97 protein-coding genes, 6 tRNA genes and 1 pseudogene (2 of these 104 only partly in view) are annotated in these 115343 nt (G+C 38.0%); 57 read left to right on the forward strand and 47 right to left on the reverse strand.

Translation table 11 applies throughout. The features are described 5' to 3' along the window. Both trpD and AC5YDM_RS03920 read right to left on the reverse strand, forming a co-directional pair. Positions 1-22 carry the 5' end (the start) of an anthranilate phosphoribosyltransferase gene (gene trpD, locus AC5YDM_RS03915; RefSeq protein WP_496150811.1) on the reverse strand. The gene continues 1025 nt to the left of window position 1, outside the view, so the window shows 22 of its 1047 coding nt (coding positions 1-22); the start codon lies at positions 20-22; its stop codon lies off the left edge, out of view. Positions 23-40: 18 nt separating this feature from the next. Then, positions 41-625, reverse strand: coding sequence for an anthranilate synthase component II (locus tag AC5YDM_RS03920; RefSeq protein ID WP_496150812.1), 585 nt, complete (start codon positions 623-625; stop codon positions 41-43). Between the two features lie 557 nt (positions 626-1182). Here AC5YDM_RS03920 and AC5YDM_RS03925 point away from each other — a divergent pair. The 9 genes from AC5YDM_RS03925 to AC5YDM_RS03965 all read left to right on the forward strand — a co-directional run bounded on the left by AC5YDM_RS03925 (position 1183) and on the right by AC5YDM_RS03965 (position 9465). After that, positions 1183-2040, forward strand: coding sequence for a hypothetical protein (locus AC5YDM_RS03925; protein ID WP_496150813.1), 858 nt, complete (start codon positions 1183-1185; stop codon positions 2038-2040). Positions 2041-2147: 107 nt separating this feature from the next. After that, positions 2148-2687, forward strand: a complete 540-nt coding sequence (locus AC5YDM_RS03930) for a hypothetical protein (protein WP_496150814.1) — start codon at positions 2148-2150, stop codon at positions 2685-2687. Between the two features lie 468 nt (positions 2688-3155). Then, positions 3156-4571: a type I glutamate--ammonia ligase gene (gene glnA / locus AC5YDM_RS03935; RefSeq protein WP_496150815.1), complete on the forward strand. Its 1416-nt coding sequence runs from the start codon at positions 3156-3158 to the stop codon at positions 4569-4571. Positions 4572-4679: 108 nt separating this feature from the next. Continuing rightward, complete coding sequence (locus tag AC5YDM_RS03940; protein ID WP_496150816.1) at positions 4680-4958, forward strand: hypothetical protein; 279 nt, start codon at positions 4680-4682, stop codon at positions 4956-4958. A gap of 71 nt (positions 4959-5029) precedes the next feature. Further along, on the forward strand, positions 5030-5494 hold the full coding sequence (locus AC5YDM_RS03945; RefSeq protein WP_496150817.1) for a chorismate--pyruvate lyase family protein: 465 nt from the start codon (positions 5030-5032) through the stop codon (positions 5492-5494). A 21-nt stretch (positions 5495-5515) separates the two neighbouring features. After that, positions 5516-6394 (forward strand): 4-hydroxybenzoate octaprenyltransferase, encoded by an 879-nt coding sequence (gene ubiA / locus AC5YDM_RS03950; RefSeq protein ID WP_496150818.1) that lies wholly within the window; start codon positions 5516-5518, stop codon positions 6392-6394. Between the two features lie 154 nt (positions 6395-6548). Continuing rightward, a complete protein-coding gene (locus AC5YDM_RS03955; protein ID WP_496150819.1) occupies positions 6549-7745 on the forward strand; it encodes an alpha/beta hydrolase in 1197 nt (398 codons plus the stop codon). 243 nt (positions 7746-7988) lie between these two features. Next, positions 7989-9131, forward strand: coding sequence for a rod shape-determining protein RodA (gene rodA, locus AC5YDM_RS03960; protein WP_496150820.1), 1143 nt, complete (start codon positions 7989-7991; stop codon positions 9129-9131). A gap of 103 nt (positions 9132-9234) precedes the next feature. After that, on the forward strand, positions 9235-9465 hold the full coding sequence (locus tag AC5YDM_RS03965; protein WP_496150821.1) for a hypothetical protein: 231 nt from the start codon (positions 9235-9237) through the stop codon (positions 9463-9465). Positions 9466-9467: 2 nt separating this feature from the next. Here AC5YDM_RS03965 and AC5YDM_RS03970 read toward each other — a convergent pair whose 3' ends face one another. From AC5YDM_RS03970 to AC5YDM_RS03995, 6 genes are all read right to left on the reverse strand, one after another. Beyond that, positions 9468-9914: a DUF2726 domain-containing protein gene (locus AC5YDM_RS03970; RefSeq protein ID WP_496150822.1), complete on the reverse strand. Its 447-nt coding sequence runs from the start codon at positions 9912-9914 to the stop codon at positions 9468-9470. A gap of 77 nt (positions 9915-9991) precedes the next feature. Then, a tRNA-Asn gene (locus AC5YDM_RS03975) sits at positions 9992-10067 on the reverse strand. 269 nt (positions 10068-10336) lie between these two features. After that, positions 10337-10412, reverse strand: a tRNA-Asn gene (locus AC5YDM_RS03980). A gap of 280 nt (positions 10413-10692) precedes the next feature. Further along, positions 10693-10768 (reverse strand) — tRNA-Asn (locus AC5YDM_RS03985). Between the two features lie 804 nt (positions 10769-11572). Beyond that, on the reverse strand, positions 11573-12199 hold the full coding sequence (sodB, locus tag AC5YDM_RS03990; protein ID WP_496150823.1) for a superoxide dismutase SodB: 627 nt from the start codon (positions 12197-12199) through the stop codon (positions 11573-11575). 156 nt (positions 12200-12355) lie between these two features. Next, positions 12356-13114, reverse strand: a complete 759-nt coding sequence (locus AC5YDM_RS03995) for a Nif3-like dinuclear metal center hexameric protein (protein WP_496150824.1) — start codon at positions 13112-13114, stop codon at positions 12356-12358. Positions 13115-13278: 164 nt separating this feature from the next. Here AC5YDM_RS03995 and AC5YDM_RS04000 point away from each other — a divergent pair, with 164 nt between their 5' ends. After that, positions 13279-14463: a trypsin-like peptidase domain-containing protein gene (locus AC5YDM_RS04000; RefSeq protein ID WP_496150825.1), complete on the forward strand. Its 1185-nt coding sequence runs from the start codon at positions 13279-13281 to the stop codon at positions 14461-14463. A gap of 605 nt (positions 14464-15068) precedes the next feature. On the opposite strand, the gene AC5YDM_RS04005 is transcribed toward AC5YDM_RS04000, so the two are convergent. Further along, entirely contained in the window at positions 15069-16082 is a 1014-nt protein-coding gene (locus AC5YDM_RS04005) for a Tim44 domain-containing protein (protein ID WP_496150826.1), read from the reverse strand. A gap of 121 nt (positions 16083-16203) precedes the next feature. Beyond that, positions 16204-17592 carry a DNA repair protein RadA gene (gene radA / locus AC5YDM_RS04010; protein WP_496150827.1) on the reverse strand — a complete coding sequence of 463 codons (1389 nt, stop codon included), beginning with the start codon at positions 17590-17592 and terminating at the stop codon, positions 16204-16206. A gap of 184 nt (positions 17593-17776) precedes the next feature. On the opposite strand from radA, the gene AC5YDM_RS04015 reads away from it, so the two are divergent. Further along, positions 17777-18193, forward strand: a complete 417-nt coding sequence (locus tag AC5YDM_RS04015) for a hypothetical protein (protein ID WP_496150828.1) — start codon at positions 17777-17779, stop codon at positions 18191-18193. 105 nt (positions 18194-18298) lie between these two features. Here AC5YDM_RS04015 and AC5YDM_RS04020 read toward each other — a convergent pair. Then, positions 18299-19648: pseudogene (locus tag AC5YDM_RS04020) on the reverse strand (alanine/glycine:cation symporter family protein). 340 nt (positions 19649-19988) lie between these two features. Between AC5YDM_RS04020 and AC5YDM_RS04025 the strand changes: the two are divergent. From AC5YDM_RS04025 to AC5YDM_RS04050, 6 genes are all read left to right on the forward strand, one after another. After that, the gene (locus AC5YDM_RS04025) at positions 19989-21395 is read left to right on the forward strand and encodes an amino acid permease (protein WP_496150829.1); all 1407 of its coding nucleotides are present in this window, start codon (positions 19989-19991) and stop codon (positions 21393-21395) included. 165 nt (positions 21396-21560) lie between these two features. Next, positions 21561-21836 (forward strand): LPS translocon maturation chaperone LptM, encoded by a 276-nt coding sequence (gene lptM / locus AC5YDM_RS04030; RefSeq protein WP_496150830.1) that lies wholly within the window; start codon positions 21561-21563, stop codon positions 21834-21836. 49 nt (positions 21837-21885) lie between these two features. Further along, on the forward strand, positions 21886-23136 hold the full coding sequence (gene lysA / locus AC5YDM_RS04035; RefSeq protein WP_496150831.1) for a diaminopimelate decarboxylase: 1251 nt from the start codon (positions 21886-21888) through the stop codon (positions 23134-23136). Positions 23137-23142: 6 nt separating this feature from the next. Continuing rightward, positions 23143-23994 carry a diaminopimelate epimerase gene (gene dapF / locus AC5YDM_RS04040; protein ID WP_496150832.1) on the forward strand — a complete coding sequence of 284 codons (852 nt, stop codon included), beginning with the start codon at positions 23143-23145 and terminating at the stop codon, positions 23992-23994. Between the two features lie 241 nt (positions 23995-24235). Further along, the gene (locus AC5YDM_RS04045) at positions 24236-25129 is read left to right on the forward strand and encodes a tyrosine recombinase XerC (protein WP_496150918.1); all 894 of its coding nucleotides are present in this window, start codon (positions 24236-24238) and stop codon (positions 25127-25129) included. Positions 25130-25296: 167 nt separating this feature from the next. Continuing rightward, positions 25297-25713 carry a hypothetical protein gene (locus AC5YDM_RS04050; protein ID WP_496150833.1) on the forward strand — a complete coding sequence of 139 codons (417 nt, stop codon included), beginning with the start codon at positions 25297-25299 and terminating at the stop codon, positions 25711-25713. Positions 25714-25845: 132 nt separating this feature from the next. Here the strand turns inward: AC5YDM_RS04050 and AC5YDM_RS04055 are convergent, their stop codons facing one another. Next, entirely contained in the window at positions 25846-26340 is a 495-nt protein-coding gene (locus AC5YDM_RS04055; protein WP_496150834.1) for an Lrp/AsnC family transcriptional regulator, read from the reverse strand. Positions 26341-26454: 114 nt separating this feature from the next. Between AC5YDM_RS04055 and AC5YDM_RS04060 the strand changes: the two genes are divergently transcribed. The 5 genes from AC5YDM_RS04060 (at position 26455) to gyrA (ending at position 33496) form a co-directional block, all read left to right on the forward strand. Continuing rightward, positions 26455-27060: a LysE family translocator gene (locus AC5YDM_RS04060; protein ID WP_496150835.1), complete on the forward strand. Its 606-nt coding sequence runs from the start codon at positions 26455-26457 to the stop codon at positions 27058-27060. Positions 27061-27598: 538 nt separating this feature from the next. Then, entirely contained in the window at positions 27599-28351 is a 753-nt protein-coding gene (locus AC5YDM_RS04065; protein WP_496150836.1) for an electron transfer flavoprotein subunit beta/FixA family protein, read from the forward strand. Between the two features lie 18 nt (positions 28352-28369). Then, positions 28370-29302: an electron transfer flavoprotein subunit alpha/FixB family protein gene (locus tag AC5YDM_RS04070; RefSeq protein ID WP_496150837.1), complete on the forward strand. Its 933-nt coding sequence runs from the start codon at positions 28370-28372 to the stop codon at positions 29300-29302. Between the two features lie 293 nt (positions 29303-29595). Then, positions 29596-30213: a hypothetical protein gene (locus AC5YDM_RS04075; RefSeq protein WP_496150838.1), complete on the forward strand. Its 618-nt coding sequence runs from the start codon at positions 29596-29598 to the stop codon at positions 30211-30213. A 298-nt stretch (positions 30214-30511) separates the two neighbouring features. Beyond that, a complete protein-coding gene (gene gyrA / locus AC5YDM_RS04080) occupies positions 30512-33496 on the forward strand; it encodes a DNA gyrase subunit A (protein ID WP_496150839.1) in 2985 nt (994 codons plus the stop codon). Positions 33497-33538: 42 nt separating this feature from the next. Here gyrA and AC5YDM_RS04085 read toward each other — a convergent pair whose 3' ends face one another. Next, complete coding sequence (locus AC5YDM_RS04085; RefSeq protein ID WP_496150840.1) at positions 33539-34705, reverse strand: type I restriction endonuclease; 1167 nt, start codon at positions 34703-34705, stop codon at positions 33539-33541. Between the two features lie 447 nt (positions 34706-35152). On the opposite strand from AC5YDM_RS04085, the gene serC reads away from it, so the two are divergent. Continuing rightward, positions 35153-36232 (forward strand): 3-phosphoserine/phosphohydroxythreonine transaminase, encoded by a 1080-nt coding sequence (gene serC, locus AC5YDM_RS04090; RefSeq protein WP_496150841.1) that lies wholly within the window; start codon positions 35153-35155, stop codon positions 36230-36232. Between the two features lie 314 nt (positions 36233-36546). Here serC and AC5YDM_RS04095 read toward each other — a convergent pair whose 3' ends face one another. The 5 genes from AC5YDM_RS04095 to pyrC form a co-directional block, all read right to left on the reverse strand. Next, positions 36547-37488 (reverse strand): hypothetical protein, encoded by a 942-nt coding sequence (locus AC5YDM_RS04095; RefSeq protein ID WP_496150842.1) that lies wholly within the window; start codon positions 37486-37488, stop codon positions 36547-36549. Positions 37489-37646: 158 nt separating this feature from the next. Then, entirely contained in the window at positions 37647-40208 is a 2562-nt protein-coding gene (locus AC5YDM_RS04100) for a TonB-dependent receptor plug domain-containing protein (protein WP_496150843.1), read from the reverse strand. Between the two features lie 151 nt (positions 40209-40359). Continuing rightward, positions 40360-40435 (reverse strand) — tRNA-Glu (locus tag AC5YDM_RS04105). Positions 40436-40454: 19 nt separating this feature from the next. Further along, positions 40455-41114: a ribonuclease T gene (gene rnt, locus AC5YDM_RS04110; RefSeq protein ID WP_496150844.1), complete on the reverse strand. Its 660-nt coding sequence runs from the start codon at positions 41112-41114 to the stop codon at positions 40455-40457. Beyond that, positions 41099-42133, reverse strand: a complete 1035-nt coding sequence (pyrC, locus tag AC5YDM_RS04115) for a dihydroorotase (protein ID WP_496150845.1) — start codon at positions 42131-42133, stop codon at positions 41099-41101. Before pyrC ends, rnt begins: the two co-directional genes overlap by 16 nt. A 385-nt stretch (positions 42134-42518) precedes the next feature. On the opposite strand from pyrC, the gene AC5YDM_RS04120 reads away from it, so the two are divergent. Together AC5YDM_RS04120 and AC5YDM_RS04125 are read left to right on the forward strand one after the other, a co-directional pair. Then, positions 42519-43784 (forward strand): diguanylate cyclase, encoded by a 1266-nt coding sequence (locus tag AC5YDM_RS04120; RefSeq protein ID WP_496150846.1) that lies wholly within the window; start codon positions 42519-42521, stop codon positions 43782-43784. Positions 43785-44040: 256 nt separating this feature from the next. Beyond that, positions 44041-45279: a GGDEF domain-containing protein gene (locus AC5YDM_RS04125; protein WP_496150847.1), complete on the forward strand. Its 1239-nt coding sequence runs from the start codon at positions 44041-44043 to the stop codon at positions 45277-45279. 197 nt (positions 45280-45476) lie between these two features. Here AC5YDM_RS04125 and argG read toward each other — a convergent pair whose 3' ends face one another. Continuing rightward, a complete protein-coding gene (argG, locus tag AC5YDM_RS04130) occupies positions 45477-46820 on the reverse strand; it encodes an argininosuccinate synthase (protein WP_496150848.1) in 1344 nt (447 codons plus the stop codon). Positions 46821-47070: 250 nt separating this feature from the next. Here argG and AC5YDM_RS04135 point away from each other — a divergent pair, with 250 nt between their 5' ends. The 12 genes from AC5YDM_RS04135 to AC5YDM_RS04190 all read left to right on the forward strand — a co-directional run bounded on the left by AC5YDM_RS04135 (position 47071) and on the right by AC5YDM_RS04190 (position 58084). Continuing rightward, complete coding sequence (locus tag AC5YDM_RS04135) at positions 47071-47421, forward strand: hypothetical protein (RefSeq protein WP_496150849.1); 351 nt, start codon at positions 47071-47073, stop codon at positions 47419-47421. 179 nt (positions 47422-47600) lie between these two features. After that, a complete protein-coding gene (locus tag AC5YDM_RS04140) occupies positions 47601-49634 on the forward strand; it encodes an FAD-dependent oxidoreductase (protein ID WP_496150850.1) in 2034 nt (677 codons plus the stop codon). 98 nt (positions 49635-49732) lie between these two features. Then, a tRNA-Ser gene (locus AC5YDM_RS04145) sits at positions 49733-49823 on the forward strand. Between the two features lie 268 nt (positions 49824-50091). Next, entirely contained in the window at positions 50092-50751 is a 660-nt protein-coding gene (locus tag AC5YDM_RS04150) for an amino acid ABC transporter permease (RefSeq protein WP_496150851.1), read from the forward strand. Beyond that, positions 50741-51406, forward strand: coding sequence for an amino acid ABC transporter permease (locus AC5YDM_RS04155; protein WP_496150852.1), 666 nt, complete (start codon positions 50741-50743; stop codon positions 51404-51406). The genes AC5YDM_RS04150 and AC5YDM_RS04155 overlap by 11 nt, the downstream gene beginning before the upstream one ends. Positions 51407-51417: 11 nt before the next feature. Next, positions 51418-52149, forward strand: coding sequence for an amino acid ABC transporter ATP-binding protein (locus AC5YDM_RS04160; RefSeq protein WP_496150853.1), 732 nt, complete (start codon positions 51418-51420; stop codon positions 52147-52149). Between the two features lie 17 nt (positions 52150-52166). After that, positions 52167-53021, forward strand: a complete 855-nt coding sequence (locus tag AC5YDM_RS04165; protein ID WP_496150854.1) for a transporter substrate-binding domain-containing protein — start codon at positions 52167-52169, stop codon at positions 53019-53021. Between the two features lie 89 nt (positions 53022-53110). Further along, positions 53111-53974, forward strand: a complete 864-nt coding sequence (locus tag AC5YDM_RS04170) for a cysteine ABC transporter substrate-binding protein (RefSeq protein ID WP_496150919.1) — start codon at positions 53111-53113, stop codon at positions 53972-53974. 132 nt (positions 53975-54106) lie between these two features. Continuing rightward, on the forward strand, positions 54107-55174 hold the full coding sequence (locus tag AC5YDM_RS04175; protein WP_496150855.1) for a 4-phosphoerythronate dehydrogenase: 1068 nt from the start codon (positions 54107-54109) through the stop codon (positions 55172-55174). A 14-nt stretch (positions 55175-55188) separates the two neighbouring features. Beyond that, positions 55189-56157, forward strand: a complete 969-nt coding sequence (gene epmA, locus AC5YDM_RS04180) for an EF-P lysine aminoacylase EpmA (protein ID WP_496150920.1) — start codon at positions 55189-55191, stop codon at positions 56155-56157. 109 nt (positions 56158-56266) lie between these two features. Beyond that, positions 56267-57436, forward strand: coding sequence for a winged helix-turn-helix domain-containing protein (locus AC5YDM_RS04185; RefSeq protein ID WP_496150856.1), 1170 nt, complete (start codon positions 56267-56269; stop codon positions 57434-57436). 21 nt (positions 57437-57457) lie between these two features. After that, entirely contained in the window at positions 57458-58084 is a 627-nt protein-coding gene (locus tag AC5YDM_RS04190) for a LysE family translocator (RefSeq protein ID WP_496150857.1), read from the forward strand. Positions 58085-58177: 93 nt separating this feature from the next. On the opposite strand, the gene AC5YDM_RS04195 is transcribed toward AC5YDM_RS04190, so the two are convergent. The 6 genes from AC5YDM_RS04195 to ahcY form a co-directional block, all read right to left on the reverse strand. Continuing rightward, positions 58178-59422, reverse strand: a complete 1245-nt coding sequence (locus AC5YDM_RS04195; protein ID WP_496150858.1) for a multifunctional CCA addition/repair protein — start codon at positions 59420-59422, stop codon at positions 58178-58180. 120 nt (positions 59423-59542) lie between these two features. Continuing rightward, positions 59543-61822 carry an NADP-dependent malic enzyme gene (locus AC5YDM_RS04200; RefSeq protein WP_496150859.1) on the reverse strand — a complete coding sequence of 760 codons (2280 nt, stop codon included), beginning with the start codon at positions 61820-61822 and terminating at the stop codon, positions 59543-59545. Between the two features lie 157 nt (positions 61823-61979). Then, positions 61980-64814 (reverse strand): putative bifunctional diguanylate cyclase/phosphodiesterase, encoded by a 2835-nt coding sequence (locus AC5YDM_RS04205; protein ID WP_496150860.1) that lies wholly within the window; start codon positions 64812-64814, stop codon positions 61980-61982. 169 nt (positions 64815-64983) lie between these two features. Further along, complete coding sequence (locus AC5YDM_RS04210) at positions 64984-65694, reverse strand: 16S rRNA (uracil(1498)-N(3))-methyltransferase (RefSeq protein ID WP_496150861.1); 711 nt, start codon at positions 65692-65694, stop codon at positions 64984-64986. A gap of 33 nt (positions 65695-65727) precedes the next feature. Next, positions 65728-66564: a methylenetetrahydrofolate reductase [NAD(P)H] gene (gene metF / locus AC5YDM_RS04215; protein ID WP_496150862.1), complete on the reverse strand. Its 837-nt coding sequence runs from the start codon at positions 66562-66564 to the stop codon at positions 65728-65730. A 76-nt stretch (positions 66565-66640) separates the two neighbouring features. Further along, the gene (gene ahcY / locus AC5YDM_RS04220; RefSeq protein WP_496150863.1) at positions 66641-68023 is read right to left on the reverse strand and encodes an adenosylhomocysteinase; all 1383 of its coding nucleotides are present in this window, start codon (positions 68021-68023) and stop codon (positions 66641-66643) included. Between the two features lie 34 nt (positions 68024-68057). Here ahcY and AC5YDM_RS04225 point away from each other — a divergent pair, with 34 nt between their 5' ends. The 3 genes from AC5YDM_RS04225 (at position 68058) to AC5YDM_RS04235 (ending at position 70565) form a co-directional block, all read left to right on the forward strand. Then, complete coding sequence (locus tag AC5YDM_RS04225) at positions 68058-68354, forward strand: hypothetical protein (protein WP_496150864.1); 297 nt, start codon at positions 68058-68060, stop codon at positions 68352-68354. Positions 68355-68403: 49 nt separating this feature from the next. Beyond that, complete coding sequence (locus AC5YDM_RS04230; RefSeq protein WP_496150865.1) at positions 68404-69345, forward strand: DUF4424 family protein; 942 nt, start codon at positions 68404-68406, stop codon at positions 69343-69345. A gap of 314 nt (positions 69346-69659) precedes the next feature. Continuing rightward, positions 69660-70565: an alpha/beta hydrolase gene (locus AC5YDM_RS04235; protein WP_496150866.1), complete on the forward strand. Its 906-nt coding sequence runs from the start codon at positions 69660-69662 to the stop codon at positions 70563-70565. A 111-nt stretch (positions 70566-70676) separates the two neighbouring features. Here AC5YDM_RS04235 and AC5YDM_RS04240 read toward each other — a convergent pair whose 3' ends face one another. Then, a complete protein-coding gene (locus AC5YDM_RS04240) occupies positions 70677-71195 on the reverse strand; it encodes a tetratricopeptide repeat protein (RefSeq protein WP_496150867.1) in 519 nt (172 codons plus the stop codon). Between the two features lie 439 nt (positions 71196-71634). On the opposite strand from AC5YDM_RS04240, the gene AC5YDM_RS04245 reads away from it, so the two are divergent. Beyond that, a complete protein-coding gene (locus AC5YDM_RS04245; RefSeq protein WP_496150868.1) occupies positions 71635-73236 on the forward strand; it encodes a bifunctional 3-(3-hydroxy-phenyl)propionate/3-hydroxycinnamic acid hydroxylase in 1602 nt (533 codons plus the stop codon). Between the two features lie 168 nt (positions 73237-73404). Here AC5YDM_RS04245 and AC5YDM_RS04250 read toward each other — a convergent pair whose 3' ends face one another. From AC5YDM_RS04250 to AC5YDM_RS04280, 7 genes are all read right to left on the reverse strand, one after another. After that, positions 73405-74298, reverse strand: coding sequence for a LysR substrate-binding domain-containing protein (locus AC5YDM_RS04250; protein ID WP_496150869.1), 894 nt, complete (start codon positions 74296-74298; stop codon positions 73405-73407). Positions 74299-74602: 304 nt separating this feature from the next. Beyond that, positions 74603-74941: a DUF3325 domain-containing protein gene (locus AC5YDM_RS04255; protein WP_496150870.1), complete on the reverse strand. Its 339-nt coding sequence runs from the start codon at positions 74939-74941 to the stop codon at positions 74603-74605. After that, complete coding sequence (locus tag AC5YDM_RS04260) at positions 74941-76686, reverse strand: PepSY-associated TM helix domain-containing protein (RefSeq protein ID WP_496150871.1); 1746 nt, start codon at positions 76684-76686, stop codon at positions 74941-74943. The genes AC5YDM_RS04255 and AC5YDM_RS04260 overlap by 1 nt, the downstream gene beginning before the upstream one ends. 1 nt (position 76687) lies before the next feature. Further along, a complete protein-coding gene (locus AC5YDM_RS04265) occupies positions 76688-77041 on the reverse strand; it encodes a hypothetical protein (protein WP_496150872.1) in 354 nt (117 codons plus the stop codon). Between the two features lie 307 nt (positions 77042-77348). After that, positions 77349-77738: a carboxymuconolactone decarboxylase family protein gene (locus tag AC5YDM_RS04270; RefSeq protein WP_496150873.1), complete on the reverse strand. Its 390-nt coding sequence runs from the start codon at positions 77736-77738 to the stop codon at positions 77349-77351. 51 nt (positions 77739-77789) lie between these two features. Further along, positions 77790-78971 carry a thiolase family protein gene (locus tag AC5YDM_RS04275; protein WP_496150874.1) on the reverse strand — a complete coding sequence of 394 codons (1182 nt, stop codon included), beginning with the start codon at positions 78969-78971 and terminating at the stop codon, positions 77790-77792. A gap of 276 nt (positions 78972-79247) precedes the next feature. Then, positions 79248-81770 (reverse strand): acyl-CoA dehydrogenase, encoded by a 2523-nt coding sequence (locus AC5YDM_RS04280; RefSeq protein ID WP_496150875.1) that lies wholly within the window; start codon positions 81768-81770, stop codon positions 79248-79250. Between the two features lie 305 nt (positions 81771-82075). Here AC5YDM_RS04280 and AC5YDM_RS04285 point away from each other — a divergent pair, with 305 nt between their 5' ends. Further along, entirely contained in the window at positions 82076-82498 is a 423-nt protein-coding gene (locus AC5YDM_RS04285) for a hypothetical protein (RefSeq protein ID WP_496150876.1), read from the forward strand. Positions 82499-82620: 122 nt separating this feature from the next. Here the strand turns inward: AC5YDM_RS04285 and lipA are convergent, their stop codons facing one another. Further along, positions 82621-83634, reverse strand: coding sequence for a lipoyl synthase (gene lipA, locus AC5YDM_RS04290; protein ID WP_496150877.1), 1014 nt, complete (start codon positions 83632-83634; stop codon positions 82621-82623). A 209-nt stretch (positions 83635-83843) separates the two neighbouring features. On the opposite strand from lipA, the gene sthA reads away from it, so the two are divergent. The 3 genes from sthA (at position 83844) to AC5YDM_RS04305 (ending at position 87295) form a co-directional block, all read left to right on the forward strand. Further along, positions 83844-85259, forward strand: coding sequence for a Si-specific NAD(P)(+) transhydrogenase (gene sthA / locus AC5YDM_RS04295; protein ID WP_496150878.1), 1416 nt, complete (start codon positions 83844-83846; stop codon positions 85257-85259). A gap of 259 nt (positions 85260-85518) precedes the next feature. After that, a complete protein-coding gene (locus tag AC5YDM_RS04300) occupies positions 85519-86088 on the forward strand; it encodes a hypothetical protein (RefSeq protein ID WP_496150879.1) in 570 nt (189 codons plus the stop codon). A 100-nt stretch (positions 86089-86188) separates the two neighbouring features. Continuing rightward, positions 86189-87295, forward strand: coding sequence for an AAA family ATPase (locus AC5YDM_RS04305; protein ID WP_496150880.1), 1107 nt, complete (start codon positions 86189-86191; stop codon positions 87293-87295). Positions 87296-87337: 42 nt separating this feature from the next. Here AC5YDM_RS04305 and chrA read toward each other — a convergent pair whose 3' ends face one another. Together chrA and AC5YDM_RS04315 are read right to left on the reverse strand one after the other, a co-directional pair. Further along, a complete protein-coding gene (gene chrA / locus AC5YDM_RS04310) occupies positions 87338-88657 on the reverse strand; it encodes a chromate efflux transporter (protein ID WP_496150881.1) in 1320 nt (439 codons plus the stop codon). A gap of 188 nt (positions 88658-88845) precedes the next feature. Beyond that, entirely contained in the window at positions 88846-89709 is an 864-nt protein-coding gene (locus AC5YDM_RS04315) for a pirin family protein (protein WP_496150882.1), read from the reverse strand. A 103-nt stretch (positions 89710-89812) separates the two neighbouring features. Here AC5YDM_RS04315 and AC5YDM_RS04320 point away from each other — a divergent pair, with 103 nt between their 5' ends. Beyond that, on the forward strand, positions 89813-90724 hold the full coding sequence (locus AC5YDM_RS04320; protein WP_496150883.1) for a LysR substrate-binding domain-containing protein: 912 nt from the start codon (positions 89813-89815) through the stop codon (positions 90722-90724). Between the two features lie 80 nt (positions 90725-90804). On the opposite strand, the gene AC5YDM_RS04325 is transcribed toward AC5YDM_RS04320, so the two are convergent. The 4 genes from AC5YDM_RS04325 to map all read right to left on the reverse strand — a co-directional run bounded on the left by AC5YDM_RS04325 (position 90805) and on the right by map (position 94792). Next, entirely contained in the window at positions 90805-90939 is a 135-nt protein-coding gene (locus tag AC5YDM_RS04325) for a hypothetical protein (protein ID WP_496150884.1), read from the reverse strand. Then, on the reverse strand, positions 90932-92146 hold the full coding sequence (locus AC5YDM_RS04330) for an MFS transporter (RefSeq protein WP_496150885.1): 1215 nt from the start codon (positions 92144-92146) through the stop codon (positions 90932-90934). Before AC5YDM_RS04330 ends, AC5YDM_RS04325 begins: the two co-directional genes overlap by 8 nt. Positions 92147-92370: 224 nt before the next feature. Beyond that, positions 92371-93522 carry an OmpW/AlkL family protein gene (locus AC5YDM_RS04335; protein ID WP_496150886.1) on the reverse strand — a complete coding sequence of 384 codons (1152 nt, stop codon included), beginning with the start codon at positions 93520-93522 and terminating at the stop codon, positions 92371-92373. Positions 93523-93967: 445 nt separating this feature from the next. After that, positions 93968-94792 carry a type I methionyl aminopeptidase gene (map, locus tag AC5YDM_RS04340; protein WP_496150887.1) on the reverse strand — a complete coding sequence of 275 codons (825 nt, stop codon included), beginning with the start codon at positions 94790-94792 and terminating at the stop codon, positions 93968-93970. A gap of 224 nt (positions 94793-95016) precedes the next feature. On the opposite strand from map, the gene rpsB reads away from it, so the two are divergent. From rpsB to AC5YDM_RS04370, 6 genes are all read left to right on the forward strand, one after another. Next, positions 95017-95769, forward strand: a complete 753-nt coding sequence (rpsB, locus tag AC5YDM_RS04345) for a 30S ribosomal protein S2 (RefSeq protein WP_496124954.1) — start codon at positions 95017-95019, stop codon at positions 95767-95769. 138 nt (positions 95770-95907) lie between these two features. Then, positions 95908-96786: a translation elongation factor Ts gene (gene tsf, locus AC5YDM_RS04350; RefSeq protein ID WP_496150888.1), complete on the forward strand. Its 879-nt coding sequence runs from the start codon at positions 95908-95910 to the stop codon at positions 96784-96786. Between the two features lie 101 nt (positions 96787-96887). Beyond that, entirely contained in the window at positions 96888-97397 is a 510-nt protein-coding gene (locus AC5YDM_RS04355) for a DUF3465 domain-containing protein (protein ID WP_496150889.1), read from the forward strand. Between the two features lie 66 nt (positions 97398-97463). After that, the gene (locus tag AC5YDM_RS04360; RefSeq protein ID WP_496150890.1) at positions 97464-98300 is read left to right on the forward strand and encodes an AraC family transcriptional regulator; all 837 of its coding nucleotides are present in this window, start codon (positions 97464-97466) and stop codon (positions 98298-98300) included. 225 nt (positions 98301-98525) lie between these two features. Beyond that, a complete protein-coding gene (locus AC5YDM_RS04365) occupies positions 98526-99158 on the forward strand; it encodes an AzlC family ABC transporter permease (protein WP_496150921.1) in 633 nt (210 codons plus the stop codon). A 3-nt stretch (positions 99159-99161) separates the two neighbouring features. Then, entirely contained in the window at positions 99162-99473 is a 312-nt protein-coding gene (locus tag AC5YDM_RS04370; RefSeq protein ID WP_496150891.1) for an AzlD domain-containing protein, read from the forward strand. A 102-nt stretch (positions 99474-99575) separates the two neighbouring features. Here AC5YDM_RS04370 and AC5YDM_RS04375 read toward each other — a convergent pair whose 3' ends face one another. From AC5YDM_RS04375 to AC5YDM_RS04405, 7 genes are all read right to left on the reverse strand, one after another. Beyond that, positions 99576-100031 carry an Mpo1 family 2-hydroxy fatty acid dioxygenase gene (locus AC5YDM_RS04375; RefSeq protein WP_496150892.1) on the reverse strand — a complete coding sequence of 152 codons (456 nt, stop codon included), beginning with the start codon at positions 100029-100031 and terminating at the stop codon, positions 99576-99578. Between the two features lie 232 nt (positions 100032-100263). Then, positions 100264-100875, reverse strand: coding sequence for a septal ring lytic transglycosylase RlpA family protein (locus AC5YDM_RS04380; RefSeq protein WP_496150893.1), 612 nt, complete (start codon positions 100873-100875; stop codon positions 100264-100266). A gap of 285 nt (positions 100876-101160) precedes the next feature. Continuing rightward, the gene (gene mltB, locus AC5YDM_RS04385; RefSeq protein ID WP_496150894.1) at positions 101161-102162 is read right to left on the reverse strand and encodes a lytic murein transglycosylase B; all 1002 of its coding nucleotides are present in this window, start codon (positions 102160-102162) and stop codon (positions 101161-101163) included. Positions 102163-102860: 698 nt separating this feature from the next. Beyond that, positions 102861-103511 carry a hypothetical protein gene (locus tag AC5YDM_RS04390; RefSeq protein WP_496150895.1) on the reverse strand — a complete coding sequence of 217 codons (651 nt, stop codon included), beginning with the start codon at positions 103509-103511 and terminating at the stop codon, positions 102861-102863. A gap of 26 nt (positions 103512-103537) precedes the next feature. Continuing rightward, complete coding sequence (gene queF / locus AC5YDM_RS04395; RefSeq protein ID WP_496150896.1) at positions 103538-104350, reverse strand: NADPH-dependent 7-cyano-7-deazaguanine reductase QueF; 813 nt, start codon at positions 104348-104350, stop codon at positions 103538-103540. Beyond that, on the reverse strand, positions 104350-105123 hold the full coding sequence (locus tag AC5YDM_RS04400) for an ABC transporter permease (RefSeq protein ID WP_496150897.1): 774 nt from the start codon (positions 105121-105123) through the stop codon (positions 104350-104352). Before AC5YDM_RS04400 ends, queF begins: the two co-directional genes overlap by 1 nt. Then, positions 105120-106055, reverse strand: coding sequence for an ABC transporter ATP-binding protein (locus AC5YDM_RS04405; RefSeq protein WP_496150898.1), 936 nt, complete (start codon positions 106053-106055; stop codon positions 105120-105122). The genes AC5YDM_RS04400 and AC5YDM_RS04405 overlap by 4 nt, the downstream gene beginning before the upstream one ends. A 186-nt stretch (positions 106056-106241) precedes the next feature. Between AC5YDM_RS04405 and AC5YDM_RS04410 the strand changes: the two genes are divergently transcribed. The 5 genes from AC5YDM_RS04410 to AC5YDM_RS04430 all read left to right on the forward strand — a co-directional run. After that, positions 106242-106317 (forward strand) — tRNA-Arg (locus tag AC5YDM_RS04410). Between the two features lie 152 nt (positions 106318-106469). Beyond that, a complete protein-coding gene (locus AC5YDM_RS04415) occupies positions 106470-107705 on the forward strand; it encodes a tyrosine-type recombinase/integrase (RefSeq protein ID WP_496150899.1) in 1236 nt (411 codons plus the stop codon). Between the two features lie 225 nt (positions 107706-107930). Further along, positions 107931-109688, forward strand: coding sequence for a ShlB/FhaC/HecB family hemolysin secretion/activation protein (locus AC5YDM_RS04420; RefSeq protein ID WP_496150900.1), 1758 nt, complete (start codon positions 107931-107933; stop codon positions 109686-109688). 11 nt (positions 109689-109699) lie between these two features. Further along, on the forward strand, positions 109700-110215 hold the full coding sequence (locus AC5YDM_RS04425; RefSeq protein ID WP_496150901.1) for a toxin-activating lysine-acyltransferase: 516 nt from the start codon (positions 109700-109702) through the stop codon (positions 110213-110215). A 35-nt stretch (positions 110216-110250) separates the two neighbouring features. Then, positions 110251-115343 carry part of the coding region annotated (locus AC5YDM_RS04430) for a two-partner secretion domain-containing protein (protein WP_496150902.1) on the forward strand (this coding region is incomplete at its 3' end). Its footprint extends 1654 nt past the window's final position, so 5093 of the 6747 annotated nt are shown.

Consider the following 115343-nt stretch of genomic DNA (forward strand, 5'->3'; position numbering starts at 1 on the left):
TTAAAGCTTGTTGAATATTCATAATCTGTTTTGCACTCTATTAAGCGTAAATTTCTAAGAAGTTTTTAAAGATTTGATGACCGTGTTCACTTAGGATTGACTCAGGGTGGAACTGCACGCCTTCAATTGGCAATGTCTTATGTTTTACACCCATAATTTCTTCCATCGAACCATCAGATTGATTGGTCCAGCACGTTACTTCTAAACATTCAGGCACTGTCGCTTGATCAATCACTAAAGAGTGATAGCGAGTTGCCGCAAATGGAGAGGGTAGGTTGCTGAAAATACCTGTGTCAGCATGATACATATCTGACAGACGACCATGCATCACCGTTTTTGCGCGGACAATATCACCACCAAAGGCTTGACCAATGGCTTGATGACCAAGACATACGCCAAGCAGTGGAATTTTTCCTGCAAAATGCTGAATCGCAGGAATGGAAATACCTGCTTCAGAGGGTGAGCATGGGCCAGGGCCAATCACCAAATATTTCGGTTGCCATCGCTCAATTTCCTCTAATGTGACTTGATCATTGCGAACCACTTTTACTTCTTGATCTAACTCGCCGAAATATTGGACGATGTTATAAGTAAAGCTATCGTAATTGTCGAGCATTAAAAGCATGAGACTGAACCTACTAACCTATTGAAATTTATGCACTGAATTGTGCTTTATGATCCGTTCTATATCCATTGTTTCATGCGAAACATTAAAATTCATTATGTTCAAGCAAGAATTGGATAGTGCGTCATCATAGCAAAAATTAAACAAAATCAGTTCAAAATTTTAGTTTTAGTTATCACGGTCTGATGAATTCAAAATACGATGTCTGTTTGCGTATTTTTAATGGTCAAAATCGTATTTAAAATAGAAATAAATAAGATTGGATTAATAGTATGTTTAGTTATAGTTGATAATAGGCGTTAAAATCCTCTGAATTTTTTTAGTAATCTTATCTATCTGAAAATGAATACTAAATTTGATGGACTTTACTTTAAAAGTGCGTAAAACAAGTGCTATATTCTTGCTTAAATATGCAACGATGAAGTGTTGTTTTGACCTTGTAGTAAATGATATTTAATCATATGAGTTGGAAGTTTTTCACCTAGCGACATCCACATCATTGTATGAATAGAGTTTACATAGACAGAATTTCATCATTATAAAAATGAGAGGATTAAATGAAAGAACAGATCAAAATAGCAATCTTTGGTTTAAGCCTCACTATTGAAGAAAATTTAAAACAAAAAATACAAAGTTTATTTGATGATTCAGTCAAGGTGGAGTGGGTGACTTTAAATTCAGCCAGCATTGATGTGTTGTTGGTGAATGATTTGTTTTTGAACTCTAAAATCGTGCAGTCCCATATCCAAAAAAAAGTACCGTATTTAAGGTTATTAACCAATGAGAACCGATCGGGCCAAATTGAAAACGATACGCTTTATTTGCCCTTTATCATCAATGATGAAACAAAGGGATGGTTTAATAAGCGTTATTTAGAAGTACCTGTAAATATTCAGTCTTTTAAAACAAGCATTGAAAATACAAGTACTGCCAATGTTGATGAATTAGATTTTAAGGCGGTCATTGCTGAATTTTTCAAAGAAGAAAATGGCACGATTCAGGTGTTTGATCAGTATGGTGAGTTGGCTTTAATGAATACCAAGACTGAGCAAGTTTGGATTGATCAAACCAGAAAAGAAAAATGCAGTTATTCGACTCTAAATTTCACATATGCGACCATGCAAATGTCTCAAAAGGTGAGTAACCAACAAGGTGTCGATCTACATCAGTGGTTGTGGAATGTGCTGTGGGATTCAAAAGCTGTTATTGAAAATCAGGCTTTAGATCAAACCTATACATTAGAGATTTGGCCTCAACCGAGCGAGTTGAGTCAACGGAATGATATTTTTAAAATCGCTGCCTACTTTGAACAGGGGGCTACAGGTCAACATGTGCATCAAAAAACAGGGCTTGATCTAAGATTCATTCATCAGTTTATTTCGGTTTCTTTATTAAGCCGTGCGATGAAAGCTTAGTGAGTGAGACAGCGATTAAAATCTCAGTCATTAAATGATTGAATATAAGCAGAACTTTTAGATTTATAACCATTGAATTTTGAAGAAAAGAATAAGGGGATAAGCTGTTGAATTATTATCATTATATTATTGTTGGTCCACATGCAGCAGGTAAAACAACTGCATTGACATCACTTTCAGAGCTTTCTTTTACAAGTATTCAAAATAAAATTGCTGAGCATCAAGCATTATCAATTTCGTTGACTCTTCCAGATATAGAGCATGCGATTTGTAAATTAGAAGGGAATCAAACGGCTTTCCTCTATGGATATTCAAATCAAGAACAAATAACGCAAATTTTACCTGTGCTCGGTCATGAAGCAGATGGAGGAATTATTTTACTGGATCACACAAAGATTAATGCAATTGATGACTTCGAAATTTATTTAAATCTACTAGGTGAGCATGTTGATAATTTGATTTTAGCGATTAGTCATGTAGATGAAAATACCCAGCAACTATTAAAAAAATATAGAAATATCTTGGCGATGAAAAATATTAAAATGCCTATTTTTGCTGTAGATCCACGTAAAAAAGAAGACATCGTGATGTTGATCGAAGTTCTTTTGGCGCGTACAGAAGTGACAAAAGCGATAAATTATACTTAAACACTATTTTGGTGCATTTTTAAATCAAGATAAGTAATTGCATTTTATTGTGCGTTTTCATATTGATTGATATTTGTTCTTGGATAAGGCGTAATGGTTGATCTACGTGCTAATGAGGAAAATGGATGAATTTCAAATCATTAATTCTTATTTTATTTGAATTAAATAATTTAGCATGATGATTAAAACGCGTATGTCGATCAGCAATGCTACTAAAACAATCAAAAATATGCACTATAATAGTGCATCAAAATATAACTAAAAATATAAATTTAGTTCTGTGTGTGAATATGGTGCATTTACTTTTTGACACAGTATAATAAAGACATTAGCAAATGGTCTAAGCTCGTTTTCTTATAAGGATTTGAAGATTTTAGATTTATTTGTGAAAGTTGGTATGAGAATTGCTTAAGCTATATCAACTTCTAACACGCACTTGAAAGTGCAACAAAAAATTCATTGGAGCAAATGAGCATGGCGAACAAGGTCCTTCAACTCATACAAGAAAGTGGCGCAAAATGGGTCGATTTTCGCTTTACTGATACTAAGGGTAAAGAGCAACACGTGACTTACCCAGCTGACACAATTGACGAAGATTCATTCGAAGACGGTAAAATGTTCGATGGATCATCAATTGCTGGTTGGAAAGGTATCGAAGCGTCTGACATGATTTTACGCCCAGATGCTGAAACTGGTTTTATCGACCCGTTCTTCGCTGAGCCTACTGTTGTTGTTACTTGTGACGTTATCGAACCATCTACAGGTCAAGGTTATGACCGTGATCCACGTTCGATCGCTCGCCGTGCTGAGGAATATTTAAAGTCTACAGGTATTGGTGATACTGCATTCTTCGGTCCAGAACCAGAATTCTTCGTATTTGACGAAGTAAAATGGGAAATCGATATGTCTGGCGCTCGCCATACATTGATTGCTGAAGAAGCTGCTTGGTCTACAAACAAAGACTACGAAGGCGGTAACTCTGGTCACCGTCCACGTGTGAAAGGTGGTTACTTCCCAGTTCCTCCAGTAGATTCTTCACATGACATGCGTGCAGAAATGTGTGCAAAAATTGAAGATATCATGGGCCCAGGTCGTGTTGAAGTACATCACCATGAAGTTGCATCTTGCCAGTTAGAAATTGGTGTGAGTTTCAACACAATGGTTCGTAAAGCTGACGAAGTACAACAGTTTAAATATGCTGTTTGGAACGTTGCTCACCAATATGCGAAAACTGCTACGTTTATGCCTAAACCAATGGTTGGCGATAACGGTTCAGGTATGCACGTTCATATGTCGATCTCTAAAGATGGCAAGAACTTGTTTGCTGGTGATGAGTATGCAGGTTTGTCAGAAATGGCGCTTTACTTCATTGGCGGTGTAATCAAACATGCTCGTTCATTGAATGCAATCACTAACCCTTCTACAAACTCGTACAAGCGTTTAGTTCCGCACTTCGAAGCTCCGATTATGTTGGCTTACTCAGCGCGTAACCGTTCTGCTTCTATTCGTATTCCTTACGTTTCTAGCCCGAAAGGCAAGCGTATTGAAGCACGTTTCCCAGATCCAATGATGAACCCGTACCTAGGTTTCGCGGCATTGTTGATGGCTGGTCTTGATGGTATTCAGAACAAGATCCACCCAGGTGAAGCTGCTGATAAGAACTTGTATGATCTTCCTCCTGAAGAAGAAGCGAAAATCCCTACAGTTGCACATAGCTTAGATATGGCTTTAGAAGCACTTCAAGCGGATCACGATTACCTTCTTAAAGGTGGCGTATTCACTAAAGAAATGCTTGATGCTTATATCGAGCTTAAAACTGAAGAAGTTCGTCGTTTGAACACGACTACTCACCCAGTTGAATTTGATATGTACTACAGCCTGTAATTTATAAATAAATTACACTGTAAAAAGAACCCGCGCATGTCGCGGGTTCTTTTTGTTCTAGCGTATTGTTGGGTTAAGATAGAGTATTGATCAATACTTTGAGTTGTTATGGCAAAACCGCGTAAAAAACATACAGGATTTTTTCCTTGGATTGACCCACAAGATCATGAGAAGGGCTTTAAGCTGAATTTTTCAGAAGTGACCTATATGGAAGTTGGGCGAACCATTGAAGGCTACAAACAGGCTGAATTTATCGAATTAAAAAATCCTGAGTTGGCTTTGAGCTTTGATTATCCACAAAGCTTTTATCTCAGTGCTGAAGGTTTGATATTAATCAAAACACCACAAGGTAAATTTCAAGTGATTGCCAAAACGGATAATGCTTAAGGCATTTAAATCTTTGTATTTGAATGTATAGAATTGATGAAGTGTTAAAAAATAAAGCCAATGAGTGATTTATGCAGCATATTTCAAAAGAACTGAATCCTTGGCTGAATGCATCAGGATCATTAACCCAGCAATTGACGGATTTAGCAGGGGGGGCATTTAGTGTTAAGCCTTTTAGAGAGCATTTTCAAAGATTGAGTTTTGATGATGCTAAGTGGATGAAAATGCCGACGCATCATACTTCATGGGTTAGAGAGAGTTATCTATATGGTTCTGAAGAACATGCATGGGTAAAGGCTAAAAGTATTTTTCCAATTTTAAGCTTGCAGAAAAAAGCCCGAATTTTTCAGCACATTGGTACTAAGCCTATAGGTTTATTTCTGTTTCAACGTACTCAACCCGCATGTGATCGGCGAGTTGTCTTACTTGAAGATGGTTGGACACGTCAGAGCTGTTATACTTGGCATGGGTGTAAATTTATTGTTCAAGAAACTTTTTTACCGAGTTTTGAACGATTTATACAACAAAAAATTTAAATCAAATGTGGTTAAAGACCTATGACTGTGACGCAGACCATCACTTGGCGCGAACGCTTAGAAGCCTACTATTATTTATGTCGTTTTGATAAGCCGATTGGGACTGAGTTGGTATTTTGGCCAACGATGTGGGCATTATGGATTGCGAATTCAGGTACACCTAGTTTATCCGTACTAATTCCGATGATTCTAGGTACTATTTTCATGCGTGCCGCAGGCTGTGCAATTAATGATTTTGCTGATCGAAAAGTTGATGGTGCTGTAGAACGTACTAAAACGCGTCCGTTGGCTACAGGTGTTATTCGAGCTAGGGAAGCGATTTTTGTGTTTTTGGGATTGGTATTTGCTAGTGCCTGTATGTTGTTTTTCTTGCCGATCGAAACGTTTTATTGGTCTTTCGGTGCACTTTTGTTAGCATTCATTTACCCATTTATGAAGCGGTATACGCATTTACCTCAAGTGTTTTTGGGTGCAGCATTTTCATGGTCAATTCCAATGGCCTATACAGCTGTTGGTCAAACACCAGATTTAACCTGCTGGTTGCTTTACTTCGGTAATTTGGCTTGGACAGTGGCTTACGATACTCAATATGCAATTACAGATCGTGAGGATGATTTAAAAATCGGAGTAAAATCGACCGCGATCTTATTTGGTCGATTTGATATTCAAATCATTTCAATTTTGCAGGTACTCAGTCTTATTTTGATTGGTTCTGCATTATGGTTGGAAAGTTTACTCATTCCATTTGGTCTGATAGCGTTGTTATGTGTCGCACTTGATTTTGTTTATCAATGGACACGAACTAAGAATAAAAATCCACAACAGTGTTTTTGGGCATTTAGACATAATCGATGGGTTGGTTTGATGATCTTTATAGGCATATTTATTGCGCTACAATAACTTTAGTTTAAGTTTTTGAGCATTTCATTCTTATATTTATAGCTTTAGACATTTATTTTATGTGTAACAAAAGCATCCTATAAGGGTGCTTTTTTTTATGATTAATTAATAGTGCTAATAATAGAATTTATAAAAATAACATAAGGAGATGGCGATGAATCCATTCTTAAAAAGAAGTTTCATATCAGTTCTTTGTAGTTCGACATTGTTGTTGACTGCATGTGGTGGAGACGATGATTCAAATGGAATAGCATATAAAGATAAAACGAAACTCTATGCGATTGATGCTGAGGTTAGTGCTGTTGTAAATACGCATGATGTTTTTAACTATAAAATGCCGAGTGTAAATAATAGGCAAATTTCAACTTCGGCATTGGTTTTCACTCCGAAAGGGACTGCACCAAAAGGTGGGTGGCCTGTTGTTGTTTGGGCGCATGGTACTACGGGGGCTGCGGATCAGTGTGCACCATCACGTAATCCATTGGTCGATGAAGAAAAAGCATTAATTATGGCATTGGTTAAAAAAGGCTATGCTGTGATAGCGCCTGACTATGAGGGTTTGGGAAATAATGCTGAACCACATCCGTATTTGAATCTGAAAAGTGCTGCTCAATCCATATTATTTGCACTATCGGAAGCGAATCAACACTATAGAAACTTATCAAAAGAATGGAGTGTAGTGGGGTGGTCTCAAGGAGGGCATGCTGCACTTGCAGCCGCCGAGTTTAGTACTGCATTGGTGGGTTATACCTTTAAAGGGACTGTTGCGATTGCACCAGCATCTAATTTGGCTGATACACTTCAGTTAGGACTTGGGGTTGCAAATGGTTATGCTGCTAATGGGGATCTTGCTAAAGCTGTTCCTATTGCATCAACTTTATATACCTATGCTGCAATTGTGAGTTCAGGCATTAAAGCTGGAAATAATCAATTTCAATACACTCAGTCCTTTGTACCTGAGAAAGTGAATATTGCAAGTTTGGCTGAGACCCTATGTTCTCCAGAATTGGGCGTAAAATTTGGTTCAGATATTCAGACTTGGTTGGGTGGTAAACAAAGTTTTGCAACATACAAGGCACTGCAAGATAACTTTATTAAAGATCCAATGATTGCAGCATATTTAAGTAATAATGAACCTGCTCAAACACCTTTGAATAAGAAAGTCTATATTTTCCAGGGTTCAGCGGATACTACAGTGCCACTGCCGATTACTCAAAAATTAGTGGGTGAGATGCAATTGGAAAAAACAGATGTTGAGTTGATTGTGAAACCAAATGAGACGCATAGTTCTGCTATGGGTAATCATATTGATGAAATTGTTGGAAAAGTTGATGGTCTTATGAAGTCTTAAATACTTGAGTGAAATGCTTTCTAATCGTCCTGAATGATTTAAGATCTATCTAGTACAAAGTTTAAATGTGAAGGCGGAGCGCAATGCTCCTCTTTTTATTTAGCATAAAAAATTTAAGGATTGATGTATGATGTGATGCAATTAAATACAGAGATAATTAAAATAAAAGGTTATCACTGTTGAAGTGATCAGTTCGGATTTTTCAATCCACATTGTCCCTATTTTCTCTCAGCCGTTGGATTTATGAATCAAGTTCCTCAGCAAAAATTTTTAAGACAATCAATTCGTGATGGGCTGAGTCTAAATCATAAATCATCATTTTGGATGCGTGTGCATCTTGACCCTTGGTTGCTTGGCTTATTGGTCATTAATGCTTTACTTGGTTTAGTTGTACTTTATAGTGCATCAGCTGAAAGTTGGGCAATGGTAGGTAAACAGGCAATGAGCTTTAGCATTGGCTTTATTGTTCTATTCATATGTGCTCAAATTCCACCGAAAGTTTATCAAGCTGCGAGCCCCTATTTATATATATTAGGTGTTGTGTTGTTAATGCTGGTCTTGGTGATAGGAGATTCAAGGCTAGGTGCAAAACGCTGGATTTCAATTCCAGGTTTTGGAAGCATGCAACCCAGTGAATTGATGAAATTTTCAATTCCATTGATGATCACATGGTATATCACACGGCATACACTTCCTCCGAAATTTAAGCATATTGTGATCGCAATTGCGCTGATGATGTGTCCATTGATTCTAATTGCCTTACAGCCTGACTTGGGCGCAGGTATTCTGATTCTCGTCAGTGGGGTCTTTGTTTTATTTCTCAGTGGCATGTCATGGTTCTATATTGTCGGCGCTGTAGGCTTTGTCATTGCACTTATGCCGCTGTTGTGGATGTTTGTACTCCATAGCTACCAAAAGAAGCGAATCCTGACCTTGTTTGATCCTGAGTCTGATGCATTGGGTGCAGGTTGGAATATTACCCAGTCTAAAATTGCCATTGGTTCTGGCGGCTTTATGGGTAAGGGGTATTTAAATGGAACGCAGTCTCATCATGGCTTTTTACCTGAGCACCATACAGACTTCATTATGTCGACCTATGCTGAAGAGTTTGGCTTGGTTGGTGTATTCGGCTTATTTGTGCTGTATGCCTGTATTATTATTCGTGCGCTGAATATTTCCCTAAATTCATTTCATAATTTTGGGCGAATTTTGGTTGCAACTTTGGCATTATCATTCTTCTTTTTTGTTGCGGTAAACTCAGGTATGGTCAGTGGCATATTTCCTGTAACGGGTGATCCGCTTCCATTTATGAGTTATGGTGGTACGGCTGTAATTACTTTACTTGCTGGCTTTGGCATTATCATGTCTGTGCATACGCATCGATAACTCAAGGTTTGCTGTGTAGAATGACTATATATGTCTAATACGTAGCAATAATTAGCGTAATTTGAAGTGTAAAATTTAGCGTTTAAAATTGAAGGTGGCTGTTGTGTCTCAACCCAAAAAAATCCCTAAAGCATTTATATTTGGCACGATAGGGGTAATGATTCCTGCAATTATTATTGCGATCGCTTTCTTTGCAATTAATAGCGATGCGAAGAATAAAGCTGAATATGATCGGTTACGTGCAGAACAGGCTCAGCGTATTGCAGATAAAGCAAAGGCTGATGCTGCTTTAGAAAATCAACAAGCGGTTTCTACAGCGACGGTTGCTGAATAAAATCACCCAATAATATCTTTTCTTAATACTTTAATATTCGGGATATCTGTATAGCGATATACGTGGTATCCCGCTTCATTTAGCATTGCATCACGTCGTGCATCTTCTACTTCTTTACCGATATGAGATGGATCATCAAGTTCAATAATCGCGATGACTTTTAATTCCTGATCTAATAAAACAAAGTCGGTGACTTTACGATTGAATTTGGATCGAATCTTTAAATGCTCATTGGTGATTAATGCACTGAAAGCCACTTGTGCCATGACATGGTGTTCAGGAAATGCTTCTTTCAAACGATAAAACATTTTAGTTTCATAACGTGTGATAACGCGCTTTGCATAAAATTTCTGTTTGGGGCGATAGAACTGTTGTAAGAAAATAGTGAGTAACGCAAGGCTGGCGATACAACCAATAATAAAGAAAGTAATTTGACTGGAATCGAACACGAACAATTTTTTAATAAATAGATAAGCGAATAGGTAGATAAGAAAAAACCCACTCAATGAGTGGGTTTTTAGAATCTTGGCTCTCCAACCTGGGCTCGAACCAGGGACCTGCGGATTAACAGTCCGTCGCTCTACCGACTGAGCTATTGGAGAATCTGGTACGCATTCTATTGTTGAAACGATAGGTGGTCAAGTGATTAGCATTAAAAATATAAGAAAAATGAATTAAGTGATTTAAAATTAATCTAATCGACAATTATAGAGAATTAAATTGCTATTGACGTTTCAACAGTGCGAAAGGTTGTGCATGATTGAGGACGCTTTAGAGTTAACTTTACATTTAGTCAAAACTTGATTTCAAAATCTTAGAGATTTTAATTATAAAAAAAGCCCACTTCGTAATGAGTGGGCTTTTTAGTATTTGGCTCTCCAACCTGGGCTCGAACCAGGGACCTGCGGATTAACAGTCCGTCGCTCTACCGACTGAGCTATTGGAGAATCTGATGCGCATTCTAGGGGAGGAATGTACATCGGTCAAGCTTAAAGGCTAAAGAAATAGTGAATATTGATTTGTTTGGCTTTTTTATCAACATTCTGTATTTAATTTAATCAAAATTAAGGTTTGGAGTGTGAGTTGAGCTATTTCTAATTTGAATGCAATTTTAGAAACAACAGAATTGTACAGCCAATTAGAGCTGAATTTTTATGGTTCAATTGTTAGGAAAATATAATAGCAATAAAAAAAGCCCACTTCATAATGAGTGGGCTTTTTAGTATTTGGCTCTCCAACCTGGGCTCGAACCAGGGACCTGCGGATTAACAGTCCGTCGCTCTACCGACTGAGCTATTGGAGAATCTGATGCGCATTTTAGGGGTGAATTTTAAAGTGGTCAAGCAGATTTGATGAAATGACTATTTGAATGTTTTTTTATTGCTCAAGTCTAGAATATTTTGTTTAAATATTGATTATTTTTAAAGTTTTTAAAGTCATCAATATCACTGATTTGATCTATGGTTAAATATTGTAGATTTAAATTTTTTAAAGTTGTTATGCGATTGTTTTTATCTAATGGAATTATAATTTGGAATAATAAATATATTTCTAAAATTTGACGGTTTGTGAATGTGTCTAAATGAAAATTTGAAAAAAACTTAACAGGTTTAATTGTATTTTTGAGCAAATTTAGAAGATTTTGATTTTGTTTGAATACGAGCATTAATAAATATTCATTTCCCACAGGCAATAATTTATAGCTACTTTTTGAATTGTTGATGGATATGCTTGATACTTGATCATAGTTAAACTGAATTTTTAGTATATAAAGTTGAATTATACAATGATTTTCATAAAGCCTAATCTGTGGCAGTCCATTTTTGATGCTAAAGAAAATTACCAAGAACTCAATGATTGATAGTACTGTAAATATGAATGCGGAATTAAAGCTGTAATTAACAGATGCATTAAAATAATAGTAACTTACGCACTGTAAGATAGTGATAATAAGAAACATCAAGAATATTTTAGTATATTTTACTTTTATGGTTAGTAACGGCTCTTGATTCATTCTTTTGTGTAGTATTGTTTATTATAGCAGTATGATATTTAAAGCATAAAAAAACCACCCAAAAGGGTGGTTTTTTACTATGAAAAATAAAAATTATTTTTCTACACCAGCTTCTTGACCAGCATATTTCGCGTTAGCGTAATCCCAGTTTACAAGGCTTTCTAGGAAAGTTTTGATGTAAACAGGACGAGCGTTACGGAAATCGATGTAGTAAGCATGTTCCCAAACGTCGATAGTCAATACAGCAACTTGACCGTGAGCAAGTGGAGTATCGGCATTTGCAGTTTTAGTGATTGATAAAGTACCGTTTACTTTATCAGCAACTAACCAAGCCCAACCTGAACCGAATTGAGTTGTAGCAGCTGCAGCAAATTCTTCAGCGAATTTTTCGTAAGAACCGAAAGCTTCATCAATTTTAGCAGCTAAAGCGCCAGTTGCTTTACCGCCACCGTTTTTAGCCAAACAGTTCCAGTAGAACGTGTGGTTCCAAACTTGAGCAGCATTATTGAAAATACCAGCTTTAGAAGCATCACCAGCAGAAGCTTTGATGATTTCTTCTAAAGTTTTACCTTCAAGATCAGTACCTTTAATTAAGTTGTTTAAGTTAACAACATAAGTATTGTGGTGCTTGTCATGGTGAAATTCTAAAGTTTCTTTGCTGATATGTGGAGCAAGATCTTCGTAACCGTATGGTAAAGCCGGTAAAGTAATCGTTGTCATGTTTTCAATTCCTTGCATTGTGCTGGGTTTTGACATTAAGTGGCTTTATTGTAATAGATTCTTAAGGCAAATTGCGCATTGCTTATAAATAACAATACATAATAAAGCCCCAATTTATACGTATAAAGACAAATGCCTTAACGCAGACAGATAAAATTAAATCGGGTTATTTAATTCGAAATAACTATACTCAATATTAAACTGTTCTGAAATAGCTTTGGCTAAACGTTGTACGCCATATTTCTCAGTGGCATGGTGACCACATGCATAATAATGCACACCCAATTCTGCCGCTTCATAAAAAGTACGTTCAGATACTTCACCTGAAATATAAGCATCACAGTTTTGTAAAGCTGCTTTAGCGATGTAGTCTTGCGCGCCACCTGTGCAAAAACCGACTTTTTGAATGGTCGATTTATCACAGGGCAAATGAATCGCATCAAAGCCTAAGCGTTCAGATACAAAAGCTTTAAACGCTTCAGGAGACATCGCCGATTTTAAATAGCCTATATTGCCGATAGGATGACGCTCTGTAGGATCTAGTGCTTCAATATTTTGTAATTCTAATAAATCTGCAATTGCAGCATTATTACCTAAAGTAGGGTGACTATCTAAAGGTAAGTGATAACCAACCAGAGAAATATCATGCTGGATTAAACTTTTAATTCTTTTACCGCGCATGCCTGTAATAGGGTAGGCTTCACCCTTCCAAAAATATCCATGATGTACCAATAATAAATCCGCTCCTTGTGCAATGGCAGCATCAATTGCGGTTTGAGATGCAGTGACAGCACATACAATTTTATTCACTTCCGTTTTGCCTTCGATCTGAAGTCCATTCGGAGCGTAATCCTTAAATTCATGTGATTTCAATGTGCTATCGCACCATTGGATAATGTCTGCTAAAGTAGCCATGCATGTCCCAAAATAACAAATGTTGGATCAATCAAAACATACTTTTAATTGTAACTAAAGCTGAACAAAAGTCTTTTGCGAAATTTATGTAAAAGTTTGAATTTTGATTACAATATAAAACGCTTAACCATCAATAAATTAAATAAATTTCAGAGGTATATACAGTGCGCAGGTCCTTTACTTGGTTACCTTGGGTGTTACTCATTATTGTGATCATCAGTTTTGCTGTGTGGCAAAAGATGCACACACCAAAAGCGCCTATTTCTTCCGATGGTGTGAAACTTCCTGCTGAAAAAGTAGAGCCTTTAGTTAATACATCTCGTTCAGGCGGGGTTGTTTCATATAGTGCAGCAGTCAAAGTGGCTGCACCTGCTGTGGTGAATATTTTCACGACACAAAAAGTAAAACAAATGAATCATCCAGTGTTGAATGACCCTGTTTTCAGAGAGTTTTTTGGAGATCAATTACCAGAACAATTTAAGCAAGGTCCAAATGAAAATAGCTTGGGTTCAGGGGTGATTGTTCGTCCAGATGGTTATATCTTGACAAATAACCACGTGATTGAACAAGCGGATCAAATCGTAGTTGCTTTGCAAGATGGAAGACGTGCTGTTGCTCGAGTTATTGGTACAGATCCTGAAAGTGATTTGGCAGTGATTAAAATTGAATTGGATAAATTGCCTGTTTTACCGTTTAAATTAAGTGGTAATGAAGTCGGAGATGTTGTCCTTGCGATTGGTAATCCTTTTGGGGTGGGGCAAACGGTTACTCAAGGGATTATTTCTGCGACAGGTCGTTCTGATTTAGGAATTAATACCTATGAAGACTTTATTCAGACAGATGCTGCAATTAACCCAGGTAATTCGGGTGGCGCATTGATTGATGTAGCAGGCAACTTGATCGGTGTAAATACTGCGATTTTCTCGCAATCAGGTGGTTCTATGGGTATTGGTTTTGCGATTCCTGCACGAATTTGTCAGCAAGTCATGAATGCGATTTTGAAAGATGGTCGTGTGATTCGTGGGTGGTTAGGGATTAGTTTAGTCCCACCGAATCAAGAAGATGTACTTAAGCCTCGTGAAATGGGTGTGGTTATCGCTGATGTACTTCAGAATGGTCCAGCTGCTGGAGCAGGTTTGAAAATTGGCGATAAAATTATGCAAGTGAATGGGGAGGCCATTAGTTCTTCATCTCATTTGATTAATTATGTGGCGCTTCAAGCACCAAAGAGCACGATCAAAATTTCAATTATTCGTAATAATGAACCGATGGTTATAGATGTTGTTGTTGGTGAGCGTAAAGTTCAACAATCGGATGATTCTCAATTCATTCCATTGCCTCAGCGCTAAGCTCAAATTCACACATTAAATCAAAGAAAAAGCCTCTTAACTTGAAACATTAGTTAAGAGGCTTTTTAATGGCTCTATATTGATTTTTGGCAATGAAGGATTTTGGATTAAGGGGAGTTTAATTCCTTACAGGGATTTTCCAAGAATTGATAAATAGGCTTTAGTTCATCAGTGCTGACTATTTTATTATTCTCTTGATCCAATAGATTAAAAAGAATTTTGTGTTTTAAAGGCCTTGAAAATGAATTTGTGTAAGCCAAGATTAGAGACTGAAATCTTGGATTCTTTAACTTCTTCTAAGTTGTCATTACCATCTTGATTGAGGTCATAGCTTTGCTCTAATTAAGGTCCATTCTATAGAAGCAAGTTCGCAGTATCAGAATTATTATTCAATAATGGTAGACCTCTTATGAATAAGGGGGTAATGCATTCGATTTCAACAGATATATTCATCTCATTGAATTGTGGATAGAGTCTTGGAATTGTTGCGAGATAATCATTTAAAAATCGATGTCGATCTTGATGAAATTTTTTGAATAAAATAGTGGGCAAAAAAATAGCAACCGAAGTTGCTATTTTTTTAATGAATTATGGGTTAAGCATTATTAGCTTTCTTGTTGAATACCAGCGACTAACCAATCTTGCGTTGAACCAGTAGGTTTAACAAAATGCCAAACTTCTGCGAAAGGCTGAGGCAAGCTGTTTAAGTCTTCACTTACAGTACCTGTAAAACGAACACTTACGACATATTGACCATTTTCAGTCGCAGTATCAGCAACCATTGCATTCAAGTTTGAAAATTCTGCTACATCTTGATCTTGGTTAGACATGATGTCTTGATACATTGATGCATACAGATCAGGTGTTAAATAACGCTGAATTTCAGTAATGTTACTTGCAGTATTCATTGATTGAATATGGTTAAAACGCTGACGTGCAATACGTAAGAATGCAGCAGGCTCTGTACCATCAGGGAGCTGGCTACCACTGTTAGTATAAGCAGCGCCGAAAGGTGCATTTGCTGCTGGAGCAGCACCAAACGGAGCATTATTTACTGGTGTATTTGCTGCATTATTACCACCTACGTTTTGACCGAAAATATTGCTATTGTCGCCTGTAGAACGTGGTGCATTCGTTTGACCAAATGGTGCAGATGTTGGACCTGCACTATTTGGAGCATACGGGTTATTTGCTGCTAATTTTTTTTTTGCTCCGAATTTACGGAAGATGAAGAACGCAGCACCAGCAATTAAAAGAATCCAGATCCAACTTGGAATACCGCCTTCTTCTTGTTGCTCTTCAGCAACTTGAGCTTGGCTTGCAGGCGCTGTATCGTCAGCCATCGCATTTGCAGCTACTGCACCAATCGCAGCACCTGCAACACCCGCAGCAACCATACCACCCACACCTGGACCTGATTTTTGAGGTGCAGTTGCAGGAGCAGCAGGCTGTTGAGCTGGAGTAGCTTGACGAGGTTGTTGGTAAGATTGGCTAGGCGCTGCAGAGCGATTCATACCATGGCTTTTACCGCCACCAGCACGCTTCGCTTCTGCAAAAGGAGCAACCAATAATGTTGCAGCTAAAATCGCTGTAACCAAACCACGCTGTCGAACTTCCATCTATTTCTTCCTAAACTTAAAAATGAATTTGTTAGAGTGTATATATGCAGTCTTTTTACTGATTTTTCAATCAATATTCACAAAATTTCAATAAATTTTTCTAAAAAAATATTGGAAATGATTAGCTCAGTTCATCCGTTAATTGCATCGCTTCATTGAGTGCTTCATGTAAACGTGCAACAGAAATAATTTTGACCCCATTGATACTCTTTTGCGGTGCATTGCCACGCGGGACAATGATGTATTTAAAGCCATGTTTTATCGCTTCTTTTAACCGTTCTTGACCATTTGGAACAGGACGAATCTCACCTGATAAACCCACTTCACCAAAAACAGCCAGTTGTTGAGGTAAGGCCTTGGATCTTAAACTCGATGCACAAGCCAAAAGCACAGCCAAGTCTGAACCTGTTTCTGTGATTTTTAAGCCACCAACTACATTGACATAAACATCTTGACCAGACGTTTGAACGCCACCATGGCGATGCATCACGGCAAGTAGCATATTAAGCCTGTTTTGATCTAAACCAAGTGCAACACGTCTTGGTTGTCCATGAGCATCATCCACCAAAGCTTGAACTTCAACTAAAAGAGGGCGAGTACCTTCGCGACTGATCATAACAACTGAACCTGGAATGGCTTCATCATAGCGACTGAGGAAAATGGCAGAGGGGTTTGAAACCTCTTTTAAGCCTTTATCCGTCATGCCAAACACGCCAAGTTCATTGACCGCGCCAAAACGGTTTTTCACCGCACGAATCATGCGGTAGCGCGAGTCTGATTGACCTTCAAAATAAAGAACGCAATCGACCATATGTTCTAAAACACGTGGACCTGCTAAAGCACCTTCTTTAGTCACATGCCCAACCAGAAACAATGCTGTACCACTATTTTTTGCAAAACGCGTCAATAGCGCAGCAGACTCTCTGATTTGAGACACACCACCCGGTGCGGATTGCAGTGTTTCTGTATATAGTGTTTGAATGGAATCTAGAATAGCAACAGCAGGGCGAACTTGAGCTAAAACTTCACAAATGCGTTCAACACAGGTTTCAGCCATCACTTTTAAATGGTCTGTGGGTAGATCTAAACGCTGTGCTCGTAATGCAACCTGAGAAAGTGATTCCTCACCCGTGACATACAGTGCCGAGCTTTTTTCAGATGCCATATGGGTAGCAGTCTGCAGTAAGATGGTTGATTTACCAATCCCCGGGTCACCACCGATTAACACCACTGAACCTGTAACCAGTCCACCACCTAGGACACGATCAAATTCACTGATTCCTGTCTGTAGACGAGTTTCATGAGATACAGAAATTTGATTCAGGGTGGTAATTGCTGAGGCTTGACCTGCGTAGCCACCCGTTTTAGGTTGTGCGCGATGCGTAACAGCAGGGGCAATAGTGACTTCTAATAAGCTATTCCATGCACCACATTCAGCGCATTGACCAGACCATTTGGGATGATCTGCACCACATTGTTCACAGCGATAGACACTTTTAGCTTTAGCCATAGATTCAAAAAAAAAGTTGAGCAAATTGATTTTTACAGCATAGCGTTGAATGTTTGGGAAAACAAAGTCTTTACTATTTTTAAATCAGCTTAAGGTCAATCTATGTCGCTTGAGTGAATTAGCGCTGTTATCTCATAGCATACGATCTATAATGCAGATTAGACTAATTTGAATGGAACACGTCATGCCACAATTACTGAAACATATTGATGCGATTGCACGTGAAAAAAATCGTGATGTGTTGTTTATTCATTTTGAGCATTATGAATTAAGTGAAGAAGGCGAGGAAGATACAGACTCGGTTCGCGCTATCGTTATTGCGTGGCTTGAAGATCATGGTATTGGCTATGATTTATGTATGGGCTTAGAGCAAGAAGGCTTTGTTGATACCTACGCGGGCGATATTTATATTGATCTTCCTTATGATGAATCAAATCCAGCTTATCGTGAACTCAGCCTTTATTTAGAAGATGATCAAGGTAATATGATGATTGATGGGGCTTTATTTTTTGTACTGTCTTTAGAGATCGCTTTAGAAATTGAAGCAGAGCGTAAAGAGGCTGAGTTGGATGAAGCACTTTGGTCTGGTAAGCCATCTTAAGAACAGCGATTTAAAGTTCAACTTTAATTCGCTATAAAATTTAAAAAGCCACTTGCTATTAAAGTGGCTTTTTTATGGAGTAATGAATCGTTATTAGCTTTTAACTCAGTATAACTCTCCAGTTTTACGTCGTGCGATGAAGTCTTTGGACTCTTTTGCAATTACACCTGATAGAAGTAACAGTGCTATACAGTTTGGTGCAGCCATTAAGCCATTAAAGGTATCGGCAAATAACCAAACCAGATCAAGTGTGACTACACAGCCGATAAATACGGATGCGATGTAGATCAGACGGTATATGAAAACTGACTTTTCACCTAAAAGATAAGTACAACATTTTTCACCATAATAACTCCATCCTAAAATGGTGGAATAAGCGAAGAAAATAATACCAAAGGTCACGACCCAGCCCCCAAAACCTGGAAGGAGTTGGTCAAAGACGCTAATTGTTAAAACTGCACCTGTTTGATCACCAAAGCTATTTCCAGCCATGATGAATCCCATTACCAACACAATACCAGTGATTGAACAGACGATAATAGTGTCGAGGAATGTCCCTGTCATAGACACTAAACCTTGACGCGCGGGGTGATCTGTTTAAGCAGCAGCGGCAGCAATAGGCGCAGAACCCATGCCGGCTTCGTTTGAGAAAACACCACGTGCCACGCCGTAACGAATGGCTGCACCAATCGCGCCACCTGCAGCCGCTTCACCTGTAAAGGCATAAGTGAAAATCATTTGTAAGGCAGGTAGGATTAAATCGGTGTTATTTAAAATAATAATTAAACCACCAATGACATAGCCTAATGCCATAACTGGGACAATCACAGATGAGGCTTTAGAAATGGTTTTGATCCCGCCTAAGATCACAAGTGCCGAAAATGCGGTAATGACAATCGCCGTCATCCACGTTTCAATGCCTAAACTATTTTCTACAGCAAGAGCAACCGTATTGGATTGAACCGAACTACCAATACCAAATGATGCAAGTGTCCCAAACAGCGCAAAGAGTACAGCTAACCATTTCCATTTTGGTCCTAAACCGCGCTCAATGTAATACATTGGACCACCGTTCATTTCACCTTTTTCATTTTTATGGCGATACTTTACGGCAAGTACACCTTCACCATATTTGGTTGCCATACCAAATAAGGCAGTCATCCACATCCAGAATACAGCTCCCGGTCCACCTAAAACACAAGCCGTTGCGACCCCTGCAATATTACCCGTACCAATGGTTGCAGAGAGTGCGGTCATCAATGATGCAAATTGAGAAATATCTCCAGATTCTTTTTTGTTCGGGTGTTTCCCAAAAACTTGTTTGAAGGCGAATGGCAACATACGGAATTGCCAAAACAACAGTCTAAAGGTGAGGAATACGCCTGTCCCTACAATGAGGACCAGCATGTATGGTCCCCAAACCAGCCCACTTAAGGTTTCCATAATCGATTGTATTTCTTGCTTCGTTAATCCTTATTTTTGCTGATGTTGTAAATATGATGTAATGCAAGGCTTATGCCATTCTTTTGTTTTCATTCATAAAAATAGATTGAGTTATCTTTTAAGGAATTAATCAAATCCATATTTTTATTGATAAATATTTGATTGTTTTTAGATCGATTTGAGCTTGGAGTTTTTGACCAATAATTAAACTTTTCTGTAAAAAAAAGATGTATAAGAAAAAGTAATAAGATTTAGCAATTAAAAAGAAAATTTAGATGGTCACACATTTCTTTTTGAAATCATCAATTTTTGAGTTAATTTGAGGACTTAAGCACATAAGGTGAATTCAATAATGTCGGATCAAATAACAAATTCGCCTACCGAAGATGGTGATTTAAAGCGTAGCTTATCAAATCGGCACTTACAGCTGATTGCCATTGGTGGGGCGATAGGAACAGGATTGTTCATGGGTTCAGGGAAAACCATTAGCCTTGCGGGACCTTCAATTCTATTTATTTACATGATTATTGGTTTAATGGTTTTTCTCGTGATGCGTGCATTAGGCGAGTTATTACTATCAAACCTGCAATATAAATCGTTTATCGATTTCTCAACCGATCTGATCGGTCCTTGGGCGGGCTACTTTGTCGGATGGACCTATTGGCTCTGCTGGATCACGATTGGTATCGCGGATCTGTCAGCCATTATCTATTACTTACAGTTCTTTAATAATGGGATGCCCTTTACGCCTCTAGAAGGGGTGTTGATTAGTGTTGCTTCGATTATTTTCATTACTGGTTTAAACCTTGCGACAGTCAAACTCTTTGGTGAAATGGAGTTCTGGTTCGCGATGATTAAAATCATCGCAATTGTCGTGTTAATAGCTGTTGGTGCATGGATGATCTTTACAGGCTTCACATCTACTGCCGGTGAAGTTGCAGCCTTTTCAAATCTGTGGAGTCATGGTGGCATGTTCCCAACAGGATTGGGTGGTTTCTTAGCAGGCTTCCAGATTGCAATTTTTGCTTTCGTAGGTGTTGAGCTTGTCGGTACGACTGCTGCTGAAACCAAAGATCCTGAAAAAAACTTACCTAAAGCCGTGAACTCTATTCCAATTCGTATCATCATTTTCTACGTATTGGCATTGGTGATTGTGATGGCTGTAACACCATGGAACAAAATTGATCCGTCGATCAGTCCATTCGTAAACTTGTTCAGTCAAGCAGGTATTGCTGCGGCTGCGATCATCATGAACTTGGTGGTGTTGTCATCGGTGATGTCTTCGATGAACAGTGGTGTATTCTCAACGTCACGTATGTTGTTCGGTTTATCGCGTGATGAACAAGGCCCTAAATCATTTGGTAAATTGAATAAGCGTGCAGTTCCTGCAAATGCTTTGTATTTCTCAACGGTGTGTTTATTGGCAGGTGCTGCACTTCAGTACTTTGTTCCAAATACAGTTGAAGCATTTACATTGGCAACGACCTTATCAACGATCTTGTTTATCTGTGTATGGTTGATGATTATTTGGAGCTACATGGTGTATTACAAAACACGCCCTGAACTTCATGCTAAATCAACATTTAAACTACCAGGTGGATTGTTCACTTGTTGGATCGTGATCATTTTCTTCATTGGTATGATCTATGTTCTATCACTTGAAGCGGATACGTTAAAAGCGCTTATGGTGAGTCCAATTTGGTTTGTCATTTTGATCATTGGTTATTACGGTTTCTTCAAAAAACGTTTGAATAAATAAAACCAAATTGAAATAAGCCAAATTAAAATAAATAACACGGTAATAAAAACGTCAGCAATGTGCTGGCGTTTTTTTTTGTTTATCCTATAAACTCACTGCTTTAACGCTTTGGTCGAAAGCTTGATCAATGTATACTTTCCAAAATTTATATGATTGGGTGAACAGATGCGTATCGCCATTTGTAGCATGGGTTTATTGACCACAACACTATTGGTTGGTTGTGGGCAAACAGGTAATTTACAGTTACCAAATGATCCGAATTACGATAAACGTGCTCAATATTTACTTTATAAAGATGGTGAAAAGTCTGTTAATGCGCAGCAAATTGACGCATCTCAAACGACTGAAAAAGCCTCATCTGAGAAAGCTAATTTAGAAAAAGCAGGCTCAGAACAAGTAGACAAGCAAGCTGCAGCTTCCGAAATTATTGAAACAAACTAAATTGAATCAAATTAATCTCTCATTACCGTTTCATTGAAAGGATACATTCATGGGTTTTTCTCGTATTGAAGGTGTTTTACACGCAGAACAATGTTCATTGGATCAACTTGCTCAGCAATTTGGCACGCCACTGTATGTTTATTCAAAAGCATCTTTTGAAAAACATTATTTAGACATGGATCGTGCATTTAGCTTCATTGATCATCAAATTTGTTTTGCTGTGAAATCAAATTCTAATATCGCAGTATTGAATGTATTGGCTAAGCTTGGTGCGGGTTTTGACATCGTTACTGGCGGTGAGTTGGCGAGAGTTTTGGCTGCTGGTGGTGATGCATCTAAAATTGTATTTTCAGGCTTAGGTAAAACTGAAGCAGATATCCGTAAAGCACTTGAAGTGGGTATCGCATGCTTCAACGTTGAGTCTTATGCAGAACTTGATCGTATTCAAAAAGTAGCGGCTGAAGTGGGTAAGAAAGCACCGATTTCATTACGTGTAAATCCAGATGTTGATGCAAAAACACATCCATATATTTCAACGGGTTTGAAAGAAAACAAATTTGGTATTCCTTCGGATTCTGTATTTGAAACTTATGCGTATGCAGCATCATTGCCAAATTTAGATGTTGTCGGAATTGATTGTCACATTGGTTCACAGTTGACTGAAACTCAACCTTTTGTTGATGCGCTTGATCGTGTAATCACGATGATTGACCGCTTGAAAACGATGGGAATCACCCTCACTCATATTGATATTGGTGGTGGTTTAGGTGTGACGTATAAAGACGAAGTTCCACCGACAGTCGCTGAATATGCCAATGCAATGAAACCTGCTTTAGAAAAGTTAGGTTTAAAAGTGTATATGGAACCTGGTCGTAGTATTTCTGCAAATGCAGGTGTATTGATCACTAAAGTTGATTTGTTGAAACCAACCAATCATCGTAACTTTGCGATTGTTGATGCTGCAATGAATGATTTAATTCGTCCTTCTTTATACGAAGCTTGGATGGATATTCAAGAAGTGAATGCAAATACCACGACTGAAAAGAAAGAGTGGGATGTTGTAGGTGCAATTTGTGAAACTGGTGATTTCTTAGGTAAAGAACGTCAATTGGCGATTCAAGCCAATGATAACCTTGCTGTATTGGGTGCAGGAGCATATGGTTTTGTGATGAGTTCAAACTATAACTCACGCGGTCGTGCAGCTGAAGTGATGGTGGATGGTGACGTAGCGCATTTGATTCGTGAACGTGAAACGATTGAGTCATTGTGGGAAAAGGAACGTTTATTACCTGCGGAGTAAATGAAGATGTTATTAGAATTTACCAAAATGCATGGCTTGGGTAATGATTTCATGGTAGTTGATTTGATCAGCCAACGTGCTTATTTAGATACCATGACGATTCGCCGTTTGGCGGATCGCAACTTTGGTATTGGATTTGATCAATTGCTGATTGTCGAAGCGCCTGAGCATCCAAACGTTGATTTTAAATATCGAATTTTCAATGCAGATGGTTCTGAGGTTGAACAATGCGGTAATGGCGTTCGTTGTTTTGCCAAGTTTGTGCATGATCGCAAGTTGACCAATAAAACCAAATTTAAGGTGCAAACTAAGGCGGGTATTGTTGAGCCTGAACTGGGCTTAAATGGTTGGGTACGTGTCAATATGGGCATGCCTAAGTTTCTACCCAATCAAATCCCATTCATTGCAGATCAGCCTGCGGATGTTTATGAGATTGCTTTGGCGAATAACGAAAGCCTCAGTATTGATGTGGTCAACATGGGCAACCCTCATGCTGTCACGATTGTTCCAGATGTATTAAAAGCTGAAGTCGCAAAAATTGGTCCGCAAGTTGAATCTCATGAGCGATTCCCAGAGCGTGTAAATGCAGGGTTTATGCAAATTGTTGATCAAAATAATGCTCGTTTACGTGTTTTTGAACGTGGCGTAGGTGAGACTTTGGCATGTGGTACAGGGGCTTGTGCAGCAGCGGTATCGGGTATGCGCCGTGGCTTATTGTCCAATAATGTGAAGATTGAGCTGGCTGGTGGTACTTTGCAAATCGAGTGGAAAGAAGGCGATGTGGTCTGGATGACAGGTCCAACGGCAACTGTCTATGAAGGTCGATTGGATTTAAGATATTTCCAACCTGAGCAATAATTGAGAATTTAGCATTGTATTTTAAAAAGCGCTGATTGATCGGCGCTTTTTTTTATGGGTTGGGAACTCACTAAATATTCGAAAAAATAATGTATTTAAAATAGCTGTATTCATTGAAATAAAAGTCATTCATTCAAACAAAGTAATGAGGAAACAAGATTCTTTGCTAAACTGTCGGTCACATTATTTTATTTAAAAACAGGAGAGCTAAATGCAACAAGGCGCAATGCAATTACTCTCCATATGGCTCAAAGAAAGAAAAATCCAAAATCAATCTGAACATACTTTAGATGCTTATTTTAGAGATGTATCAGGTTTTATTGATTTCTGTTATTCGAAAAATCTTGAGTTAAATGCGGTAGAGGCATCCGATTTACGTGAATATCTTGCTTATAAAGTTGAAAAAGATGGATTGAATTCAACCAGTTTACAGCGTCATCTCACCTCTATTCGCCAATTTATGAAATGGGCTAACGAAGCCAAGCATTTACAAATGAATCCTGTGAATGATTTTAAAATCAAACGTCAATCGCGTCCTTTACCAGGGATGATTGATATTGAAACAGTCAAACAAATATTGGATCAAAAAGCGCCTGAAAAACCTATAGAGCATCAACTTTGGTTAAGAGATAAAGCGATTCTTGAATTACTTTATTCAAGCGGACTACGTTTAGCTGAAGTACAAGGGCTAAATATTCGAGATATTGATTTTAGTCGTCGGCTATTACGGATCACAGGTAAGGGGAATAAAACCCGTATTGTCCCTTTTGGTTCAAAAGCACGTGAAAGTTTAGTCGAATGGCTTAAAGTCTATCAAATTTGGGTGGGAACTTTAGTGCAAGACTCACCTGTATTCATTAGTCAAAAAGGTAATGCACTGACTCCACGACAGATTGAAAATCGGGTGAAGTTACAGGCGCAGCGGGCAGGAGTAAGTGTGGATTTACATCCACATTTATTGCGACATTGTTTTGCCAGCCATATGCTCTCAAACAGTGGTGACCTACGTGCAGTACAAGAGATGTTGGGTCATAGTAGTTTATCAACCACACAAATTTATACTCAACTCGACTTTGACCGTTTGGCGCAGGTCTATGATCAAACTCATCCACGTGCCAGTAAAGTAAAGACTTAATCAAAAAAATAGCATTTTCGAATAAAGTTTAGGCATGTCTATTGTAAATTTATCACGAGAAAATAAGCCAAAGGATAATTGTTTTTCATAAAAGTCTGCTGTATATGTTTTATACAGATGAGCGCTAATGTGTCAATGCAAGTCATGACTTGATCTCATTCATATAAATGGACAGAACCTTTACACAGCAATTGGATAATTTGGGCTTAAAAATGATTTCCGACATTCAAGTAAAATATGAACAACTGAGCGCCAAGCAAAAAGAAATATTTGCAGGCTATGGTTTACGTCAGGTTAAACATTTTGTGGAAATTAGCCTACCCAATATAGAAGCAGTTTTACCTGAAGGCGCGGTGGTGCAAGGGATTAATGGTGAAGGTAAAGTTCAAGCGATCAATGCTGAAAATAAAAAAACGTATATATGGATCTCAGACCTCCAGTGGCAAGAGCGCCCAATTTCTACGGTTAAAGTTGATTTAAAAGAAGATGTTATAGCGGTTTGGCAAATATTTGGATTAGATCAATATGAACTTATAGATTTAAGTCATATTCATCGTGATTTCTTAAATGAGTTATCTGTTTAATTCAAAGTCTCTATGTTTCAAATCATTAGAAAGTTTTGAAATGATCAATCAAAATGAATTTTGAAAAAAGCGTAATGTTGATTACGCTTTTTTATTGGTTTTAAATTTAATAATGTTTAAATTGAACAATATTTAAATCTGATCCAAAGGGAGTTGAAAACTTTGCTTAATAATTTGACTCGGTAAGTCTGTTTTCACACTGGTAATCCCATTTTTCTTGGTCAAATGTGCAGATTGAAATTTACGGTAACTTTCTAAATCTTGTACAACAACTTTAAGCATCGCATCGCATTCACCCAAAATAATATAGCACTCCATCACTTGAGGGAGTTCTTTCATTGCTTCAATGAAAGTATCAATGGTTTCTGCATCTTGTCCGACCAACCAAATTCGTGAAAATAAAATCAGCTGTAATCCAATTTTTTGTGGATCAACCACTGTGGTGTAATTCTGAATCACATGGGCTTCTTCAAGTAATTTGACTCGTCTAAGGCATGATGAAGGCGAGAGTCCAATTTCTTTTGCGAGATCATTATTTTGAATGCGTCCATTCTTTTGTAGACACCGAATGATACTTTTATCTATTCGATCTAGTTTTACTGAAATTGATTTGGATAAAATTTTCATAAATTAGAATTTAATTCGAAAAATTATATTAATTATAGAATATTTTGAAATCCTATTTTATATATTTTCGCAGATACTATTTTTTCATTTTCATGTGGTTGAAAGGAAACGGAAATGTCTGTGTACTTACTCTTTGCGTTAACAGTAATTCCTCTTATTTTTACACCTGGACCAGATATGCTTTTTATCTTGTCACAAGTGATGGGTAAAGGTGCAAAGGCAGGCATTATGGCGACGCTGGGTGTATGTTCAGGATATTTGGTGCATTCTGTTTTGGTTGCATTGGGTATCGCAGCGATTATTGTTTCATTTCCTGTGCTGTTTGAAACGATCCGTTGGTTGGGTATTGCATATCTCTTATTTTTGGCATTTACATTGATTAAATCGGTATTTAGTCAAAATAAAATTGTGATCGAAAATAAACAAACCTCTTCACCTGTAAAAAAAGGTTTTTTTACAGCTTTGTTGAATCCAAAAGGAATGTTGATTTATTTTGCGATTTTGCCACAGTTCATGGATAAATCAGGCAATACGATTGCACAAGGTTTATTGCTGTCTTTTATTTTTATTGGCTTATGTTTCATTATTTATAGTGGATTAAGTGTGGTATTTGCAAAGCTGACACAAAAAGCAACCTTAGATGCTAAAAAACAAAAATGGATTGATGGTGGATCAGGTGCATTGCTAGCGGGAGCTGCTGCATGGTTGATCATGAACTAGCTTGATCTATTGAAATACCAAAGATAAGGATATTTGATTAAATAATTTAAAACAGTACTTTAGCTTAAAGTGCTGTTTATTTTTTATATAATGAAAAACAAATATTGAATTACAAGCAGGGCATGTATAACTTTTGCTACTTCATGATTGAAAATGTCACTCAAATTGTGGAAATCTGTCTTAATTGACAGGTTGTACTTCTAAGTCAATTTCCAAATATGGATGGTTACATCGGAAAATGAGCAGAAAATAGGTGAAATGAATCAAAACTTTTGATGAACTTAATCAAATAAAAAAATATTAAAAATCAATACTTAAACATTAAAATAAAAATGTAGAAATATGAACCAATTACCGAACAATTAAAATCTTTGAACGCACCGTTCAACTAAAAATACGCTTTTTTACAACTCTTTTGCCAATTGTGACTTGACCGAAATGCCAAACACATTGCAAGATAGGACACCTAAAAAATTTGAATGAAGAGTTACTATAACTTTTCTAAACATTTACTTTTGTCATAACAGCCGAGGATTACATGAAGGCTCTTGTTGCTGTAAAACGTGTGGTTGATGCCAACGTTAAAGTTCGCGTTAAACCGGACAATAGTGGGGTAGATCTTACTAACGTTAAAATGTCGATCAACCCATTTGACGAGATCGCAGTTGAAGAAGCGGTTCGACTAAAAGAAAAAGGGACTGTTACTGAAATCGTTGTTGTTTCAATTGGTCCTAAAGAAGCTCAAGAACAAATTCGTTCTGCAATGGCTCTAGGTGCTGATCGTGGTATCTTGGTTGAAGCAAATGATAACGAATTAGGTGCTTTAGAAGTTGCTAAAATTCTAAAAGGCATCGTAGAACAAGAACAGCCTGAATTAGTCCTTCTTGGTAAACAAGCAATTGATGATGACTCTAACCAAGTTGGTCAGATGTTGGGTGCTTTACTAGGCGCTGGACAAGGTACTTTTGCTTCTGTTGTTAAAGTAGAAGGTACGAAAGTACAAGTGACTCGTGAAATCGACGGTGGTTTACAAACTGTTGAATTAAACACTCCTGCAATTATCACTACAGATTTACGTTTGAATGAGCCACGTTATGCTGCTCTTCCAAACATTATGAAAGCGCGTAAAAAACCGCTGGATACTAAATCTCCTGCTGATTATGGCGTTTCTGCTTCAACTAAACTGAAAACAGTGAAAGTTGAGCCACCAGCAGAGCGTAAAGCTGGTGTACAAGTGAAATCTGTAGATGAGCTTGTTGAAAAACTTAAAAATGAAGCGAAAGTGATCTAATACAGAAGGATAAAAATCATGAGTATTTTAGTTATCGCTGAGCACGACAATAAAGCACTTAACGGTGCAACATTAAACGTTGTAGCTGCAGCACAAAAAATCGGTGGTGATATCACTGTATTAGTTGCTGGTTCAGGCGCACAAGCTGTAGCTGATCAAGCTGCTAAAGTTGCTGGTGTAAGCAAAGTATTACTTGCTGACAATGCTGCTTATGCAAACCAATTGGCTGAAAATGTAGCTGCACTTGTTGCTGATTTAGGTAAAGGTTATACGCATATCCTTGCTGCATCGACAACGACTGGTAAAAATGTACTTCCACGTGCTGCTGCATTGCTTGATTCAAGCATGATTACAGACATCATTGCTGTTGACGGTGCTAAGACTTTCAAACGTCCTATCTATGCAGGTAACGCAATTGCAACTGTAGAATCTGCTGAAGCAATCGTTATTGCTACAGTACGTGGTACTGCATTTGATGGTGTTGCTGCTGAAGGTGGTTCTGCTGCTGTTGAAGCGGTAAGTGATGTTAAAGATGCTGGTATTTCTAAGTTCATTTCTGAAGAAATCGTGAAATCAGAACGTCCAGAATTAACAGCAGCTCGTATCGTTGTTTCAGGTGGTCGTGGTGTTGGTTCTGGTGAGAACTACCACAATGTACTTGATCCGTTGGCTGACAAGTTGGGTGCTGCACAAGGTGCATCACGTGCTGCAGTAGATGCTGGTTTCGTACCAAACGACATGCAAGTGGGTCAAACAGGTAAAATTGTTGCGCCTGACTTGTATATCGCTGTAGGTATCTCTGGTGCGATTCAGCACTTGGCAGGTATGAAAGATTCTAAAGTGATCGTTGCGATCAACAAAGATGAAGAAGCACCAATCAATGCCGTTGCTGACTACTGGTTAGTAGGCGATTTGAATACTGTTGTTCCTGAATTGGTTTCTAAAATCTAATTCTTTGGAATATCAAAAAAGCCCTGTTATTTCGCAGGGCTTTTTTATTTCTAATATTTTAAATCTGTCAGGTATTCATTGTTAAGTTGTGTAACTTGAAGTGCTTGATAATATTGGAAATATAGAATATTAAGGGATATTTTTTATGAGATATCATCTTTATAATCATAAATATACAATAGACTATTCTATTTTTAAGACGTAATTTCGCTTATAAAAATAATCCGAAATGTGATACTATTCGTCCTCATTTTTAAGCTTTACTCATCATTTAATCTATGAATGAGTGAGGGGTGACGATCTTGTTAGTAGATACGCGGCTTACTTGGCCCATTGCTTTTATCCTAATCTTAAGCTGTATATTCCCTGTAATAGAAGCCTTTAATCTCTTAAGTAATGTAGAAATTTCAGTACGTTCCATTGAAAATATTCAAGCGGTTCTTCTGCTTTCTTTTGCTATTTTTACTTTTGCTTTTATGCGTCCGTTTCAATTACAGAATGGTCAAAAACAATTTTGGCTTTGGGCTGCATGTTGGTGGTTGTTGCTGTTTGGTCGTAGTACCAGTTGGGGGCGTGATTACTTCCCAGAAGTGCCTAAAGGCTTTTTTAGAGCGATTTCAGTGCTGCTGATCGGATCTGTGTTGTTTCCATTAATGAATGGAGCATTGCGTCGTGAGATTGCGAATAAATTCAAGACTGCTTCGATTTCGGTATGGGGTATTGTTTTGGCAGTATCCGGTTTAATCATCTCAGATTCGATCGAACATGAGCGGATGATTAGTGTTTTCTTTTTGCATGATCAGTCACATCGAAATTTTGTAGAAGAGATTTTTGAGTTCCCACTGATCTTTGGTTTGTTCATCGTCGCTTATGGTTTGATGGTGCAGGATAAGACAAATTCGAGTCAGTAAAAGTATTTTAAAATTTTAAGCCTCCTGTATAGGAGGTTTTTTTATGTGTGACCAATAATGATCAAATTAAGTGAATAATTTCACAAAAAAATATGGTCATTTTAAAGACTTAAAAAGACCGCATAAATTTAAGAAAATTAACAAGATTAAGATGCATGATAAGACACAAAAAAGTGACTTTTTATGCTATAATATTTGGCTGAATTTTAGATTTTAACTCTCGCTTTTTTGGGTTAATTTTTTGCAAGATTGATATATAAAACGAGCGGTTTATTGCTGTTTGTAATAAGGAGTATGCATGAGCCTATCGGAAATTAAACCGATTGCCATTGAGGATGAGCTGAAGAGCTCATATCTCGACTATGCGATGAGTGTAATTGTTTCTCGTGCATTACCAGACGTAAGAGATGGTTTAAAGCCTGTTCACCGTCGTGTGCTATTTGCAATGCACGAACTGGGCAATGACTATAACAAAGCTTATAAAAAATCTGCGCGTGTGGTTGGTGACGTGATCGGTAAATATCACCCACATGGTGATTCTGCAGTTTACGAAACAATCGTACGTATGGCTCAAGATTTTAGCTTGCGTTATCAATTGGTTGATGGTCAAGGTAACTTTGGTTCTGTCGATGGCGATAGTGCAGCAGCAATGCGTTATACCGAAGTTCGTATGCGTAAGTTAACCCATGAACTTTTGGCTGATCTTGAAAAAGACACGGTTGAGTGGGAAGACAACTACGACGGTTCTGAGCGTATTCCTCAAGTCATGCCGACACGTGTTCCTAACTTGTTAGTGAATGGTGTAACGGGTATTGCAGTGGGTATGGCGACCAATATGGCGCCCCACAACATGACTGAAGTTGTGAATGCGTGTTTGGCTTATGCAAATAATCCGAATATCAGCATTGAAGGATTGATGGAACACATTTCTGGTCCAGATTTCCCGACTGGCGGTATTATCTATGGTAAATCAGGCATTGTAGATGCTTACCGTACAGGTAAAGGTCGTCTGCATATCCGCGGTAAGTACCATTTTGAAGAAGATCCTAAAAACGGTCGTACCACGATTGTCTTCACTGAAATTCCATATCAAGTCAATAAAGCAAGAACGATTGAGCGTATTGCTGAATTGGTTAAAGAGAAAAAACTTGAGGGAATCTCTGAGCTTCGTGATGAGTCAGATAAAGAAGGGATGCGTATTGCGATTGATTTGAAGCGTGGCGAAAACGCTGAAGTCATCGTAAATAACTTATTCCAAAACACACAATTAGAAAACTCTTTCAGTATTAACATGGTTTGCCTAGACAATGGTCAACCGAAGTTAATGAATTTGAAAGACATCATTGCTGCGTTTATTCGTCACCGTCAAGAAGTGGTAACACGTCGTACTATGTACGAATTACGCAAAGCGCGCGAACGTGGTCATATCTTAGAAGGTTTGACTGTTGCACTTGCAAACATTGATGAAATTATTGAAACCATTAAAACCTCTGCAAACCCTGCGGAAGCGCGTGAACGTTTACAAGCGGGTGAGTGGGCTGCGGGTGGTGTGGTTGCATTGCTTGAAAAAGCGGGTTCAGTTTCAGTTCGTCCAGATGTGATCGAAGGTGAAGACCTTGCAAAACCATTTGGTTTTGATGGCAGTATTTATCGTTTGTCGCCAACTCAAGTCGGCGCAATTTTAGAATTACGTTTACATCGTTTAACAGGTCTTGAACAAGACAAGTTGCATGCTGAATATTCTGATATTTTGGCGCAGATTGCTGAGTACACAGCCATCTTAAATGATTTCAATTTGTTGATGAACGTAATTCGTGAAGAGCTTGCTTTGATTCTTCAAAACTATGGCGATGCACGTAAAACAGCGATTGTTGAATCTCGTATTGATTTCTCTCGTGAAGATTTGATTCCTGAAGAGCAAATGGTTCTGACCGTTTCTAAAACTGGTTATGCGAAAACTCAACCATTGTCTGACTACGCTGCACAGCGTCGTGGTGGACGTGGTAAGTCTGCAACTTCGATGAAAGAAGATGATTACATTCAACATCTGATTGTGACATCTAACCATGCGACAGTACTTTGTTTTACTAATGTCGGTAAAGTTTACCGCCTGAAAGTGTATGAAGTGCCTCAAGCATCTCGTGGTTCTAAAGGTCGCCCAATGGTGAACTTGTTGCCATTGGACGAGAGTGAAACGATTACAGCGATTCTTCCTGTAATTGATGCTCCGAAGAAATTTAAAGATCGTTTGGCAGATTTCAAAGCATTTGTGAAAACCAATGCAGCGAAACTTCAAGAAAATGAAGTGATCAATGGTCATTTTGTTGAGCTTGAAGCCGCGTTAAATGATTCAGAAGATGGTGCAGATGATATTTCTGAAGCACTACGTACACAGTTAAAAGAGCTTGGTTTAGAGCTTTCTACGACTGATCTTGATGATGAGATCATCAATGACTTTGCTCAGCAAGCTGAAGCAGTGCGTAAGAATTTCTACGTGTTCATGGCAACTGAATACGGCACGATCAAGCGTGTTGAGTTAGAACAATTCTCTAATGTTCGCTCGAATGGTTTACGTGCGATTGAGTTGAATGGTGATGATACGCTGATTGGTGTGGCTATTACTGATGGTGAACAGCAAATTATGTTGTTCTCTAACGAAGGTAAAGCGATTCGATTTGCTGAAACTGACGTGCGTTCAATGGGGCGTTCGGCTAAGGGTGTACGTGGTATGCGCGTAACCATTGGTGCGGCAGCGTTGCTTGAAGAGAATGAAGATAACGACGTTGATTCTGATGATGAAGATGGTTCGGATTCAGCATTGATCAGCCGTATCGTGTCATTGGTGGTTGTTCCTGAAACAGGTGAAGTGCTGTGTGCTTCTGAAAATGGTTACGGTAAACGTACTCCTGTAGATGACTTCCCAACCAAGAAGCGTGGCGGTAAAGGCGTGATCGCAATCAAAACTTCTGAACGTAATGGTCAGTTAGTTGGTGCGGTGGCGATTGATGAAACCAAAGAATTGATGTTGATTTCTGATGGTGGAACTTTAGTTCGTACACGTGCTTCTGAAGTGGCTCAAACAGGTCGTAACGCTCAAGGTGTTCGTCTGATCCGTCTAGGCAATGAAGAGTTGCTTGTTGGTGTGGTTTCTGTTGAAGCAGTGGAAGAAGATGAGTTTGTAGAAGCGATTGAGGGTGAGGACGTTTCAACGGATCAAGTTGATAACACTGAAACTCATGAAGTGGATACAACTGATACTGATGAAAAGTCTACAGATGAATAATCTGTATTGATAAAAAAGGACGCTGAGGCGTCCTTTTTTTATTTAAGAAGAGATACTTCTTCTGAAGTTATCATCATTACTACAATATTCTAAGCAGTCTCTTAAAATACCAACAGCTCTATAAATATGTTCTGGTTTGTCTAGATTAATTAGTCCATTATTTAGGACTTCAAGCCCAGCACGGTTGAGTTCGAGCTTGCGTTGATCATCAATATCTATGTTAAATTGAATTGTAGGTCGTTTTCGATTTACATCATATCTAAATAACCATCGATTATTTTTGTTTTGAAATAATATAGAAAAATAACTTTCAGTATCTTTAATTGATAGGTCTGATTCTGGAAAAAGTTCAGTGATAATGCGATAGAGTTCTTGCTCATCAACAGTAGTAATAATTTTATCATTATCAGAGTGGGTGATATTTTTTAAGTCATTCTCAATTGATTGTTCAATATGTTGGTTCGATTTTGGTTCAATGGTCTGTGCTGTAATAATAGTTGGAGAGGATAATCCTTTAACAACGGTATCACTAATAGCTTGTTCAACAGCTTGCTTAACAAAAGGCTGAATTGTTTCTAAAAATTTAGTGTTTAATTGACGTTGTATGTCAGATTGTTGAGCCACATATCGAACAAAGTCTATATCTACTTCATTTATGCTCTTTTTAATGACAGTTTTAAATTGTTGAATGTATTGATTCTCTTCAGCGAAGAATCGCAATTTTTCGACATGAAAATTATCATGTCTAAATTCAGCAAGTTGGACTAGCTCATCCGCTTTATGTTTTGTGAAATCAACTGTTAGAAAAGGTTTTTCATCCATTACATTTGTGTTAATTAAGTCTGTGAAGAATCTCCACTCTTTTCCATTTGTAATTGCACCAATAGTCACACCTAAACTACTATTAAAATAACGTGAAAGTTGAGGAGCATGATTTGTTAAATTGGCGGTGAAAGGCTTGGCTTCAATAAACATAACGGGTTGCCCATTACAATATAGTGCATAGTCAACTCTCTCTGAAGATTTAACCCCTGGAAAATCTGCAGCAAATTCAGCTAAAACTTTTGTTGGATCGTATGGGCTAAAACCTAAAATATCTAAAAGTGGTAATATTAATGCTTGTTTTGTTGTTTCTTCAGTAGAGCAATGTTCACCAACACGCTTTACATGCTCGATGTGATTTTGAAGTTTATTTATAAAATCTTCCATAAGGCCTTCTTATTAATATTGTTGTACAAATTTTAATTAGTATTCACTTAATCTTTTTATATTTCAATAATTAACAGGAAATATGAGGCGAAGTTTGTAGTTGTTGGTGTGATGTTTGTCACTAAAACGACAAGAAGAATGAGGTATTCTATTTTTATATAACTGATTGTTGATAATTGTGTAGTAATAGAGAGAAATATTTTTTTATACAGTTAAATTATATTTGTAATTAAAAATTAAAATGATTTTTCAAATGATATTTAGGAATAGTTTACAACTTAAATATCAAAATAGATCTTTAACAGGCTAATTTAAAATTACTTATTGAATTTTTAATTATAATTGACAAAAAGCATTGAAATAATTTCAGCTGAAACTACTGCAAGCTATGGCTATCTATGATTAAATGCCATGATTTTATTGTGTTTCACTTTGAAAGGAAAAAACATGCGCGCGTACAACTTCTGTGCTGGCCCAGCTGCATTACCCACTGCCGTTTTAGAAAAAGCTCAAGCTGAGATGCTCGATTGGCAAGGCAAGGGACTTTCCATTATGGAAATGAGTCACCGTAGCAAAGACTATGTCGCTGTTGCAGAAAAAGCTGAAGCAGATTTACGTAAACTCATGAATATCCCTGAGAATTACAAAGTATTGTTCTTACAAGGTGGGGCATCATTACAGTTCTCTGCGATTCCACTGAATTTATTGGGTAAAAACAATAAAGCAGATTATATCCATACAGGGATTTGGTCTGAAAAAGCACTTAAAGAAGCACAGCGCTATGGCGACATCAATGTCGTTAAAGCAGGTACAACGATTGATGGTAAAAGTGCAATTACAGATCAAAGCACTTGGGATTTATCTGATGATGCTGCTTATGTGCATTATGCAGATAACGAAACTATTGGTGGTCTTCAGTTTGCACAAATTCCTGAAACAGACAAACCGTTGGTTGTAGATTTATCTTCAAGTATTTTATCTGCACCCATTGATGTAACTAAATTTGGTTTGATCTATGCGGGTGCGCAAAAGAATATTGGCCCTGCTGGTCTAACATTAGTCATTATTCGTGAAGATCTTCTAGATCAAGCGAAGCCTGAGATTCCAAGCATCCTAAAATATGCAGATCAAGCAAAAAATGATTCTATGGTAAATACACCATCAACGTATGCATGGTATTTATCAGGTCTAGTATTTGAATGGTTGTTGGAACAGGGTGGGGTAGAAGCAATTCACAAAGCCAATATTGCTAAAGCTGAATTGTTGTATGGCTATATTGATTCTAGTGATTTCTACGCAAATCCAATCGCATTAGAAAATCGTTCAATTATGAATGTGCCATTTACATTGGCGAAGCCTGAACTTGAAAAGCAATTCCTGCAAGAAGCTGAAGCAAATCACTTATTAAATTTAGCAGGTCATCGTTCAGTCGGTGGTATGCGTGCAAGTATTTACAATGCTGTACCTTTAGAAGGCGTTCAAGCACTTGTAGACTTTATGGATGATTTTGCGAAACGTAATGCTTAACAATTGTTGCTTGAAAACAATCGCTTAAAAATCATTAAATGATTTAAAATCTGATATTAAAAAGCCCTCATATTTGAGGGCTTTTTTTGAATTGATTGATAGGAATCAGAGACTATTTAATTAAAGTGAAATTAGAATGTTGGTAAAATTCCAGTCATATGTAAAATCATCGCGGACAAAAACATGCCTAATACAAAAAAGCAAAAAGCACCCGTGTCCACTCGAAAACGAGGACTGCTATGCGAGATTAGACTAGTTGATTGTTCCGGTATAATTTTCATTTAGGAGCCTAAATTCTAATTTATAGTTAAATCCTATTTATTTGATGTATTTTTAGCATAAATATTCGCCTGAATCCATATATTTCCACGAATATATTGTCCAATTTCGAAATTTCTATATAAATTATCTTTAGTTGCGATACGAATCAGCGTTGCAGGCTGAGTTTCATCTAAAATCAAAGTGACATCGTACAAGGTGAAGAGGTCATTCATAAATGACATCTCTGTTTTACCTACGACTTTCCCTTGAAACCAAGCTTCATCTTCCAAACCCATAGTTTCGCCATAGAGATAAGCCACCATCTTTGAAAAATCGACGGTAACAGGCTCTTTATCGACATCCGTTTTTGGTTCCCAGGCATCAATCTGCTGTTGTAAATTATCTGGGGCAATACCATTATTTTCACTTAAAATTTCATTTAAAGCACGATGATGTTTTATTGATGCAGGATCATCTACGATGATTTGTTCACGGTCAGATACTTTTTCTAATTCGTATGCCCATGCGTTGAGCTGTACTTTGTACTCTTGATCTTTTTCATATTGAGTGTGATTCACTGAATAGAGTGAATCAAAAGCATAGACCATACTATTCGGACTGACTTGAAGTTGAAGTACTGCTTGTGTATTCGACTTACAAGTGATGATTCGATCAATTTTAGCTGAAAGGGTGTAAGGACTATTGAAAATAGGGAATGCAGTTTTCACTGTTTTAGGTTTGTTATTTTCTACTTCAATCACTTGTGCGAATTGAACAGGTGATTGATTTGGACCTTGAATGAGCCAAGTAGATGCATCCATATCAGATTCATCTAAACAGAGTCCCATCGGCATCACAGGAGCATCTAAAGCTAGACCTAACCATTTTGGGACTTCGGTTGCTGGATTGTCTGTAAGTAAGTTCCAGTGCTCTACATGGCTGCCAAAGTTTCGATCTTCAATGGTAATGGTATCTGGTCTATTTTGATTGTTCATATGCTCATTTTGGTATTGAGTGACTTAATATTAATATCGTGGGTGAATGCTAGATTTCAAGTCCGAATATGTTTTTTTGTGATTTAAAGCAGAGATTTAGATGGATTTATTTTTCAAAGTTAAAAAAGAGCACTGAATGTGCTCTTTTTTATAACACATTAGAATTTAAAGGTGACATCTGCAATGAATTGACGGCCGATTTCAGACTTTAAGGTATTCGAATTCATGTTGCTACTGGTGTATGTATTTTTACGATTTGTAAGATTGTTGATGGTTAAACCAAGGATAGCATTTTTATTCTGACCAGCTTTGAAGTCATAGGTTGTTCGCATATCCCATGAAAATCGAGGTTTAATTTTTTCGATTTCAAAAGCATCAATCATTTCCCCATTATATTCGATATCTTTTACTCTAATCGCATCTTCATAACTCGATTTATAACTAAAAAAGTTGTTTATCTTAAGAGGAATGTTTTCAAAACCAATATCCCAGCTAAATCGTGCAGTCCAAGGTTGGTTGAAGTTTTCTGCAGGACGATCTGCCCATGAAATAATTTTACCACCATATTGAACGAGGCGATCTTCAGAATCTATTGGATGATTGGCTTGAAAGTTTTCAGAGTAATCAACAAAGTTTTTAAATATATCTGAATAGTCGGCGCCTAATGCAAATTGGTGAGATGTTGAGAAAAAATTCAGTGGTTGTAAATTTCTAAGTGTTAAAGTGAAAATATCGGCTTCACTACGGCCATTATTTCCATAGGTAAAGTAATCCGTGCCCCAAAAATATACTTTACCGTTAAGTGTTTGTTCACTTACGTAACGATCCCGAGTGATTTCGTCCTTAGAGTCTCGATTTACCCATTTTAGACCTAGTTCCCAATCTCTAATTTGGCTAGTAATAGCAAATACCATTTCATCTGAATACGGTGTTTTGAGATTACTTAGATTATTGGTATATCCTGAATCCTGTATTTCTTTCCACGTTGTAGATGATGGATTCTTCTGTTCACGCTCGATATTATATTTGAGATCAGCAATGTCTTGTCGCAATCTTGTGGCTAAGGTTTGTGCGCTATAATAACGGTTAAAGCCACTAACTATTTGCAATCTATCATCCCCAAATGGACGATATTTTAATGATGTGCGTGGAGCTAAATTATAATCACTACTTATCGACTCGTAGTCGCTACGTAAGCCTATACGCGCATCCCAGTTGCCCCATTTAATTTGATCTTGAATATAAACATTCCATTTGTCTTGTTGTGTACTGGTTGAACCTGCTTTATATAGATTGCCTTTAAGAAAATATTGACCATTTTTTCCATTTAAAGTAACCGCTGAATCACATAAAGGATCATTTACCGAGCAAGATTGAGTGGTGCTTAGATTCGTTCTCCCTGTATTGTTAAATAAGTAGACATCTTCTGGGCGTTCCCACTTTACGTTGTAGTGGTCATAACCTGCGCCAACAGTCCATTGGTGGGTTGTATTTCCAAATTTAATTGGATCAATAATGGATTTTACAGCGTACGAAATAGAGTCTTGAATTTGATTGAGGCTTCCAGATGCAGTTCCTTCACCAACTCCTGCTGTAGAGGATGTTGGTGTATCAATCCAGTCTTTGCTTCCTTCCGCATATTGCCAAAAAATACCACGGTTGTCTGAGGCAACTCGTTGACTATCCATTTTTTGGTAATTTAATTTTTGAATAACTGTACTTTTGCTTAAGCGTGACTCTAGTTCACCAAATATTGCGAGCGATTGTGTATTGGATTTTGAGTCGGAATTGCGACGAGACTCTATATAACTTAGAGCATCAATATCCCCATAATCAAATCCAAATTTTAATTTATTATTATCTGATGCTTGATAGAAGAAAGTGCTGCCAATATTAGTATTATTGCGCTCTTGATCAATCATATATTGATCGGCTAATCCGCTCTTTACTGGGATAAGAGACTGACGTGTTGAAGCGTATATATTTAAACCTAAATTTTCAGTTGCACGACCATATAAACTGGTACTCAATCCCTGTTTTTTAAATTCTTTCTGATTTAAATCAGTCGGTTCTTCTGATTCACTAGGATCGTTTGGAGTAACGTTGTTGTAGCGCGCCCAATCACTTTCTGTGTAGTCATAAATAATCGTGCCATGAACCTTGCCAACTTCAGTTTGTGGTGCACAGCTTTCAGCACTAATGACACCTCCTGTAAATTCACCATATTCTGCACTAACATTACTATCGAGGACCTCAAGTTTACAAAGTAGGTCAGTGTTAATTGCCATGCCTTGAGAGCCTGTATTAAATCCTTGATAGCTATCTGAACCTAAAGCGCCACCTGGGTCTAAAATATTGCTGTTATTAACTCCATTGATTAAAAATTTATTCTGATAACTTTGTGCGCCATTAATAGATATTTCAGCAGGGCGTAATTCACCTTGAGTAGTTGCAGATCGTTGTTCACGATCAAACTGTACATTTGGGTTAACTTTTAAAAAATCAGTGATATTTTTTGAGCTATTAGGTGTTTTTTGAAGTTCTTCTTGCGTGTATACAGTCTTACCCACTTCATTATTCTTATCTGCTTCAACCACAATGGTACTCAGACTGACTAAAGGATCATCATTGTTAGTTTGAGTCTGGTTTTCGTTAGCAAATGCTGAGGTTGTTAATGTAGCAATGATAGCTAAACTTAATTTTGAGCGAACGAATGACATAGCGGTTTAAGAGAGAATAATAACGAGAGTGATTATCATTAAAAAGTACAAGTTAATCAAGAGAAATGAGAATTATTTGCAGCAAAAAAAAAGTATAGAAAGGAGACGGAAATGGAAATAAAAACGATGGAATGGAGATATGAAAATAGATTGGCGTCCCTACGGGGATTCGAACCCCGGTTACCGCCGTGAAAGGGCGATGTCCTAGGCCTCTAGACGATAGGGACGTTTAGAAGTAGCGGTATCTTATTGATCCGCTACTAAAGTGTCAAGCAGGTGAGGACTGAGTTTGTTCAAAATATAGCAGAACAGTTCAGCTGTTTTTTGAGTGTCATACAAAGCTGAGTGAGCTTCTTTACCATCAAACTCGATACCTGCTTGAATACACGACTTAGCGAGTACTGTTTGCCCGAACATCACAGCACTTAAAGTCACTGTATCGAATACAGAAAAACTATGGAATGGATTTTGATTTTTAGTCCCTGTACGAGCAATTGCTGCTTTCACAAATCCTAAATCAAAGTGAGCATTGTGACCAACAAGAACTGCATGTGTACATTCTTGTTGCTTACGCACTTCATTCACTGCTTTAAACATACGTTTAAGTGCTGTCTTTTCATCTTCAGCCATTGCTACACGCATTGGATTGAAGGGGTCAATTCCAATGAAGTCGAGTGAGCGTCGATCAAGGTTCGCACCTTCAAAAGGATTAATATGTGCATGGTGAGCTTCACCAGGGACAAATAGACCTTCATCATTGTAAATAATCGGAATACAGGCGATTTCAAGTAAAGCATCTGTATCCGCGTTAAAACCTGCAGTTTCTACATCGACAACGACTGGCAGAAAGCCACGGAATCGTTGTCCAATCACAGGTTGTTTTTCAGTTGTCACACCTTTCTCCAATGGATGGTTTTACCTGCATATAAAGGAATGATTTTCTCATCATCTAAGTAGTCTAAGCTCTCAGGGATGATCTGATCTTCTTTCACGAGGGTAATGGTATTGGTATTACGAGGTAATCCGTAGAAATCAGCACCAAAATGGCTTGCAAAACCTTCTAGACGTTCGATTTTGCCGACTTGATCAAATGCTTGTGCATAAAGCTCAATTGCAGTTGGTGCGCTATAGCAACCTGCGCAACCACATGCATTTTCTTTGGCATTTTTCGAATGCGGGGCACTATCTGTACCCAAGAAAAATTTAGGATTACCGCTGGTCGCAACTTCTAGCAATGTTTGTTGATGCGTTTGACGTTTTAAAATAGGGAGGCAGTAGAAATGAGGTTTTACGCCACCTACGAGCATGTCATTACGATTAAACAAAAGGTGTTGAGGTGTAATCGTCGCAGCAACATGACGATCATGTTCCAACACGAAATGAGCAGCTTCACTGGTAGTGATGTGCTCTAGCACCAACTTTAATTTAGGAAATTGTTTGAGTAATGGCGCTAATACTTCATCTAAAAAGCGCTTTTCACGATCAAAAATATCAATATGGTTATGAGTTACTTCACCATGTAGCAATAAAGGTACTTGATGTTCCTCAAGTTGCTCAATCACGCTATAAACTTTACGAATATCACTTACGCCATTATCCGAGTTGGTGGTTGCACCTGCTGGATAAAGTTTGATGGCATTAACAAATTCAGATTGTTTTATTTTAAGAATTTCATCTGGAGAGGTGTGATCTGTAAAGTAAAGCACCATACGCGGATCAAACGGAACACCTTCAGGGACATGCGCCATGATTCGTTCACGATATGCATTTGCTTCTTCAACGGTTTTAACTGGGGGAACAGTGTTCGGCATACAGATTGCACGATGAAATTGCTGTGCAAGATCAGGAACAGTTCGTTTCAGTGCAAGCCCATCGCGTAAGTGAGCATGCCAATCGTCAGGTTGAAGCAGAGTAATCGTATTCAAGGCAATATACTGAAAAAAATAAACCAAATGATAATCGAATTTCCCTCAAATTGATAACTAGAAAAATGAATAAAACCTCGAATTATCGAGTTCTCTAAATCATATTTATTCAATTCTGATGGAATTGTATATTTAGCACTCAGATAATGGAGAAAGTTGAATTTTATCTGTTTAGGCTCAATGGTTTTGAGTTCTTTATCTATTTTTTAAAAATTGTCTAAATATCTCATTAATCACTAATAAAATGTGATGATTTTCGCAAAGGTGGTACAATTTTCTAAAATAATATTTTGATTTTGTTGAATAAATGTTAATCTATGTTGATAAACACTCATAAAATATTAATGGAAAAGGAAAATACCTTTCTAGACCATTATCTAAAAATATGAAATTAGAAACAGACGTAGATCAGCTGCAAATTCAAAAGGCTAAAATAGAACAGCTACTTGAAAGCCAAAAGCTAAAAATAAATTCCAAGTTTGATGCTGAATTAGAATCTCAATTTTGGAAAGATCGCGAAGATCGTTTAATTAAAATGATCGTTAGAGCAATTCGTCCAGCAATTATCATTTTTATTATCTTCGAGCTGATTAGTTTACCCCTGAACTATCTGACCACGACGCCAGAGCATCGTTTTCACGATGTTGGTCTGACGATGATTTCATATTCGGCCGCTTGGGTTGCATTATTTACGATTTTTGCGATGGCTAAAAAGCCAGCATGGAATCAATACTACGCTAAAGTTGTTGCTACAATCATTTGCTTTGTCCTGACCATTGTCCAAAGTGTGTTGTTATCGACCCATGCATTATCAATGACATGGCGCGGATCATTGATTATTGCTTTAGGTATTATGTTTGCCTATTTATGCTCTGGTCTACGTCCTCGAGTGACTTTTATTTCAGCAATGACGGCAGGTGTGCTGACCAGTATTTTTTTAGTGTTAACCCAAGTGGATTTACCAATTTGGGTGGTGACCAATACTTTGATTTTATCTAATCTTGTTGGTTTAGCTTTAGCGACACTCACCATTTCTACTGAGCGCATTCGTTTCTTACAATCGATCATTATTGATTATGACAAACAGATTTATTCAAAATTAAATCAACATTTTATTCTGCTTAGTCATCAAGATACTTTAACGCTATTGGGTAATCGTCGTGGCTTTGAGCAGCAATTAAAAGAATGTATTGAACATACAAAACAGACGAATTCACCATTTGCGATTTTGTTTATTGATGTTGATTATTTCAAACTCTATAACGATTTATATGGTCATGATCATGGTGATAATGCGCTGATTCGTGTTGCACAAACACTGCTTCGACATATTGATGATGGTGATGCAGCTATTCGCTATGGGGGCGAAGAATTTGTGGTGTTGATTCGCGACACTACACGACATGAGGCTGAAACCATTGCAAAAGATATTTTAGATGATGTTCGAAACCAAAAAATTGAACATAAAAATTCATCTATTGCTGAATATCTTACGGTCAGTATTGGACTTACTTTATACAATGGTGAGGAGGATGTGACTTATCCTGAAATTCTTAAGCTTGCAGATCAGGCACTTTATTTGGCGAAAAATGAAGGTCGAGATCGTTATCAGATTTTAAAGATTAATAGCACCTCTGATTTGTATCGCTAATCATCAATGTAGATGAAATTCTCAATGAAGTTGAAGTATTACTCCTCTTAAATAGGTGCTCTATTTTTGAAAACTTGAATGTCTTAGATGTATTTATGAGTCAAATCACAAATATGTTTTTTACTTAGACGTATATCATTAATTTTTAGGGTTTAATTTCTGAAATAAGCTTTTGATTATTCAAATAAATGTTAAATTATATGGGTAAATAATAAACTATTTTCCTTCTTGTCATTTCAACTTGCTCCATACTCCTATGATGAAAATTGATTCAGATATAGATTCTCTACAAGCAGATAAAGCGAAAATAGAACATTTACTTTCGATTCATCGGCATCAGATTAATCCTAAATTTGAGTCAGGATTAGAGTTGGAGTTTTGGGAAGACCGTCAAAGTCGTTTAATTAAAACAGTCCGACGTGCCATTGTTCCGACTTTAATTATATTTTTTATATTCAATATTATCAGTTTAACGCTGAATTATTTTGCAGCAGACACAGTTTATCGATCGCATGATATTTCACGCAATGCTATTTCATTCGCTGCAACGTGGGTTTTACTTTTCACTATTTATTTTATGGTGAATAAACGGAGCTGGAATCTTTATTATTCTCCCGTAGTTGCTGTCGTACTGTGTTTTACATTGACCATGACACAATCGATTCTTCTGTCTATGCAAACATCACAGTTGGCATGGCGGGGCTCAATTGTCATTGTGATCGGGGTGATCTTTGCGTATTTGTATTCAGGGTTAAGACCACGAATTACATTTTTGGCGAGTATGATTTCAGTTGCACTCACTTTTACCTATTTTGAAATAGCATCGATTCATGTGCCACTTTGGGCTGTGATTAATGTATTGATTTTACCGAGTTTAGCAGGTTTGGGTTTGCTGACTTTATCAATTTCATCAGATCGTATTCGTTTCTTGCAGTCAGTGATTATTGAATATGATAAGAAAATATATACCAAGCTAAATCAGCATTTTATTTTGTTGAGTCATCAAGATACTTTGACATTGTTGGGAAATCGTCGTGGCTTTGAACAACAGCTGATCAGTTGTATTGAGAATACCCAAACGACCCATTCGCCATTTGCACTGTTGTTTATCGATGTGGATTATTTCAAACTTTATAATGATACGTATGGACATGATCAAGGGGACAATGCACTGATCAGAGTGGCTCAGACTTTATTAAGACATATTCATGAAGGTGATGCTGCTATTCGATATGGTGGTGAAGAATTTGTAGTTTTACTGAAAGACACAACGCATACTGAAGCGATAAAAATCGCAGAAAATATTTTAAACGATATTCGTACGCAGAAAATTGAACACAAAAGCTCTCGCATTGGTGATTATTTAACGGTGAGTATTGGGCTAACCATTTATCAAGGTGAGGTGGGTATGGATTATCCAGCCTTGTTGAAAATAGCCGATCAAGCTTTATATTCGGCGAAAAATACTGGCCGTGACCGTTATGTCACTTTATAAGCCTGAGAATATTTATTAATGACTATTTTAAAGCCTTATTTTTTTTGCTTTTATATCTAATTATTCTGATGTGCTGAACCGTGCAGATGAAGCTTATATAGAAAATCATGTAGGTCGAAATCTATTTCAATGTTTAAGTTGTGACATTAATCATAAAAAAACCGCTCATTGAGCGGTTTTTTCGACTTTAAACAAACTTATTTGTTTTTGTCTTTAAGTTGCGGAACAGCAGAACCTGTACCTACGGCCAATAAACCAGAGTTTGTATAAATCCCTAGTTTTTGGCGTGTATCTGTAATATCCAAGTTACGCATTGTCAACTGACCAATACGATCCATTGGAGAGAACATTGAGTCGCCTTTTTCCATCGTTAAACGCTCAGCTTCATAAGTGAGGTTTTCAGATTCAGTGTTCATGATCGTGTAATCATTACCACGACGAAGTTCTAAAGTTACCGTACCAGTTACTGCTTTAGCAACCCAACGCTGAGCCGTTTCACGAAGCATAAGCGCTTGAGAATCGAACCAACGACCTTGGTAAAGTAGGCGACCTAAACGTAAACCATTGATGCGGTATTGTTCAATCGTATCTTCGTTATGAATACCTGTTACAAGGCGCTCATAAGCAATATGAAGAAGAGCCATACCCGGAGCTTCGTAAATACCACGAGATTTCGCTTCGATGATACGGTTTTCGATTTGGTCAGACATACCTAGACCATGACGACCACCGATACGGTTCGCTTCAAGAATGAACTCAACTGGATCTTCGATACGCTTGCCATTGATCGCAACAGGGAAGCCTTCTTCAAAAGTAATTGATACTTCTTCAGCTTTCACTTCTACGTCATCTTTCCAGAATGCAACGCCCATGATTGGATCAACGATTTTGATGCCAGCATCAAGATATTCAAGATCTTTCGCTTCATGAGTCGCACCCAACATGTTTGAATCTGTTGAGTATGCTTTTTCTTTTGACATTTTATAGTCAAAACCATTGTCGATCAGGAACTGTGACATTTCTGCACGGCCACCTAATTCGTCAATGAAAGTTTGGTCTAACCAAGGCTTATAAATTTTAAGTGCTGGATTAGTCAATAAACCGTAACGATAGAAACGTTCGATGTCGTTTCCTTTATACGTAGAACCGTCGCCCCAAATGTTGACATCATCTTCTTTCATTGCTGTAACAAGCATTGTACCTGTTACTGCACGACCTAATGGAGTCGTGTTGAAGTAAGGAACGCCACCAGTTGAAATGTGGAACGCACCACATTGAATCGCAGCAATACCTTCAAGCGCTAGCTGTAAACGGCAATCAACTAAGCGAGCTTTCACTGCGCCATACGCTTCCGCTTTTTTCGGAATCGCATCGTAGTCATCTTCATCAGGCTGACCTAAGTTTGCTGTATAAGCATAAGGTTCTGCGCCTTTTTGTTTCATCCACAAAAGAGCAGCTGAAGTATCTAGACCACCAGAGAAGGCAATACCAACTTTTTTGCCAACTGGGACATTCTGCAAGATAGTTGCATTATCAGTCATTGTTAATCCTAACGATATAAAATAGGCACCAAGAGAAGGTGGCCTAGGAGAATACATATTTCTTTAATTGTAGCACTTTTGAATGCAAAATTTTTCTTAAAAAAGCGACTCTGCTCAAAAATATTAGATTAAAGTCATGACTTTAATCGTTTCAGAAAATGTTAATTTACGAATAAGGTGAGATTATTCAGTAGAATAATCAGAATGATCTAGATTTAAAATACTGAAAATACAGGGATTGAAGCGAAAAATGGTTGAAGAATTACCCGTTAAAAACAAAGTCTTGTCTTGGTTGCATTATATCGTTGCGGTGATCGTGGTTTTTGATGCGGTGTATATCTTGAATTACAGCTTGGATTTATCAAAAGACAATTCGAGCTACTTAATCGGGAGTGTGGTCGGCAAAATCATTTTGATCGCACTACATATCACCGCAGCAAAATTAGTGAAAAATGGGCGAACTAAAGATCGAATCTTTTCATTCTTTCTCACATTATTTGTATTGTCAGCATTTCCGATCGGCACATTCATGGGCGTGATCATGTTGATCTTTATTTTTAAATGGCAATCTGAAAAGGGTGGGAGTACAACGAATATTTAGTCAGATTGACTAGGTTACATTTCACAACTTCATATTGTTGAAAACACCTTAAATCATTTTATTAAGAGCTGAATTGACTTTAGGGTCAGCAAAAAAAAATTATCAGTCATCCTATATTTTAAAAAACACGCTAATATTTTATGCAACAAGTTGCAAAGCTTATAATTAAAGGACATGCCATGACAACTCGCTATGCAAATTTATTAAAACCATTAGATCTAGGCTTCACTACTCTTAGAAACCGTGTGGTGATGGGGTCGATGCATACAGGTTTAGAAGACCGTTTTTATAACTATCCAAAACTGGCGGCATATTTCGGGGAACGTGCCAAGGGCGGAGTGGGTTTAATCATTACAGGCGGAATTTCGCCAAACCGTTCAGGCTGGTTACTTCCTGCAGGCGGGACGATGAATACTTTGGGTGATGTTGCACCGCATCGTTTAGTGACACATGCAGTACATAAGCATGGTGCTAAAATTTTAATGCAAATTTTGCATGCAGGGCGTTATGGTTATCAGCCTTTTGTGATGTCATCAAGCCCGATTAAATCGCCGATTTCTCCCTTTAAACCACGTCAAATGTCGAATAAACAGATTTTAGATACAATTTCTGATTATGCGAAGACTGCCAGCATTGCGAAGAAAGCAGGCTATGACGGTGTAGAAGTTATGGGTTCAGAAGGGTATTTACTGAATCAGTTCTTAAGTCGTCATGTGAATCAGCGTACGGACCACTGGGGTGGCGACATAGAAAATCGTATGCGATTTGCAGTTGAAATTGTCAAAGCGATCCGTGCCAAAGTTGGTGAAAAATTTATTATTTGTTTCCGCTTATCGATGTTGGATTTAGTGCATGATGGAAACACGATGGATGAAGTGATTAAGGTCGCGCAAGCTTTAGAACAAGCAGGGGTGACTTTGTTGAATACAGGCATCGGCTGGCATGAAGCGCGTATCCCGACAATTGTTACTTCTGTACCACGTGCAGCTTTTGTGGATTATACAGCTGAAGTGAAAAAGCATGTTTCTATTCCAGTCATCGCTTCAAACCGTATCAATATGCCAGACACTGCTGAAGAAATTTTAGCGGCAGGTAAAGCAGATATGGTGCAAATGGCACGTCCATTTTTAGCAGATGCATTTTGGGTGAACAAAGCAGCAACCAATCGTGTCGATGAAATTAATACCTGTATTGCCTGTAACCAAGCATGTTTAGATCATTCTTTTAAAAATAAACGAGCAACATGTTTAGTTAACCCTCGTGCGGCACATGAAACAGAATTAGTTTACTTAAAAACTAAAAAGCCGAAAAAAGTGGCTGTGGTGGGTGGTGGTGTGGCTGGGATGTCTGCTGCTACTGTTGCAGCGAGTCGCGGTCATCAAGTGACATTGTTCGAAGCGAGTCATGAAGTTGGTGGTCAGTTCAACTTAGCTAAGGTTGTACCGGGTAAAGAAGAATTTCACGAAACGATTCGTTATTTTAAAATTCAAATTGAAAAAACAGGTGTTGAACTTCGTTTAAATACCAAAGTGAATCGTGAACAACTTGAGCGTGAAGGTTTTGAGGAAGTTATTGTGGCAACAGGTGTTGTACCGCGCGCACTGAAAATTGAAGGTAGTGATGCACCTCAAGTACTGTCTTATGCGGAAGTATTACGTGGTGCTCTTGTAGGTCAAAAAGTGGCTGTGATTGGCGCAGGCGGTATTGGTTTTGACGTATCTGAATATTTACTTAAACCTGAGCATCAGCCACAACCACAACCTTTAGAAGATTGGAAACGTGAATGGGGTGTAGATGCAAATCCGAATTATATGACTGAAGGTGGTTCAGTACCTGCACAAGTAGATCATCCTGTTCGTGAGATTTATTTATTGCAACGTAAAACCACACCTTTAGGTGCGGGTTTAGGCAAGACTTCAGGTTGGGTACATCGTGCTCAGTTGAAGAAACATGCGGTTCGAATGTTACGTGGAGTTCAATATAAAGCAGTGACTGATGAAGGTTTGTGGATTGAAACTGATGGTCAAGCTCAACTATTACGAGTCGATACAGTGGTTGTTTGTGCAGGGCAAGAGTCGATTAAAGATATTATGCCTTCGGAAACTGAAAAAACGGTAGCGAAGTACCATATTATTGGGGGTGCGAAGCTTGCTGCAGAGCTTGATGCGAAGCGTGCAATCCGTGAAGGTGCTGAAATTGCAGCCAAAATATAAGGTTTTTAGTGGGTTTTGCTGAAACATTATTCACTTGAATGCTTTAGTTGAAATTTTTACTTGTCATACTTCGAAAAGCTTCGTATTATGGCGCACATGGAAGCGTGGCAGAGCGGTTTAATGCACCGGTCTTGAAAACCGACGAGGGCTTATACCCCTCCGTGAGTTCGAATCTCACCGCTTCCGCCAAATTCAAAAAGCCCTAATCGAAAGATTGGGGCTTTTTTTATGACCGAAAATTGCAAAGTGAATTTTAAAAAATTATAAAGATCGTAGAAGTATTCTATTTTCAATTTTTACAATGATTTGCCTATAAAATATAAAATAATGAATAAGCTTATCCATATTAAATGGTTCACGCTAATTTCTTAACTTTCTAAACTCCAATCAGAACAGATAAAAATAATTTTTATCAAAAAATGCTTTTTTAACATTTCATCTGATTTGGACACTTTCTTTGAATTGGCTTTATATCCAGAGTGTGTTGCCACAATTTTATCAGGCGACATTCACGACATTAAAAATTTCATTTATTGCAATTATTCTCTCAATCATTGTTGGGTTGCTTTGCAGCATCATCCTCAATAATCGAATTTTTATACTCGATAAAATAGTTGCGATTTACATCGAACTGTCTAGAAACACACCGTTACTCATTCAACTATTTTTTCTGTATTACGGTTTACCTAAGTTAGGCGTCAAAATTGATGGTTTTAGTTGTGGAATCATTGGTCTGACATTTTTAGGTGGAAGTTATATGGCAGAAGTCTTTCGAGCAGGTCTGCAGTCTGTATCGAAAGGGCAAATTGATTCTGCTAAAAGTGTTGGGCTAAGCCCACTACAAGTTTTCCGTTATGTTACGTTGCCACAAGCATTGGCATTGTCTATTCCTGCCATCGGGGCGAACTGCTTATTTCTCATTAAAGAGAGTTCGGTGCTCAGTGCAATAGCCATTGTTGAATTGCTGTTTGTCACCAAAGACCTGATTGGCATGGACTACAAAACGACTGAAGCCTTATTTTTATTGATCTGTGCCTATTTGATTATTTTACTGCCTGTATCTGCACTCACGAGTTATTTCGAATATCGAAGTCGGAAGGTGAGTCATGGGTCTTGATTTTTTATTTCAACCGAGCCATTTACTCAGACTGATTTATGGTTTGTGGGTCACCATTCAGATTGCCTTAGTTTCTGTTGCTTTATCAGCGCTTTTTGGTGTGATTTTTGGCGTTACGATGACCTCAAAGCGCTTGATCGTTAAAATTTTTTGTCGATTGTATTTAGAAGCCATTCGGGTCATTCCTATTTTGGTTCTGTTGTTTGTTTTTTATTTCGGATTTGCAACTTGGTTTAATTGGCAATTTTCCGCATTTTGGGTCTGTATCTTCGTATTTGTACTGTGGGGAACGGCTGAAATGGGGGATTTAGTCCGAGCAGGGATTACATCTATTGATCAGCATCAACGTGATTCTGCTGCAGCGATTGGACTCAACCCATTGCAAGTTTTGTGTTATGTGGTCTTTCCGCAAAGTGTGAAGCGAATAACACCAGGTGCGATTAATTTATTTACCCGAATGATCAAAACCAGTTCTTTGGCTGTGCTGATTGGGGTGGTCGAAGTTTTAAAAGTAGGGCAGCAAATTATTGAAAACTCATTATTGGTTGTGCCCAATGCATCGCTTTGGATTTATGGATTGATTTTCTTTTTGTACTTTCTGATTTGTTATCCCTTGTCATTGTTATCACGCCATTTAGAAAAAATTTGGGAATAAGGAGGTGAACGATGACATTACTTAGAATTGATCATTTAGAGAAAACATTTGGTGATAAAAGCATACTCAACTCCATTAATTTAGAGGTTGCGCACGGCGAAGTAGTTGTTATTTTAGGGCCCTCAGGCTGTGGGAAAAGCACGTTGTTACGATGTATTAATGGCTTGGAACAGATTCAAGGTGGTTCTATCTCATTGGCTGGTGTGGGTGAGTTAGGTAAAGACTTAGCATGGACTCAGGTACGCCAAGAAGTTGGCATGGTTTTTCAAAACTACGAACTTTTTGGACATATGAATGTCATAGATAATATTTTACTTGGCCCTGTAAAGGCACAGAAAAGAGCAAGAGCTGAAGCTGAGCAATTGGCCAATCAATTGTTAAAACGCGTGGGATTGTTGGATCGAAAATTGGATTATCCACGTCATTTATCAGGTGGGCAAAAACAGAGGATTGCGATAGTTCGGTCTTTGGTGATGCAGCCCAAAGTCATGCTTATGGATGAGATTACAGCAGCGCTAGACCCTGAAATGGTACGTGAAGTTTTGGATGTGGTTTTGGGCTTGGCCCAAGAAGGCATGACCATGTTGATCGTGACGCATGAAATGGGATTTGCACAAAAAGTTGCGGATCGCATCATTTTTATGGATCAGGGCAACATTATCGAACAAGCGACTGCAAATGAGTTTTTCAGTCAGCCAAAGACTGAACGAGCGAAATCTTTTTTAAATATTTTAAGTTACTAAGAAGAAAAGGAAAAATAATGATATTTCAAAAATCTCTCATTTTAACGACCGCAATTCTACTCAGTTCAGTGGGATTGACTGCATGTGATCAAGCCAAAGAAAAACCATCTGAAGGTGAGGCAAATTCACTACAAACGATTAAGAAAAATGATGTGATTCGCGTGGGTGTATTTGCAGATAATCCACCATTTGGTTATGTCGATAGCCAAGGCAAACCTCAAGGCTTTGATGTTGCTTTAGCGAAAAAAGTGGCTAAAGACTTATTGGGTGATGAAAATAAAATTCAATATGTCGTCACTGAAGCGGCGAACCGTGTCGAATTCTTAAAGTCAGATAAAGTGGATGTGGTTTTTGCGAGCTTTTCCGTGACGCCAGAGCGTAAAGAGGTGGTTGATTTCGCAGAACCGTATTTGAAAGCGTCACTCGGTATTACTTCTCCAAAAACCAATCCTATTACTGATATTCAACAATTAGAAAATCGAACTTTGATCGTGAATAAAGGCTCTAGCTCAGACAGTTATTTTAGTAAGAACTATCCTAAAGTGAAGTTGCTGAAGTTTGAACAAAACACAGATGCATTTAATGCTTTAAAAGATGGTCGAGGCGATGCAATTTCTCAAGACAGTACTTATGCCTTGGCATGGGCAGCAGAAAACCCAGAGTTTGTCGTCGGTATTCCTCAAATTGGGAATGAAGACTTTATTGCGCCTGCTGTGAAAAAAGGCAATACAGAATTACTCAATTGGCTGAATACCGAAATTAAGCAATTAAGAACTACAGGTGAAATTCAGAATATTTATAACCAAACCTTAAAACCCATTTATGGCGACAAAGTTGATGCACAAATCTTTTTAAAAGTGAGTGATGAATAGTGCATGCATCGTTGTAGCTGTAAAACTCCATACAATTTTTTTCAACAAGTAGACCCATAATGAAATAAAAAGAGGTGTTAAAAATGAATATGATCATAAATCTTAAAAAAGCTTTTGTTGTTTCTATGATTGGTTTAGGTAGCCTGAGTTTGAGTGCGTGTAACCAATCTTCTACTCCCAAAGATCAAGCGCAGTCAGATTCATCAAAAGTTTCAAGTATTGAGCAAATCAAAAAAAATGGTGTGGTACGTATAGGTGTATTTAGCGACAAACCTCCCTTTGGTTACTTAGATGCTCAAGGTAAAAATCAAGGCTTTGATGTTGAAATTGCAAAACATGTAGCCAAAGATTTATTGGGTGATGAAAATAAGGTTGAGTTCGTGCTGACTGAGGCTGCAAACCGAGTTGAATATTTAAAAGCCAATAAAGTGGATATTATATTTGCGAATTTTACTGTGACACCTGAACGTAAAGAAGTTGTTGATTTTGCTCAGCCTTATCTCAAGGTGGCATTGGGTGTTGTATCACCGAAAGAACAACCGATTACCGATATTGCTCAGTTAAAAGGTCAAACCTTATTGGTGAATAAAGGCACTACAGCGGATTCATTTTTTAGCAAACAACACCCTGAAATTAAATTACAAAAGTATGAGCAAAATACTGAAACTTTTGATGCTTTAAAAGATAAACGTGGCGTTGCTTTAGCGCATGACAACCTATTGGTTCTTGCTTGGGCGAAAGAGAACCCAAATTACACTGTTGGAATTGCGAATTTAGGTGAACAAGATTTGATTGCCCCTGCAGTTAAAAAGGGGAATACAGAATTATTGGATTGGTTGAATCAAGATTTGCAGAAACTTTCTCAAGAAGGTGTGATTCAGCAAGCTTATGAAAAAACCCTAAAACCTGTTTATGGTGATGGTATATCTGAAAAAGACTTGTTGGTTGAATAAAGGCATTACTCCACAAATTCAAACCGTCAAATGACGGTTTTTTAATGGATGGATGGTGATTCGCAATATGCTGTCATAGTCAGTTGAATGCCAAAGCGCTATCATAGCGTTAATAGGCATTTGGGTTGAATTATGAAAATCGTTGCAGATGAAAATCTAGCATTTACCGACTACTTCTTTTCTGAGTTTGGACAAATTGAGCAAAAAGCAGGGCGAACACTTACTCATGCAGATGTCAAAGATGCAGAGGCGCTTTTAGTTCGTTCAGTCACTCAGGTAAATGAAGCACTGACTCAAAATACCGAGATCAAGTTTGTTGGTAGCGCAACGATTGGCACGGATCATCTCGATATTCCCGCTTTAGAAAAGCAGGGTATTGCATGGTCAAATGCGGCAGGGTGTAATGCACAAGCTGTTTCAGAATATGTCATTACAGCGTTATTACATATTCAACCCCAATTATTAAACAAAAGTTCTTACTTTACCCTTGGAGTTATTGGTTTAGGAAACGTCGGTTCACGCCTAGTCACAATGGCCCAGCTTTTGGGTTGGAAGGTCATAGGAATCGATCCATTTGTACAATGTGCTGATGTTGAGCAAGTAGAAATTGATCAATTACTGTCTCAAGCAGATGCAATTTCCATTCATGTGCCTTTAACGAAACAAGGTGAACATCCTACTTATCATTTGATTAATGCTGAAGCGTTATCGAAAATGAAGCCTAAAGCGATTTTAATCAATTCCGCGCGTGGGCCTGTGGTTGAGGAATCCGCTTTAATCGCAGATATTCAACAGACAAAACGTCAAGTCGTACTCGATGTATTTGAACATGAGCCAGTTATATCTGAAGATTTAATCAATTTGGTGACTTTAGTGACACCGCATATCGCAGGGTATAGCTTGGAAGGCAAAGCACGTGGGACACAAATGATTTATGAAGCCTTCTGCAGAACCTTTAATCATGACGTAAATAAACAGTTTGAAACGCAATTACCTGTCTGTGAGCCATTCTTTAAAGATCAAGATTTGAAATCCGTTTTAACTTCAAAGCTGGCTGAGATTTATGATATTGCGCAAGATGACAAAAATCTCAGAGCGTGTCTGAAGGATGGAAAAGTCGATCAACAGGCTTTTGATCATTTACGTAAAACATATCCCTTACGCCGTGAGTGGGCTGCACATGGAGGGCCTAAAGCGTGAGTGATGTAAATCAAATTCATTATCAGCCGACCTGTGACCTAAAAGCCATGCAGGCTCGTGCCAAAATGTATGCCCAATTACGTGAGTTTTTCGCTGAACGTGATGTGATGGAAGTTGAGACGCCAATATTGTCCCAAGCTGGGGTCACAGATGTACATCTGGCTTCGGTTCAAGCGTTGCGTCATATCGGTGGACGAAAGCAGACTCATTATCTACAAACCTCACCTGAATTTCCTATGAAGCGATTGTTGGCAAGTGGCAGTGGGGCAATTTATCAAATCTGTAAAGTCTTTCGTGATGATGAACATGGAAGAAAGCACAACAGTGAATTTACCATGTTGGAATGGTATCGTCCTTCATTTACACTTAAAGATTTGATGTTTGAAGTAAGTGACTTACTAAATGTAACTTTGGGGCATCGTTTTGGCGAAGTTCGACCAACGATTTTGAGTTATAAGCATGCATTTATGGATCGTCTTGATATCAATCCGTTACAAGCTTCTTTAAAAGATTTAAAGGATGCATGTCATCGAGTGGGTCTAAATTTAGATTTAGGTGATGATCGTTTGGGTTATATGGACTTACTCTTTTCCCATATGGTTGAACCAAGTTTGGGTTTTGACACGCCTGTATTTTTAACCGATTTTCCACCTGAAATGGCATCCTTAGCCAAGACTCGAGTTGATGAGGACGGTGAGTTGGTTGCTGCACGTTTCGAGCTATACATTGAAGGCTTGGAACTGGCAAATGCTTACGATGAACTGATTGATGCTGAAGTTTTACGTTTACGTTTTGAAGCGGATAATGCTGAACGTGAAAAGCTTGGACTGCATGTCATGCCTGTAGATGAATATCTTTTAGCTGCATTGCCACAGATGCCTGAATGTTCAGGAATTGCATTAGGTGTTGATCGCTTAATAATGGTCGCTACAGAGAAAATGAAGTTGGAACAAGTGGTAACTTTTCCTGCTGATCGATCTTAATAGAATTTACCTGAATGCATTTGAAAGAGTGCATTCGGGCTTTGATAATACTTTAAATGAATCCAATGGATTTGATGATTATTATAATGATAAAAATAAAAGGCACAGTATGAATGCTCAATTAAGACAGTTTGCAATACACAGTTCATTGCAATGTTCTCAACGATCAATATCAGTAAATGAACAACCTGAACGCGGGATCATGGAGACCTTAGATGTCATTGAGCATTTAGGATATGTCCAAATAGATACCATCTCAGTTGTAGAAAGAGCGCATCACCATATACTTTGGAATCGTGTTCATGACTATAAAAAAGAGCATTTAAATACACTGCTTGAACATAAAAAGATCTTTGAATATTGGTTTCATGCAGCTTCATATCTACCCATGCGTGATTATCGCTTTGCACTTCGACAAATGAATTCGGTTAGACGAGGGGAAAGTAAATATTTCAATCGAGGTGATCAACACCTCATGCAAGAAATTTTGGCACAAGCTAAATCAGAAGGGACGATTCGATCCCGTGAATTCATATTGAAAAATGAAAAAAAAGACCATGCGTGGTGGAAATCTAGCGTTGTAAAAAATTCCATTGAACAACTGTATATGCAAGGTGACTTGATGGTCTGTCAGCGTTTGGGTGTGGAAAAAGTATATGCGCTTACAGAAGATTATTTAGCTTCGGGCGTGGATTTGACTGAGCCAACCTTATATGAATATGCACGCTATTTATATGACATCGTCAGAAGGTCACAAGGTGTATTTACGTGGAAACAATTACTTCATCTGAAAACAGGTGCAGAGCTTAAAAAAGCCATGCGAAACGTGATTGATGAGCAGATCGATGCGAAAATGATTCAGCAAATCAATCTTTCATCAGGTGAAGTCGTCTATGTGGATTTAGAGAAAATGGATCAGTTTAGTGATGTTCAAGCGAGTGTAAGAATCCTCTCTCCATTTGACAATTTGGTCATCCATCGTGATCGATTAATGTCCTTATTTAATTTTGATTATCGTTTAGAGTGTTATGTCGCGCCAGAAAAACGAAAATATGGTTATTTTTGTCTGCCCATACTTTATGGAACAGATTTCGTTGCAAAAATAGATTGTAAAGCGCATCGTGCAATGGGAGTCTTAGAGGTTCTTCATTTCCATTTACATACTGTGATTGATCATCAAGATCATTTTATGAAGCAGTTAACTGCGGAGTTAGAACGGTTTGCTAAATTTAACAATTGTCAGCTAGAGCCTCATTTTTATCAAAAGCTAAAACTATAAAATTTCGGTGTAAATATTCTCATGTCTTTTACTGTCTTTCTTTCATTTGTACTCTATTCATTTGTCACTTCAGTCACGCCTGGACCAAACAATATTATGCTCGCTGCATCAGGCGTGAATTTCGGCTTTAAAAGATCAATTCCTCATATTCTAGGCATCGGTTGTGGCTTTGGTTTTATGGTCGCTGTAGTCGGTTTAGGTATAGGTTCGATCCTCAGTTCAAACGTCGTACTCTATGAATGTTTGAAAATTATTGGAATCGTATACTTACTGTATCTTGCTTATAAGATTTATCGTTCAAGTGGAATGGATACAGATGTGCAGAAGGCAAAGCCTTTAACATTCATGCAAGCAGCCATGTTCCAATGGGTTAATCCAAAGGCATGGGTGATGGCTCTAGGTGCAGTAACAACTTATTTAGCAGCTGATAGTGCTATCCATTGGTATTTAATACTTGGGCTGACGTATGGCTTAGTGGGAATACCCAGTACAGGTGTTTGGGCATTGATCGGTGAGAAATTGCAAAGTGTGATTCATGATGCAAAGCGTCTAAAATTATTCAATACCACGATGGCATTGCTATTGATCGCATCTGTCATCAAGCCCATGTGGGATTCTTTATTTTTTATTATTAGTTTAATGGGCTAATAAATTTTGAAAGTAATAGTGAATAAAAATGTATAAATTCCCTCATGTTACTTACAAGAGGGAATCTTAATTCACAATGAATTAAATGAATACTCAAATAGTCGAAGTATTCAATTGTGCATGATGATTTTTCAATTCAGCTAAGGCTTCAATTCTCTTTTGAATCAGCATTTCGCCAATATCTGGTCCTTTCACATCTGCTGGCAAATCTGATGCTTTAATGCTACGAACCAATTGCATCGCTTCAGTCAAATAGCGAGCTTGAGGATAGTCCCGATCTTCCAAACCTAAACGACCACGAGAATCACACTCACATGCCTGAATAAAGGCTTCAACACGTTCAGGACGTCGCAGTACATCTAAGCGTTGCAGTAAACGCCATAATGTACCTGCTTTTAAAGTAAAAGCTTGATGAGACTTGAGATGTTCTTTACACACTGCAATGGAGAGTTGCTTGGTATTGGTCGGTACTTTTAAACGATCACAAATATCATTTACAGGTTGTACACCGCGTTCTTCATGCATGATATGACGTGGTAATTCATCCTTAGGTGTCAATGCTTTACCTAAATCGTGAACCAAAACAGCAAATCGAACATCTAAAGAATAGTTTGCACGACACGCCTGTTGCAAAGACATGAAAGTATGAATCCCACAATCAATTTCAGGATGATATTCAGGACGTTGTGGAATACCAAATAGTGCATCAATTTCAGGGAATAAAACTTTTAAAGCACCGCATTGACGTAATGTTTCAAAATAAACATCAGCATCACGCTCCATGAGTGCGCGTGAAGTTTCTTTCCAAACACGTTCAGGTGTGAGTGCTTTCAATTCACCAGAGTCAGCGAGTTGTTGCATCAGCGCTAACGTTTCTTCAGCAACAGTAAATCCATATTGATGATATCGTGCAGCGAATCGAGCGACACGAAGCACACGTAGCGGATCTTCAGCAAAAGCATCTGAAACATGGCGGAGGATTTTATTGTTTAAATCTTCATGTCCATGATAAGGATCGTAGATTTTTCCATCATCATCCATCGCAATGGCATTGATGGTCAGATCACGACGAATCAAGTCATCTTCAAGCGTCACACTAATATCTGTATAAAACTCAAAACCGTGATAACCCTGTCCAGATTTACGTTCTGTACGAGCTAAAGCATATTCATCTTTGGTTTCAGGATGAAGAAAAACGGGGAAGTCTTTGCCCACAGGTTGGTAACCTTGAGCCAAAAGTTGCTCTGGCGTTGCACCAACAACAACATAATCTTTTTCGTGATAGGGGTGTCCGAGCAACTGATCTCTGACTGCACCACCTACTAAATAAACTTGCATGAAAAAACCTCTATTCTTCAAGCAATCATGCTACAGAATAGAGGTTTTCTCAAGTCACATGATGTGACTTCAATGATAAATAGCCTAAACTTTGGTGGAAGCTATTGATCTAATTTTGAATCAAAGGGCAGCATTCTCAGCTTCTTGGATTTCTGCAACAGTCAGTGCAGTCATATTGACGACACGTCGAGTTGTTGCTGTAGGCGTCAAGATGTGTGCAGGTTTAGCAGCACCCAGTAAGATTGGACCAATGGTCACATTGTTACCTGATGTTGCTTTTAACAAGTTGAATGAAATGTTGGCTGCATCAAGGTTAGGCATAATCAATAGATTTGCAGAACCTTTGAAGCGTGAATTCGGGAATGCAAAATGACGAATATTTTCATCTAATGCTGCATCACCGTGCATTTCACCTTCAACTTCAAGTTCAGGTGCGATTTCACTCAAAATATCAAACACTTTACGCATTTTTTGAGCGCTTGCATCTGTTTGATCTGAGCCAAAGCTTGAATGTGATAAAAGTGCAATACGAGGCGTGATACCAAAGCGACGAACTTCTTCAGCCGCTAAAATCGTCATTTCCGCTAATTGTTCCGCGGTTGGATTACGGTTGATATAGGTATCAGCAATAAACAAGTTACGATCTTCAAGCATTAAAGCATTCAGCGTGAAGAATGTATTACGACCTTCTTGAAGCCCAATCACATTACTGACGAAATCCAAATGAATGTCATAGCTCGAGTAAGTACCACACAACATACCATCTGCTAAACCATGTTTAACCAACATTGCTGCGATTAAGGTAGAGCGACGACGTGTTTCACGCTGTGCGTATTCAGGTGTTACGCCCTTACGTTGCATGATGTTGTAATAGTCATCCGCAAATTTTTCGTAATCAGGATTTTTCTCTTGATCGACGATGGTGATGTTTACACCATGCTCAAGACGTAAACCGAGTTTCTTAATGTTTGCTTCAATGACAGCTGTACGACCAACGAGGATAGGGAAGGCTAAACCTTCATCAACCGCGATTTGCACTGCACGAAGTACACGTAAATCTTCACCTTCAGCATAAGCGATACGTTTAGGATCAGATTTTGCTTGAGCGAAAATAGGTTTCATCATGAATGCTGAGTTATAAACAAACTCAGACAAACGCTGACGATAATGTGAGAAATCTTGGATAGGGCGAGTAGCAACACCTGAATCCATTGCTGCTTGTGCAATTGCAGGTGCAATTTCAAGAATTAAGCGTTGATCTAGTGGACGCGGAATTAAATAATCACGACCAAATGATGCAGACTTTTCACCATAAGATGCCGCATCTGCCTCAACATGTGCCATACGTGCAATTGCATGTACACAAGCAATTTTCATTTCTTCATTGATCGTCGTTGCACCTACATCAAGCGCACCACGGAAGATGTATGGGAAACAAAGTGCATTGTTCACTTGGTTAGGATAATCAGAACGACCTGTTGCCATGATCACGTCATCACGGACTTCATGTGCATGTTCAGGCAGAATTTCTGGATCTGGATTTGCCAATGCAAAGATGATTGGATCTTTCGCCATCACTTTAACCATTTCTTTGGTTAAAATGCCTGCAGCTGAAAGACCAAGGAACATATCAGCATCTGCAATCACATCAGCAATTTGAGAGCCTTCAATATCTTGCACGTAAGCTTTCTTAGATTCATCTAAGCCTTCACGTTTTGTAGTTAACAAACCGCGTGAATCAGCAACGACGATATTTTCTTTCTTCGCACCTAGAGCGCAAAGTAGGTTTAAACAAGACAGTGCTGCAGCACCTGCGCCTGAAGCGACAATCTTGATTTCATCAATTTTTTTGCCATTTAACTGTAAAGCATTGAGTAATGCTGAACCCACAATGATCGAAGTACCGTGTTGATCATCATGGAATACAGGAATGTTCATACGTTCACGGAGTTTTTGCTCGATATAGAAACATTCTGGTGCCTTGATATCTTCAAGGTTAATACCACCAAAAGTTGGTTCTAAAGAAGCAACGATATCCACAATTTTATCTGGATCATTTTCATCAATTTCGATATCGAATACATCAACGCCAGCGAACTTTTTAAATAGAACGCCTTTACCTTCCATAACAGGTTTTGATGCTAAAGGACCAATGTTGCCTAAGCCAAGTACCGCAGTACCATTGGTGATTACAGCGACCAAATTACCGCGAGCTGTGTAAAGTGCAGCCTTTGATGGATCTTTTTCAATTTCTAAACATGGAGCTGCTACACCTGGTGAGTAAGCTAACGCTAAATCATGTTGGTTAATAAGTTGTTTGCTTGGTGTGACACTAATTTTTCCTGGAGTTGGAAATTCGTGATAATAAAGTGCTTGCTCTTTTAAAGATTGATCGTCCATCTGAATCCCAGTTTTTACAGTATCCCAGCATCGCTGGTTTTTTGGTTATTTCACCTTGAATATACCACTAGTTCTACATTCATCCCAGTTAAAAAGTCGATAATTTACACAGTTTAAGACTATGGTTTTAGGAAAATCATTGTTATTGGATGAGTTTTTATTGAATTAGGAATTCCGTACAATCTTCAGCGTTTAAAGGGCGTGAGAAGTAGTAGCCTTGGAAATAATCACAGCCTTGTTGTTTTAAGTATTTAATTTGTTCTAAGTTTTCGACACCTTCCGCCACGAGCTTCATTCCCATCGCTTTACCCATCGCAATAATCGCATTCACAATCGCATCGTCTTTGGTTGAGCCAATTTTAGTGATAAATGCGCGATCAATTTTAAGGATGTCGATTGGGTATGCTGCAAGATAAGCCAATGATGAATAGCCTGTACCAAAATCATCCAAAGCAATTTTAATATTTCGATCTTTAATTTGTTGTAATAATTCAACAACCGATTCGGATTTATCCAATAAAGAGGATTCTGTTAGTTCAAGTTCAAGAAATTTTGGGTCAATTTCATAGCGAGCTAAAGCTTCATCAATTTGATTGAGTAATAATCCACGATGAATCTGCTGAGCTACGATATTAACGGAAATTTGTATATTGCTGAGCCCTTGATCTTGCCATTGTTTGATTTGTTTACAGGCTTCAAAGAAGACGAATTCACCAATTTCAGAAATCATACTGGTTTCTTCGGCAATCGCTAAGAAACGATCAGGCATAATCATACCGTGTTGAGGATGATTCCAGCGAATAAGTGCCTCAAAACCAACGGTTTTCATCATTTCACTGTCGACTTTTGCCTGATAGTAAACTTGCAGTTCATTGTTCTTCACGGCATTTTTAAGATCAATCTCAAGTTGTAAATCACTGCCTTGGATGGTATTAGATTTATTTTTATAATAATGCGCCGTATTTCCGCCCAGTTTTTTCGCCTCTAAAAGTGCAATTTCAGCATGGCTGTTCAAGCTACCAATTTGACGCCCATGATCTGGGTAGATTGCGACACCAAGAGACACTGTAACGGCATGCTCATGTCCATAGATTCTAAATGGACGACTACACACAGCGATGATTTCATCAATTTTTTGTTGGATTGGATTACGTGGATGACTCAAGTTGTAAATAATCGCAAAGTCATCATTGTTAAGATAAGCAATCAGGACTGCATCGGGGCAAGTTTTCTTTAATCTTTTTGAGATTTTCTTTAATAATTCATCGCCAGCTTGATGGGTTAGGAATTCGTTAAAATTTCTAAAACGGTCAATGTTTAAACGTAAAACTGCAAAATGGTTGAGCGGTTTGGTTTTATTTACCAAATATTGATGCATCTGAAGGTTGAAATATACGCGGTTCGGTAAATCTGTTAATAAATCATAGTTTTCTAAATAGGCGAGTCTTTCTTCATGTTGACGCCGTTCAGTTAAATCTGTAATTGCACCGACGTAGTTGATGATTCGATTTTTATCATCATATACCGCATTAATATGTAGCCATACGGTCAGTGATTTACCTGAAATAAACTCATCGCTGACTTCTGCATTAAAAGAGCCTGTATTTAAAACTTTCTGAGAAATCTCTGAATGAACCTTGCTGATTTCAAAGTGTGTATTGATCGTAATATCAAACATATGCCGAGCAATAAGTTGATCACGCGGAATATCGATTAGCTCACAGAAGTAGGGGTTGGCATCTAAAAAACACAAATTAGTGTCTAAAACAAAAATACCTTGAGCAGCTTGATTGAATACAATCGATGCTAGTTTAAGTTGATCTTGGTCATTTTTTTCTTGTTCAATATCTTGGTGGATACCCACCATTCTTAAGGGCAGTCTGGTCTCAGGGTCTCGTGCAATGACTTTGCCAATATCTTTAATCCAATGCCATTTCTCATCATGAAAGACACGATAACTGGCTTCAAAACGGTCTGAATAGCCTCTGAGATGTTGTCTCATGAGTCGATTGTAAGTGGGTTTATCATCAGGGTGGATCAGAACATCAATTTGGTCTTTATTATCATATTGGATGACTTTAACTTCTGATTTTTTGCCAGAAAGTTCGATGGTTCTTTTGTCAATATTCCATAGCCATGAATGAATACCCGCTGTTTCATGCGCGAAGTCTAAGTTGGCTTGATGATTCTGTAAGCTTTCATTAATACGGTTAATGTCGTAAGTACGTTCTTTAACTTTTTGTTCTAATAGTTGATTGTTGAGTTGTAACTCATTTTCGATATTTTTAGATTTTGCAATTTCCAGTTGTAACTGACTTTGTAAAACTTCGGATTCATTTAAATGTTTTTTGGATTGTTTTAAATAGAACTGATTGTGAATATTAAGTCGATTCAGATGACGATGAATTTTATGCGTTAAAATTGCACTGATTAAAACAACGATAGACCAAGAGTAAAAGATAAAATTATAAACGTCGGGTACGTTGTCATGAAAAAATGTTTTTGCCAGTAATACAGGGATGGTTGTTGGTATAAACATGAATAAAAAGTAGCGTAATCTTTGGGTTAGATAAACGATACCGATAATATAAATGCTGGATGACATGAGACTAGAAAGTAGAACATGTATTCCTGTAATTTGGCTATTTTCCACGATCAGGTAGTGGTTAATAATCAGAACGCCAATCCCTAGACTTGTACCACAGATCAAACAAACCAGTTGGCACCATGCATCTAAGTTAAATAGGCTAATTTTTTTTGAATCAATAAATTGTTGTGTGATAAACCAAGCAAAAATATTGATTGAGCTGTTGACGAAAAACCAAATGTTATAATTGGTTGATTGATAATTGAAAAATTGATGATAGGTAACAATATTATAAAAACTGGTAAATACGACCCATACGAGAAAAAATCGTAAATGATATGCCGCTTTTTTAATTTGTGATTCAGTAACACCTTTAGAGAGATGTTCATCCTGAACGTCATACATAATGGGCAATTACCTATTTAATTTTCATTTTGATTATTAGAATCTATAATTCTTTCGATTATTTAGTTCGTTTAAAATTATTCACTAATTACATAGTTAAAGTTACTGTTAATTGTTGCAAAAATCAACAAAAACGTAATGTAATTAGCATTTTTTTTTTATTAATGAGTTAAATTTTATAGTTCAAAATCGAAAGCGCTACTACGGGTGCAGTTTCTGTTCTGAGGACGCGTTCACCAATACACCAGTTGATAAAGCCTTTCTGATTTGATGCGCTAATTTCCTCTTCGCTAAGACCACCTTCAGGACCAATAAGCAGGGCAATGTCTGGAGTGGCATTGGTCAGTACATCGATTTCATCTTTATTGGGTGCAAGGACTAGCTTTGTGGTGGGTAAATCAGTTTCGAGCCACTTTTCCAGTGAAATCGGAGCTAGAATTTTAGGGACAATATTGAGACCACATTGCTCACAAGCTGCAATCGCAATACCTTGCCAATGATCAATTTTCTTTTGATCACGATCGTACTTTAAACGCATTTCACAACGGTCTGAAGTCAGAAGTTGAATTTCAGAAACGCCCAACTCCACTGCTTTTTGAATCGCATAATCCATACGATCACCTTTGCTCATCACTTGACCGAGTAAGGCTTGAAACTTTGGTGTACGGTTTGCAGGATTGAATTGAGTGACTTTGACAGATGCAGCTTTTTTCGCAACATCTACCAATTCAACTTCATATTCACCACCTTGCCCATTGAACAAAGTGGCTTTTTCGCCATTTTGAGCGCGTAAAACTTTAACCCAATGATGAAATACAGTTTCAGTCAGTTCAACGATGGTATCTACTGCTAAATCAGTTTCAATATAAAAACGTGGCATTAAAATTTTACTCTCAAAATAACAATAAATGACTTAAGCAAGACCAAGGTCTTGAACAAGTTGACGGGTAGGATCAGTGGTATTCATGGTGTAGAAATGCAAACTTGGTGCACCTCCTGCAATCAGGCGTTCGCAAAGTTTAACAATCACTTCATGACCAAAGGCTTTGATTGAAGCAGTATCATCACCGTATGTCGCCAATTGCTTACGAATCCAACGAGGAACTTCCGCACCAGTACCATCTGCGAAACGAATTAAATTGCTTGCATTGGTAATTGGCATAATGCCTGGAGCAACAGGAATATTCACACCTTCTCTCTGAATGCGATCTACAAAGTAGAAGTATGCATCTGGATTGAAGAAGAATTGAGTGAGGGCAGCATTTGCGCCGGCATTGGCTTTTTCACAAAAACGTTGAATGTCTTTATCGAAGCTGTCTGCTTGAGGATGCATTTCAGGATAAGCCGCAACTTCAATATGAAAATGATCACCTGAATGTTCACGAATAAAGCGAACCAAATCTTGAGCATAAGGAAGTTCACCTAAGCCCACTTGACCTGAAGGTAAATCACCACGTAAAGCAACAATACGGTCAATGCCTTGTGATTTATACAAATCAAGTAATTCGGCAATACGCTCTTTGCTATCACCAATACAAGACAGGTGAGGGGCAACAGGTGTGCCTTTTCCATTGAAGTCATTCAATGTAGACAACGTGCGTTCACGAGTTGAACCACCTGCGCCGTAAGTCACAGAGAAAAATTCTGGATTGAGCAGTTGTAGTTCTTTATGAACAGTAATGAGTTTTTCAGCACCCGCATCAGTTTTAGTCGGGAAGAACTCAAAAGAAATAGGAATCTGTTTAGACATGTTCAAATCCTTTTTACTTATAAATCATTTTAAAAAATCAAAGAAAAGCAGGCTAGGAAGCCTGCTTTAATTGCGATTAGTATTTATAAGTCTCAGATTTAAATGGACCTTCAACTTTAACGCCTAAGTAGTCTGCTTGTTCTTGAGTCAATTGAGTCAAGACACCACCGAAACCAGCAACCATTGCAGCAGCAACTTCTTCATCTAATTTCTTAGGTAGAAGTTCTACACGAATAGCCGCTTTCTTTTGGTCTTCAGGAAGATCAGCAAATTTCTCAGCGAATAAGTGCATTTGACCTAAAACTTGGTTTGCAAAAGAACCATCCATAATACGTGATGGGTGACCAGTTGCATTACCAAGGTTTACAAGGCGACCTTCAGAAAGAAGGATTAAGTAGTTGTTTTCGTCTTCTGAACGATACACTTGGTGAACTTGTGGCTTCACTTCAACCCACTTGTAACCACGTAAGTAGTTAGTGTCGATTTCAGTGTCAAAGTGACCGATGTTACAAACAACTGAACCAGCTTTTAATGAATCAAGCATTGCTGAGTCACAAACGTGGTAGTTACCTGTTGTTGTTACAATTAAGTCAGTATTTTGAAGAAGATCAAGATTGATATCTTCTTTCTTACCAGTTTGTACGCCATTTTTGTATGGAGAAACAACTTCGTAACCGTCCATGCATGCTTGCATTGCACAAATTGGATCTACTTCAGTGACACGTACAATCATGCCTTCTTGACGAAGTGATTGTGCAGAACCTTTACCAACGTCACCGTAACCGATTACAAGTGCACGACGACCAGATAAAAGCATATCTGTACCACGTTTGATTGCATCGTTTAGTGAGTGACGGCAACCGTATTTGTTGTCATTTTTAGACTTAGTAACAGAGTCATTTACGTTGATAGCAGGAACTTTTAAAGTACCGTCACGTAACATTTCATACAGACGCTGAACACCTGTCGTTGTTTCTTCAGTTACACCGTGGATTTTAGCAATGACTTCAGGGTATTTTTCATGAGCTAGAAGCGTTAAGTCACCGCCATCGTCTAGAATCATGTTGGCATCCCAAGGTGTGCCATTTACATTGATTTGTTGTTCAAGACACCACATGTATTCTTCTTCAGTTTCGCCTTTCCAAGCAAATACTGGAATACCCGCTGCAGCAATCGCAGCAGCAGCATGGTCTTGAGTAGAGAAGATGTTGCAAGATGTCCAACGAACTTCAGCGCCTAATTCAACTAGAGTCTCAATTAAAACTGCAGTTTGAATGGTCATGTGGATACAGCCGAGAATTTTCGCGCCTGCAAGTGGTTTTGCTGCTGAGTAGCGTTTACGCAAACCCATTAGCGCTGGCATTTCTGCTTCAGCAAGTTTGATTTCTTTACGACCGTAGTCAGCTAAAGTGATATCTGCAACTTTGTAATCTGTAAATGAAGCATTAGCCGCGTTCATCAGGATCTCCTAGGAATAAATAGATTGGATCGTTATGTTCGCGGATGCCGTTTTTGGTTCTTCTGAGATGAATGAACCGATGGTCGAGCCTAGCGTTTTTACCCAAGCATTTATGTGCCTGCTGGTAAAACGTCGCAGCATCCCTCGACTAGCGGAGTATTGTACTTGGAAAATGGTTCAGTTCCAATCTGAAATTGGTTATTATCTAACTGAACGTTTTAATACGAAATTCAACAACAAAGAAAACTCATACAGAAAAAATAATCACAGAGTTTTGAGCAGTATTCAGGAATCTAGAGAATTTATTTTTATTAAAGATAAATTTTTATGATGAAAAAAACTTACATATCACTTTGAAAAATAAAATTAGGAATGGTTGAATGAAAAAATGGATAGCTTTCACTTTGCTGATTTCGATGCAACTTAGCGCTAACGATTCGACGGGTTATGTTTCCACAAATGGCATTGAATATTTGAAAAGCAAAGATATTCAAATGCTCAGTGAAGATCTTTTTGTTAGTAAGAAGCTGATCAAAGTGGATTATCAGTTTAAAAATTTAAGTTCAAAAGATGTAACTGAAACGATTCTTTTTCCTTTACCAAGAATAGATAATTTTTTTGATGGTGGAGATTTTGCAAATACAAAAAAACTATTACAAACATTTAAAGTCAATGTGGATGGTAAAGACATTCAGCCCAATATGAATGTCAGAACCTTTATTCAAAAAGATGAAAACACAGCAGCCATTGATACAACTGAACTATTCAAACAATGTGGTTTTTCTGAAACGGAAATGCTCAATCCTTGGAATCGTAAAAGCTATGAATATTTAGATTCTGAAAAAAAATTAAGAAATTGCAAAAAAATGGAAATGCAAAAAGTCTTAAATGAATATAAAAACGATGTAATTCCATGGTCTTCACAGGTAATTTATAGCTGGAAACAAACCTTTAAAGCAAATTCGATTACCCGAGTTAAACATCAATATGCTCCGTTGGTGGGTGGTTCAGTCGCAGTTCATTTACCAGAAAATGCCAAAACTTATTGTACGGATCAGAGCTTTATAGCAGGCTTAAAAAAGGCTCAGTTAGAACAAGCGCCTTATGCTGCATTAGGATACATTCTAAAAACAGGAGCAAATTGGGCAAAACCGATTGAAAACTTTAAATTGACCATCGAGAGAGATTCAAAAGAATTAGTATCTTTTTGCTGGTCGGGTAAGGTGAAAAAAATCAGTCCGACTCAATTTCAAATGGTTGAGAAAAATTTTGTGCCTAAACACGATTTGAATATTATATTTGTGCATGCGCGTGATGAATGAAAGTTGAAATAAGAATGAAGCAAAATGACACAGAAGAAATATAATTTTAAAGCGCTGATGGAATTGTCTTTAGGAGTGGTGGGATCAATTTTTATCGGCACTTTTTTTCTATTTTTATCTTATTATTTGTTTGTTGATGATGGACAGTGGAATTGTCTCAATTTTTGAATAGGTGAAATCTGAAAATAGGATAATTTTCATGCGTTTGTGCCGAAAATAATGGTTAATATAAAAAAGTTTTTATTTTTAAAAATCTCAAAGATTTGATTTTTTCAAATATAAATTCTTAAAAAAATTATATACAGGTACAAAACATGTCAAAAAGCCAAGTAGAACTTCAAGAATTTGCACAAGGGTTTCGTACATATTATTCAAGTTTAAACCCGACAGCAGGCAGGCCTGATGAAGTTTATAAAATTGAAAGTGTCCAAATTTCAGTACCTACTGCTGCACAAAACATTAAAGGCAGAATTTATATTCCAACCGAAAAGCCAAATGCAGATAAATTCCCATTAGTGTTATTTTCACATGGCGGTTGCCTTATCTCGGGTGATTTAGAAACCCATGATGTACTTGCCCGTGCATTGGCAGTACGTTTAAATGCAGTTGTTTTAGCATATGACTATACTTTAGCACCTGAAGAAAATGCGCTTGGGCAAATGGAAGAAGCCAAAGCAGCGTTTAATTGGTTATACGATCATGCAGATCAGTATAATGGTGATGTAAATAAACTGATTGGTATTGGTGATAGTGCTGGTGGTCAGATCACGGCCAACCTTTCTCACATTTATAAAGCTGATGCTGAACGCAAATTTGCAGCAGTTTGGTTGATTTACCCTGTACTGAGCATTAACTTACAAACTGAATCATTTAAAAAACTTGGAGAGAAATACTTCCCAAGTTCTGAGGTGATGCATATGGGTAGCCTATGCTTTATGCCAAAAGATGTTTCGGATAAAGATCCTCGGATTCTTCCATTGTATGCAAATCATGCCAATCTTGCGCCGACATTTATTTCAATTGGTGAGTTAGATCCATTATCTTCTGATAATTTTACCTATGCTGAAGACTTAAAAGTTGCAAATATTGCCCATGAGCTGAAGTTCTATCCAAACTCAGAGCATGGCTTTATTCAATACTTTAAAAATAAACAAGCACATGCTTTAGGTGAGCAAGCTTTAGATGATGGGATTGAGCAACTCAAAAAATGGTTGAACTGATTGTTTAGATCTCTCAGTAAAATGATCACTGAGACTTAAGCCTATAAACAAAAAGCCCATATCAAATGGGCTTTTTTATGTCTTAAATTATCAATTGACGTGTAATAGAAGTTATTTTTCTTCTAATGATTCAGCTTTTTTCTGCCAATAATCTGCTTGCTCTTCGTTAGCATCAACACCCATACCATTTTCATAAATAAAAGCTAAATCGCGCATTGCTTGAACATCACCAAGCTCAGCAGCTTGTTTGACTAAAGCAACAGATTTCGCTTCATCTTTTTCAATTACATCACCACGACGGTAGAAACCCGCAAGTTCTAAAGTTGCAGCAGGGTGTTTTTCGATATTGGCTTTGGATAGCCAGTAATAGGCTAACTCAAAGTGAGCTTTAGACTCTTCTGGATCTTCTTCACGAAGTTCTTTGGCATAAACGGTATAACCTTCACCTAACCAATACATTGCTTCAACTTGACCATTTTCAGCAGCTTTGAGCGCCCATTCTTCAGCTAAAGTAATGTCATCATCATGCTCACTTTGCATATATAAATCAGCAAGTTCAAACTGAGCGTCAGCATTTCCAGCAAGTGCGCGATTTGCAAGTTCAGTCGGGACAGTAATACGTTTAGGCATAAAAATTCCAAAGCCACTTCATGAAGCAGTAGATTAAAAGTAAAAAAAGCCAATATAAAAATTAGCCTATATAGTATAGCTTAGATTGGGTAAGCAGAATGTTGAAAATAAACTTAAGCTTTTATTTAGATCGACAACAGAACGTCTAAAACTGTTTGATCCCATGAATAGATGTCAAATTTCAAAGGATTAAGACTTAAAATATAGTATCTAAAATATTATAGATATCAGTGAGATTTGGTTCATTCTATTGTACCCAAAACATGATATGAAATATAAATCCAACCATAACTATAGCCTATAGTTGATTGATGATTTGATAGTAAAAACAATATAAATGGCAATATTTGATATTTTTGGCAGGTTTTATACGACTTTTGCATAACTTTTTCCTATAGCTAAAAGCATGCTTAATACCCTCAATTGAGGAGTTTTTAACATGTCGACAGCAAAAAAATATACCACTGACGTGATTATCATAGGTGCAGGCCCAGTTGGCTTAACGATTGCCAATGGTCTAGGACAATCAGGCGTTAATGTGACAGTCGTAGAACAGTTGGATCAGTTGATTGACTATCCACGTGCGATTGGTATTGATGATGAGTCATTAAGAACACTTCAATCAGTTGGTTTGATCGATAAAGTTTTGCCACACACGACACCTGATCATGCGATGCGTTTTTTAACACCATCTGGTCGTTGTTTTGCAGATATTCAACCGAAAACACGCGAATTCGGTTGGCCGCGCCGTAATGCATTTGTTCAACCTTTTGTTGATGCTGTATTACTTGAAGGTTTGGAACGTTTCAAAAATGTAGACATGCGTTTTTCACGTAGCGTGCAAACTTTTAAACAATTTCAAGATCATGTTGAAGTTCAAGTACAAAATAAAGAAGGTGACATTGAACTTATCACGGCTAAATATCTAGTTGCGTGTGATGGCGGTAATAGCTATGTACGTCGTATGCTCAATATTCCATTTGAAGGTGAAACTGCGCCGAATCAATGGATTGTCGTAGATATCGCCAATGATCCATTAGCAACACCACATATCTATTTATGTTGTGATCCTGTGCGTCCATATGTATCGGCTGCATTACCACATGGTATTCGCCGTTTTGAATTTATGGTGATGCCTGGTGAAACTCAAGAAGAGTTGAGCCAACCTGAAAATATGGCAAAACTTCTTTCTAAAGTTTTACCAAATACTGAAAATATCGATGTGATTCGTAATCGTGTTTATACCCACAATGCACGTATTGCAAGTCGTTTCAGAGATGGTCGTGTATTGTTAGCGGGTGATGCAGCACACATCATGCCAGTATGGCAAGGTCAGGGTTATAACAGTGGCTTGCGTGATGCCTTTAACTTGTCATGGAAACTTGCAATGGTCGTGAAAGGCAAGGTTTCAGAAAAAGTATTGGATACGTATCAACTTGAACGTCATGACCATGCCAAAGCGATGATTGACTTATCTGTGACTGCCGGTCATGTTCTTGCACCACCGAAGAAATGGCAAGGTACAGCACGTGATGCGATTTCTTATGTATTAAATTACATCAAACCTGCAAAACAGTATTTATTGGAAATGCGTTTTAAACCGATGCCTCAGTACAAGGCAGGTGTTTTAGTTGGTCAAGTGAATAAAACCTCTCCGATTGGAAAAATGTTTATTCAGCCTAAAATGCAAGATCGCTCTGGCAAAGTTCAATTACTTGATGAATTTATCGGAACAGGTTTTGCTGTGATCGCTTGGGGTGTAAATCCAACTTGGGGTTTAAAACCTGAGACATTGGCGAAGTGGAAAGCACTCGGTGTTAAATTTATTAAAGTAATTCCACCTGAACAGATGTCTACGACACCTCAAGAAAATGATGATGTGTTGACTTTGGGTGATTCAGAGCATGCGATTCGTGCATGGTTTGGTAAAACTAATGATTCAATGGTGTTCTTACGCCCAGACAAGTTTGTTGCGGCGATTGCTATTCCACAAATCAGTGAGCAAACCAGCCAAGCCATTTTTGAAAAGTTAGGTGTTTAATCGTATTTTGAAAGTTAAGTTTCATGTGAGATGGAGTGTATTTTTCAAATCTGTCGATGAAAACAGTTGAATAGAATATTTAAAAAAAGCCTGCATTGATTGCAGGCTTTTTTATGTATTCATTTTCTTTATTCAATGTACGTATTTCTAAAAAAAAGTAATGAAGTCTTAGAAAATATCACAGTGGAAGTGTTGACTCAGAATAGATTTCACCAATTTTAATCGGTCACTGTCATCATTTTTTCGATAGTTTAAATACAGTCCAATATTCGGTAAAGGCACAGCTGTTTTTTTCATCATCACATTAGGTCCTAAGAAATCTTCAACATAGGCAGGAACAATCGTCCAACCCATTTGCATACCGACTAAATTGACATTCATCAAAATATTGCTTGAATGCTGTGAGATCTGCATGGTGGCATTTAGATTCTTAAAAATCTGTTGAGTCTTTTGAAACAGTACTGGTGAAGCCATTTCTTCACTCAGAATGAACTTTTGCCGAACTAGATCATCTTTGGAAATGATTTCTGTTTTTGCAAACGGCGATTGGCTTGGAATGAGTAAAACTAATGGCTCACTAAATAATTCAATCGAAGCGATATGCTCGTCATTGATACATTGGCGCGTAAAGGCAACATCAATTTTATTGTCTTTTAAAGCTTGGATTTGAGCGAGGCAACTCAGGCTGTGAAATTGAATATCGAGCTGTTCTTGTTGTGCACGAATAATTGGCATGACATAGGGGAATATTTTCATTTCAGCAATAGGAAGAAAGCCAATATTAAGCTTATTTTTTTTGGCATCACTGATGGTTTTGACATTGTGAATGGCTTGTTTTGAGAGATCCAAAATATGTTTTGCATCGAGAAAAAACTGTTTACCTTCTTCAGTCAAAGTGAGTGAACGATTTTTTCTTGAAAATAATAAACAGCCTAATTCATTCTCAAGGTCTTTGATTTGTTGGCTTAAAGACGGTTGAGCAATAAAGAGTTTTTCAGACGCACGTGTGAAATTCAGCTCTTCGGCAATGCAGATGAAATAGCGTAAATGTCGAAGTTCCATGCGATGGCCTGATAAGTGCGATAAGTTTATAAGTTGAATTATATCCTGTTGGACTTCAAATGCGAATGAAAGAGCTGAGAGATCGTCGTTTAACAATCATTTAATATGATGAATTGATGAATTGATGAATTGATGAATTGATGAATGTCAGATGGGATTAGATGCGACATCATGAATAAATCAAATAAAATAGCTATGTATAAGAGGTATTCAAAAGGTCGCTAACACTGAGTTTAACGACCTTTAAAGTTTCATACTCTTTAGTTTTTAATCAAGATGATTGGTTAAAAACCAAGTGAGTTTTTTAGATAAAATGAAGGATCAAACTGATGATGGCAATCACACCCGTTGCAATCCAAATCTGTTTGAGCTTCGACTCAAAGTAACTCAGACTCAGTCCAACCCATAAGCTGGAAAAGGTGATCACACCAATCCAATAACTAATCATATTACTGAGTTGAGCATGTTGAATACTGAGGATCAAGGCAATAATCAGCAAAACCCAACCTGTAATGGTGGCAAGTTTTGTTTTGTTCAATGGGAGCTTTTGACCAAAGATTTGCTTCTGATGCTTTTCCATTGAGCTTGCCAAGGCAAACAGACCCACTGAACAAATCGAACAAATCATCAAGAAAAAAATCATCAGTCTTGCTCCTCAACATTGCCTGTTACTTTGCCTTTTTTAGCAGGTAGTCCTTTATGGTTTTCAACTTTGCGTAAGCTAAAGAAGAATAATGTGGCCAATACCCACATCGCTAAGTCAAATGAGGCAATGACCCATTGACCATTGGCAATGGTATTCCATATTGCTTGACCACCAGTCATGAAGTTCACGATAGGCAATAATGCAAATGCAGCAGTCGCAAGCATTAATAGCTCTAGCCATGCTTGACGATGTGTGCGACATGCAGCATAAACCAAGGTCAGTATCCATAAGATAAAGAAGGTGCGAATTTCCCAGTTAAGTCGCATAGGTAGATCAGCAGGGATGAAACGGTTGGCATAGAAATAAGCAGCACATGCGATTGGTAAACCAATGATCGCAGCGATGTTAGTCACTTCAACAACACGATAACCAAACGATTTAAAGCCTTGTTTTTGTTGTTGAGGCGCACGTTTTACACACCACAAGATTAAACCTGTTGCGATCATGATGGTGCCGACAACTCCAGAAAGGAATAAGATCCAACGCAGTGCTAAATCTACCCCACGTGCTTCATGCAAAACAGTGACTACATTATAGATACCATTTGGAATCGATGGATTTTTCAGTTTCGATGATTCATCCGTGATGTTTTTACCTGTCACACCATTGAAGTCTAAAGTTTCGTAAACGCCACGGTGTGCAACACTGGCTGCATTGAGGGCGCGTAATTCAATTTTTGCTTTAGTGGTATTTGGCGCTGTGATACTGATGGTTGAAACTGGATTGTCTTGCCATTTTTCCTCAGCCTGACTCAAAATTGGTGCTATATCTGCCAAGGGTGCAGGTTGAGCAGTCTCTTTATTGCGACCGCGTCCTTCACCACGACCACGGCGCTGTTCACCTGCTTCGTTATTTCCAACTAAATTGTTTTGAGCTAGGTTATTTTGAGCTGAACGTGATTCACCACGTGCAGATGGATTTGACTGATTTTCAGTGTTTTGTTCAATTAAGGAACGTCGTTGATCTTGTAAAAAAGCACCGCGATTTTCATAAATTTGATTGACACCCCAAGGCATGATGGTGAAGAGCAATAACAGCAATCCACTAAAAGTAATCATGATATGGAAGGGAAGTGCAAATACTGCGGTTGCATTATGCGCATCTAACCAAGAACGTTGTCCCTTGCCTGAACGGAAAGTGAAGAAATCTTTAAAAATTTTCTTATGGGTAATGATGCCACTGATAATCGCAACCAACATGAACATGGTGGCAATGCCGACGATCCAACGAGACCAAATACGTGGCATACCATAAAGTTCAAAGTGGAAACGATAAAGGAAGCTACCACCACGTGTTTCACGTGCTTCTAATACTTGCCCAGTACTGCTATCAATCGTGACACGTTCACCACCACGACGTGCACGTGGATCTTCACCTTGTTTACGAATATTCAGTGTGGTTACATTCTGACGTGAGTTCGGGAGTTGAATTGTCCAACTGCCTGCATTGGCATGATTTTCCTGTAAATAGTTTAAAGCGACTTGGGTTTGTTGAACTTGAGATTGGCTTGGAACGGACTGGTGAAATTCAGGTTTCATCCATGTGGTGATTTCAGTTTGAAAAAAACTGAGCGTTCCTGTTAAGAAAATTGCATACAGCAACCATCCTAAAATCAAACTTGCCCAAGTATGTAACCAAGACATTGATTGGCGAGGGCCTTCTACTTTTCCATCTACTCTCATCTTAGTTTCCCATCACCTTATAGCAAACAAACAAAATAAGGCTCGGGATGATTATTCCTAGACTCGCTTTGAGGGTTTTATTGACCATAAACACCCAAATAACAGCAGCACAACTGACGCTAAATGCAATTAATGTTGCAGCCATGGCAGCACTGGATTGATATTCTGCAAAATACTGTGCAATAACAATTGCTGACAATGAAGCAAGTACATATCCGCCGACAGCAGCCAATAAGAATCGATAAGCAATCATGATTCGATAGGTTGTCATGGCAGGTTTGGCTTTAATTTTTGAAGACTTAGGTTTTGTCGCAATAGAGGGAGGGCTCTGCAACTCAAATTCAGTGCTAGACATAGAGCTATCAATTGTGAAAGGATGTAATTAATGCAAATGATAACAATTATTATTACAGTTTTAAATGATCAAATTTATAATAATCAATAAATCTGATTGTAAAAAGCGATTTAAATTGAATAATTCAGTAAATATATGGGCTTGGATTAGGAGATTAGGTTCAAAAGTCTTCGGTAAGATAATCAAAAACAGCAGACTTAAAATAAATGTTCTGAAAATTTTTCAATAAAAAGACTGATTTTAGCTTGAGCATTCAATCAGTCTTTTAAGCGATACAGGTTAATCATTAAACATTATTGTGCGGATTTTATGGATTGGTACTTTGATATTCATTAATGACTTCTAAAGCAGCTCGAAAGGCTTCTTGAGTAGCCGGAGCACCACAATAAGGTAGGCTATGCAGTAACACTTCTTGAATTTCTTCAACAGTCGCGCCATTATTCAATGCACCACGAACATGTCCTTTGAGTTCCATCGGACTTTTTTGTGCAGTAAGAAATGCAATGGTAATGAGCGAATGATATTTACGTGGTAGAACACCTTCACGTTGCCAAGTTGATCCCCAAGCGTGTTCATTGATCCAGTCTTGTAATGGCTGAGTAAAAGGTACGGTATTGTCTTGAGCACGTTTTACAAAAGACTCACCCATGACTTCTGTTCGAACTTTCAAACCATTTTCATAATCTTGTTTTGACATTTTAAGCTCTCTAAAAAAACGCATCCGAAGATGCGTTGTTGAATCAAAAAACTAGGCTGGAATTTCAATCGCAATTGCCGTTGCTTCACCACCACCAATACACAGTGCAGCAACACCTTTGGTTTTACCTAAACGTTTCAATGCATAAATCAAAGTTAAAATAATACGTGATCCTGAAGAGCCCAATGGATGTCCAAGGGCACATGCACCACCATTGATATTCACTTTTTCAATATCAAGATCAAAAGCATCAATCGCTGCCATAGTGACCATGGCAAAGGCTTCGTTGATTTCCCATAAATCCACATCTGCAACAGTCCAACCTGCTTTGGCTAAAACTTTATCAATGGCACCAACAGGAGCGATGGTAAATTCAGAAGGATGTTGTGAATTGGTTGCATACGCTTTAATGGTCGCTAATGTTTCTAGACCCTGAGCAGCTGCATGCTCAGCTGAGGTCACTACGAATGCAGATGATCCATCACTGATAGAGCTGGCATTGGCTGCTGTGATTGTTCCATCTTTTGCAAAAGCAGGGCGTAAAGTCGGAATTTTATCAATTTTAGCGTTAAAAGGATTTTCATCTTGATCAACAGTCACATCACCTTTACGGCTAGAGACAGTCACTGCATTGATTTCATCTTTAAAGAAACCTTGTTCAGTGGCATGTTGTGCACGAGTTAAAGAGCGAATCGCAAACTCATCTTGCTGTTCACGTGTATAAGACTTTTTATTGGCCATTTCCTGAGCCAATACGCCCATCGATAATCCTGTTTCAGCATCTTCCAAACCTTCTTGGAACATGTGGTCCGTGACTTTGCCATGTCCCATACGGAAGCCTGCACGTGCTTTATCCATCAGGTAAGGGGCATTACTCATTGATTCCATACCACCTGCAACCACGAGTTGAGCAGAACCTGCTTTGATGGCATCGGCAGCTTGCATTACCGCTTTCATACCAGAACCGCAAATCTTATTAATCGTTGTTGCACCGACATGATCGGGGATACCTGCAATACGCATCGCTTGACGGGCAGGGCCTTGTTTTAAACCTGCTGGAAGCACACAGCCCATAATCACTTCATCAACTTGATCTGCTGAAACCTTAGCACGTGAGAGCGCAGATTTAATTGACTCAGCACCCAATTGAGGTGAGGTTAAACTTGCAAGGCTCCCTTGAAAGCTTCCCATAGCTGTACGGCTTCCTGCCACAATCACGATGTTTTGACTCATGTTTTCAATCTCCATGTCATTTTCAGTGTTCTGATATTTCAAATGTCTTTTTAAAATTGTCTTGTTAATGAATTTATTTCAGAGGCATAAATTCAAAAAATTATGTGGCTAAAACATAACACAAAAAACTGAATAATGATTCATTATTTTGCTATTGAAGGTATTTTGACATTTTTCAGGCTGAAAACTATTGCACCATAGTCCAAATTTAAACAATTAAAAACGGCTCCATTAGTCTTTCGATTTGGGAGCCGTTTCATACGTACTGATAGACATTTAAATGGTTGGATCTGTTTTGATAGACGTCGGGGATTCATCTACAAATTTCTGATTTTCAATCGCTGCTAGATGTGGATTCTCCACATCTAAATGTTGATTCAGTTCAAAATCAAAGATATCCGTCAGCATGCTGTCAAAACGTTTTGCATTATACGTAGTCAACTGTTCAGCTTCAGCTTGACTGATAAAGCCTGATTTTAATGCTGATTCAATATGTGCTTCAAAGGTCAAACCTTCAAATTGTCCTTTGGATTCTGCTTTTTTAAACTTATTCCAAAGTTCTTCGACTTCAAGCAACATCAGGAAAGTGGATTCCATACGTCCAGTCACATCGTCTGCATCTGTGCTGTAATACACATGCTGTTTCAGTTGATCACGGAAAGCATTTTCTTGCATGATCAATTCACCCGCTTGTAGTTTGAGTTTGTCACTCGGTTTTTTCAGCGGACGACCCAATGGGAAACAGATAAATTTAATCAGTCCTGACGCAAGTTTAATTGGGAAATTATCAAATAGTCCGAAGAATGCTTCTTGTGCATTGAATAATGCATTTTCTAAAGCCAATTGAGCGTGTATTTGTTCTGCTTCAGTACGTTGTCCATATTCATAAAATTTCAAAATCGCCGTAGCAATAAACAAATTGGAATGAATATCGGCAAGGCGACCTGACAACATCTCTTTCCGTTTAATATCACCTGCCAATAATCCTAAACACATGTCTGCTGTCAAAGCGAAGTTAGCGCTAAGTCGATTGATGGTTTTGTAATATGGACGACTAAAATCGTCAGACTTTTCCGATGCATCTGAAGGTCCACCGATATAGCCATAAGCAAATGAACGAGCGGTACGATTAAAGGTATAACCTAAGTGCTTATAAAGCATCTCATTAAAAGTATTTAAGGCTATATCTTTATCTTCAGCTTGTAACAGCTGTAATTCTTCAAATAGATAAGGGTGACAACGCATAGAGCCTTGCCCAAAGATCATTAAAGATCGGCTGAGAATATTGGCACCTTCAACAGTGATTGAAACAGGAATAGCTTGATAGTTTAATGCTAAAAAGTTTCGTGGTCCCATTTGAATGGCACGACCACCGACCACATCCATCCCGTGATTCACCACTTTACGCATGGTTTCAGTGGCATAGTATTTCGCCATCGCGGTCATCACTGCAGGTTTACCGCCTTGATTGAGACCACAGGTAACTAAATATCGAAAGGCTTCGAGCATGTAGGTATCAGCAGCAATATCACTGGTGGCTTCTTGAACACCTTCGAATTTACCGACAGATATTTTGAATTGTTGACGAACTTTGGCGAATGCCCCGACAGTTAAATAACTCATTTCACCTGCAGCGGTAGATAGTGCAGGGAGGGAAATACCACGACCGACTGCAAGGCACTCCATCAGCATACGCCATCCTTTACCTGCATTTTCAACCCCACCAATAATCCAATCGAGCGGGATAAATACATCTTTTCCATCCACTGTTCCATTCATAAATGGAGAACCTGGATTATGCCGTGCACCAACTTTTACACCGTCATGATCTGCGGGGAGCAGGGCGCAGGTTATGCCATATTCGGTTTTGGATTTATCACCCAATAGACCTTCTGGATCATAGAGTTTAAATGCCAAACCAACAACCGTTGCTATGGGGGCAAGGGTAATCCAGCGTTTGGAAAAATTCATTTGTAAGCCGAGCACTTGCTTGCCTTCAAACTCTCCATAACACACCACACCAGTATCAGGAATCGCACCTGCATCAGAACCTGCTTCAGGACTGGTTAAGCCAAAGCATGGAATTTCTTCACCTTTGGCTAAACCAGGCAGATAACGATTTTTTTGTTCTTCTGTTCCATAGTGCAGTAACAACTCACCTGGGCCGAGTGAGTTTGGCACCATACAGCTGACAGCGGTGGTGAGTGAGCGTGAAGCGATTTTGCTCATAATGCGACTTTGTGCAAATGAACTAAAGGCTTTACCGCCGTATTCTTTGGGAATAATCAGACCAAGAAAGCCTTTTTCCTTAATAAATGTCCATACTTCAGGAGGGAGATCTTTTAAATGATGGTGAATTTCCCATTCATTCAACATGCTACACAGTTGTTCAACTTCATTGTCTATGAAAGCTTGTTCCTCGATTGAGAGTGTCGGGTAAGGATAAGCATCAAATTTTTTCCAATCAGGTGCACCCATGAACAGCTCTTTTTCCCACCAACTGGTCCCTGCATCCAATGCTTCACGTTCCGTGGTGCTCATACTCGGCATGGCATTGGCTAAAGTTTTATAAGCAACTTTGGTTATCAATGCCTTACGAAGTGGATCAATCATTACCACCAAACTGATTAAAATCAGCGGGAGTCCCAGTAACAGAGACCACGGGCTGAATAGTGCAGTTGCGATTGCCACAACAATGGTCAAGATGGAACCTGAAGTTCGAGACATCGAGATAAAAAAGATTAACCACAGTGTAAAAATTTGAATCAATATCGCGATAAGAAACAACACAAAAGACATATAACCACTCCGCATTTCAAATTTGAGTTGGATGGTATTGAGCTGAGCAATAGTAAAAATGTTATTAAAATGAAGCTTTTCTAAAATTAGACAGTGTTGCTCAACTGATGGATTTAAAAATAAATTTTGACTGAGTTTATTTTTTAATCAAAAATTAGTGTAGGTTAAAAATCAAAAAGAATAACTTTGCAAAACCAAAAGGGTACATTTGTCAGTTGAAAACTCACTTAATGTATCTGATGTAACATTCTGTATATTTAAAACCTTTCAAAAATTAAATCTTAAAATAACGGATTGAGATACTGATGAACAATTTATATAAACGTTTTGCGCTACTCGTGACTTTATCTGCATCATGTAGCCTGAGCTTTGCAGCAACCTGTTCTAAAACCATGAATAACAATATGGTGAATGATAATTTGAAAATACCAGCCAATGCGGTCTGTGTTTTAAATGGTTCTATGATTAATGGCAACATTGAAGCTTTAACAGGAGCGACATTGATTTTAAATGCTGCAACGGTGAATGGAAATATTGAAGCGAAGAAAGCTAAAGTTGTGAAACTGAATAAATCGACAATTCAAGGTAATGTTGAGCTTGAACAAACAAGTTCTGCAATCGTGATTGATAAATCTGTGATTGACGGTGATTTAAGCTGTTCAGGCAATGTTGCATCAAAAGGCAGTATGAATGTGATTAATGGTGATATTGAAGGGAAGTGTCGTTAATTTCTGTTTAATTATTTTATTGGATATTTATAAAGTTCAATCGAAACGATCAAGCTAAATTAAAAATAAAAAGCCCTCTGAAAACTGTTCAAGAGGGCTTTTTATTGAAGATCGAAACAGGATTATGCTTCGATTGTTTGTACTGCAATTTTCTTCGCTGGGTCTGCTTTACGACGTACCGCTGGAACAGGTTCACCATAGTACTGACGGTCAGCAAAGTAACTTGAACGAACCATTGGTGCAGCCCAAATATTACGGAAACCTAGTTTTTGACCATGAGCGGTATAACGTTCAAATTCTTCAGGCGTTACAAAGCGATCAATAGGAGCGTGTTCTTTAGATGGTTGTAAATATTGACCAATCGTTACGTAATCTACGCCGTGTGAATGCAAGTCATCGAGTAATGCAATCACTTCTTCTTCAGTTTCACCAATACCGACCATCAAACCACATTTAGTTGGAATGTCTGGGCAGTATTCTTTAAACATTTTCAATAAATTGAGTGAATGTTGATAATCAGAACCTGGACGCATTGCTTTGTATAAACGAGGTACAGTTTCGATGTTGTGGTTAAACACATCTGGTGGACATTCCGTCATGATACGTAGGGCAATATCCATACGACCACGGAAGTCAGGCACCAAAATTTCTAATAAAGTTTTTGGACTTAAAGCACGCGCTTCTTTAATACAGTCCACAAAGTGTTGTGCACCACCATCCAATAAATCATCACGGTCTACAGAGGTAATGACTGCATATTTTAAGCCTAAGTTGGCAATGGTTTCTGCCATATGACGTGGTTCATCTGCATCTAAGGCATTTGGACGACCATGTGCAACGTCACAGAATGGGCAACGACGGGTACAAATATCACCCATAATCATAAAGGTTGCAGTACCACCACCGAAACATTCAGGTAGGTTTGGACAAGCAGCTTCTTCACAGACGGTATGTAATTTTTGAGCACGCAGTGTTGTTTTAATTCGTTGAACTTCTTCAGGCGCTGCCATTTTTACACGAATCCAGTCAGGCTTTCGTGGAGTTTCAACCGTAGGAATAACTTTTACAGGTATACGAGCGACTTTCTCAGCGCCACGAAGTTTTTCACCCTGTACTGGTTTACGGTTCTCAGACATATTCAACGATTCCACTGTTTTTGGACGGGGGATATTTTAAAAAAATAGCCCCATTAGTATAACGAAATTGCACTGAAATGGGGTAAAAACGATATTCATTTAATAAATGTCGTTATCAAGCAATATATGAAATTGAAATAAAGCAAAGTCATATAAATTAAGTCATAATAGTGTATAGATATAAATGATATGAACAGTAGGAGCATTGAATGGCGCGTAAGAAAGAGGTCGTGAGTGGAACCTTTGTAAAATACGATGCAGTTGTTTTAGGTTCGGGACCTGCAGGTGAAGGTGCTGCAATGAAGCTTGCCAAGTCAGGCATGCGCGTTGCAATCGTTGATATACGTGAACAATTGGGTGGTAACTGTACCCATGTGGGGACAATTCCAAGTAAAGCGTTGCGTCAAACGGTTTCAAGCATTATTCGCTATCAGCGTGATCCAATGTTTCAAAAAGTGGGTGAATGGAAACAGTTCACCATGAAACAAGTGCTGCAAAATGCACATAAAGTGATTCAACAACAAGTACAAACGCATTCACGTTTCTATGATCGCAACCGTATCGATATTTTTCATGGTCGTGCTTACATTCAAGACAAAAATACAGTGCTTGTATTTAATCCTGAAGGCGTGACAGAAACGATCGTATTTAAGCAATTGGTTGTGGCAACAGGTTCACGTCCTTACCGTCCTTCGGTACTTGATTTTAATCATAAGCGTGTATTTGATTCAGATAAGATTTTGGATCTTGATTTCACCATTCAAAAAATCATTATTTATGGTGCGGGTGTAATTGGTTGTGAATATGCATCGATCTTTATTGGTCTAGATCATAAAGTTGATTTGATCAATACACAGCCGAAGCTATTGAGCTACCTTGATGATGAAATTTCTGATGCATTGTCATATCGCTTACGTGAGCAAGGCGTATTGATTCGTCACAATGAGCAAATTGATCATCTTGAAACGTTTGATGATCACGTTGTACTTCATTTACAAAGTGGTAAGAAGATTAAAGCTGATGCGATCCTTTGGTGTAATGGACGTTCAGGAAATACTGATGGTTTAGGTCTTGAAAATGTAGGGATCACACCGAACAGCCGTGGTCAGTTAAACGTCAATGATCAGTACCAAACTGAAGTTGAAAATATCTATGCTGCGGGTGATGTCATCGGTTGGCCGTCACTTGCTTCTGCTGCGTATGACCAAGGTCGTTGTGCAGGTTCAAATATGAGCGGTGAAATCGGTGTTGCTCCTGTGACAGATATTCCAACAGGTATTTATACAATTCCTGAGATTTCTTCGATTGGTAAAACTGAACAGCAGTTAACTGAAGAAAAGATCCCTTATGAAGTGGGTCAAGCCTCTTTCCGTCATTTGGCACGTGCACAAATTACTGGGGATACAGTGGGTGAGCTTAAGATCTTATTCCACCGTGATACTTTAGAAATTTTAGGTGTGCATTGCTTCGGTAATAACGCTGCTGAAATTATCCATATTGGACAAGCTGTGATGCAAAGTGGCAGAAATACGATCAAGTATTTTGTTGAAACCACATTTAACTATCCAACGATGGCAGAAGCTTACCGCGTAGCAACACTAAATGGTATGAACCGTTTATTCTAAGTTGATATTTGGTTTAGAAATGCAAAGCCCGTGAGTGAAAACTTGCGGGTTTTTTATTTCCTATTTATTTCGAGTTTATGTTTGTAAATTCATTGTTTGAGTATTTTTATATTGAGTAGCTAATACAAATCCACTGCAAATTAGTTGATACTAAGAAACATGTTAGAATCATAGAGTTAAATAAAAAGGTTTAACAAAAGAAGAAAAAGGTACAGGTTGTAGCGTTGTTACTGTTTATAGAGTTTTAAAAGGATAAAAAATGGATGCTTGTAGTTTGAATTGGGAGTTAGCTTCAAAGTTTATTCCATTAGTAACACCTATAGTGGCATGGTGTATATTTAGACAATGGAAGAAGCAAAAGAGAGCTGAATTATTATCTAGTAAATGCCACGATACATATAGAGATTTAAATAACTTTTGTGAACTTATGAATGATTATGTAGACGCGCATAAAGATAACTTAAATCATCCTGAAAATAATAACGTTTTCTATGGAGCTGAGAAAGATTTAAAGCTGAAAGTTGAAGATCTTTATAAAAAAATATTATCAGACTTAGAGTTAATATCATTTGAGAGCAAAGATGAATCCATAAATAAACACTATGAAAATTTTAAATTAAATTTTGATAAATTAGCCGAGTTAATGTATAAAACCTTAGAAAAAGGTAGCTTTCAGAAGAATAAATTATCATTTCAGCTAGATGATAAAGGGGACGAGGATTTAAGGTATTATAAAATAATTGTTAATGAAAATAGAAAAGATATTCAAAACAATATAAATAATTTAAAGAAAATATTACCTAAGTTTATTTTTTTCAACATTCGATAAAATTAATTAAGAGCACACTTAGTCATTTTTTTAGGAACAGTTTGAACACATTTAATATAATTAAATTCACATCATAGATGACCAATGATAGGCAATATAGATGATTCGATCGGTAACCATTAAAGGCTTTCGTTCTATTAGAAATCTGACGCTACCTCTTGCTCAACTTAATTTGATTAGTGGTGCAAATGGTTGTGGAAAATCAAACCTCTATAAAGCGGTGCGCTTACTGCATGATGCAGCCAATGGACAACTCTCTCAGGCAATTGCAAATGAAGGAGGAATTCAAAAAATCATGTGGGCAGGTGGTCATCGGACAGGCGATCGTGCCAAAGACCCCAAGCGTATGAAGTTAGTGGTAGAGATGAAGCATTATGAATACCAACTTGAAATTGGCTTTCCTGAACCTTTAATTAGTTTGTTTGGCCTAGATCCATTGGTGAAGAAAGAAAATATATGGATGAGTGGATATCAACGCCGTAAAATGAGTGTGTTGATGGAGCGGACGAATCAAGCGGCATTTCTTAAAAATGTGGATGGAGAGCAGATTGCTTATCCAATGACGCTTACACAGGAAGATTCGGTCTTTGGACAATTGTCCGATCCGCATTTATATCCCGAAGTTTCTCAAGTTCGCGAGAGTATGAAAAACTGGCGGTTTTATCATGAGTTTTCTGTCAGCTCTGATTCAGCTATACGCATGCCACAGGTGGGCATTCGTTCTCCAATCTTATCGCATGATGGTACAAATTTGGCAGCTGCATTTGAAACGTTGAGAGAACGAGGTCAAACAGAAACCCTGTATGAGGTTTTAGATAAAGCTTTTCCAAATACACGTTTTTTTGTAGATGCACAAGGTGGGCGTTTTCAAATGATGATGCAACGAGAGGGAATATTGCGACCGCTCGAAAGTGCAGAATTTTCAGATGGAACCTTACGTTTTTTATGTTTAGCTGTTGCATTACTTAGTCCGAGACCACCGTTGTTTATGGCATTGAATGAGCCTGAAAATAGTTTGCATCCTAATTTGTTGCCTGCACTTGCCATGCTGATTGCAGAAGCCAGTCGCTATACACAGTTATGGGTGACCAGTCATTCAACAGACTTAGCAGAAATGATTCAAGGGTACTGTGAAGTACAGCATTTTCAATTGGATCAGAAAGAGGGTGAAACAGTTGTGGTTGCGATCAACGGTCAGTCAACATAATTTAAATTTTAGAGTGATTTAAAGCTTTTTTCTTACATATTTTTAAACTGAATTGATCGAAATTAATAAGAAGTAATAAACACTAAAACTTGAAATAATGGTGACTACCACGGGAAGTTTGGTACGAAGTAAAAGTACGACCAATATGACAAATACAATGTCTAACCAACTTCGAATATAGTCTTGAGTCATTTGCACGATTAAGCATAGTAATAATCCAATTACAGCAGCATTAATACCTTCTACGGCACGATAGATTTTTTCCTGTTTCATCAGCCAAGACCAATAGGGCAACGTCCCAAAGATCAGAAAAAATGAGGGTAGAAAAATAGCTAAAGTGGTAATAACTGCATTCAATAGCATGGAATCAGTAATGGGTAATAAAGCGCCCAAATAACTCGCAAAAGTGAAAAGTGGACCTGGCATTAACTGCACCACAGCATAGCCTAAATCAAATTTTTCATTAGAAATTAAACCACCATTAACCAAGTCCTGATGTAATAGTGGAAGGACGATATGTCCACCACCAAAGACCATGGAGGCTGAAGTATAAAAGCTTTCAATGCTGTGTAATGCAGGATGATTAAACTGAGTTTTTAACAGTGCAAAGATCGCAAAAGGAATAATAAAAACAATCAGCCAAAGGTAAGCGGGTATGGGTTGTTGAGGCAGTTTTAAATTTTCAGTTAAAGTATGAGTCGAAGCTGATTTTGTATTATTTTTCTTATGGCTTTTCGTACTATTTCTCTTGATTGTTTTATTTGAAAAAATTAAACCACAGATGGCAGCTACAAAAATCAAAATGATTTGGCTGAGATTTAAATCACTGATGTAAATAAATAAAGCAGATGTAAGCATCAGTAAATATTGCCAAATGGTATTGCAAAAACTTTTCAGCATTTGCCAGAATGCAAAGACGACAACAGCCAATACAATCAATTTTAAAACATGAAATATTTCAGCATTTAAAGCGCCAAAAAAATGTTGTCCTAGATAAGCCAACAGGGTCATTAAGATGAACGAAGGTAGGGTAAAGCCTAACCATGCACTGAATGAACCGATATAGCCACGAGTCAAATAGCCAATCGCGATACCAACTTGACTGCTAGTTGGTCCCGGAATGATCTGTGATAATGCGACCAGTTGGCTGTATTGTTCACCAGAGAGCCATTTTAATTGTTGTACAAATCGTTGATGGAAAAAGACCAAGTGTGCTGCTGGTCCACCAAAGGATATGCATCCTAATTTGAAGAATATGAGAAAAATTTGAAACTGACTGATATCTAAAGGTCTAGGTCGATCTATGTATGGTGTATGTTCAGGACTCGTATTTTGATGGAGTTCAACAGGGGATTTGATCATGGCAGTCTTAATATTTTTTAAAAATAGGATAGCGCTTAAACATGACATTCTGTTGAAAAAATAAAGATAAGTTTAGCGATATAAATGAATAACCCACACGAGGTGGGTTATTTCAAATGAGTATGGGATTGTACTGAACAGTCTTAAATCGTTACATCTACAGCTTAAGCAACCAGTTAATTAAGCGATTAAGCAAATCGGCCTGTTTGGAAATCTGCAAAGGCTTGATGAATTTCAGCCTCGCTATTCATGACAAACGGACCATGTGCCACGATCGGTTCATGAATCGGCTCACCACTTGCGATCAGTAATTTACTGTCTTCAAGCACTTCAATATCGACTTCTGAAACTTCATGATTCAGGTATACTGTTTGAAGATGATTAAAGATCTGACCATCAATTTTAATCGATCCACTGAGTACAAAGATGATGTTGTTCCAAGTTGGATCAAAGTTGAATTGAACAGTTTTATTCGCATTTAATCTTGCATCCAATAAATTTAAAGGACTGTAAGTAAGTGCAGGGCCTTGTGCCATAGTTTTAGCATGCACGTATTCACCCGCAATCACACGAATGGTTCCTTGATCATCATTCAAGATGATTTCAGGGATATTCTGCTCAGTCAGTTCCTGATAGCGTGGTTCAACCATTTTTGAGTGACTTGGTAAGTTGACCCAAAGTTGAACCATGTCGAGATGACCACCATTTTGCGCAAATGCTTTTGAATGATGTTCTTCATGCATAATGCCTCGACCTGCTGTCATCCATTGCACTTCATTCGCACCAATCTTGCCATGATTACCTTTAGAGTCACGATGTTCTAACTCACCTTCATAAACAATAGTGACTGTTTCAAAACCACGGTGAGGATGCATGCCTACACCACGCTGATGTGAACTTGGTTCAAATGGATATCTTTCAGTATATCCCATTACTAAAAATGGACTAGTTGCGCTACTCATGTCGCTCATAGGTAACATCGAGTTGGTTTTAAAACCATCACCGACCCAAGTGCTACGATCACTGGTATATACTTTTTGTATTGAGTTCATTGATTTATCCTTAGATTATGTTTGTCTTAAACATAAAATGGAGTTCACTCGTTATAATTACAGTCAGTTAAGCACAACAGATAATTCTAAAAATGGAACAATTATGCAAAATTTGAATGATTATTATCATTTTGTTCAGGTCGTCAAATACCAAGGGTATACCAAAGCCAGTGAAACCTTGGGGATTACTAAATCCAAACTGTCACGTCGTATTACCGATTTAGAAGAACGCCTCGGGGTACGGCTTATTCAGCGCAATACCCGTAAGTTTACGGTGACTGAAATGGGGCAAAAGTTTTATGAATATTGTTTAAAGATCTTGGATGATGTCACTGCGGCTGAAAATTTTATCCAAAGTGCAAAATCAGATGAGCCTTCAGGTCTAATTAAGTTGTCTTGTCCGATTGCTTTGGTTGAGATGCCAGTGGGCGAAATGGTCGCACAGTTTATGCGTAAATATCCTGAGGTTCAGGTGCATTTATTGGCAAGTAACCATCGTGTGGATTTGATTGAAGAAGGAGTGGATTTAGCGATTCGTGTACGTAACTCAGCACTAGAAGATAGTGAGCTGATCGTACGTGATTTGGATGCATGGGAACATGTATTGGTCGCTGTTCCTGATCTATTTAAAAGATTTAAGCATCCTGAAAGCTTGGATGATTTAAAAGGATTACCAAGTATCGGTTTCCAAAGTCCGAAACAATCATGGCGTTTTAAAAATCAGCAGGATGAAATAGAAGAAATTGAATTTGAACCACGCTTAAAAACCGATAATTTTTCGGCAATGAAAAGTAGTGTGCTGAATGCGGTGGGAATAGCATCGTTACCACGCGTTTTTGTATTTGAGGAATTGAAGAAAGGGGTATTGGTTGAGTTGTTACCAGAGTGGCAATTACCGCGAGGCGTGATTCATATCGCGTATACCTCTAGACAAGGCATGATGCCTGCAATGCGACTGCTATTAGAATATCTCATTGAACAGTTTAAAATTCGTAATTGCGGAGCAAAGACTTAAAATGAAGTCTTTGCTCTGATTTTTTATTTAATGTGAACAGATGAGTTGAAGTGAGATGCTTCTCACTCAGACTCTTCATTTTAATGTGCGCAGAATGCTTGATTGAAGTATTCAAACATTTCAGGTGTCTGCCACCACAATGTAATTGCGAGCAAGATAAATAAAATCACCATGATCACAATGGAGGTTTTTAGCAATAAGTCTGAATTAGTCATGCACGATTGCCTCCTCATTGACATACAAGTGAACCAAAACACCAAATACACTGAGTGCTATAGAGAGCGCCCAGATGATGTTGTAGTTTCCAGTTATATCATGATTTAAACCACCCAACCAACCACCAAAAAATGAACCAACTTGATGGGTGAAAAATACAATCCCACTGAGCATGCTGAGGTATTTAACACCGAACATATTGGCAACGATGCCGTTGGTTAAAGGCACAGTAGAAAGCCATAATAAACCCATGATCATGGCAAATGCATAAATCGTCCATGTACTGAGGGGTAACATCAAAAATGCGATCATGGCGATACCGCGTAAGCCATATAATCCCATCAATAATTTAGGTTTGGAGTATTTGTCTCCTAGCCAACCTGCGGTATAAGTGCCGACAATATTGAATAATCCAACCAAGGCGAGAAATACAGTACCTGTTGTGGTGCTAAATCCATGATCAGTAAGATAACCAGGAATGTGAATCCCTAAAAAGACCACTTGGAAACCACAAACTAGAAAACCCAATGCGAGCCAAATAAAAGGTTTGTGATTTTTAGCAATAATCAGAATTTCTTTAAAGCTCATCGATGGTTTAGCAACCACAGGTGCATTTGGATCGACATACATCGGTGCTTTCAGCATGAATGCTAAAGGAACGACCATGACCACTAAAATGGCAGTGATCAGCAATGCAGATGACCAACCGAATTCTTTTAGTAATAAGAGGGTGGTTGGCAACATGATAAATTGACCAAATGATCCTGCTGCACTGGCTATCCCCATGGCTAGGCTTCGTTTACTTGGGTGGGCTGCACGTCCAACAGCAGAAAGAAGAACAGGGAATGAGGTTGCAGATAAAGCCAAACCGATAATTAAGCCTAAACTCATATTGATCATGAGCCCTGATGAACTAAATGCCATCATGACTAAACCAATGGCATACAGTAAACCACCACCAGCGACGACGAGTTTACTTCCGTACTTGTCGGCTAAAGCCCCAGTAAAGGGTTGAACTGCACCCCAGAGTAAGTTTTGAAAAGCAATCGCCAAACTAAAGACTTGATGACTCCAGCCGAACTCATGGCTCATAGGGACTAAATACAGTCCAAATCCATGACGAATACCTAAAGACAGCGCCAGAATAAAAGCACTACCAATCAGCATATATATAAGTGGTCTGGAAAAACGTGTATCCGTCGTCATCGCGAATCCTAGGACTATGTCAGCGGTTATTGTAATTTATGCACTAAAGCATGACGACAGAATAAAAATTTATCAATCAATAAAAAATATTCATGAATATTGAAAGTGTCAATTGACTTTAGAACTTTATACGTCAATCCTAAGAAGCAAAAAAGCGATCTACTAGAGATCGCTTGGATAAAATCAATCTGATGAAAATTCAGATTTTTATATTAATTGATTTTTTAGAAACGGTAACCAACACCTGCATAGCCCAAAATAGGATTAATCTCGATGTCAGATTTTGCGTCGATGAGTTTCCCTAATTTTTCATCAGTTACAGTAATTGTTGTTTCACCTGTTAGGTGAGCGTAAGAGACAGAACCCACTGCGAACCAACGATCATTAAAGTCATAAGTGAAACCTGCAGTCGCTACAGGGGCAAAGGCGTCACTCGCGTCCAATTTAACTTTTGGATTAGCTGTACTGGCTTTGCCATCTAAGGCTGCACCCGCCGCACCATTTTTAATATTGGCAATTTTATGTCCTGCATTCACTAAATCAGTTTCAAGGTTAGGATTCATCTCTAGATCATTGAAGTAAGCGTACATCATCCCTAAGCCAACATAGGGGCGGAATTTATTGACGCCTGTTTTACCAAAGTGATATTGAAACTCAAAAGCTGGTGTCCAAGCACGTGCTTCTGCTACTTTTCCATGTGCGGACAAATCAGTGATAAAAATATCTTGTTTTAAAGGTAAATCGCCGTCTAAAACTAAACCAGCATCAAGATCTGCGATGATTAAATTAACACTTCCGGGATCAGCTATACCTCTTAAAGGCGCATGAATTTGACCTTTACCTTGTATATCTACTTTTGGTGGAATACCAGCTTTTACTTCAAGTGAAATATTATCGGTAAAGAAATAATTTGTCATGATTCCTAAAGTGGTAACATCATCAGCTTCTAAGCCTGTACCTTGGGCTTTCCATTGCGAGAGACCATCAATAGTCGCAGTCCCAGCAACCTGTGGTTTTAAATATTTTTCACCATTAATCATGTCAACAATCAATGGGCTAGTTAATCCAGAATTTGTTAAAACTTCTAGTTTATTATGTTTAGTGCGCCCATCAGCAGTTGAGGTATCAATAGCATTTAATACTGACTTAGTTGTAACACTTCCAACAGCAGATTTCTCTCCTTCAGCAACAGCGGTATTAATATTAATGGGTTGTGCCTTACCTTGCGGCATCACATGTAATGCACCCACAGATACAGAGAAACGCTTAAATCCATCGCCATCTTTTAAACTAAAATAAGGCGAATCAGCGTGACTGATCAGTGGCAAAGTTAAAATTGATACGGAAATTGCTGTATTAAGCAAAGCTTTTTTCATCTCGGGACTCCGTGTCCAAAAAATTAATGTATTTGTTTTTGTATTGCAGAGTATGAAAACAAAAAATGATCACATTGTTGTCTTAAAACGCAGAATTAGTAGGCTTCCTGTAAGTATCAGGAATATATGTATTAATTATTTTGTAGGGTTGGGTGGTTTTTGTAATGCTTGAATCTCATTAGTATCATTTAATTTGGGCTTTCTTCTTTAAATAAAATGAACTTTCAACTTAAATCCTTTTAGGGCTTAAGAATATCCTCAATATAATTTTGTCTAGAGCATGCAATGATATAACTTTTATAAAATAACTCTAGAGATAAGTAGCAGTGTGATATTTGCTTCTTTTAAAGGGGGTAGTTTTATTTAAGTGTGTTAATACTGATTCTGATCCATAAAAAAGACCCCTTGAGGGGTCTCTTGTATAGAATAAATTTTGACAATTGAATTACTTAAAGCGCGAAAGATCTTCTTCAGGACGTGCAGTTAAAACTTCTACACCAGTTTTAGTCACTAGGAGAGTGTGTTCGTACTGAGCAGATAAACTATGATCCTTAGTCACAACTGTCCATTTGTCTCCAAGGAGTTTGGTTTTCCAATCGCCACCATTGACCATAGGTTCAATGGTAAATGTCATACCTTCTTCAAGAACCATACCAGAGTTGGCTTGACCATAATGGAGCACTTGTGGTTCGTCATGGAAAACTGTACCAATACCATGACCACAGTATTCACGAACAACACCAAAACGTTCGGATTCAACATATTTTTGAATCGCATGACCAATATCACCGATCGTAGAACCGGGTTTAACGGTTTCCATACCACGATACATGGCTTCTTGAGCCACTTTACATAAACGATCAGCAAGAATTGATGTTTCACCACCCACCACATACATCATGTTAGTGTCGCCGTGATAACCATCTTTAATCACAGTTACATCAATATTCAGGATGTCGCCTTTTTTTAATTTTTTTGCATCAGATGGAACACCGTGGCAAACAACATGGTTTACAGATGTGCAAATCACATGTTGAAAAGCAGGGCGTCCAGGTGCTGCGCCGTAGCCTAAGCAAGCTGGAATAGCATCTTGTTTATTCACGATATAGTCATGACAAATCGTATCAAGCTCTAAGGTCGTTACCCCTGGAACAATATGCGGTTTGATCATATCCAAAACTTCTGCCGCCAGTCGTCCCGCCACACGCATTTTTTCAATTTCTTCAGGTGTTTTGATAAGTCGACGTGGAGCCTCGTAAGTACTGTTCATGATCTTTAAAAACTTTTGGAAATTTGTGTGTGACTATGGTATAAATAGCCGCCGAATTTATCAAATGCTTTTTCGTGTATCTATGCACGTATGTTATTTGAAATAGGCGAAACTAAATCCGCACATATGTCGTCACATTTCTCTGGGTGCCAAAAGGGTTTTTAATCCTGAGGTGGAGGATGCTGGACATATGGAGGCCTAACCCAAACTTTAAGGTAAAGAAAATGGCAGATTACAACGTAAGTATGCGTGACCTTCTTCAAGCAGGCGCGCACTTTGGTCACCAAACTCGCTTCTGGAACCCAAAAATGCGTGAATACATTTTTGGTGCGCGTAACAAAATTCACATCATTAACCTTGAGCACACTGTTCCTGCGTTAAACGATGCTTTGAACTTTGTTAACAATCTTGCTAGCAAAAAGAACAAAGTATTATTCGTTGGTACTAAACGCGCTGCTTCTAACATCATTCGTGAACAAGCTCAACGCGCTGGTCAACCATATGTAGATCACCGTTGGTTAGGTGGTATGTTGACGAACTGGAAAACTCTTCGTCAATCGATCAACCGTTTGAAAGATCTTCAAACTCAATCTCAAGACGGTACTTTCCTTAAGCTTACTAAACGTGAAGCTTTAGAACGTACTCGTGAGATGGAAAAACTTGAACGCTCTTTAGGCGGTGTTAAGAACATGGGTGGTTTACCTGACGCATTGTTCATCATCGACGTTGATCACGAAGCGATTGCGATTAAAGAAGCTAAGAACCTTGGTATTCCAGTAATCGGTATCGTTGATACAAACTCTAACCCAGATAACGTAGATTTCGTTATTCCTGGTAACGATGATGCGATCCGTGCTGTAACACTTTATGCTTCTGCTATGGCTGATGCGATTCTAGCTGGTAAAGAATATGCTCAAACTCAAGCTAATGCACAAGCTAAAGGCGAAGAAGCTGCTAAAGAAGCTCCTGAGGCTTAATGCTATTTGACGCGAACTTGTCATTTTTGCGACATGTGATGGTGGCAAACTAAGCGTTGAAATGCAAAACGGCCCAGAGAACACTTTGGGCCGTTTTTGTTGAACAGATTCATTTTCTACCGTATTTAGGAGAATAACATGACTGCTATTACTGCAAGCATGGTTAAAGAATTACGCGACCGTACTGGTCTTGCGATGATGGAATGCAAAAAAGCATTAACAGAATCAAATGGTGATGTTGAGTTAGCGATTGATAACCTTCGTAAATCTGGTCAAGCTAAAGCAGCTAAAAAAGCGGGTAACATCGCAGCTGATGGCGCGATCACGATTGCTCAAGAAGGCAACAAAGCTTTACTTTTAGAAGTGAACTGCCAAACTGACTTCGTTGCTAAAGACGAAAACTTTGCAGGTTTCTCTGCTCAAGTTGCTGCTGCTGCACTTGCTGCAAACGAAACTGATGCTGCTAAAATTGCTGAATTAAAATTAGAAGATGGTGCTACTGTTGAAGAAGCGCGTATTGCTCTAGTTCAAAAAATCGGTGAAAACATCCAAGTTCGTCGCGCAACTATCGTTGAAGGCGAGAACATTGCTGTTTACAAACACGGTTTAAAAATCGGTGTAGTTGTATCTTACACAGGTGATGCTGCGACTGGTAAAGGTATTGCAATGCACGTTGCTGCGTTCAACCCAGTAGCTGTAAATGCTGAAGGTGTTTCTGCTGAACTTATCGCTAAAGAGAAAGAAATTGCTGAAGCTAAAGCAATCGAATCTGGTAAGCCTGCAAACATCGTTGAAAAAATGGTAACTGGTTCTGTTGAGAAATACTTGAACGAAGTTGCACTTGATCGTCAAATGTATGTAATCGACAATGACAAGAAAGTTGCTGACGTTCTTAAATCAACAGGTACTGTTGTTGCACAATTCGTTCGCTTCGAAGTAGGTGAAGGTATTGAGAAAAAAGCAGAAATGAGCTTCGCTGACGAAGTTGCTGCTGCTCAAGCTGCTGCTGCACAATAATTTTTGCCATTAGGTGAAAGTTAAAAAAAGCCCCATTTGGGGCTTTTTTTATGCTTAGATATCATGAAATTTAGATGCACAAAATAAAACTGAGTAAGTGTATGAAAAAAACAAATATGAGTATCGGAGTGGTTATTGTTTTATTGATTGCCGCATTTTTTGGTCTAGATTTAAATACCAATAATAAAGAACACTCTCAGCTGACTGAGAATTCAGTAGGAGGTGAGCAGAATAGTCAATCACATGACTCTAGCACTTCTAATCAAAACCAACAAAATGGTTTGAGTGTAATTCAACAGGCTTTTGATCGTCGCCAGAGTAATGTTCAAGTACAGTCTGTAGGTCGTGTTAAAGCGGTACTTGCTGATGATAATGAGGGTTCAAGACATCAAAAGTTTATTTTAGGATTGGAAAATGGTTTGACCGTATTGGTTGCACATAATATTGACCTTGCACCAAGAATCAAGAATATTCAAAAAGGCGATACTGTTGAGTTTTATGGAGAATATGAATATACCGAAAAGGGCGGTGTGATTCATTGGACACATCATGATCCCCAAAATCGTCATGTTGGAGGGTGGCTAAAGCATGAAGGTGAAATCTATCAGTAACTGAGCAATTTTGTTCTATAAACTCATTTCAAGCACAGTATGCTAGACGTTGAGGAGAGGCTAGCTATGCGTGACACAAGACCTAGAGAATTTGTAGATTATCATCATTTTCATGAGCTAAATGGTCTTGAGATGTTAAAGGCGTCCTATCAAGATACTCAATTTTCTAAGCATACACATGAAGGTTACTGCATTGGTTTAATTGATGAGGGTGCACAGTCCTTTTTACGCACTGGAAATCAGCATGTTGCTCCGCAAGGCGATATTATTTTAGTCAATGCTGATGAAGTGCATACAGGTTCATCGGCAGTTGAGACTGGGTGGTGTTATCGTGCCATTTATCCTACCCCTGAAATGATCCAAGAAATCAGTCAAGACTTCTTTAATGAAGCGGGCTTCATGCCATGGTTTCCACAGGCGGTGGTTCATGATGAGGGTTTAGCGGAACAACTTGATCTGCTCTTTGATTTGTTATTACAGCCTAAAAATATGCTGTTTAAACAGAGCCTATATGTCTCGACTTTAGCTTATTTACTTAGCCGTTATAGTCAATCTCGTAAGGTGTTAAAAGATCTACCTGAAGCACACAGTAAGATACTGCTTGTTCAAGAAATGTTGGAAGCTGAACCTGAGAAAGAGCATCAATTGACGGAGCTTGCTGCGCTGGTTAATCTGAGTCCTTGGCATTTATTGCGCCAATTTAAGAAGATTACAGGCTTGCCACCGCATGCGTGGTTGGTACAGTTTCGAATCCGTAAGTCGTTATATTTATTAAAGCAAGGCTGTGAAATAGCCATGGTTGCACAGCAATGTGGTTTTTCTGATCAAAGCCACTATACACGTCATTTTAAAAAAGCATTGGGCTGTACGCCTGCGCAATATATTGCACATAAGAAAATCTAAGCACCGCAATTTTATTCAAGAAATAGCATGCCTAATCTCGCATATTTACGTTAGTAAACTTAAGTAGTGGGATTTTTTATGCAACAACTTGATGTGAAGCATCCAGTGTTTCAAGAAAACAGTATTCATCAAAGCAGTATTCAGCAAAAAAGCATTCAACAGGCAAGTATTGAAGGTCAGCTCGATAAACAACAATCTCAAAGTTTTTTACATGGTGTGAAAGATATGTTGCCACTGTCGCTCGCAGTTATTCCGTGGGGAATATTAGCGGGTTCGGCAGCGGTCAATGCAGGTCTCAGTATGATGCAAGCAATTGGGATGTCTGCTTTAGTGTTTGCGGGTGCTGCACAGTTGGTGAGCTTGAGTATGCTTATGACGGGTGCATCATTGCTGAGTATTGTGGTGACTATCTTTTTTCTCACCAGTCAGCATTTTATCTATGCATTGAGTTTAAGAAATGACGTTCAGACTTGGGCTTTAAGGCGCAGACTCAGTATTGGGTTTTTACTGACTGATGAGTTATTTGCCACAGCGGTGCTCAAAAAAACTCCATCCTACGCATATCTTCTGGGTGCAGGACTCAGTTTTTATATCAGTTGGGTTGTTTTTAGTTTGGTGGGTATTTTTCTAGCCAATGCGGTGCCTGATCTGTCCAATCTTCATTTGGAATTTTCAATCGTGGTCGTTTTTTTGGTCATGGCAGTGATGTTGATTCAAAACAAAGCTGCGATATATGGCGTCATCGTGTCTAGCTTGAGTGGACTGGTTTTAAGTTGGATGGATGTGAAATCCTCAATTCTTTTGGCAGGCTTTATAGGCATGTGGGTCGCCGCTATTTTTGATCAGGCAGAGGATTAGAAAATGACTTGGTTCTTTGTGATTAGCTTGGCTTGTGTGACTTTTTTTAATCGTTATTTATTTTTAGAACCGAAAACTCGGATTAACTTACCTTCTTTTGTTATACGTATGCTGAAGTATGCAGCTCCTTGTTTGATGATCTCGATTTGTTTACCTTTGATCTTTTTTGAAGAGGGCAAATTCAGAGGATTGGTTCAAAATAGTTATTTTTATGGTGCAATTTTTACTTTATCTATCACGCTGATCACAAGAAGATTATTGGTCAGTATTTTGTGTAGTTTAATTTTTTTCTATGCGCTCGATTCACTGTTATGATTTTAGCGCGTTGTTATATAACTTTTAGTTCGGATGAGTGCTAAAAAGTGATGAAAAAACATTGAAACGAGGGTTTTTCATCACCTTAAAGCTGATCATCTTCTAAATGCTCGTCATTTGCGATTTTTGGCGTGATTTCCAATTGGGTATAACTTTACCGATATAGGCATCAACACACCATAAAGGGCCAATCAGAAGAAATTGGAGGTCTTTAAAGAAAGAAGGTTTTTTACCTTCAACTTTATGACCATAAAATTGTCCAATCCATGCAATAACAAATACGCCAATATAAAATCCGACACCCACAGGTAAAATCCAAATCAACCAAGCCATAACTAAAATTAAGGCAGACATGGCTACAGCCAATACAAGATCTAAACGTGCATAGAACACTAACGTTAGAATGATCAGTAGTGCAGTGAGTAATGCGCTAAAGTGAGCTAACATACCAATAATAGAAAATAAAATCGCGGGTACGCAAACCCAGTGAATAGATTTATTGGTTGGATCTTGATGGCTTTCACTATATTCATCTAACCATTCAGAAATCGTCTTCATCAGCCACTCCTTGCATACAGTGCTTATTTTTAAATGTAATTAGTTTTATGCTTATCAATATAGTTTGGATTTTATATTTGGTCAAAACCCAAATGGGTTGAAATGAAGTCAGAAAGATCAATGGGGGAGAGGGGAATTTGAATTTAAAAAAGCTCAGGCATGATTATATCGAAGCCATTAAAAAAGCCACTGTAAAGTGGCTTTTCCGTATAAATGCATGCTTCAAAATTGATTAAGAATTTGGACCATCTACACGTTCAATACTTACACTTGCTGTACCAGCATTGGTAATACCAAGTGATTTAGCTGCGCCATAAGATAAATCAACAACACGGTTACCATGGAATGGACCGCGATCGTTTACTTTAACGATTACGCTTTTACCATTGTTCTTGTTTGTCACGCGGATATAACAGTTCAATGGCAGGCTACGGTGAGCAGCAGTTAATCCATTCATATCGAATGTTTCACCACTCGCAGTTTTGCGACCGTGGAATTGACGACCATACCATGACGCAACGCCAGTTTGGCTGAAGCGACGAACGGTATTAGAAGCAACATCATTTAATTTATCAATAACTGAAGGTTCTTCTTTAGGGACTTGGATTTTCGCAGCGATTGTTTCACGACGAATTTTGTCACCTGAGCGTTCAGTGATTGCTAAACTGTTCAAGTTTGAAAAGTGTGAGTTAAAGCTACTGGTGTCTTTACTAATGACACGAGAAGCAAGACTCGAGTTTTCAGCATCATTATTTAAATATGATGACTGAACAAGTTCTGCATTTGCCTGAGTCATACTCAGACCAATCGTCAGAACTGATAAAAATTTAAGCGAAGCATGCATCGTTTAACTCCTTGGAACCACAATCTAATCTTCTAAGTCGCTGAAAATTAACCACTATGGTCTGTAAATTCACTTGTGCAACTGCATTTAACGGTAAAGGATAATATTCATGGTGGCATAAAGGTGTCTAGCTTTATTTTAACTTTAGTTACAAAAACCACAAATTATCACAAAAAACGGTTATTAAATAATCAATATTGTAACAAAAGATGAAAAAAGTGTGTTTTGTGATCTTATTTACATAAATATTTCTTGACTTTGTATTTGTGTGCGAGATTACCAGTCTTAACGACTGGCAATTTCTGTCCCTAAAAGCCATAAAGCAGTGGCATACATACGGCTTCGATTATAAGTGGTGATCACTTGGAAGTTAGGGTAAGTAATATAGTAAATTGAACCATAATTCTCTTGTAATTGAATAACATTCACCATATCCAAGTCATCAATTTTAACAATTGGATTCATAGGGCTAATACCTTGGGTTTTAAGCGCACCATAAGGTGTAGGTAAAGCTAAATCTTTCGCAATCACTGCTTCAGGATTTGATCCACTATAACGTGCAGGAAAAGCAATTGGCTGATTACGTTGCCAACCATGTTGAGCGAGATAGTTTGCAATAGAGCCAATAGCATCTACAGCAGAGTTTCTTAAGTCGATATGTCCATTACCGTCGTAATCCACACCAAATTTTGGAATATTACTTGGCATGAACTGCGGATAGCCTACGGCACCTGCATAAGAGCCAACCACTGAATTGGCAGGAATTCCATCTTTATAAGACCATGCAATGAGCGCACTGAGTTCGTCTTGGAAATACTGTGCACGACGTTCATAACCAAAACCGAGTGTAGCTAATGCATCACGAGTGACGAAATTACCTTTATTTGCACCAAATCCAGTCTCTACACCTAAAATGCCGAGAATGATCGATTGTGGGACACCAAATTGCTGTTCCGCACGGTTAAGCGTATCGGCATATTGTTGCTTAAAGCGAACACCACGTTGAATCGTTCCTTCCGCTAAAAAGTTGGTTTTATAGCTATACCATGGCTTACTTTCACCAGGACGGTTCATAATATTGATGATATTGGGAATATTTTTAGAACCATTCATTGCCCAATCCACTTGTTCAGCGGTCAAACCATAAGTCTGCATGGTTTTTAATTTGAAATTGTTATAATTGGGATCAGCAGCAAAATCATTGGCCTGACAAAAGCTTGAAACTGTGAAAGCACCTAAAATCAAAGAAAGGCGCTTAAATTTGCTGAAAAGATTTGGTTTTAACATAAGGGTAGATGTTCCAAAATTATTATCGATGCATATGTATAAACATAATGATGCCAAAATTGGCTTTTAAAGTAGATATGGTATTTAAACCATCAGGTAAAATGGAAGAGAATTTCTATACCTGTAAGATAGCATTGACCCTACTTATATTTACAAATACTTAAACAAAAAACCACAAAGCTTTTTGATTAGTACCATTTATTCATTAGCAGCGGTGTATTCGCTTAGATGAATAGTGTACGGAAAAATGCATCTGAATTACATCTGTAATATGCCAAATTGTTTATTTTTCCAGTACATCTTAACTTAAAGGATAATCATGAATTTTCAATGAATTCTTTAAAATGAAAAGATTTTTTATTGGATTTATTTTTATATTTTGAATGATAGTAAAGGCTGGATGAATTGGCTTATGGAAAGAGTAATTAAACATTTTTATAAGCGTATTTAGTGATTTCAGGATTGAAATGAAAATTTGAATTTTATTAGCATATGTTTCAAAAACTGATTGATGAGAAATTATGTGGCTTTTAGATAGATAAAGTGTCTGAAGATGTGTATTTAGCTTTAATTGAACGTACTTTAATATGACTTTATCTTAGTAACTATATATGTACTGATTCATTGGAAAAAGTTGGAACATTGACACATTAAAAAAGCCTTACATGAGTAAGGCTTTTTATGTGGTTCACATTAATTTATTGAATAAATAAAGTGTCATGATATTCAGAAGCTGCGTATAACTCTTCTTTAGTAAAGTTAGGAATAAGTTTATCAATCGCGATATGAACAGCTTTAATGACTGCAGCAGAGCCTAAATCAGCCGCTTTGCGTTTGATCATGCCCAAGTCCAGTGTCTTATTAAAGTCATTCATAAAGTGGCGAACCAATGCTTCAGCGAATTGTTTGTAATATTCGCTCAGCACTGTGCGATTAATTTCATTACCAGCTTTCACTTCTGCAAATATATTTTTAATATTTGTCACAAGCTCAGGTTTTAACGGTGCCCCAACACGGTAGTTACCCTGCGGATCTTTAAATAAACTTTTCTCTGAAAACTCAATCGACTGACGAACAACCTCATTTGGAGCTTTATTGAGTAATTGTTTAAGTAATACAGCAACTGTGGACTTAATATAGCCAGCCAACTTTTCAGCGGTATCCCGTTTGTCACTTGCAGGGAAGCGACGAACCAGTTCAACTAAAATTGCATTAATGATTTCTTCATTAATCGCAAGTGCGGTTTGATCACGTAAGGGATACAGTGGTTCATTGGAATTTTTTTTCTCTATTCCAGTCTGAATACCTTTTAATAGTGATTCAGAAGGAATGAAACCAAAATAGGACATCGTTAAAACCTCTAAATTTATTCATTTTATTGTCGAGCCAAACGAATTGGCCTTGGCATCCATGCTAGGTCAGATACACGACAAGGATTAATGTCTAAACCACCACGTCGCGTATATGTTGCATATACCATCAGTCTCTCAGGATTAAAACTCCGCCACAAGTCTGCGTACATTTGTTCTACGCATTGTTCGTGGAAGCCATTATGCTGACGGTAAGAAATAATATAAGCTAAAATACTGTGATAACAAGGTTTTTTGCCTTTATATCGGATGAAAACCGTGCCCCAATCCGGCTGTCCTGTGACTGGACAGTTACTTCTGAGTAAATGTGAATAGAGTTCGATTTCAACGTCTTCAGCATTTTCATCCAACTCTAACAGCGTTGCATCTGGATGGTTTTCTAAACGCTTCGGTTCGAGGTCATCAATGCAGATGCCTTGAGGCTGGCTAATGTTAAGCTCATCCGCTTGGAATAGCGTTAAGCTCACTTTGCCTTCAGCTGCTTGAGATAAATCTTTTTCAACCGTTTCAGTAAACACTTCTTTTGACTCAAATTGAGTGAAGTTCATGCTATTAAAGTAGAGCTTTAAAGATTTTGATTCGATTAAATTAGGCGAAGTCGCAGGTAACTCAATACGTCCAATCGCAACTTGAGGAATTCCTTTTGCATTTAACCAAGAGATTTCAAAAACATGCCACCAGTCTTTACCTTGGTAAATGCCTTCGATATCCGCATAATTTTCGCGTGCTTGAGCACGAGCAATAGGAAAAAGAATACTGGGTTGATATTCGGTAGGGTAGTTGGTGTCTTTACCCAATAAAGATTGTTCTACACTCATTATTCACGCATTCCTGAACCACGAGAAAGTAAATAGTAGGCGATTGCATAGAGAATGCCACAGCATACCGTTACAAAGATTAATGAAAGAGTTACGTTTACATCACTATGACCTAAAATGCCGTAGCGGAACGCATTGACCATATAGACGATCGGATTGATCAACGATAAGTTTTGCCAAAAAGGGCTAAGGGCACTAATCGCGTAAAATACACCGCCTAAATAAGTCAGTGGAGTTAATACAAATGTGGGAATAATTGAAATATCATCAAATGATTTTGCATAAACTGCATTAATTAGACCGCCAAGTGAGAATAATAATGAAGTCACAATCACGGTGTAAATAGTAATGAAAATATTATGAATCGCTAAATCAGTAAAAAATAGGCTCATTAGAGTGACAATAAGACCCACTAACACACCGCGACAAACACCACCAATCACATAACCCCATAGAATCAGGTGTAGCGGGACAGGACTCATCACCAGTTCTTCAATACTTTTTTGAAATTTAGCACTAAAGAAACTTGAAGAAACGTTTGAATAGCTATTGGTAATAATCGCCATCATAATCAAACCAGGCACGATGAACTGCATATAGCTAAATCCACCCATTTCGCCAATGCGAGAACCGACTAGATTCCCAAAAATCACAAAATACAAACTCATGGTGATTGCAGGTGGTAATAGCGTCTGAGGCCAAATTCGCATAAAACGGCGAACTTCTTTTTGCACTAAGGTGAACAGCGCAACTTTGAGCTGGTTAAAGTTCATTGTGCAGTTCCTTCAAGATTTTTTTCGACCATTTTTACAAAGAGTTCTTCTAAGCGATTTGATTTATTTCGCATGCTTGAAACCGTAATACCTTGAGACTCAAGCAATTGAAATAAATCATTCATAGAGTGAGATTTATCTAAAGTGACTTCTAATGTGACAGGATCAATCAGGTTGAAACGAACACCGATAATGTCGATATTGATCGGTTCAATCGGATACTCCAAATCAAAAATAAACGATTCTTCATTGAGCTGATTTAAGAAAGATTTCATCGAGGTATCTTCTTTAATCACGCCACGATCAATGATGGCAATACGACGGCACAGTTGTTCTGCTTCTTCTAAATAATGTGTTGTGAGAATAATAGACGTGCCATTGTTGTTCATTTCAGTGAGGAAATCCCACATTGAACGACGTAATTCGATATCAACACCTGCGGTTGGTTCATCTAGAATCAAAAGCTTAGGTTCATGCATCATGGCACGAGCAATCATCAAGCGACGTTTCATACCGCCTGACAACATGCGTGCTTGTACGCCACGTTTTTCCCATAAGCCTAGTTTTTCTAAATAATGTTCAGCGCGTTGTTCGGCAAGTTTCTTGGGAATACCGTAATAACCAGCTTGCGTCACCAATATATCAAAGGTCTTTTCAAAATGACCGAAGTTAAATTCTTGTGGGACGATACCCAGACATTGCTTCGCTTCAGAAGGGTGAGTATCTAAATTGTGCCCAAAAATTTCAACTGTACCTGACGTCTTTTTAGTCAATGAACTGATGATACTGATCGTTGTAGATTTACCTGCGCCATTTGGACCCAATAACGCATAAAACTCACCTTCAGGCACACTTAAATCAATGCCTTTGAGTGCTTGAAACCCATTTTTGTAGGTTTTGGATAATTCCCGCAACGTCAAAGCTTCAGTCATAGAATTCTCTTAGGGTAAATAATAGGGATATTGTGAGCGATCTCCTCTAATAAACCAAGTAATTGCATAGGAATTATGTGTTGCATTTTTGGGATGTTGGATAAACTCTAAGCAATGAATTGAAGGAGTGATATATAGTTGCTTTACCTAACGGTTTTTTTTGTTATGATGTGCGCAATCTAAAATGCGCTCATAGCTCAACTGGATAGAGTACAGGTCTCCGAAGCCTGTGGCGTGGGTTCGAGTCCCGCTGAGCGCACCATTTTCCTGTTTTAGCCCATCCGATTAAATACGAAAATCATTAAAAATAAATAACTTGCGTGATTCGCTTATTTGATGCCGTCCGACGGTGTTTTAGGATACCGTAAAGTTTTATGGTATATCCGATTTCTTGTAAAAATATACCGTAAAAAGATGCCTAAATTAGTTATCAGTCTAACAGACTCAAAAATTAAATCCGCAATATCAATGCAAAAGAAAACATTTGAAAAAAATATTAAGCTTTCAGATGGTGGTGGCCTATATCTGTTATTAGATAAAAAAGGCGGTGCATATTGGCGTTTTGACTACATGCGGCCTTATTCTAAAAAAAGAGCAACATTAGCTTTAGGGGTTTATCCAAGGTGTACTTTGGCTGCAGCTAGAGCTAAACGAGAAGAATTTAGACTTTTGCTTTCTCAGTGTGTCGACCCAGGTGAGCAAAAGCCTAATTCTCAAGATAGGACAAAAAGTAAATTAAAAAATCTATTTAGAACTATAGCGGATGAATACCGTAAGACAGAAGAACTAGAGCCAAGTACCCAGCGAAGGAACCAATTTATTTGGAATAAACTATATACATCTATTGGAGATTATTCAGTAGATGAAATTACGCCGTCTCAAATTCTAGATGTATGCCGTTTATATGAGCGACAAGGTAAAACGGATTCTGCCAAACGTATGAGAAGTAAGGCATCACAAGTTTTTCGATACGCAATCGCTTTAGGTTTATGCCAATTTAATGTTGCTGATCAAATTAGTGGTATTTTGAAAGTGGGCAAAACCAAGCACAGGGCCGCTATAACAGATGAGCAAATGCTTGGGCAGCTATTAAGAAATATCAATAAAAATATCGGGCGTGGAGATATTACGATTGATTATGCAGTCAAAATTCTACCCCATGTATTTGTACGCCCCGGTGAGTTACGTGCAGCAAAATGGGCAGATATAGATTTTGAAAATAAAACTTGGCGTTACACACCGCCTAAAACCAAGAATCAGACAACCCTGCAACATATAGTTCCTTTATCTGATCAAGTTTTGAAGCTATTTCAAGAGCTTTATCAAGTGACTGGACACTCGGAATACTGTTTTATCTCTATGCGTAATCGGAATAAAACGATTAGTGAATCGACCATTAATAAACGATTGAAACAATATGGTTTTGAAAATGGTGAGACAACAGGGCATGGCTTTAGAGCTACGGCAAGAACTTTATTAGATGAAGTTCTAAAATTTCCTATTGAACGTATAGAACAACAACTTGCACATCAGGTTCGCGATATGCATGGTCGAGCATACAACCGTACTAAGTATTTGGAGGAGCGTTCAGTGATGATGCAAGCATGGTCTGATTATTTAGATCAATTAACGCATGAAAATGAAGAGTAATTAATTTAATAAATATTAGTAAGTTATAGTTTCAGTTAAGTTGACGCCACCTCTAAGCTAAGAATATTTTAAAATGATGCTATTACGAATAAAAATCAATTAAATCTTTAAAATTGTTATAAGAATCAATTTATTATAAACATCTATTAAACAAAGGGTCTACAGACGTTGTAAAATAAACTTTTAATTGTTAAATTTATCGCAAATTTAATACAAAGTGACAACATGTTTACAGAAAAATTATTGTTCAAGGGGATACTTCTAAGTATTGGTGGAGGGATATTTATTTCATCTGCACATGCACAAAATTTTGACCCTGCGATTGATGGACTTATACGAAATCAAGAACGCCAAGCAGAATTAGAAAAAATCATACAACCTTCAGCAGATGTAAATTTAGATGCTGTACGCCAAAAAGAAAACTTGAAACTTCACGAAATAAAAGAAGAAAAATGTTTTGATATTAATAAAGTAAAACTCAATGGTGAAATGAGTGATAAGTTTAGTAAATACTTAACACAAGCTTTAAAAGAACTCGAATTTAAGTCTGGCATGTGTATGGGTGAGCAAGCGATTAATTTGCTCATGACTAAAACACAAAACATCATTATTGGTCGTGGCTATACCACAACACGTATTTTGGTAGCCCCACAAAACTTAAGTACGGGTAAGTTAGAACTGACTGTTATTCCTGGTTTGGTTCGAGAAATCAAACTCGATTTAAGTGATGAAGATAATACCCGAGCAGGCCGAATTCAATATGCGAAAAACATATTCCCAATTAAAAATGGTGATGTGCTGAATCTACGAGATTTAGAACAAGGCTTAGAAAATTTAAAACGTGTACCTACTACAGAGGCTGATATTCAAATTGTCCCTGCAGATGCACCGAATCAGAGTGATGTCATCGTCAAATGGAAACAAAGAAAAATACCAATCCGTGTGACTTTAAGTGCTGATGATGCAGGAAGTCGTCAAACAGGTAAATATCAAGGCAATATAACAGCCTCGTTAGATAACCCTTTATTCCGAAGTGATCTATTTTATATCACAGTTGGTCGTAACTTAGCGGATCAACAAAAAATCACAGATCAGAATGGTACGACTGTAGAAAGTGGTACCAATAACTATGCACTGCATTACTCAGTACCGTATAAAAACTGGCTCATTAGTGCTAATGCAAGCCAATACAAATACGACCAAGCCGTTGCTGGAGCGAATAACGTCTATAATTACAATGGTGAAAGTAAAACACAAGATTTAGGTGTAACACGATTGTTATATCGCGATGCGAAAAGAAAAACTTCAGCAAGCTTTAAAGGTTGGCATCGAGAATCAAAAAGCTTCATTGATGATGCAGAGATGAGCATTCAAAGACGTGATGTTTCAGGCTGGCAATTCAATATAGATCATCGAGAATATATAAAATCATCGATACTGGATTTGAGTCTTGGATATAAACGCGGGACAGGTGCTTTTAGCGCTTTACGTGCCCCAGAAGAAGCCTTTGATGAAGGTTCTTCACGCATGAAAATTTGGACATTAGATGCCAATCTAAATGTCCCATTTCAATTTGAAAAACAAAACTATAACTACTCAAGTTCAATCAGAGCACAGTACAACGATACACCATTAACCATGCAAGATCGTATGTCAATCGGTGGGCGTTATACGGTACGTGGTTTTGACGGGAACATGACTTTAGCTGCTGACCGTGGTTATTACTGGCGTAATGATTTAGCGATGTCAATTTTCCCTGCACACCAATTTTATATTGCTTTAGATGCAGGGCATGTCGATGGACAGTCAGCAGAATGGCTACTGGGTAAAACCTTAATTGGTGGTGCAATGGGTTTCAGAGGACAGTTCAAAGTCGGTGGGAATTTCTATTATGACGTATTTGCAGGTAAGCCGATTAAGAAGCCTGAGTACTTTCAAAATTATGACATGAACTATGGCTTTAGTGTGAATTACTCATTCTAGTTGAGGCCATTATGAAAATTGGAAATATTAGTTTAATTGCACCATCACATTACCCTCATGAGCATTGGAGTGAAGCTGAAATATTGGGTTCATTGATTTGGTTATGGCAATACGTGCCCAGCTTAAAGGATGCACCCTTAAGTTACTTAATGACGAGAGTTGTACCTTATATACAGCACAAGCAATTTGTTGTGTGTGTTGAAAATGGTCGAGTCATTGGCTATGTCAGTTGGGCATTTTTAAATAATGAAACTGAAAAAAAATATATACAAAGCCAAGGTCTACCATTGTCAATCAATGAAAGTAACAGTGGTGATCGTTTATGGATTATAGATTGGTTTACTCCATTTGGTCATAGCAAAACGATTAAAAATATTATTGCTCAACAATTATTTTCTCACAAAGCCATGAGATCGCTTTATCACAGAGGTAGAGAGACAGGTTTAAGAGTTATGACATTCAAAGGCGATTTAATGAGTGAGCAAGATTTTAACGATTGGCAAAATAAATACGCACTTGCTGAATAATTTATTTAAAAGATTAAAGAATAGGTAATTGAAAAATGAATAAGAACTTTTATAAAACGATTTTCAGTAAAACACGTGGTGAAATGGTCGTTGTTGCAGAAAATGTGTCCGCAGAAGGACAAACGAGTAATAAAAACACCACGTATTTAGAGATAGACACAGAGTCTGCTGCTGAAAAAAGTTTAGGCTTAAAAGTTCTATCATTTTCCATAATGCTTTTGACGGGCGTTGCAAGCTTTGGTATGACCACAGATATAGCACAAGCCAATGTAATTGCAGACTCAAATGTAGCAGGAAGTCAAAGACCAACGATTATTAATAGTGCCAATGGCACAACTCAGGTGAATATTCAAACGCCAAGCCAAGCTGGTGTTTCAATGAACCACTACCAACAATTTGATGTGAATAAAAATGGGGTGATCCTCAATAACAGCCGTCAAAATGCTCAAACGCAATTGGGTGGTTATATCCAAGGTAACCCTTGGCTTGCAGGCGGTGAAGCTAAAGTCATTGTGAATCAAGTTAACTCAACCAATGCCAGTCACCTTAATGGCTATATTGAAGTGGGTGGACGTAAAGCCGATGTAATTATTGCCAACCCATCTGGAATTAATGTTGATGGTGGTGGATTCATCAATGCTGGTGCAGTTACGTTAAGTACGGGTAATCCGTTACTAAATAATGGTGCGGTTACAGGCTTTCAAGTTCGCGATGGTTTAATCAATATTACAGGACAAGGATTAGATACCAGTACAGCAGACTACACGCGTTTACTTAGTCATGCAGCACAAATTAATGCAGGTGTATGGGCAAAAGACTTGCAAATAGTCACAGGTCAAAATGACATTGATGCACAAAGTAATATTAAAAGCATAGGTACTGCAAGCAGCGGTACAACGAACAACTCACCAAAATTTTCCATAGATACAGGTAGCTTAGGGGGAATGTACGCAGGGAAGATTAGCCTGATTAGTACAGACAAAGGTGTGGGTATTAATAATGCAGGGCAAGTGTTTGCTTCTGCTGGCAGTATTAAAATTAGTGCAGATGGACAACTACAAAACAGTGGTTCAGTTGTTGCACAACATAAAGAAGATCCTCAACAAGCAACATTAGATATTCAAGCTACAGAGTTAAATAACAGTGGCAGTATTTCTAGTTTGGGTAAGCAAAGCATACAAACGACAAACCTGAATAACACTGGTTTGATAGCAACTTCTGCTGAATTGAATATTCGAAATAAAGAAACCATTCAAAACCAAGGCGAACTCAATGCAGGTCGTGTTGATCTAGAAACAAAAGATCTGAAGAACAGTTCAGGTAAAGTTGTTCAAACAGGCTTACAGGACTTAGCGATTGATGCGAAAACACTTAATAATAAAAACAAAGGCTTAATTGGTTATAACGAAATTGATCAAGACACAGGAACAAACCCTAGTACAGGCACAGGTGGTGAAAATACAGGTGGCTCAGGTTCAGAAACAGAAGCCCCAAGCACTGCGACAGGCGGTGGTAGTACCAGTTCAGCCAATACGTCTATTACAGCGAGTTTTGCCCAAGGTAAAATTAAGGCAGACAGCATTGAAAATGATGCAGGGAAAATCACGGCAAATGGTGGGGTAAGTTTAACGCTCAATCAAGGTTTGGATAACAGTGATGCGACATTAAACTTAAATACTTTGAATGTTCAGGGACAGCATTTTAAGAATAATCACGGTGTGATTACAGCACAAGATGCCAGAGTTAAAACAAAAGATGTTGATAACACTGCAGGTAAAATTCAAGTCGTTCAGCACCTGAGTATTGAGAGTGAACAACTTAAAAATACACAAGGACAAATCCTTACGGGTAAAACATTAAGTATTCGTACAGGTGACTTAAATAATAACGAAGGTGAGCTTCTTTCATCACAAGATTCAGACATTCAAGCAAATGATGTTCAGAATACAGCAGGTAAAATTTTAGCGAATCAAAATGTAGCGATTGATGCAACATCAATTACAGCTGATGGGCAACTTAGTGCAGGTAATGATTTAAAGCTGAACTTAAAAGACAGCTTCACGACGAAAAATAAAATTGAAGCAGGAAACAATTTAAAAATTGAGACTGTGGGTAATTTGGTAAATACAACAGAATTACAAGCAGGATCAAAATTAGAACTTAAAGCAAGTGATATTGATAATAAAGATACAGGTCGAATCATTGCCAATAATGGTACCCATATTCAAAGTGAAAACTTAACCAACCGTGGTGAAATCAATAGTAATGGTCAAACATTAGTTGAGCTGACGAGTACTTTAAATAATATTGGCACAGGTCGTATTTATGGTGACCATGTTGCAGTATCTGCAAATAAAGTGCTCAACCAAGAAGAAACTGTTGATGAAACAAAAGCTGCAGTGATTGCAGCACGAGAGCGATTAGATTTAGCTGCAAAAGACATTGTAAATAAAGAAAATGCATTGATCTCAAGTGAAGGCAATATGGTGATTGCTGGTACTTTAGATGAAAACAAACATGCGGTTGGACAAGCACAAAGTATCAATAATAACAGTGCTAAAATTGAAGCAGGTACGGACTTAACGATTTCAAGTCAATTGTTAAGAAATACCAATGAGCATTTTCAAACTCAAATAGAAGAAGTTGATCGTCAATATATAGTCGAATATGAAGCACAGGGGCAGAATCATCGCTATGCAGAAGGTAGCCAAGCTGAACTTGGCTGGTCAACTCAGTTTGATGAATCGGAACATCTGGTGACTCCAGATGGCCAATGGCATGAAAATTGGCATCGCTACAATTACGAAAAGATTAAAGACCAAACACAAGTTGTAAATTCAGCACCTGGTCAAATCCTCGCTGGAGGAAATATTAAAATTACGGGTGACGTATTATTGAATTCGGATAGTCAAATACTGGCTGGGGGATTAGTAGATGTTAAGGTTGGTGATTTAGACAATCATGAAACATTAGGTCAAACAATTATACGTGATGAGGGAACTTTAACAAATTTTTGGAGAGATCATAAAAAAGGCACGGATGTAACAGGGTCAAATACTTCTGCATATAGACCTGCACCAATGATTACAGAGTTAAATTTAGGTGTATTGAGTTATCAAGAACATGTTCAGGGATTATCAACGACGAATCCTAATACCCAGCTCAATACAAATTCAGCACTTGAAAATGATATTACTGTTCGCACAATTGATGTAAACACATCTTTACCAAGTAGTAGTTTATTCAATACTAATCCAGCTAATCCTGAATATTTAATAGAAACTGATCCAGCTTTCACAAATTATAAAAAATGGCTAGGCAGTGACTATATGCTCAAATTATTGAGTTTAGATCCTCAAAATTTGCATAAACGTTTAGGCGATGGTTACTATGAACAAAAAATCACGACTGAACAAGTGAGTCAGTTAACTGGTCGACGCTTTTTAGATGGTTTCAATAGCAGTGAAGAGCAATTTCAGCAACTGATGCTGAATGGCGTAACAACTGCACAACAGATGCAACTTAAAGTCGGTATAGCTTTAAGTGCAGAACAAATTGCTAAATTAACCAGTGATATTGTTTGGTTAGTTGAAAAGCAGGTCACTTTGAATGATGGACGTGTTGAAACTGTACTCGCTCCACAGGTCTATGTAAGGTTGCAGAATGGAGATATTAATGGCAATGGCGCATTACTAGCAGGCAGTAATACTGCCCTGAATGTTGAAAATAGTCTTGTTAACAGCGGTACAATAGCAGGTCGAAATGCATTAGTGATTCAAGCAGATGGTATCCAAAACCTTGGTGGACGATTAACAGCAGATCAGCTTTCGGCTAAAGCTAAGAAAGATATTAATAATTTAAGTGGGACCATTGATGCTAAGCAAAAGTTATTCTTAGATGCTGGTGAAAATATCAATATTGTCACTGAAACCAATACAACACAAAAAAATCAAGGTTCTAATACCCATCTAAATCGTCAAGCTGGTGTCTATATAACAGCTAAAGATGGACAAAGTATACTTTCCTTAAATGCAGGAAAAGATATACAACTCAATGCTGGTGTCATTTCAAATGCCAGTGAAGAGGGTATTACACAACTTACTGCCAAAAATAATATTAACTTGGGAACGACACAAGTTAGCCAGAAACAAGAAAACATAAAAGATTCAAATAATTATATTAAACGTAGTGAGTCTGGAGAAATAGGTAGTCAGATTCAGGCAAATAACGATATTAAGCTTAATGCAGGAAATGATATTAATTTACGTGCATCTGAAGTCAATAGTGCAACAGGGAATGTTGTTGTTCAAGCACAAAATATCAATATTGAATCTGGTGAATATACAAAAGTTGCTGATGATGCTTTAAAAACGAAGAGTAAAGGCTTTGCGAGTACAACGACTAGAATATTTAAGGATAGTTCTGAACAAACACAAGCTGTAGCTAGTGTTATTGGCGGTGAGAATATTTACTTAAACGCTGAAAAAGATATCTCTGTAAAAGGTAGTCATGTTATTGCAGATCAAGATACCAATTTAAGCGCAAAAAATAACGTAAAAGTGGAGTCGGCACTTACTCAGTCTACTCAAGAGAGTTTTTATAGTAAGAAGAAATCAGGACTATTTAGCAGTGGTGGTATAGGTGTTACTGTAGGTCAGATAAAAGAAAGTACAGATAACAACAATCAACAATTCACAAGCAATGCTTCATCAGTTGGAAGTTTAGCTGGTCATACAAATATTATCTCTGGCAGTACCTATCAACAAACGGGGAGCACAGTATTAGCACAAGAAGGTGATGTAAATATCTTGGCACAACGAGTCAATATAGAAGCAGCCAACGAGCAAAATACCAATGATTATAAGCGTGAGATGGAACAGAAAGGCTTAACGCTTGCTGTAAACGTGCCAATCGTGCAACAAGTTGAAGCTGTTTTAGATTCATCAAAACAAATTGGTCAAAGTAAAAATGATCGTGTTAATGCAATGGCAGCAGCCAATGCAGGCTTCGATACTTACAAAGCTGGTCAGTCAGTAGGCAAATTAAAAGATGTTCTTACTGGTGCTACCACCTTGAACCAATCGGTAGAAGTTGGGGTGAGTCTAACCTATGGCGAACAAAAGAGTGT

Source organism: Acinetobacter sp. CY81 (assembly GCF_059515925.1).

Bases quoted from the DNA above. Each gene is read 5' to 3' on its own strand.
- AC5YDM_RS03920 (WP_496150812.1), bottom strand. From the start codon at position 625: ATGCTTTTAATGCTCGACAATTACGATAGCTTTACTTATAACATCGTC.
- AC5YDM_RS03925 (WP_496150813.1), top strand. From the start codon at position 1,183: ATGAAAGAACAGATCAAAATAGCAATCTTTGGTTTAAGCCTCACTATT.
- glnA (WP_496150815.1), top strand. From the start codon at position 3,156: ATGAGCATGGCGAACAAGGTCCTTCAACTCATACAAGAAAGTGGCGCA.
- AC5YDM_RS03940 (WP_496150816.1), top strand. From the start codon at position 4,680: ATGGCAAAACCGCGTAAAAAACATACAGGATTTTTTCCTTGGATTGAC.
- AC5YDM_RS03945 (WP_496150817.1), top strand. From the start codon at position 5,030: ATGCAGCATATTTCAAAAGAACTGAATCCTTGGCTGAATGCATCAGGA.
- ubiA (WP_496150818.1), top strand. From the start codon at position 5,516: ATGACTGTGACGCAGACCATCACTTGGCGCGAACGCTTAGAAGCCTAC.
- AC5YDM_RS03955 (WP_496150819.1), top strand. From the start codon at position 6,549: ATGAATCCATTCTTAAAAAGAAGTTTCATATCAGTTCTTTGTAGTTCG.
- rodA (WP_496150820.1), top strand. From the start codon at position 7,989: ATGAATCAAGTTCCTCAGCAAAAATTTTTAAGACAATCAATTCGTGAT.
- sodB (WP_496150823.1), bottom strand. From the start codon at position 12,199: ATGACAACGATTACTTTACCGGCTTTACCATACGGTTACGAAGATCTT.
- AC5YDM_RS03995 (WP_496150824.1), bottom strand. From the start codon at position 13,114: ATGGCTACTTTAGCAGACATTATCCAATGGTGCGATAGCACATTGAAA.
- AC5YDM_RS04005 (WP_496150826.1), bottom strand. From the start codon at position 16,082: ATGGAAGTTCGACAGCGTGGTTTGGTTACAGCGATTTTAGCTGCAACA.
- radA (WP_496150827.1), bottom strand. From the start codon at position 17,592: ATGGCTAAAGCTAAAAGTGTCTATCGCTGTGAACAATGTGGTGCAGAT.
- AC5YDM_RS04015 (WP_496150828.1), top strand. From the start codon at position 17,777: ATGCCACAATTACTGAAACATATTGATGCGATTGCACGTGAAAAAAAT.
- AC5YDM_RS04025 (WP_496150829.1), top strand. From the start codon at position 19,989: ATGTCGGATCAAATAACAAATTCGCCTACCGAAGATGGTGATTTAAAG.
- lptM (WP_496150830.1), top strand. From the start codon at position 21,561: ATGCGTATCGCCATTTGTAGCATGGGTTTATTGACCACAACACTATTG.
- lysA (WP_496150831.1), top strand. From the start codon at position 21,886: ATGGGTTTTTCTCGTATTGAAGGTGTTTTACACGCAGAACAATGTTCA.
- dapF (WP_496150832.1), top strand. From the start codon at position 23,143: ATGTTATTAGAATTTACCAAAATGCATGGCTTGGGTAATGATTTCATG.
- AC5YDM_RS04050 (WP_496150833.1), top strand. From the start codon at position 25,297: ATGGACAGAACCTTTACACAGCAATTGGATAATTTGGGCTTAAAAATG.
- AC5YDM_RS04055 (WP_496150834.1), bottom strand. From the start codon at position 26,340: ATGAAAATTTTATCCAAATCAATTTCAGTAAAACTAGATCGAATAGAT.
- AC5YDM_RS04060 (WP_496150835.1), top strand. From the start codon at position 26,455: ATGTCTGTGTACTTACTCTTTGCGTTAACAGTAATTCCTCTTATTTTT.
- AC5YDM_RS04065 (WP_496150836.1), top strand. From the start codon at position 27,599: ATGAAGGCTCTTGTTGCTGTAAAACGTGTGGTTGATGCCAACGTTAAA.
- AC5YDM_RS04070 (WP_496150837.1), top strand. From the start codon at position 28,370: ATGAGTATTTTAGTTATCGCTGAGCACGACAATAAAGCACTTAACGGT.
- gyrA (WP_496150839.1), top strand. From the start codon at position 30,512: ATGAGCCTATCGGAAATTAAACCGATTGCCATTGAGGATGAGCTGAAG.
- AC5YDM_RS04085 (WP_496150840.1), bottom strand. From the start codon at position 34,705: ATGGAAGATTTTATAAATAAACTTCAAAATCACATCGAGCATGTAAAG.
- serC (WP_496150841.1), top strand. From the start codon at position 35,153: ATGCGCGCGTACAACTTCTGTGCTGGCCCAGCTGCATTACCCACTGCC.
- AC5YDM_RS04095 (WP_496150842.1), bottom strand. From the start codon at position 37,488: ATGAACAATCAAAATAGACCAGATACCATTACCATTGAAGATCGAAAC.
- AC5YDM_RS04100 (WP_496150843.1), bottom strand. From the start codon at position 40,208: ATGTCATTCGTTCGCTCAAAATTAAGTTTAGCTATCATTGCTACATTA.
- AC5YDM_RS04120 (WP_496150846.1), top strand. From the start codon at position 42,519: ATGAAATTAGAAACAGACGTAGATCAGCTGCAAATTCAAAAGGCTAAA.
- AC5YDM_RS04125 (WP_496150847.1), top strand. From the start codon at position 44,041: ATGATGAAAATTGATTCAGATATAGATTCTCTACAAGCAGATAAAGCG.
- argG (WP_496150848.1), bottom strand. From the start codon at position 46,820: ATGACTGATAATGCAACTATCTTGCAGAATGTCCCAGTTGGCAAAAAA.
- AC5YDM_RS04135 (WP_496150849.1), top strand. From the start codon at position 47,071: ATGGTTGAAGAATTACCCGTTAAAAACAAAGTCTTGTCTTGGTTGCAT.
- AC5YDM_RS04140 (WP_496150850.1), top strand. From the start codon at position 47,601: ATGACAACTCGCTATGCAAATTTATTAAAACCATTAGATCTAGGCTTC.
- AC5YDM_RS04155 (WP_496150852.1), top strand. From the start codon at position 50,741: ATGGGTCTTGATTTTTTATTTCAACCGAGCCATTTACTCAGACTGATT.
- AC5YDM_RS04160 (WP_496150853.1), top strand. From the start codon at position 51,418: ATGACATTACTTAGAATTGATCATTTAGAGAAAACATTTGGTGATAAA.
- AC5YDM_RS04165 (WP_496150854.1), top strand. From the start codon at position 52,167: ATGATATTTCAAAAATCTCTCATTTTAACGACCGCAATTCTACTCAGT.
- AC5YDM_RS04170 (WP_496150919.1), top strand. From the start codon at position 53,111: ATGATCATAAATCTTAAAAAAGCTTTTGTTGTTTCTATGATTGGTTTA.
- AC5YDM_RS04175 (WP_496150855.1), top strand. From the start codon at position 54,107: ATGAAAATCGTTGCAGATGAAAATCTAGCATTTACCGACTACTTCTTT.
- AC5YDM_RS04185 (WP_496150856.1), top strand. From the start codon at position 56,267: ATGAATGCTCAATTAAGACAGTTTGCAATACACAGTTCATTGCAATGT.
- AC5YDM_RS04190 (WP_496150857.1), top strand. From the start codon at position 57,458: ATGTCTTTTACTGTCTTTCTTTCATTTGTACTCTATTCATTTGTCACT.
- AC5YDM_RS04195 (WP_496150858.1), bottom strand. From the start codon at position 59,422: ATGCAAGTTTATTTAGTAGGTGGTGCAGTCAGAGATCAGTTGCTCGGA.
- AC5YDM_RS04200 (WP_496150859.1), bottom strand. From the start codon at position 61,822: ATGGACGATCAATCTTTAAAAGAGCAAGCACTTTATTATCACGAATTT.
- AC5YDM_RS04205 (WP_496150860.1), bottom strand. From the start codon at position 64,814: ATGTATGACGTTCAGGATGAACATCTCTCTAAAGGTGTTACTGAATCA.
- AC5YDM_RS04210 (WP_496150861.1), bottom strand. From the start codon at position 65,694: ATGCCACGTTTTTATATTGAAACTGATTTAGCAGTAGATACCATCGTT.
- metF (WP_496150862.1), bottom strand. From the start codon at position 66,564: ATGTCTAAACAGATTCCTATTTCTTTTGAGTTCTTCCCGACTAAAACT.
- ahcY (WP_496150863.1), bottom strand. From the start codon at position 68,023: ATGAACGCGGCTAATGCTTCATTTACAGATTACAAAGTTGCAGATATC.
- AC5YDM_RS04225 (WP_496150864.1), top strand. From the start codon at position 68,058: ATGTTCGCGGATGCCGTTTTTGGTTCTTCTGAGATGAATGAACCGATG.
- AC5YDM_RS04230 (WP_496150865.1), top strand. From the start codon at position 68,404: ATGAAAAAATGGATAGCTTTCACTTTGCTGATTTCGATGCAACTTAGC.
- AC5YDM_RS04235 (WP_496150866.1), top strand. From the start codon at position 69,660: ATGTCAAAAAGCCAAGTAGAACTTCAAGAATTTGCACAAGGGTTTCGT.
- AC5YDM_RS04240 (WP_496150867.1), bottom strand. From the start codon at position 71,195: ATGCCTAAACGTATTACTGTCCCGACTGAACTTGCAAATCGCGCACTT.
- AC5YDM_RS04245 (WP_496150868.1), top strand. From the start codon at position 71,635: ATGTCGACAGCAAAAAAATATACCACTGACGTGATTATCATAGGTGCA.
- AC5YDM_RS04250 (WP_496150869.1), bottom strand. From the start codon at position 74,298: ATGGAACTTCGACATTTACGCTATTTCATCTGCATTGCCGAAGAGCTG.
- AC5YDM_RS04255 (WP_496150870.1), bottom strand. From the start codon at position 74,941: ATGATTTTTTTCTTGATGATTTGTTCGATTTGTTCAGTGGGTCTGTTT.
- AC5YDM_RS04260 (WP_496150871.1), bottom strand. From the start codon at position 76,686: ATGAGAGTAGATGGAAAAGTAGAAGGCCCTCGCCAATCAATGTCTTGG.
- AC5YDM_RS04265 (WP_496150872.1), bottom strand. From the start codon at position 77,041: ATGTCTAGCACTGAATTTGAGTTGCAGAGCCCTCCCTCTATTGCGACA.
- AC5YDM_RS04270 (WP_496150873.1), bottom strand. From the start codon at position 77,738: ATGTCAAAACAAGATTATGAAAATGGTTTGAAAGTTCGAACAGAAGTC.
- AC5YDM_RS04275 (WP_496150874.1), bottom strand. From the start codon at position 78,971: ATGAGTCAAAACATCGTGATTGTGGCAGGAAGCCGTACAGCTATGGGA.
- AC5YDM_RS04280 (WP_496150875.1), bottom strand. From the start codon at position 81,770: ATGTCTTTTGTGTTGTTTCTTATCGCGATATTGATTCAAATTTTTACA.
- AC5YDM_RS04285 (WP_496150876.1), top strand. From the start codon at position 82,076: ATGAACAATTTATATAAACGTTTTGCGCTACTCGTGACTTTATCTGCA.
- lipA (WP_496150877.1), bottom strand. From the start codon at position 83,634: ATGTCTGAGAACCGTAAACCAGTACAGGGTGAAAAACTTCGTGGCGCT.
- sthA (WP_496150878.1), top strand. From the start codon at position 83,844: ATGGCGCGTAAGAAAGAGGTCGTGAGTGGAACCTTTGTAAAATACGAT.
- AC5YDM_RS04300 (WP_496150879.1), top strand. From the start codon at position 85,519: ATGGATGCTTGTAGTTTGAATTGGGAGTTAGCTTCAAAGTTTATTCCA.
- AC5YDM_RS04305 (WP_496150880.1), top strand. From the start codon at position 86,189: ATGATTCGATCGGTAACCATTAAAGGCTTTCGTTCTATTAGAAATCTG.
- chrA (WP_496150881.1), bottom strand. From the start codon at position 88,657: ATGATCAAATCCCCTGTTGAACTCCATCAAAATACGAGTCCTGAACAT.
- AC5YDM_RS04315 (WP_496150882.1), bottom strand. From the start codon at position 89,709: ATGAACTCAATACAAAAAGTATATACCAGTGATCGTAGCACTTGGGTC.
- AC5YDM_RS04320 (WP_496150883.1), top strand. From the start codon at position 89,813: ATGCAAAATTTGAATGATTATTATCATTTTGTTCAGGTCGTCAAATAC.
- AC5YDM_RS04325 (WP_496150884.1), bottom strand. From the start codon at position 90,939: ATGACTAATTCAGACTTATTGCTAAAAACCTCCATTGTGATCATGGTG.
- AC5YDM_RS04330 (WP_496150885.1), bottom strand. From the start codon at position 92,146: ATGACGACGGATACACGTTTTTCCAGACCACTTATATATATGCTGATT.
- AC5YDM_RS04335 (WP_496150886.1), bottom strand. From the start codon at position 93,522: ATGAAAAAAGCTTTGCTTAATACAGCAATTTCCGTATCAATTTTAACT.
- map (WP_496150887.1), bottom strand. From the start codon at position 94,792: ATGAACAGTACTTACGAGGCTCCACGTCGACTTATCAAAACACCTGAA.
- rpsB (WP_496124954.1), top strand. From the start codon at position 95,017: ATGGCAGATTACAACGTAAGTATGCGTGACCTTCTTCAAGCAGGCGCG.
- tsf (WP_496150888.1), top strand. From the start codon at position 95,908: ATGACTGCTATTACTGCAAGCATGGTTAAAGAATTACGCGACCGTACT.
- AC5YDM_RS04355 (WP_496150889.1), top strand. From the start codon at position 96,888: ATGAAAAAAACAAATATGAGTATCGGAGTGGTTATTGTTTTATTGATT.
- AC5YDM_RS04360 (WP_496150890.1), top strand. From the start codon at position 97,464: ATGCGTGACACAAGACCTAGAGAATTTGTAGATTATCATCATTTTCAT.
- AC5YDM_RS04365 (WP_496150921.1), top strand. From the start codon at position 98,526: ATGTTGCCACTGTCGCTCGCAGTTATTCCGTGGGGAATATTAGCGGGT.
- AC5YDM_RS04370 (WP_496150891.1), top strand. From the start codon at position 99,162: ATGACTTGGTTCTTTGTGATTAGCTTGGCTTGTGTGACTTTTTTTAAT.
- AC5YDM_RS04375 (WP_496150892.1), bottom strand. From the start codon at position 100,031: ATGAAGACGATTTCTGAATGGTTAGATGAATATAGTGAAAGCCATCAA.
- AC5YDM_RS04380 (WP_496150893.1), bottom strand. From the start codon at position 100,875: ATGCATGCTTCGCTTAAATTTTTATCAGTTCTGACGATTGGTCTGAGT.
- mltB (WP_496150894.1), bottom strand. From the start codon at position 102,162: ATGTTAAAACCAAATCTTTTCAGCAAATTTAAGCGCCTTTCTTTGATT.
- AC5YDM_RS04390 (WP_496150895.1), bottom strand. From the start codon at position 103,511: ATGTCCTATTTTGGTTTCATTCCTTCTGAATCACTATTAAAAGGTATT.
- queF (WP_496150896.1), bottom strand. From the start codon at position 104,350: ATGAGTGTAGAACAATCTTTATTGGGTAAAGACACCAACTACCCTACC.
- AC5YDM_RS04400 (WP_496150897.1), bottom strand. From the start codon at position 105,123: ATGAACTTTAACCAGCTCAAAGTTGCGCTGTTCACCTTAGTGCAAAAA.
- AC5YDM_RS04405 (WP_496150898.1), bottom strand. From the start codon at position 106,055: ATGACTGAAGCTTTGACGTTGCGGGAATTATCCAAAACCTACAAAAAT.
- AC5YDM_RS04415 (WP_496150899.1), top strand. From the start codon at position 106,470: ATGCCTAAATTAGTTATCAGTCTAACAGACTCAAAAATTAAATCCGCA.
- AC5YDM_RS04420 (WP_496150900.1), top strand. From the start codon at position 107,931: ATGTTTACAGAAAAATTATTGTTCAAGGGGATACTTCTAAGTATTGGT.
- AC5YDM_RS04425 (WP_496150901.1), top strand. From the start codon at position 109,700: ATGAAAATTGGAAATATTAGTTTAATTGCACCATCACATTACCCTCAT.